Source organism: Pseudomonas sp. DF11 (assembly GCF_058148565.1).
Genome location: NZ_JBYVYN010000002.1, coordinates 625,412 through 740,754, shown reverse-complemented (window position 1 = coordinate 740,754; position 115,343 = coordinate 625,412). Strand labels below are relative to the sequence as shown.

Genomic DNA, 115,343 nt, shown 5'->3' with positions numbered 1-115,343 from the left:
ATGAAAAAGAAAAGGACTTCGGCGGCTGTCGCTGCCAGGCGTTCATGCTCACGGGCGACGCCAGCAACGCCGACCCGGTGTGCAGCAAGTCGGAACACCACGGTATGATTCTGCAGGCTCGCGAAGACGCCGAGCACGCCACGCAAACCATTGAGCAACTGGCCTTTCGCAATGAACGAAACTCGCGCCTCATCGCCAAAGGCTGATCCTTTCAGCGCCGCCCAGGCCGTCGCCGCCGGCACCGACTTCGCCGAACTGCAGGTCGGGCCGTTGGGCGTGTTCTGGAATGAGTACCGCCCTGCGGACGGCGCCTGCCGAATCTGGCATTGGCAAGACGCCAAGGCACGCCGCCTGACGCCGGACGGGTTCAGTGCGCGCAGCCGAGTCTATGAATACGGCGGTGGATCGTTCTGCCTGAGCCATGACGGCGTACTTTTCGTCAATGAGGCCGACCAGCAGCTGTACTACCAAGCCCTGAGTGACGAGCAGCCTGTGGCGCTGACCTCAGGTGAGTGCCGTTATGGGGATCTTGGTTTCGCTGATGGCCAGGTATTGGCGGTGGAAGAACAGGCCAACCAGCATCGCCTGGTGTCGATCGGGTTGGCAGATCATCAACGACACTTGCTGGCCGAAGGCGCGGATTTCTATGCATCGCCGACCGTGAGCCCGGACGGACAACGGCTCGCCTGGATTGAATGGAGCCGCCCCCACCAACCCTGGACAGCAACGCGGTTGATGCTGGCCGAGCGCACTGCCCAGGGTTGGGGTAAGCCGCGCTGTGTAGCGGGCAACGATGTCGAGGAGTCCATCCAGCAGCCACGTTTCGACGCGGCCAGTCGCCTTTACTGCCTGACTGATCGCGGCGGTTATTGGCAACCCTGGGTGGAATCGCCCCAAGGCCTGCAAGCACTTCCCGCCGCTCAAGCCGATCACGCCCCGGCGCCATGGCAACTGGGTGGCTGCACCTGGCTGCCGCTGGACGAACACACCTACCTGGCGAGTTGGACCGATGCGGGTTTCGGGCGTCTTGGCCTGTGCCACAACGACGAGGCCGATGAAGACTTCACCGGCGCCTACACCCGCTTTCGCAGCCTGGCGCTGGATGAACGGTTCATCTACGCTGTTGCCGCCTCGCCGACCAGCCCATCGGCGGTCATTGCCATTGAGCGCCATCACCACGCAGTGGCAGTGCTGGCCGGCGGCATCGCGCCGTTGCCCGTCGAACGGATCAGCCATCCTCGGACCCTGCGCTATCCATCCGCGTCGGGTGACGCCCACGGGTTCTTTTACCCGGCCATGAATGCACCCGCGAAGCCGCCATTGGTCGTGTTCATCCACGGCGGCCCCACTTCGGCCTGTTATCCGTTGTTCGATCCGCGTATCCAGTATTGGACCCAACGTGGCTTTGCCGTCGCCGACCTCAACTACCGTGGCAGCAGCGGTTATGGCCGAGCGTATCGACAGGCATTGCATTTGAATTGGGGCGTGGTCGATGTCGAGGACGCTTGCGCGGTGGTCGCGTATCTCGACGAACAGGGCCTGATCGACGGTCGTCGCGCATTCATTCGGGGTGGCAGTGCCGGTGGCTATACGACCCTTTGCGCCTTGGCGTTCCACGATGTATTCCGCGCCGGCGCAAGCCTCTATGGTGTGAGCGACCCTGTCGCCCTTGGCCGTGCCACGCACAAGTTCGAAGGGGATTACCTGGATTGGCTGATCGGCGACCCACAACAGGACGCCGAGCGCTACCGCGCGCGTACGCCACTGCTGTATGCCGATCGAATCCGTGTACCGGTGATCTTTTTCCAGGGAGAGCTGGACGCCGTAGTCGTGCCGCAGCAGACCCGCGATATGGTCAGTGCTTTACAGGCGAACGGCGTTGCGGTCGAGGCGCACTACTATCCCGATGAACGTCACGGGTTTCGCAAGGCTGCGAACCAGGCGCATGCGCTGGAGCATGAATGGTTGTTCTATCGCAAGGTAATGGATAGCCCCACATAGGGGAAATGCAAAACCAATGTGGGAGCGAGCCTGCTCGCGATAGCAATGGTTCAGTCAACATCTCCGAGACTGATAAACCGATATCGCGAGCAGGCTCGCTCCCACGGTTCAGCGCTTGGCGATGATGTACACCGCATGCACGATGCCGGGGATGTAACCCAATAGTGTCAGCAGGATATTCAGCCAGAAGGCCCCGCCAAAACCGACTTGCAGGAAGACCCCGAGTGGCGGCAGCAGGATGGCGATAATGATTCGAATGATATCCATGGATGACTCCTGATTGGCGATGGCTACGTTGCCACATAGCTCATTGACCCACGACCGCTCGTCAGGGTTCAGTGGAAAACAACCAGGATGGGTGGCCGAACGGCCAAATCTGATAACGACAAAAAACGCAGGCAAAAGAAAACCCCGCCGAAGCGGGGCTTTGCAGACTGTTTCCCTGACATCCCTTTCACTCCGCCTTCCTGGCAGAATCCTACGTGTCCGTGTTGTTGCTCTGCGCATCCTGCGCGACGTCCATGTGAAGTAGATTAGCCCTGGATCCAATCTACTGATAGAGGGAAAATGCCAGCACATTGTGTAAGCGTTTGCTTACACAATGTCAGCTTTTTAGAACTGCTCGGGCTCCAACAGGAACAGCGACTCGCTGCCCGCTTTCACCGAAGCACCCAAGGAATGAATGCGCGGCAGCAAGCGGGCAAAGTAGAACCGGGCTGTGCCCAGCTTGCTTGCGTAGAAATCATCCTGCTTTTCTTTGCCCAAGGCTGCCCTGGCCATCAACGCCCACATGTAGGCGTAAGCGGTGTAGCCAAACGCCTGGAGATACTCCACCGAAGCCGCACCGATCTCGTTCGGGTTGTTCTTAGCCCGATCCAGCAGCCATTCAGTCAGTTCATCCAACGTACCGACCGCATCGTTCAGCGGCTTGGTGAACTCGGCCATGTCGCTGCTTGCGGTGGCGGTGAAGTGGCGGATTTCATCGGCGAACAGTTTGTAGAACGCCCCGCCGCTGCCGACGATCTTGCGCCCTACCAGGTCCAGGGCCTGGATACCGTTGGTGCCTTCGTAGATCTGGGTGATACGCACATCGCGCACCAGCTGTTCCTGCCCCCATTCACGGATATAGCCGTGGCCGCCGAAAACCTGTTGGCCATGGACCGTGGTTTCCAGGCCCAGGTCGGTCAGGAAAGCCTTTGCCACCGGCGTCAGCAACGCCACCAAGTCCTCGGCACGCTTACGGGTGGCCGGGTCCTCACTGAACTTGGCGGTATCCAATTGCATCGCCACGTAGGTGGAGAATGCCCGGCCACCTTCGTTCGAGGCTTTCATGGTCAGCAACATCCGGCGTACGTCCGGGTGGACGATGATCGGGTCGGCAACCTTGTCCTTGTTTTGCGCGCCGGTTGGCGAACGGCTTTGCAGGCGGTCACGGGCGTATTCGATGGCGTTCTGGTAGGAGCGCTCACCAGAGGCCAGTCCTTGGATACCGACGCCCAGGCGTTCGTAGTTCATCATGGTGAACATTGCCGCCAGGCCTTTATTCGGCTCACCGACCAGGTAACCCACGGCTTCGTCGAAGTTCATCACGCAAGTGGCGGATGCCTGGATACCCATCTTGTGTTCGATCGAGCCGCAGTTGGCCGGGTTGCGCGCGCCCAGGCTGCCATCGGCGTTGACCAGGAACTTGGGCACCAGGAACAAGGAAATGCCTTTCGGACCTGCCGGGGCGTCCGGCAGTTTCGCCAACACCAGGTGGATGATGTTCTCGGTGAGGTCATGCTCGCCACCGGTGATGAAAATCTTCGTGCCGCTGACCTTGTAGGAACCGTCGGCCTGGGGTTCGGCCTTGGTGCGGATGATTCCCAGATCCGTGCCGGCGTGCGGCTCGGTCAGGCACATGGAACCGGCCCAGACGCCGGCGTACATGTTCGGCAGGTACGCCGCTTTCAGCTCTTCGCTGGCATGGGCATTGATCGATAGGCAAGCGCCAGCGGTCAGCATCGGATACAAGCCGAAGGACAGGCTGGCGGAGTTGACCATTTCCTCGACCTGGGCCGAAACGGCCTTGGGCATGCCCATGCCGCCGTACGTCGGATCACCGCCGACACCGACCCAGCCGCCTTCGGCGTAAGTCTTGTAGGCCTGTGGGAAACCTGCCGGCGTGGTGACAGCGTCATCGGCCCAGTGGCAACCTTCTTCGTCAGCCGCGCGGCTGAGGGGAGCGATGCTTTTGCTGGTGACTTTGCCGGCTTCTTCAAGGATCGCTTCGACCGTCTCGGCATCTACGGTGTCGGCCAACGCCGGCAATTGGGCCCAGAGTTTCGCGACCTCGAACACTTCATTGAGGACGAAGCGCATATCGCGCAGGGGCGCTTTGTAGTCAGCCATGGCAAACCTCGCAGGATCTAAACAGTTGATTCGTATAAAAACGGTTTTGCAGTGGCTGGAGTGTACCCCAACAACTTTTAAGACACATAGGGTCAACCCATGACCATTTTGTTATTTTTAGTCACTGCACAGGCTTGGGAATTTTCCGTGGCGAGGAAGCTTGCTTTCGTTGGAATAGAGCAGCCCTCTCGCCGCGGTTCAGTCAGAGAGCGAACAACTCCGCTGGCAGCTTCATCAAGCAGTCACTTCCGGCCTCGATGGCGGCCCGATGGGCGGTCGTGCGCGGCAGCAGGCGCTTGAAGTAAAACTCGCAGGTGGCCAGTTTGCTCCGGCAGAAATCCCCATCGCCGTTGCCACCGTCAAGTTGCGCCTGGGCCACCAAGGCCATGCGCAACCATAGGTAGGCCAGGATGATGTAACCGCTGTACATCAGATAATCCACGGAGGCGGCACCCACTTCGTCCGGGTTCTTCATGGCGGCCATGCCGACCCGGGTGGTCAGCTCACCCCACTGCTGGTTGAGGCCGTCGAGTTGCGCGACGTAATCCTTGAGCTGCGGATGTCTGGCATTCGCAGCGCAGAATTTGTGGACGATTTTAGTGAAGCCACGCAACAACTTGCCCTGGCTGCCCAGCACCTTGCGCCCCAATAGGTCCAAGGCCTGGATGCCGTTGGTGCCTTCATAGATCGGCGCGATGCGGCAGTCGCGCACCAACTGCTCCATACCCCACTCGCGAATGAAGCCGTGGCCGCCAAATATCTGCATGCCGTGGTTGGTCACCTCCAGCCCGGTATCGGTCATGAAGGCTTTGCAGATCGGGGTGAGAAACGCCAGCAGGTCCTCGGCGTCCTGGCGGGCTGCTTCGTCTTGGCTCAGGTGTGCGATGTCCAACAGTTGCGCGGTGAAATACGTCAGCGCCCGGTTGCCTTCGTTGAAGGCCTTCATGGTCAGTAACATCCTGCGCACATCGGGATGGACGATGATCGGGTCAGCGACTTTTTCCGGTGCCTTGGGACCGGTCAGCGCGCGCATCTGCAAGCGTTCGTTGGCGTATTTGATCGCGCCCTGGAAGCTCGCCTCTCCCAGGCACAGGCCCTGCATGCCAGTGCCGAGCCGGGCGTGGTTCATCATGGTGAACATACAGTTGAGGCCTTTGTTCGGCTCGCCGATCAGGAACCCCTTGGCTCCATCGAAGTTCAGCACGCAGGTGGCCGACGCCTTGATGCCCATCTTGTGTTCGATCGAGCCACAGGAAACGCCATTGCGCGCCCCTGCCTCACCCGTGGCATCGGGCAGGAACTTGGGCACGATGAACAACGAGATGCCTTTGGTTCCGGCGGGGGCGTCCGGCAACTTGGCCAGCACCAGATGAATGATGTTATCGCTCATGTCGTGTTCGCCGGCGGAAATGAAAATCTTGCTGCCGGAGATCGCGTAGCTGCCGTCGACCTGGGGCGCGGCACGGGTCTTGATGATGCCCAGGTCGGTGCCGCAGTGGGCTTCGGTCAGGCACATGGTGCCGGTCCACTGGCCGGCGGTGAGTTTGCTCAGGTAGGTCTGTTTCTGTTCTTCAGTGCCATGGGCATGAATGGCCGACATCGCACCGTGAGTCAGGCCCGGGTACATGCCCCAGGAAGTGTTGCTGGAGCCGATCATCTCGCTGATGACCAGGCCCAGAGAGCTGGGCAGGCCCTGGCCACCATATGCCGGATCCGCCGCCAGCCCATGCCAGCCGCCCTCCACGTACTGTGCGAAAGCCTGCTTGAAGCCTGTAGGCGTCGTGACTACGCCGTTGTCGAAATGGCAACCTTCTTCGTCACCGGAGCGATTGAGCGGCGCCAGCACGTTCTCACAGAATTTGGCGCCCTCCTCAAGGATCGCACTGACCATGTCCGGGCTGGCGTCGCTAGCCCCCAACTCGGCATAACGGCCATGGAAATCGAAGACGTGATCGATCAGAAAGCGCAGGTCGCGCAGGGGGGCTTTGTACTCGGGCATGGTGGTTTTCTCCGGTAGCAGATCGCTTCAACCTACTGGCGGCTACCCAAGCCCACAATCACAGTCCAGACGCTGAATGCGCCGTCATCACTCAACCCGCGGCGGCGTCCATGCGCACCGCGCCACGGCGGTTCTGCCCAAAAGCGATCACACAGTTACGCCCCGCGCCCTTGGCGTTATAGAGCGCCTGGTCGGCGGACTTGAGCACTTCTTCGGGCGTGCGTTGTTCAACGCGTTCGGCCACGCCGATGCTGACGGTCACCGATACGCTGGACGCACCGGCGCCAGAACGACGCTGGCGGCCTTGCTGATCATCCTGGGGGCGACTGTCGGGATTACGCAGCTGAATGTTGTACGTTTCGATGGACTGGCGGATGACTTCCAGATGGGGCATGCACTCATCGATGGTCTTGCCTGCAAACACCAGGGCAAATTCCTCACCGCCGTAGCGATACGCCCTACCGCCACCGCCGATCTTCGACAATTTGCTGGCCACCAGGCGCAGCACCTGGTCACCCACATCGTGACCATGGGTGTCGTTGAATTTCTTGAAGTGGTCCACGTCACTCATCGCCAGCACATAGTTGCGCCCCAGCCGTTGCATGCGCTCGTTCAGCGCCCGACGGCCCGGCAATCCGGTGAGCTCGTCACGGAAGGCCATTTGGTAGGCCTCGTGAGCGACCGCGGCGGCGATCATCAACATCACCTGGCTGCACATGATGTTCAGGGTGAACGGCAGGATGAACGTTTTCGGCAGCATCCAGAACAACCCGAGCAACCCAACCAGTTGCGCAGCGTGCAATGGCCGGGGGTTGCGCCAATATTGCCAGGCCAACAGCAGGAACACGGCGGCGAACATTGGGTAGGACAATTGGATCAGGCTCATCCAGGCGCCGTGCAACGCGGGCCAGCGGATCTCCGAAAGCCACAACAGCAAGGCCTGGGGAAAACTCTGCTCCAGGGCCAGCGCCACACTGCCAAAGACCAGCAACACCGCGAACCGCGCCACCATGTCCTGGAACAGGTGGGTGCGCTCCTGCCACGCCGCGAACAGCCCGAACAACAACGGTAGCAACAGGCAGACAAGATGGAACACCACGGCGGCGTCTTCGCGCACCTTGCCGTTATCACGGTAAAAATCGGTCTGGGTGTCCAGGAGGAAGTAGGCGATGTATACCGTGACCATCAGAAACAGTTCACGTTGACGTCGGTAGACGGCGCAGTACGCCCCGCCCAGCAATAACACCAGCGTCGGAAGTACGTTGAACAACGAGGTGAAGAAAACGTTGAGATCCTTGACGTAAGCAGCCGCAAGCCCCGCCAGCAAAAGCAGTAATGACGGTAGGAAATGGCTTAGACGTACAGCGGAAGAACGCGGCAAGGGTAAAGCTCCAACCCGGCTGAGCAAAGATGGCATTGTGCCTGCAACTGGAGCAGTAAGGCACGCAAGATGTGACAGATGTCACACTGCCATCCCTGTAACGGCAGGAGGGAATGTTTTCTTAGGTGCTGTTTGATGAATGTTTTTCGAAATATCTCAAGATCCCCACAGGGAGATTTAGGCGAACATGAAAAAGCCGCTGCTCCCGAAGGAAGCAGCGGCTTTTTAGAAAAACCGCGTAAGGCTTAGTAGCCCAGCGCGAAGTCTTCTTCTTTCATGTCCATCAGGTTGTTGGCGCCCGACAGCATGGCTGCCACGTGGGTACGGGTACGCGGCAGGATGCGTTGGAAGTAGAAGCGCGCGGTCTGCAGTTTGGCGGTGTAGAAGGCTTCTTCGGTGGTGCCGGCGGCGAGTTTTTCCGCAGCCAGGCGTGCCATGTCGGCCCAGAAATAGGCCAGGCAGGCGTAACCGGAGTACATCAGGTAGTCCACCGACGCCGCGCCGACTTCCTCGCGATCCTTCATGGCAGCCATACCGACCTTCATGGTCAGTTCGCCCCATTCCTTGTTCAGCGCAGCCAGGGGTTCTACGAACTCCTTGACCGCTTCGTTGCCTTCGTTGCCCTGGCAGAACTTGTGGACGATCTTGGTGAAGCCCTTGAGTGCCTCGCCCTGGGTCATCAGCACTTTACGGCCCAGCAGGTCGAGGGCCTGGATGCCGGTGGTGCCTTCGTACAGCATCGAGATACGGCTGTCGCGAACGTTCTGCTCCATGCCCCACTCGGCGATGAAGCCGTGGCCGCCGTAGATCTGCACGCCATGGTTGGCCGACTCGAAGCCGACTTCAGTCATGAAGGCCTTGGCGATCGGCGTCATGAACGCCAGCAGCGCATCGGCCTTTTTCTTCTCTTCTTCATCTACGCCGTACTTGACGATGTCGACCTGCTTGGCGGTGAAGTAGACCATCGCCCGGTTACCTTCGGCGAAAGCCTTCATGGTCAGCAGCATGCGACGTACGTCAGGGTGCACGATGATCGGGTCGGCAGCCTTGTCCGGCGCTTTCGGGCCAGTCAGGGAGCGCATTTGCAGACGATCACGGGCATATTTCAGGCCGCCCTGGAAACCGATCTCGGCGTGGGCCAGGCCTTGCAGCGCGGTGCCCAGGCGTGCAGTGTTCATGAAGGTGAACATGCAGTTCAGGCCTTTGTTCGCCGGGCCGATCAGGAAGCCGGTGGCCGCGTCGAAGTTCATCACGCAAGTTGCGTTGCCATGGATGCCCATCTTGTGTTCCAGGGAGCCACAGCTCACCGCGTTGCGCTGACCGATGGTGCCGTCGGCGTTAGGCAGGAATTTGGGGACGATGAACAGCGAAATGCCCTTGGTACCGGCCGGGGCGTCCGGCAGACGTGCTAGAACGATGTGGACGATGTTGTCGGCCATGTCGTGTTCGCCGGCCGAAATGAAGATCTTGGTGCCACTGACTTTGTAGGAACCGTCGGCCTGAGGCTCGGCCTTGGTGCGCAGCATGCCCAAGTCGGTGCCGCAGTGCGGTTCGGTCAGGCACATGGTGCCGGTCCATTCGCCGGAAACCAGCTTGGTCAGGTAAGCCTCTTGCTGCTCAGGCGTGCCGTGTTCGGAAATGGTGTTCATCGCGCCATGGGACAGGCCTGGGTACATGCCCCAGGACCAGTTGGCTTCGCCAACCATTTCGCTGACCGCCAGGCCCAGGGACTCCGGCAGGCCTTGCCCGCCGTGCTCGACGTCGTGGGCCAGGCTTGGCCAGCCGCCTTCGACGAATTGCTTGTAGGCTTCCTTGAAACCGGTCGGAGTCTTCACGCCGGACTCGCTCCAGGTACAGCCTTCGATGTCGCCCACGCGGTTCAGCGGAGCCAATACCTGCTCACAAAACTTGGCGCCTTCTTCGAGAATGGCGTCAACCATGTCCGGAGTTGCATCCTGGCAAGCCGGAAGGCTCTGATAATGCGCTTCGTAGCCAAGCAGTTCGTCACGAACGAAGCGAATATCACGCAAGGGGGCCTTGTAGTCAGGCATAGCGATAAACCTCTGCTGATGTAACCGGGAATGAAAGACCGCGTGGATTTGTTGTAGCGATCAAACAGTTGTTTGAAACATACGTTTACGCCCAAATCTTGTCAAGCGTAGATCTTTTGCCATTCGTCATCAGCTAGGGAAAAATGTCGGACACGGAAAATCCATCGCACTGAAGAACTCGCGGTGTGCGTAGGAAATATTAGTTGAGCAATAAGACGTTAGAGACAAGAACGCCGCGAATAATCGCGGCGTTTTCGTAAATCTGAAGAACAGGATCAGGCGAAGGTATCGATCAACGTACCGAGCATTTCGTCGGATGCCTTGGCCACGCTCACACCCAGTTGCACCTGGAACTTGCCTTGGGACAGTTCGACTACGTTTGCGGCCTGGTCCGACTGTTGGCTGCGATCCACCGAACGCAGGCGATCAACCTGCACTTCGGACGACTGACTGGTGACCGAGCGCTCGATCGTGGTGTTGGCAATCTGGCCGGCCGCCTGATCGACACGGTTCTGCCCTGTCTGAATAGTACTCAGACCGGCATAGAACGCGGTGCTTCCTGAGATGTCCATGGCAGGGTTCGTCTTCTTGAAGGGTCGACAGTGGCCATTGAATCAGAAGCCTGCGGAAAAGGCCCGACAAAAACACTAATGGCACAGTGCCGTGTCATAGGCAAAACCTTGGCAAAGTCTCAGTCCAGCAGGTCCAATTGCAGGTGTTCGGCCACGGCTTCGGCTGTCACGCTTTGGATTCGTGCCACCCTGCCCAGGCAAGGCGCCGGAAGTCGCTCGGCCAAGGTTGCCAGGTTTTCCTCCAGGCGCGAGGTGGCCGGGTCGATGATGTTCGCGACCCAACCGGCAAGCTGCAGGCCATCACGGGCGATAGCCTCGGCGGTCAACAACGCATGGCTGATGCATCCCAGGCGCACACCCACCACCAGGATCACCGGCAAGCCCAGCGCTATCGCCAGGTCGGAAAGATTGTCCTGGCCGGCTAGCGGCACGCGCCAACCGCCCGCACCCTCGATCAAAGTGAAATCGGCGCCCAGCGCCAGCACTTCGCGCATCGGGCCTAGCAGCGACTGCACCGTCAACGCAACGCCCGCCTCCCGGGCGGCCAAGTGCGGCGCTATTGCCGGTTCGAACGCCACCGGATTGACCTGTGCATAAGTCAAAGGTATCGAGCATTCGGCCAGCAAGGCCAAGGCATCGGCATTGCGCAGCCCCTTGGGCGTCACCTCGCAACCGGAGGCCACGGGTTTGCCAGCGGCGGTGCTCATGCCAGCCTGCCGCGCAGCATGCAGCAGGCCTGCCGCGACGGTGGTCTTGCCTACATCGGTGTCGGTGCCGGTAATGAAATAGGCCTGGTTCATAGCGGTTTCTCCAAGACGGCGTAGACCACCTGATAGGTCGCGGGCAACCCCTGCGCCTGTCGAAACTGTTCGTAGGCTTCAACCAACGCCAGGATCCTCGCCCTGCCCGTCAACCCACCGGGCCGGCCAGGGTTCAGATTGTGGGCGCCCAAGGCTTTCAGCTCGTGGGTCAGGCTGCGCACATCGGAGTAATGCAACACATGGGGACGATTTTCAAGACTGAGAACATGCAGCCCACTGGCCGCGCACAATTGTCGATACGTCTCGAATGCGCGGAAACGGTTGACGTGCACCAGGCCATCCACCTGACGCCAACTGTCGCGCAATTCGTACAAAGTGCCCACACAAAGGCTAGTAAAGGCAAACACCCCACCCGGTTTCAATACGCGATGGGCCTCGCTCAGCACCGAGGCAAAATCCGCGCACCACTGCACCGCCAGGCTGGAGAACACCAAATCACAACTCGACGCCTGCAAAGGCAGTCGCTCCGCGTCGCCGGCGACAAAATGCGCAGCGCCACCCTGGGGACGAGCATGGTTGAGCATGCCTTCGGCTATATCCAGCGCCAGGCCATTCGCCTCGCCGAAGCGCGCGCCCAAGGCCCGGGTGAAGTAACCGGTGCCGCAGCCCAGGTCCATCCAGCGTCCCGGCAGGCGTGAAGACGGCAGTCGCGCCAGTAACTGCTGGCCCACATCGCGCTGCAATTCGGCCACGCTGTCATAGCTGCTCGCGGCCCGGGAAAACGAGGCCGCCACTTGGCGCTTGTCGGGCAAGGCACCGGGTAATTTGGGAAGAGACAAATCAGTCATCACCGGACTCATGCAAAAAAGCCTGGATCGCCCCCGCCACACCATGGGGGTCCTCCAGAAGGAATCCGTGACCGGCCTGTTCGATCAGGCCGATTTCGACATCCGGCAGCAAGACCAGCAACTCACCCGCGGCTTCAGCCGGCACCAGGGCATCGAGGCCGGCAAACAGATGCAGTTGCGGGCCGCGAAAACTTTGCAACGCCTGACGGGTGTCCAGTTGCGCCAGCAGTTCGAGCCCGGCCATCAATACCTCGGGCGAAGTACTCGGCGCACCGGCCAACAGCAACCGCGACAATCCACGCGGATCACTGCAACCCTGAGCACACAACAAACTGAAACGCTTGAGGGTCTGGCGTGGATCGGCAGCGCATCCGGCGAGAAAGCCATCGAAGGTTTCAGCGGCCATCGCGCTCGGCCATTGCGCATGGGCGACGAACGAGGGATTGCTCGCCAGGGTCAGCAAGCCGCAGCAACGCTCACCGCGCCGCGCCGCCAGCGCCGAAGCCAGCATGCCCCCCAGGGACCAACCGCCCAGCCAGGCATCCTGGGGCACGGCGGCATCCAACTCTTCGAGCCATTCATCGGGGTCACTCGATGTCAGGGCCGGCAACGGTTCGATTTCCACCCGCAGATGTTCGTCGAGGCCTTGCAACGCCGCCGCGAGCGGCTCCAGCGGTGAAACACCCAGGCCCCAACCGGGCAGCAGTATCAGTCGATCACGCATGGCTCGGCTCCGGTCCCAGCAGGGCAAAACACTCGGCCAGTGCATTCAACAATAGTTGCACCTGGGCTTCGCTGTGGGCAGCGGTCAGGGTCACGCGCAAACGGGCGCTGCCGGCCGGTACGGTGGGCGGACGGATCGCCGTGACCATCAGCCCGCGCTCACGCAGCATCTGCGACAAACGCATCGCCCGCCCCGCATCGCCGATCAGGATCGGCTGGATCGACGTGAAGCTGTCCATCAATTGCAGGCCGATCTGTTTGGCGCCATGACGGAACTGACGGATCAGCACCTGCAAATGTTCACGCCGCCAATGCTCGCTGCGCAGCAGTTCAAGGCTCTTGAGCGTCGCACAGGCCAGGGCCGGCGGTTGGCTGGTGGTGTAGATATAGGGGCGGGCGAACTGGATCAGGCTCTCGATCAGTTCTTCACTACCGGCGACAAAAGCGCCGGCGGTACCGAAGGCCTTGCCCAAGGTGCCAACCAGCACCGGCACGTCATCCTGGCTCAAGCCAAAATGCTCGACGATACCGCCACCATTGGCCCCCAGTGGACCGAAGCCATGGGCATCGTCGACCATCAGCCAGGCGCCCTTGGCCTTGGCCGCACGGGCCAGTGCCGGCAGGTCGGCGATGTCGCCGTCCATGCTGAATACGCCATCGGTAACCACCAAAGTATTGCCGGTGGCTTTCTCCAGGCGGTTGGCCAGGCTCTGAGCATCGTTGTGCAGATAACGATTGAAGCGCGCACCGGACAATAGCCCGGCGTCGAGCAACGACGCATGGTTGAGGCGGTCTTCCAGCACGGTATCGCCCTGCCCCACCAGCGCGGTGACCGCGCCGAGGTTGGCCATGTAGCCGGTGGTGAACAGCAGCGCCCGTGGGCGGCCGGTCAAGTCGGCCAAGGCTTCTTCCAAGGCGTGATGTGGACCGCTGTGGCCGATCACCAGATGGGAAGCACCGCCACCGACGCCCCACCGAGCCGCCCCGGCGCGCCAGGCCTCGATCACCTGCGGGTGATTGGCCAGGCCCAGGTAATCGTTATTGCAGAAAGCCAGCAACGGCTGGCCGTCCACCACCACTTCCGGGCCCTGGGGGCTTTCGAGCAGCGGGCGCTGGCGATAGAGGTTTTCGGCACGACGGGCAGCCAGGCGTGCGGCGAGATCGAAGGGCATGCAGGTCTCAACTATTTAAAGACTGGCCAAAAACCTTGTGGGAGCGAGCCTGCTCGCGATAGCGGTGTACCAGTCGACACAAATGTTGAAGGTTCCATCGCCATCGCGAGCAGGCTCGCTCCCACAGTTTCTTGCATTCCAATCAGGGAATCGGTGAGCAATCAAACAGCGGCGTTGTAGAACTGCTCGCTACTCTTCTGCTCCACCAGCGCCTGCTCAATCGCCGCCTGGTGCACTTCGTCGGCATGTTCTTCCCGGGCTTCGGGCTGAATACCCAGGCGAGCGAACAACTGCATGTCCTTGTCGGCTTGCGGGTTGGCAGTGGTCAGCAGCTTGTCACCGTAGAAAATCGAGTTCGCACCGGCCAGGAACGCCAAGGCCTGCATCTGCTCGTTCATCGCTTCACGGCCGGCGGACAGGCGGACATGGGACTTGGGCATCATGATCCGCGCCACGGCGAGCATGCGGATGAAATCGAACGGATCGACATCCTCGGCATTTTCCAGTGGCGTGCCGGCGACTTTGACCAGCATGTTGATCGGCACCGACTCCGGATGCTCCGGCAGGTTAGCCAGTTGGATCAACAGGTTGGCGCGGTCGTCCAGGGACTCGCCCATGCCGAGGATGCCACCGGAGCAGATCTTCATCCCCGAATCACGCACATAGGCCAGGGTTTGCAGGCGCTCGCTGTAGGTGCGGGTGGTGATGATGCTGCCGTAGAACTCCGGCGAGGTATCGAGGTTGTGGTTGTAGTAGTCCAGGCCGGCCTGGGCCAGCGCCGCAGTTTGCTCCTGGTCGAGGCGGCCGAGGGTCATGCAGGTTTCCAGGCCCATGGCCTTCACGCCTTTGACCATCTCCAGCACATACGGCATGTCCTTGGCCGACGGATGCTTCCAGGCCGCGCCCATGCAGAAACGGGTCGAACCGATGGCCTTGGCACGCGCGGCCTCTTCGAGGACCTTCTGCACTTCCAGCAATTTCTCTTTATCCAGCCCGGTGTTGTAGTGACCGGACTGCGGACAATATTTGCAATCTTCCGGGCAAGCGCCGGTCTTGATCGACAACAGCGTGGAAACCTGAACACGGTTGGCGTCGAAGTGCGCGCGGTGCACGGTCTGCGCCTGGAACAGCAGGTCATTGAATGGCTGGACGAAGAGTGCTTTGACTTCGGCCAAAGACCAGTCATGACGCAGGTTGGCAGTGGTGCTGGCGCTCATGGGCATTTCCTTGATTATGCTTGGCTGGCGCCTGGGGGGATGGAATACCCACAGGCGCGACACGGATGTTCGGCATATTTAAGGAAGAGCCATGCGCTGTCAACCACGTTACAAAGGCCAGGTTTACATCTGGTTAAAAAACAAACAATTCTGTCTGTTGTGCGGAGAAAGCACCGACACACCGCAGCCTATCTGCACGCCGTGTGAAAGCGAACTGCCCTGGCTCGGCGATCAATGCCGCGTCTGCGCATTGCCGCTGCCCATGGCCGGACTGCGTTGTGGGCAATGTGCTTCGCAACCGCCGGCCTTCGAGCGGGTCCTGGCACCCTGGGCCTACGACTTCCCGGTGGACAGCCTGATCACCCGTTTCAAGCATCAGGCGAAGTGGCCCCTGGGTCGGCTACTGGGCGAACTGCTGGCCCAATCGCTACAACATCATTTCGACGAAGGCTTGGAACGGCCCGACGTACTGGTGCCGGTGCCCCTGGCGACCCGGCGCTTGCGCCAGCGCGGTTTCAATCAGGCCGCGCTACTGGCCCGCTGGCTCAGTGGACCGTTGGCGATCCCTTGCCAAGAAAACCTGCTGCGACGCACCCAGGACACCCCCGCCCAACAGGCCCTCGACGCCAAGGCGCGACGGCGAAACCTGCGCCAGGCCTTTGCCCTGGAGCCCGAGGCCGCGTTGCGCAACCGTCACCTGGCGCTGGTCGACGATGTGCTCACCACCGGCGCCACCGCCCAGGCATTGGCGGCCCTGTTGCGCGATGCCGGCGCTGCGCGGGTCGATGTGTACTGCTTGGCCCGTACGCCGAAACCCGGTGAGCCGGCTTGACGTGTTGCGCTCAAGACGCCAACGTCCGCTCATCGCCCTTGCATGCAGTTTTCCGTCATGTCCTTGCCCACGCTTCTGACCCAGCACATCGTTCGGCGCCCCCAACGCATCGCGCTGTTGCAGCACATCGCCGAACAGGGCTCGATCACCCGCGCCGCCAAGAGCGCGGGCCTGAGCTACAAGGCCGCCTGGGATGCCATCGATGAATTGAACAACCTGGCAGACCAACCGTTGGTGGTGCGCAGCGTCGGCGGCAAGGGTGGTGGCGGTGCCAAGTTGTCGGAGGAAGGCCACCGCGTGCTGCGCCTGTATCAGCGCCTGCAAGCGTTGCAGGCGCAACTGCTGGAGGCGAGCGAGGACGCTGGCGACCTGGGCCTGCTCAGTCGTCTGATGCTGCGCACCAGTGCGCGCAATCAATTGCACGGCAAGGTCATGGGCATCGAGGCCCAGGGGCACAACGACCGGGTACGCCTGGAGTTGGCCCGGGGCCTGGTCATCGAAGCCCAGATCACCCACGACAGCACACTGCGCCTGGAGCTGGCGATCGGCACCGAAGTGGTCGCCCTGATCAAGGCCGGCTGGCTGGAATTGCACCTTGTCGGGCCAGCGGAGCAATCGGGAATCAATACATTACGCGGCGTGATCGAGCAGATTGCCGCAGCCGAAGACGGCCCCAGCGAAGTGCGCATCGGCCTGCCCAATGGCCAGACGCTGTGCGCCCTGGCCGAGCCGCTTCAGTTGCAAGCGCAGAAACTGGCAACCGGCTCACCGGTGCAAGTGACGTTTTCGCCAACAAATGTGCTGCTCGGCACACCGCTGTAGCGCACTGCAACAATAGTTTCATCGACCCGCTTTAAGGTGACTGCCAAAACCAGCAGGGAGCCTGATGATGAGCCTATTAGAAGAAAACCAATCCACCGACCTGGAAAAGATCGTCGGCCTGAGCCGTCGTGGCTTCATCAGTGCCGGCGCACTGTGCGGCGCAGCGATGTTCCTGGGCGGCAACCTGCTGAGCCGCAGCGTCCTGGCCGCAGCCGTGAGCGAAGGCAACAGCAAGCTGCTGGGCTTTAACAGCATCGCCGCCGCCACGGCCGACACCATCACCTTGCCGCCGGGCTACAAATCCTCGGTGCTGATCAGTTGGGGCCAGCCGCTGCAGAAAAATGCACCGGCCTTCGACCCCAGTGGCAACGGCACTGCCCGCGCACAGGAAGTGCAGTTCGGCGACAACAACGACGGCATGAGCCTGTTCCCGTTCCCCGGCGACAATAACCGGGCGCTGATGGCGATCAACAACGAATACACCAACTACCGCTATCTCTTCCCCCACGGCGGCCAGCCGCAGTCGGCCGAAGACGTGCACAAGGCCCAGGCCAGCGAAGGGGTTTCGGTAATCGAGGTCCAGCGTCGTCGCGGCCAGTGGCAGTTTGTCCAGGAATCGCGCTACAACCGCCGCATCCACGGCAACACGCCGATTCGCCTGCGCGGCCCGGCCGCCGGCCACGACCTGCTGAAAACCAGCGCCGACAAGAGCGGCAAGAAAGTGCTGGGGACTTTTCAGAACTGCGCCAACGGCATGACGCCGTGGGGCACCTACCTGACCTGCGAAGAAAACTTCACCGACTGCTTCGGCAGCAGCAAGTCCGATTTGCAGTTCGATGAAGCGCAAAAGCGCTACGGCGCGACCGTCACCAGCCGCGAGATCAACTGGCACCTGTTTGATCCGCGCTTCGACCTGGCGAAGAACCCCAACGAGCTCAATCGCCATGGTTGGGTGGTGGAAATCGACCCGTTCGATCCGCAATCCACCCCGGTCAAACGCACCGCCCTGGGCCGTTTCAAACACGAAAACGCCGCCCTGGCACAGACCAATGACGGTCGCGCCGTGGTGTACATGGGCGACGATGAGCGCGGCGAGTTCATCTACAAGTTCGTCAGCCGCGAACGCATCAACCCGCGCAATGCCAAGGCCAACCGTAACCTGCTGGACTATGGCACCTTGTACGTGGCGCGTTTCGACGCCGGCGACGGCAACCCGGACCATCCCAAAGGCAAGGGCCAGTGGATCGAGCTGACCCATGGCAAGAACGGCCTCGACGCCAGCAGCGGTTTCGCCGACCAGGCCGAAGTGCTGATCCATGCGCGCCTGGCCGCCAGCGCAGTGGGTGCCACCCGCATGGACCGCCCGGAGTGGATCGTGGTCAGCCCGAAAGACGGCCAGGTCTACTGCACCCTGACCAACAACTCCAAGCGCGGCGAAGACGGCCAGCCGGTGGACGGGCCAAACCCTCGGGCCAAGAACGTCTACGGGCAGATCCTGCGCTGGCGCACCGACCGCGACGACCACGCTTCCAAGACCTTCGACTGGGACCTGTTCGTGGTCGCCGGCAACCCGACGGTACACGCTGGCACGCCGAAAGCCGGGTCGTCCAACATCAACGCGCAGAACATGTTCAACAGCCCCGATGGCCTGGGCTTCGACAAAGCCGGGCGGCTGTGGATCCTCACTGACGGAGACTCCAGCAATGCCGGGGACTTCGCCGGCATGGGCAACAACCAGATGCTCTGCGCCGACCCCAACAGCGGCGAAATCCGCCGCTTCATGGTCGGGCCGGTGGGCTGCGAAGTGACCGGGATCAGTTTTGCACCGGACCAGAAAGCCTTGTTCGTCGGGATCCAGCATCCTGGGGAAAATGGCGGTTCGACCTTCCCTGAGCACCTGCCCAACGGCAAGCCGCGGTCATCGGTGATGGTGATCACCCGGGAAGATGGCGGGGTCATCGGCGCCTGATAGGGCCTCTTCGCGAGCAGGCTCGTTCCCACAGGGATCGGCGGTACAACCGAAGTTCCACTGTAGGGGCGAGCCTACTCGCGATAGCATCAGCACAGCCGCCCCCTATCTGCCTCCGTCTGCGCTACCATGCTGGGCCGGACGCGGCAGCCCTGCCGCTGCGCAGGAGTCAGCATGTCCCATCCGTTTGAAACCCTCACGCCCGACCTGGTGCTCGATGCCGTTGAAAGCATCGGTTTTCTCAGCGACGCCCGCGTGTTGGCCCTCAACAGCTACGAGAACCGCGTCTATCAGGTCGGTATCGAAGATGCCGAGCCGCTGATCGCCAAGTTCTACCGCCCCCAGCGCTGGACCAACGAAGCGATCCTGGAAGAGCACAGCTTTACCTTCGAGCTGGCCGAATACGAAGTGCCCGTGGTAGCGCCATTGATCCACAACGGCACGAGCCTGCACGAACACGCCGGGTTTCGTTTCACCCTGTTTCCCCGTCGCGGTGGCCGGGCGCCGGAGCCGGGCAATCTCGATCAACTCTATCGCCTCGGACAGTTGCTCGGGCGCCTGCACGCGGTCGGCGCGACCCGCCCGTTCGAGCATCGTGAAGCCTTGGGCGTGAAGAATTTCGGCCATGATTCGCTGGCCACCGTATTGGCCAGCGGTTTCGTGCCCCGCAGCCTGCTGCCGGCCTACGAGTCGGTCGCCAGGGACCTGCTCAAGCGCGTCGAAGAGGTCTACGCCGCCACGCCCCACAAGAACATCCGCATGCACGGCGATTGCCACCCCGGCAACATGATGTGCCGCGACGAGATCTTCCACATCGTCGACCTCGACGACTGCCGCATGGGTCCGGCGGTGCAGGATCTGTGGATGATGCTCGCCGGCGATCGCCAGGAGTGCCTGGGGCAGTTGTCGGAATTGATGGATGGCTACCGTGAGTTCCACGACTTCGACCCGCGTGAACTGGCGCTGATCGAACCGCTGCGAGCCCTGCGCCTGATGCACTACAGCGCCTGGCTGGCGCGACGCTGGGACGACCCGGCCTTCCCCCGCAGCTTCCCGTGGTTCGGCAGCGAGCGTTACTGGGGCGACCAGGTACTGGCGCTGCGTGAGCAGCTGGCGGCGCTCAATGAAGAGCCGTTGAAGTTGTTCTGATTGGGCTGGGCTCCAACAATCACTGAAGCCCTGTGGGAGCGAGCCTGCTCGCGATAGCGATAGAACAGTCGCCATTAATGTTGACCGACACACCGCTATCGCGAGCAGGCTCGCTCCCACAGGAGACCTGCGGCGAAGCCGATTCCCTTACAAGGTTCACAGCACAACCTGACAAATCTCCTTACAATCACCCTTTTGTTAGCTGCCTAAGCAAGGACTCTGCATGCAAGCCGCCAACCCGCGTCGCGGGTACATCCTGGGCCTGAGCGCCTACATCATCTGGGGACTGTTCCCGATCTACTTCAAGGCCATCGCCAGCGTGCCATCGGTGGAAATCATCATCCACCGGGTGCTGTGGTCGGCGCTATTCGGCGCGGCGTTGCTGATGGTCTGGAAACACCCGGGCTGGTGGCGCGAACTGCGGGACAATCCACGACGCCTGGCGATCCTCGCCTTGAGCGGGACGTTGATCGCGGCCAACTGGCTGACTTACGTCTGGGCGGTGAATAACGAACGCATGCTTGAAGCCAGCTTGGGTTACTACATCAACCCGCTGGTGAACGTACTGCTGGGCATGCTGATCCTCGGCGAGCGCCTGCGCCGCATGCAATGGCTGGCGGTGGGTCTGGCGGCAGTTGGCGTGGCGCAGCAGGTCTGGCAGGTGGGCAGCCTGCCGTGGGTATCCCTGGTGCTGGCGCTGACCTTCGGTTTCTATGGGCTGATCCGCAAACAGGCACCGGTCAAGGCATTGCCGGGGCTGGTGGTGGAAACCTGGATGCTGGTGCCGATCGCCATCGCCTGGTTGCTGTTCAACCCCACGGCCACCAGTGCCCAGGCCGCTTTCTGGACCACCTCCGAAGCCTGGTGGCTGGTGGCGGCCGGCCCCGTGACGCTGGTACCACTGGTGTGCTTCAACGCCGCGGCGCGGCATTTGCCCTACACCACCCTCGGGTTCCTCCAGTACATCGCACCGACGCTGGTGTTGTTGCTCGCCGTGCTGCTGTTCGGTGAGCACCTGTCGTCCAGCACACTGGTGGCGTTCCTGTTTATCTGGGCTGGGCTTGCGGTGTATAGCGTCGATGCGGTGATCAGCATGCGCCGGCGCAGCTGATCAAAAAACGTACAAACCTCCACAGGCCACGCCAGACGTGGCCTGCGCTTATCCTTCCCAAGGTTATCCACAGCGTGATCCCCGCCGTTTGTGCACAAGCCCTTGAAAACTGATGATTTTTTGACCACTCTCCGCTGAGCCCCGGCGGCCTTGGGCTGGAGCCGGGTCTCTACAGGTTATCCACAGGCAGGCGCAGTTTTTCCTTGGATAACCTTTATTGCGCTTCGTCGCTGAGCTTGAGTTCCACCATCAACTCATCGGCCAGGGTTTCCAGGCGCTCCTGCAAGGTGTCCAACGACAGGGTCAAGGGCACCCCGAGGGTCGCTTCGGCGTGAAACAGCAACTCGTTGCTCATCGGCGCCGGACGAACCTGCGTTACCAGGCGTTCGACGTTTACCCCCTGTTCGCTCAGCAATCGGGTGATGTCACGCACAATGCCGGGACGATCATTGCCCACCAGTTCCATGGCGATGGGTTTCCAGCTACAGGTTTCTTCCTGGCTGCTTTCGGCAATCAGTACGCGGATGCCATGGACCGACAACCCCTGCAAGGCTTCGATCAGCTCTTCATGGACTTCGGCCGGGGCGCTGAGCCGCAGGATTCCGGCAAATTGCCCCGCCAGTCGCGACATACGGCTTTCCAGCCAATTACCGCCGTGCTCGGCGATGCAATTGGCAATGCGCTCGACCTGCCCGGGTTTGTCCGGGGCGAAAACAGTGATGACCAGATGGTCCATGGCGCGGCCCTCTTGTTGTGGAAGAAACAGTATAGGCAGCTGATCGCGAGCAGACCGTGAGCCTGAGGATTTATACCTGACCACTGTGGAAGCAGAAACATCGTGTACAAACATTCAGATTTATCTGGAACAATCTGCCTGTTTTTTGAGAACATCCTGTGCCTCGTCGTGACCATACTGCTTTAGTCGGTCGCGGAACGACGCAATTAGTCTAATTTTCACAAGCGCAATTGATCATGTAGTATGCCGCAGCACGCACTACATAATGTTGTACCGATGTCTGCTTAAGGCCAGTCGCATCCCTGAAAAGCCCCGTCAGCAAGGCTTAACACCCAGCCGCCAGCGATGGCATGTACTGGTTCCGGGGTTTGTGGTTTAAATGTCCCGAGGCTTCATTGTCAAAATCGAAGAGCTGAAAAGCGAAATAGCTGAGCAGAGTGAGGCAAGCAATGACTGAACACGTTCAAGTCGGTGGCCTTAAGGTCGCCAAAGTCCTGTTCGACTTCGTGAATAACGAAGCCATTCCCGGAACCGGCCTCACCGCCGACGCGTTCTGGGCCGGTGCCGACAAGGTCATCCACGACCTGGCGCCGAAGAACCAAGCCCTACTCGCCAAACGCGACGATTTCCAGGCGCGGATCGACGCCTGGCACCAGGCTCGTGCCGGCCAGGCCCACGACGCCGTGGCTTACAAAGCCTTCCTGCAAGACATTGGATACCTGCTGCCAGAAGCGGCGGATTTCCAGGCCACGACGCAAAACGTCGATGACGAAATCGCCCGCATGGCCGGCCCGCAACTGGTAGTGCCGGTGATGAACGCCCGCTTCGCCCTCAACGCCTCGAACGCCCGCTGGGGTTCGCTGTATGACGCACTGTATGGCACCGACGCCATCAGCGAAGCCGACGGTGCGGAGAAAGGCCAAGGCTACAACAAGGTTCGCGGCGACAAGGTCATCGCCTTCGCCCGTGCTTTCCTCGACGAAGCGGCGCCCTTGGCGGCCGGCTCCCATGTCGATTCCACCGCTTATAAAATCGTCGACGGCAAACTGGTGGTCACCCTCAAGGGCGGCAGCAACAGCGGCCTGCGTGACGATGCCCAGTTGATCGGCTTCCAGGGCGACGCCTCGGCACCGACCGCCGTGCTGCTGAAACACAACGGCCTGCACTTCGAAATCCAGATCGACGCCAACTCCCCAGTCGGCCAGACCGACGCCGCCGGCGTCAAAGACGTCCTGATGGAGGCCGCCCTGACCACCATCATGGACTGCGAAGACTCGGTCGCTGCCGTCGATGCCGATGACAAAGTGGTGATCTACCGCAACTGGCTCGGCCTGATGAAGGGCGACCTGGCTGAAGAAGTCGCCAAGGGCGGTCGGACATTCACCCGGACCATGAACCCCGACCGTGTCTACACCACCGTCGACGGTTCGAGCGTGACCCTGCACGGCCGCTCGCTGTTGTTCGTGCGTAACGTCGGCCATCTGATGACCATCGACGCAATCCTGGACAAGCATGGCAACGAAGTGCCGGAAGGCATCCTCGATGGCCTGGTCACCAGCCTGGCGGCGATCCACAGCCTCAACGGCAACACCTCGCGGCGCAACAGCCGCACCGGCTCGGTGTACATCGTCAAGCCGAAGATGCACGGCCCGGAAGAAGCCGCGTTCACCAACGAGCTGTTCGGTCGTGTCGAGGACGTGCTGAACCTGCCGCGCAACACCCTCAAGGTCGGGATCATGGACGAGGAGCGCCGTACCACGGTCAACCTCAAGGCCTGCATCAAGGCCGCCAGCGAGCGCGTGGTGTTCATCAACACCGGTTTCCTCGATCGCACCGGCGACGAAATCCACACTTCCATGGAAGCCGGCCCGATGGTGCGCAAGGCGGACATGAAAGCCGAGAAGTGGATCGCCGCGTACGAAAACTGGAACGTCGACATCGGCCTGAGCACCGGCCTGCAAGGTCGCGCACAGATCGGCAAGGGCATGTGGGCCATGCCGGACCTGATGGCGGCGATGCTGGAACAGAAAATCGCCCATCCAATGGCCGGCGCCAACACCGCGTGGGTGCCGTCGCCGACCGCGGCCGCGTTGCACGCGCTGCACTACCACAAGGTCGACGTGTTCGCTCGCCAGGCCGAACTGGCCAAGCGCGCTCGCGCTTCGGTGGACGACATCCTGACCATCCCGTTGGCGGTCAATCCGAACTGGACGCCGGAGCAGATCAAGAACGAACTGGACAACAACGCCCAGGGCATCCTTGGCTACGTGGTGCGTTGGATCGACCAGGGCGTCGGCTGTTCCAAAGTGCCGGACATCAACGACATCGGCCTGATGGAAGACCGTGCGACGCTGCGTATCTCCAGCCAGCACATCGCCAACTGGCTGCGCCACGGCATCGTCACCCAGGACCAGGTGATGGAAAGCCTCAAGCGCATGGCGCCGGTGGTAGACCGCCAGAATGCCAGCGACCCGCTGTATCGTCCGCTGGCGCCAGACTTCGACAACAACATCGCCTTCCAGGCGGCGGTCGAACTGGTGATCGAAGGCACGAAACAGCCTAACGGCTATACCGAGCCGGTGCTGCACCGTCGCCGTCGTGAGTTCAAGGCAGCCAATGGGTTGTGATTGAGCGATAGCGCTACAACGAAAAAGCCCTGATCTCTCGATCAGGGCTTTTTTATTTGCATGGATGCTTTTGTTTTATTTGCGCATGAATGCTTTTGTGGCGAGGGGATTTATCCCCGTTCGAGTGCGAAGCGCTCGCCATCGGATCGGATCGTTGCGCAGAATCGAGGGCCGCTTCGCAGCCCAGCGGGGATAAATCCCCTCGCCACAGGTTTCATTCATGGCAGGGAAATCTTAAAGATCCATCCCCAACTCATGCTTGACCAACCCCAACAGCTTGTCGGTATCGATCGGCTTGAGCAAAAAGTCCACCACGCTCAGGTGCATGGCTTCAATCGCGTCCTTCACGTCGGCATCGCCCGACACAATGATGATCGGCAACGCCGCCCGCTCCGACTCGCGCACCAGGCGGACCAGCTCCAGGCCATCGACATTGCCCATGCGCAGATCGGTAATCAGCAGGCCTATCGATGGCTTGGTTTCCAGCATCTTGAGTGCCGTTTCGCCACTGGCGGCGGTCATGCAGTGAATCCCGTCCAACGCCAGGATCTCCGACAACAGCTCACGAGCGTCCTTGTCGTCATCGACGATCAAGACGCGCTGCGGCGGCAGGTCAGGTTCCAGCATGACGGCATTCAGCGCCTCGCGCTCGGCGTCACTCAAAATATCGTGGTCGGACATGGTGCTCTCTACGTTCTTTAAATCGATCCCCTGGCACAGTGGTCAGACATCGTTCTGCGGCGCTTCAATGTGCACTTCGTCGGATTTTTTTCCAAGAACATTTAATGAAGATTTTTCCGACGCTCGGCGTAGGACTTTTCCGTAAGCCTGCCCCCTATGCAGCGACCTAGACTTACGTCCAATGGGCACCCCGCGCTGAGGGGCCGACCATGGCAGAACAGATCCGACCACAACAATTCGAAAAAGACTGCGTAATGGTTATGAAAAAAGCGGACGCCTTCATCCAGGCCGGGAAAACCGCGGTGTTGCAAAACATCCAGGGGACGCTGCAATTTCTCCAACGCTTTCCCCCGTTCAACCAGATGGAAAACGCCCACCTGGCCTACCTGGTGGAGCAATGCCTGCTGCGCTTCTACGCGACGGGCGAAACCATCATCAAACCCGCCGACGGCCCGGTGGAGCATTTCTACATCGTCAAGCAAGGCCGGGTGGTAGGCGAACGTCCGCACACGGCCAAAGGTGGCACCGAAACCACCTTCGAAATCACCACCGGCGAATGTTTCCCCCTCGCCGCGCTGCTGGGTGAACGGGCCACGCGCACCGAGCATCGGGCCGGCGAAGACACGTTCTGCCTGCAACTGAACAAACAAGCCTTCATCAAGCTGTTCGCCCTGTCCGGCCCGTTTCGCGACTTCGCCCTGCGCGGGGTCAGCAGCCTGCTCGACCAGGTCAACCAACAGGTCCAGCAAAAGTCCGCGCAAACCTTGGGCACCCAGTACTCCCTCAACACGCGGCTGGGCGAACTGGCGATGCGTCATCCGGTGAGTTGCAGCCCGGAGACGCCGCTGCGCGAAGCCGTGAAGCTGATGCACGAACAACAGGTCGGCAGCATCGTGGTGGTGAATGAGCAGAAAACCCCGGTGGGAATTTTCACCTTGCGCGACCTGCGACAGGTGGTGGCCGATGGCTCCGGGGATTTTTCCCAGGCCATCGTAGGACACATGACCCAGGCACCGTTTTTTCTCTCACCGGACCACAGCGCATTCGACGCGGCCATCGCCATGACCGAGCGCCACATCGCCCACGTTTGCCTGGTCAAGGAGCAACGCCTGTGTGGCGTGGTGTCCGAACGCGATCTGTTTTCCCTGCAACGGGTCGACCTGGTGCACCTGGCCCGGACCATTCGCAGCGCCCCCAGGGTAGAAAACCTTGTGGCCCTGCGTGGCGAAATCGGCCAACTGGTGGAGCGCATGCTGGCCCACGGCGCCTCCTCGACCCAGATCACCCACATCATCACCTTGCTCAACGACCACACCGTGTGCCGGGTCATCGAGTTGACCCTGGCTGACAAAGGCGACCCCGGCGTGCCGTTCAGTTGGCTGTGTTTCGGCAGTGAAGGCCGGCGCGAGCAGACCCTGCACACCGACCAGGACAACGGCATCTTGTTCGAAGCGCGGGACGCTGCCCATGCCGCGCAGATCCGTGGCCTGCTGTTGCCCATCGCTCAACAGATCAACCAGAGCCTGGCCCTGTGTGGCTTCACCTTGTGCAAGGGCAACATCATGGCCGGCAACCCCGAGCTGTGCTTGTCCCGCGCCGAATGGGCCCGGCGCTTTGCGGCATTCATTCGTGAAGCGACGCCGGAAAACCTGCTGGGCTCAAGTATCTATTTCGACCTGCGGGTGGTCTGGGGCGACGAGCAAGGCTGCGAGCAGTTGCGCCGCCAGATCCTCGACCAAGTGGCCGATAACCGCTTGTTCCAGCGCATGATGGCCGAGAACGCGCTGCGCCATCGCCCGCCGGTAGGACGCTTCAGGGATTTCGTGCTGAGCCGCAAGAATGGTGAAAAAGCGACCCTGGACTTGAAGGTGCAGGGCCTCACGCCCTTCGTCGACGGCGCCCGTTTGCTGGCGCTGGCCAATGGCATCGAAGCCAACAATACCCTGGAGCGCTTGCGGCAATTGGTGGTCAAGGAAGTCATCGAACCGCTCGATGGCGCAGCTTATGAAGAGGCCTACCACTTCATCCAGCAGACCCGCATGCAGCAACACCAACTGCAAACCCGCGAGAACCTGCCCTATTCCAATCGCGTCGACCCTGACAGCCTCAATCACCTGGACCGGCGCATCCTGCGTGAATCCCTGCGTCAGGCCCAACGTCTGCAAAGCAGCCTGGCGCTGAGGTATCAGTTGTGAGCATTTTTTCCTGGCTACGCCCGGCTCAGCCGCTGTTGCCGCAGATGTGGCAGCAGCGCCTGGAACGCCTGCCCGCCCCCTCGCCGCTGGATGAACGCAGCTTACGGGAGCAGCGCTGGGTGGTCCTGGACCTGGAAACCACCGGCCTGAACCTGAACAAGGATCAGGTTCTGTCCATCGGTGCGGTGGTCATCGAAGACGGCGCGATCGACTTCAGCCAACAGTTCGAACGCACCCTGCAATGCGACAAGCAGAAACTCGGGCCGAGTGTGTTGATCCACGGTCTGGCGCCCAGCGCCATTGCCGCCGGCAGCGACCCGGCCGAGGCGCTGCTGGCGTTCATGGAATTCGTCGGCGACAGTCCGCTGCTGGCCTTTCACGCGCCGTTCGATTCCCACATGCTCGGGCGTGCCTTGAAAGATTACCTGGGCTATCGCTTGCAGCATGCGTTCCTGGACGTGGCCGACCTGGCACCGATGCTTTGCCCCCAGGCCAATCTGCGCAAGGCCGGCCTGGATGAATGGATCGACTGGTTCAAGCTGCAAGTCTTCGACCGCCACAACGCCAGTGCCGACGCCCTGGCCACCGCCGAACTGGCGCTGATCCTGTTCAGCCGTGCCCGCCAGCAGCAGATCCACAGCCCGCTGGACCTGCAACAGCGCCTGGGCCAGTGGAAACGGCGCCAGCAGGCGCCTTCGCTTTAACCTGAAGGCCCATAAGCCCGAGGCTTTTGTGGGAGCGAGCCTGCTCGCGATGGCATCGCCCTGATCCGACAGGACACCGTGTTGTCCGTATCGCGAGCAGGCTCGCTCCCACAGAGGACTTGCTTTCATCCAGCACCATCACCACCGCCTGACCAGCGCCAATTGCTTTCCCGCCCCCGCCTCTGCCACAATCGCGAACAATTCTCGTTACTTAAAACGTCGGTGATGCTCCGTGTCGTCAGTCCCTAGTGTCCGGTCTCGCAAGTACCGTCCCTTTTTTGACGAGTGGCGGCTGTCGTCAGGCAAGGCGCCGCGACGAGTCATAGCCCGCTATGGCGAGGAGCGGCAACGCAGCATGACGGCAGCAGACGCCGTCAAAAAGGAACGGTACTTGTGAGACCGGACACGACTCCTCATAGTGATTTGGTTGGTGCGTTGTACCGTGACCATCGCGCTTGGCTATTGGGATGGCTGCGCCGCAACGTGGCGTGTGCGCAACGGGCCGAGGACCTGAGCCAGGACACCTTTGTGCGCTTGCTGGGTCGCGAGGAGCTGAAGGCGCCTCGCGAACCCCGGGCGTTCCTGGTGGCCATCGCCAAGGGGTTGCTGTTCGATTACTTCCGGCGAGCGGCATTGGAGCAGGCTTACCTCACCGAACTGATGCTGATCCCCGAGGCCGAGCAGCCCTCGGTGGAGGAACAGCAAATCATCCTGGAAGACCTCAAGGCCATCGACCGCCTGCTGGGCAAACTGTCGAGCAAGGCTCGCGCAGCCTTCCTCTATAACCGCCTGGACGGCCTCGGCCACGCCGAAATCGCCGAGCGCCTGGGGGTTTCGGTGCCGCGGGTGCGGCAGTACCTGGCCCAAGGCATTCGCCAGTGCTACATCGCACTTTATGGTGAGCCGACATGAGCCAGGCCCATGCCAAACCGGTGTCGGCCAGCGTGCTGGACGCCGCCATTGCCTGGCAATTGTCGCTGGACTCGAGCAGCCCCCAGGAGCGCGAAGCCTTCGCCCGCTGGCATGCTGCCGACGAAGAACACGCCCGGGCCTGGCAGCAGTTGGGCATGCTCGACCAGCGTTTCAGCGTCGCAAGTGGACCGGCGCGGGCCGCACTGCTGCAATCGCGGGTCAGCATTCGCCGGCGGATCCGCAAGGTGGGCAGCGGCCTGGCCAGTGTTGTCGCGGTCATCGGCCTGGCGTTGTTTGCCGGGGAACGTTACCTGCCGCTGGATTACTGGCTGGCCGATCAGCGCACCGCGACAGGCGAGCAGCGCACCCTGCGTCTGGCCGATGGCACACTGGTCAATCTCAACACCCACAGTGCGCTGGATGTGCGGTTCGATGACAAACAGCGTCGCATCGTCCTGCAGGAAGGCGAGATCCTGGTGGAAACCGGCCACGGCGACCCGCGTCCGTTTATCGTCGAGACCCGCGAAGGCAGCATGCGCGCCCTCGGCACCCGGTTCCTGGTCAAGCGCGAGGACCAAGGCACGCGTCTGAGCGTGTTGAAATCCGCGGTAGCAGCGCATCCAGAGGCAACGGACGTCGAACAGATCCTGCGCGAAGGCCAGCAGGTGCTGATGCGTCGCGACGGCCTCGGACCGACCATTGCCTTGAACCCCGGCGCCGATGCCTGGACTCGCGGCATGCTGGTGGTGGACAACGCCCGCCTCGAAGACCTGGTCCATGAGCTGGGGCGCTACCGGCGCGGTTACTTAGGTGTCGCGCCCCAAGTGGCAGACCTGCGCATCACCGGCAGTTTTCCGCTGCACGACACCGACCTGGCCTTGACCGCCCTGCTGCCTACCTTGCCGGTGCAGGTCGAGCATCACACGCGATGGTGGGTGGTGGTGGGGCCGAGGGCCGAGGCCAAGCCTTGAGGAATCTTGCGTCAGTGATGACCTAATCGCGAGCAGGCTCGCTCCCACAGTGGAGCGGTGTTGTACACGAAGCAGCGGCTCACTGAAGATCAACGGTGGGAGCGAGCCTGCTCGCGATGAGGCCAGTAGCCTCAACACAAGGCCAGGCAGGACACCAGGCTCCAAGCTGAATCTAAATTATTTTCATCCAGCCCTATCACTTTTCAATTTTCATCCGGCACCCAGGCAATTGAGAAATATTTCCATTCAGGAGCCGCCGTATGTCCCGCCCGCTAGACACCCTGTTGCGCCCCAGCCTGTTGGCCGTTGCCATTGCCTTCGCCGTTCCTCTCGCCAGCGGTCCGCTGCTGGCCGCCGAACAGGCCACGAGCGTGCGCACCTACAACCTGCCCGCCGCGCCCCTGGCCAGCACCCTGAACCAGATCGCCAGCCAGGCCGGCCTCGCGCTGAGCCTGAGTCCGTCCCTGGCCTCGGGCAAGACCTCGGCTCCGGTCCAGGGCCAGTTCGACGCCACCGGCGCATTGCGCGAGGCCTTGCGCGGTACCGGCCTGCAACTGGAGCAAAGCAGCGCCGGCACCTACAGCCTGGTGGCCGTGCCTGAAGGCGTCATGGCCTTGCCGGAAACCAGCGTGATCGGCGCCGGCCTCAGCGAAACCGCGTGGGGCCCGACCGAGGGTTACGTCGCCACCCGCACCGCCGCCGGTACCAAGACCGATACACCGATCGTCGAACTGCCGCGCTCAGTCTCGGTGGTCACGCGCCAACAGATGGAGGACCGTTCTGTCCTCAACCTCAATGACGCCCTGCGCTACACCGCTGGCGTGCAAAGCAGCGGCTACGGCTCGGATTCGCGCAATGACTGGCTGCTGGTTCGCGGCTTCGTACCGACTCAGTTCCTCGATGGCCTGCCGCTGCCCAGGGGCAACTACATCACGCCGAAAATCGAGCCCTGGAACCTTGAACGCATCGCCGTACTGCGTGGCCCGGCTTCTTCGGTCTACGGCCAGACGCCACCTGGCGGCATGCTGGACATGGTCAGCCGGCGCCCACAGGCCGAAAACAGCAACGAGGTCGAGTTGCAGGCCGGCAGCTACGAACACAAGCAGATCAACTTCGACAGCACCGGCAAAGTCGATGACGAAGGCCAGTTCCTCTATCGGCTCAGCGGCACCGTGCGTGACAGCAATTCCCAGGTCGATCACATCCCCGACAAGCGCTACAACCTCGCACCGAGCCTGACCTGGAACATCAACGACGACACGCGCCTGACCTTCCTGTCCCAGTACACCCGCGACGACACCGGCATCACCGGGCAATTCCTGCCGCTGCAAGGCACCAAGCTGTCCTCGCCAGCGGGCAAGATTTCCCACCACAAGAACCTCGGCGACCCGGACTGGGAATTCTACGACCGTACCTACTACGCGCTCGGCTATGCGTTCGAACATCGCCTGAACGACACCTGGCAGTTCCGCCAGAACCTGCGCTACACCAAGAGCGACCTGGAAACCCAGGGCATCTCCGCCGGTGGGCAATTCTGGCCGGCGGGTCCAGATGAAGCGGTGAGCGCCGATGGCACCGTCAAGCGCAGTGCCAGTGTCGTCGACGAAGACATCAGCCAGTTCGCCGTGGACAACAACTTCCAGGCCGACTTCCAGACCGGCGCCCTCAGCCACACTTTGCTGCTGGGCCTGGATCACCAGCGCTCCAACAGCAATTCGCGCTGGTTGTGGGGGTCGACCGGCGTGCCGACCAGCAACATCCACAACCCGATCTATGGACAGGATTTCTCCAACGTCCAGTACTTCACCATGTACGACTACAACCAGAAGACCAACCAGACCGGCCTGTACGTCCAGGACCAGATCGCCCTGGACAACTGGCGCCTGACCCTCGGCGGTCGTGAAGACTGGATTCACACCGGCACCGAATTCCACAACCAGAACAACGTCACCAACACCCAGCGCGACAAGAAATTCAGCGGCAACGCGGCGTTGAGCTACGTCTTCGATAACGGTGTGACGCCCTACATCTCCTTCGCCCAGTCGTTCCAGGCGGCGGCAGGCTCGACCGTCAACAGCACCGAAGCATTCAAACCCACCGAAGGCGAACAATACGAAGCGGGTATCAAGTATCAGCCACCCGGCACCAAGACCCTGCTGACCGCAGCGGTGTTCGACCTGACTCAGAAAAACAACTCTGTCACCGAAAACAACGTCACCCGCCAAGTGGGTGAAGTACAGGTGCGTGGCGTGGAGTTGGAAGCCTCGGGCGACGTGACCGACAACCTCAAGCTCATCGGCTCCTACACCTACAACGACAGTGAAATCACCAAGGGCACGACGGCGGAAAAAGGCAAGCGCATGGCCCAGGTGCCGCGTCACCAGGCCACCGCCTGGGCCGACTACACCTGGCATAACGGCCCGCTCGACGGTTTCGGCGTCGGCGCCGGCGTGCGTTATGTCGGTGACACCTACGGCAACACCACCAACACCGACTGGGGCCATGTCGGGTCCTACACCGTGTACGACGCCTCGGCCCATTACGACCTGGGCCGTTTGAACAAGACCCTCAAGGGGGTCACGGTAGCGGTGGACGCGAAGAACATCTTCAACAAGGACTACCTGTCCACCTGCGATGGCTTTTATTGCTACTACGGCGACCAACGCAACGTCGTCGCCAGCGTGAATTACAAATGGTAAACGGTTAGCATTTGCAAAATCTTTTTGAGGGTCATCTGTCACTGAGGTCGATCAGTTAAATGAAATACCTGTGGGAGCGAGCCTGCTCGCGATGGCGGTGAGTCAGTTGCATTGATGTTGAGTGACACTGCGCTTTCGCGAGCAGGCTCGCTCCCACAGGTTTCGCGATTTGACTGACTGGCCTCAAGCATCGTGGCCCTCTTGCATTCGGATCGCCCATGAAAAGCAAAACCATTCGCCGCTGGTCCTTCGTCCACACCTGGACCAGCCTGATCTGCACGGTATTCCTGCTGATGCTGGCGATCACCGGACTGCCGTTGATCTTCCACCATGAAATCGAACACCTGCTGGGCGACGCCCCCCAGCTTCGAGAAATGCCGGCCGACACGCCGCCGCTGGATCTGCAACAACTGGTGGAAAAAGCCAAGGCCCATCGCCCGGGCGAAGTGGTCCAGTATTTTGGCTGGGACGAAGACGAACCAAACGGCGTCATCACCATCATGGCGCCGACACCGGGCACCGAACCCAATTCCTCCCATACTTTCATGCTCGATGGGCGCACCGGCGAGGCCCTGGAAATGCCCTCGGCCAATGGCGGCTTCATGATGGTCATGTTGCGTCTGCACGTGGACATGTTCGCCGGGTTGCCGGGCAAATTGTTGCTGGCATTCATGGGGTTGTTGTTCGTGATTGCCATCGTCTCCGGGGTGGTTCTGTACCTGCCGTTCATGCGCCGCTTGAAGTTCGCCACAGTGCGCCAGGACAAATCCACGCGCCTGCGCTGGCTCGACCTGCACAATCTGATCGGCGTGGTCACGTTGGTGTGGGCGCTGACCGTGGGCGTCACCGGCGTGATCGCCGCGTGCGCCGACCTGATCATCGCCGCCTGGCGCAACGACAGCCTCAGCGCCATGATCGAACCCTACCGCAATGCCCCGCCGCTGACCCAACTGGCACCGGCCACCCGTTTGCTGGACATCGCCAAGGACGTCGCGCCGGGCATGGCGCCGAGCTTCATCGCCTTCCCCGGCACGCTGTTTTCCAGCGAACACCACTACAGCGTGTTCATGAAAGGCAGCACCCACCTGACCTCGCATTTGCTGACGCCGGTACTGATCGACGCCAGCACCCTGGAGGTCACCGCCGTGGCCGAACGGCCGTGGTACATGGATGTCATGAGCCTGTCGTTGCCGCTGCATTTCGGTGACTACGGTGGCCGACCGATGCAGATTTTCTGGGCCACCCTCGACGTGCTGACCATCATCGTCCTCGGCAGCGGTGTTTACCTGTGGCTGGTGCGGCGCAAGGCGGCCAAGCGTGCAAGCGTTGTCGCGGAGGTCGCCTCGTGAGGCCTCGGCAATCGAGTTTCTGGAAAGTGTTCGGTATTCCCCTGATGATCGGTGCGCTTAGCGCGGCGGGGTTGTTTTCGGCGTTGCTGGGCGACGGCGCATGGGATGCCGTGAGCTGGGTCGGACTGGGCGTGCCGACAGCGCTGGGCGCCTGGGGACTGATCAAGCGAGGATAACCTGAGCCCGACACTCCCACATTCGGAACCTGTCACGCCTTAGGACCACTCGCCAGCCGCTCTGGAACTGTCTAGGCTAAGCCACTGCCGTTTATCGAGGATACCTGCATGTCCACCCCCAGCATGACGCTGTTCCACAATCCCGCTTCGCCCTTCGTTCGCAAGGTCCTGGTGCTGCTCCACGAAACCGGCCAGCAAGACCGCGTGGCGTTGCAGCTCAGCCAGCTCACGCCGGTCAAACCGGACCGGGTCCTGATCGACGACAACCCATTGAGCAAGATCCCGGCCCTGCGCCTGGCCAACGGCAGCGTGATCCATGACAGCCGCGTCATCCTCGATTACCTCGATCACCAGCACGTCGGCAATCCGCTGATCCCCCGGGATGGCGCAGCCCGCTGGCGGCGCCTGACCCTGGCCTCCCTGGCCGATGGGATCATGGATGCGGCCGTGATGATCCGCTACGAAACCGCCCTGCGTCCGGCGGAAAAACACTGGGACGAATGGCTCGATGCGCAGCGGGACAAGATTCGCCGGGCCCTGGCCATGCTCGAAGCCGAGGCGATTGCCGAACTGGCCTGCCATTTCGACGTGGCCTCCATCAGCGTGGCCTGCGCCTTGGGCTACCTGGACCTGCGCCATCCAGACCTGGAATGGCGCAAGGCCAATCCGCAACTGGCGGCATGGTTCGCCGAAGTGAGCTTGCGGCCTTCGATGGTTGAGACGGTGCCCAGGGTTTAGATTTGCATTGACCGTTCCGCCCTCATCGCGAGCAGGCTCGCTCCCACACTTGATCGTGTCGCCCTTTGTGGGAGCGAGCCTGCTCGCGATGGCAGCGCACCGGATCCACAGGAAACAACCCGGCAATCCGCATCACCAACACTTCGCGCACTCGCTGATCCTCACGCAACCCCAACGACCGGCTCATTTCACCTCTCCCAAGTCAAAGCTCATCGCAGCGGCCGACTTGGACCCAACCCCGTACCAATCCAGCTTACGGGTCAACACCATGAACACGCCCAACAGGCCGAACAGCAACAGCGAGCCCATCAACAGCGCGTAGTCCTCGGCGCTCAACAAGCCATAGAGCAAGCCGTACAACCCCGCCAGCCCCGCCGAGAATCCCAGGCCGTGGCTCACGCTGCGCAGCACATGGCAGACATAAAACCCGATCAGCACCACACAGGCACTGGCCGACACCAGGTACGCCAGGGTGAAGCCGATGTGCTCCGACAGCGACAACAGCAACAGGTAAAAAAACGCCAGCGCCACGCCCACCAAGGCGTACTGGACCGGGTGCACCGCCAGGCTCTTGAGCACTTCGAAGAGGAAGAAGCCAGCAAACGTCAGGGCAATGAACAGCAGCGCATATTTGATCGCCCGGTCGCTCTTGAGGTACTGGTCTACCGGGTCGATGAAGCTCACACCGAAGGCGCGACTGCGGAACGCTTCACAACTATCGCTGGGCTCGCAGGCTTGCAATGTTTCCAGGAGGTTGGTGGAGAAAAACGACGTCTGCCAGTCAGCACTGAAGCCCTGCTCATTGATCTCACGATTGACCGGCAGGTAGTTGCCGATGAAGCTCGGATGCGGCCAGTCGGCCGACAGGTGCACCTTGGTGGACTTGCCCACTGGCAGAACCTGGAACTCGCCAGTACCTTGCAGGCGCAGATCGAAACCAAAGGTCAGCTCCGGGCTGCCCTGGGCGGTGATCATCGGCAGCGGCACATGCACACCCTGCCCCAGCCAGCCGAGCCGCGAACCAGGCAAAAAGTCGACGGTCTGCTGGTTGAGCGTCAGGGTCAGCGCATTCTCGATGCCGCGGATGTCGCTGATGCCCACGCTCAAGTACGGTTCGTCGAAACGGTAATCGGCAAAGTCCTTGGCGGCGATACCGTAGCGCTCCGGCACCTTGAAGCGGCCATCGATCCGGTTATCGGCATGGAACAACCGCGCTTCGTAGATCCCCCGGGCACGGGTTTCAGTGCGGACCTGGCCGTCGAGTTCGAACGCATCCGGCAAAAAATACAACTCGCCCGTCCGCTCGACGGTTTCCAGGAAACGCACACCGGTTTTCTCGTTGGTATTCCAGACTTTCACGTCCTTGCGAAACGGCACCACAATCATCGGCCCGATGAGTTGCTGGCTGTAGCTGGAGCTGCGAGCGATGTCCTGCAACACACCGTCGCGCAGCTCCTGGCGCTCGTCGATAAGGCCGTTGATCATCAACAGCGGGATCATCAGCAAAAGAATCAGTAGGGCAATCATGCCCAGTTTTATGGCGAGGCTGCGGTTCATGTGGGGCTCTCCCTGTTCGTATGGGGGAGAGTCTGGGGTGGTTGTGTGCTGGGCTTATGGAGAGATTATGGAGATTGTGTGGAGACTGGACGGCCCCCTTCGCGAGCAAGCCCGCTCCCACAAGGACTGCACTGAACCTGTGGGAGCGGGCTTGCCCGCGAAGGCCACGCCTCGGTTTCAGGGCAACCGCAACACCACCTCGACCCCACCCTCGACATTGCCAATACTGAATGCCCCCCCATGCAACTGCACCACTTCCTCCACAAAGTTGAGCCCCAGGCCGGTGCTCTTGCGACCGCTGTCCGGCCGCGGCAGGGAGTAGAAACGCTCGCTCAAGCGTGGCAGCGCATAGTCGGGAATCGGTGCGGCCTGATTGAACAGGCGGATCTCGACCCGATTGCCGCTGCGCTCGGCGCTGATGCGCAGCAGGCCGTTGACGGGGGTGAAGTCCAAGGCGTTTTCCAGCAAATTGCCCAAGGCCTGACGCAACAAAAATGGCTCGCCGGTCAGCACCAGGTCGGCTGCAATGTGTTGTTCAACGCTCAACTGGCGACTTTCGATCCAACCGCTGCGCGCTTCCAGCAACTCATCCATCAATGCCGCCAGCGGCACCGCGACTTCTTCTTCCAGCCCCTGGCGCTGCTCGATCTGGGCCAGGTTGAGCAACCGTTCGATCAACTGCTGCATGCGCATACTTTCGTTGCCGATGTTACTGACGAAGCGTTGGTGCTGGGCAACAGGCATGTCGCTTTGCAGCAGTTCGGCGGCACCGCGAATCGCCGCCAGCGGACTCTTGAGCTCGTGGGTCAGGGTATGCACGTAACGCTCGACGTATGCCTTGCCTTCGAGCTGGGTGCGCATGTGTTCCACGGCGCCCGCCAGTTGCTCGAACTCGCCACCGCGATAATGCGGCACTTCCACCCGACGCCCCTGGCTGACCGCCTGGGCATAGGTCGTCAACCGTCGCAGCGCCGCGCTGAGCCACCAGGACAGCAAGCCGCCCAGCAACAGGCCCAGGGCCACCAATCCGGCGCCATACGCCAGCAGCCGCCGCTCGGTGCGATCGACATAAGGCTGTAATGAACTGTTGGGCTTGGCGACCGTGACGACACCGATGATTCGGCCGTTGTCGCGGATTGGCGCACCGACGTGCATCACCGAAGACGCTGGATCGTCCGGATCGCTGCGGCTCGAACGGGCGCCGTAGTGGCCGCGCAGAGTCAGGTAGACGTCGTTCCAGCGCGAATAATCCTGGCCCACCGCCACGCCACTGGAGTCGAGCACCACGATGCCCTTGGCATCGGTGACATAGATGCGGTGGCTGACCTGGTTCTTCGGCAAACCCCAGATCGTCGCCGCCGGCTGGCGCTCGCCGTAGGCCTTGAGCAATTGCGGCCAACGATTCTGGTTGAGGGTGCCGGCCTTGAAATCGTCCCGCAGGATCTCGGCCATCAGGTTGGCCGTGTCCACCAGGGTTTCTTCAGTGGACTGGCGCACGCCAGGGCGGATTTCCTCCATGACCGTGTTGAGCACGAAATAACCGGTCAAACCGATGAACAGCACATACACCAAAAAGATCCGGATCCCCAGCGACATCAGCTGTGCCCCGGGCTGTAGCTGTAGCCCAGGCCCCGATGGGTCTGGATCGGCTCGGCCTCGGCCCGGACCAGGCGCAACTTGGCGCGCACGCTCTTGATGTGACTGTCGATGCTGCGTTCGTAGCCGGCATCACTGGCCACGCCCAAAGCGTCGAGCAGTTGTTCGCGGCTGAAGACCCGTTCGGGTTGCTCCAGCAGACAGTTCAGCAGGCGAAACTCGTGGCGAGTGAGGTTCAGCGGTTTGCCACGATAGTTGATCTGCACCCGGTCGGCATCGACCTGAAACAACCCCATGCCCGGCTCCACCGCTGGACGCGGCGCCACACGTTTGAGGATCGCCCGGACCCTGGCTGCCACCTCGCGGGGGCTGAAGGGCTTGACCACGTAATCGTCGGCACCGATTTCCAGGCCCACCACGCGGTCGATCTCAGCATCCCGGGCTGTAAGAAAGATGACCGGAACGTCGCTGAAACGTCTGAGATTTTTACAAGTCTCGAATCCGCTGATATCCGGCAGGCCCACATCGAGGATGATCAGGTCCGCCGGGGTGCTTTTCTGGTGATCGAGGGCGGCCGCGCCGAGGCTCAGCCAAGTGGTGTCGAATCCCTCCCCTTGCAGGGCAAACACCAGCGTATCGGCGATGGCGGCTTCGTCTTCGACAATCAGGATATGAGGCATGGCTTGCGAGCCCGGCAGTAAAGTTGCCGGAACGGTGCCCCAAGCCTCGGGGCACGTCAATCGGGGAAATCAGCAGTCGGGCTTGTCTGCGGTGAAGCGGCGGGCCGGGTTCACCGCTGCACCGAACTCGCGCAGGGCCTTGGCGCCGATCAACAGCGGGTAATTGAAACTGCTGCGGTCGGTCAGGTTGACCTCCACCGTGCGCTTGACGTTACCCAGGCACAACTCCAGATCGACCACCGGGCGCTTGGTGGGGGCGATTTTTTCGTCGTCGTCCTCATCCTCTTCGGAACGGGTCTTGATCTTGCTGATGCGGGCAATCTTGTGTTCGTAGACCTTGTTGCTCGCATCCTTGGTCGCCAGGCGGAAGCGCACCCAATCATCGCCGTCACGGGTAAAGGTCTCGATGTCCTTGGCCGACAGCGAGGCAGTCAGGGCGCCGGTGTCCATCTTGGCCTTGAGCACTTCACCGCCGATTTCCGGCAGCGCGATGTACTCATAGCGCCCGTACAGGGTCGGCTCGGCGGCCAACACTGGAAGGGCCACCAGGGAAAGCAGGGCGAGAAAGGATTTCATGCAATTGGGCTTCCTGTGTGGGTGGGTTTTTAGACCGTGACAGATGGATTCGTTCGGTTGCCTTCGATGGCATGCGCTGCCTTTGTGGCGAGGGGATTTATCCCCGCTGGGCTGCGAAGCAGTCCCAATCCAGCCAACTCAATCAGTCTGGCACACCGAGATGCCTGGTTTCAGGGATGCTTCGCACCCCAGCGGGGATAAATCCCCTCGCCACAAGTTGCTCGTTTCACCTCGATTTGGCCTACCGCCCGAAGCTGCTTATCATGGCCCGCCCACCCGTTTGCAAGAGTCATCTATGCGCCGCCTGCTCACCGGCTGTTTTGTCACCCTGTTGCTGTTGCTCAATACCCTGGTGCTGTTCGGACCGTTGATGGTGTTCGCGCTGCTCAAACTGGTCCTGCCCGGGCGCTTTCGCGACTATGCCTCGTGGGCGGTGATGTGGATCGCCGAGACCTGGGCCGAGATCGACAAGCTGATCTTTGCCCTGTGCATCCCCACCCGCTGGGACATCCGTGGCGGTGCCGACCTACGCGGCGACACGTCCTACCTGGTGATCAGCAATCACCAATCCTGGGTCGACATCCCCGCCCTCGTCCAGACCCTCAACCGACGCACGCCATTCTTCAAGTTCTTCCTCAAGAAAGAGCTGATCTGGGTGCCGTTCCTGGGGCTGGCATGGTGGGCACTGGACTACCCATTCATGAAGCGCTACACCAAAGCCTTCCTGGCGAAAAACCCGGAACTGGCCGGCAAGGACCTGGAAATCACCAAGGCCGCCTGCGAACTGTTCAAGCGTCAACCGGTCACCGTGGTCAACTACCTCGAAGGCACCCGCTTCACCGCCACCAAAAGCCAACAACAGCAATCGCCCTTCACCCACCTGCTCAAGCCCAAGGCCGGTGGCGTGGCGTTCGTGCTCGCAGCCATGGGTGAACAACTGGACGCGGTACTGGACGTGACCGTGGTTTATCCGCAAGCGCGCATTCCCGGGTTCTGGGACTTGATCAGCGGCGCGGTGCCCCGGGTGATCATCGACATCCAGACCCGCGAGCTGGACCCGGCGCTGTGGCAGGGCGATTACGAAAACGATCCGGTGTTTCGCCAGTTTGTACAGGATTGGGTTAATCAGCTCTGGACGGAGAAGGATCGGCGTATTGCGGCTTTGCGCAGCGAAGGGGATAGAGCCTAACAGTTCTGATAGTAGGCAGCGGCTGGAAAACCTCCGATGCTGGAGGTCCGGTTTTTTGGACCTTGCACGGAGTTCGGAGCATGCCTGCTGCCCCTCGTGAAACCTTATTGTGTCGCTACCGCTACGACCCGCTGGATCGGCTGGTCGATTGTGCAACTTCCGCTGAGGCTGGTATTCAGCGCTTTTATTGCAAAAGCCGATTGGTGACGGAGATACAGGGTGCAGTGCAACGTAGCGTTTTCCAGCATGACGACCAGTTGTTGGCGCAACTTCGTCGCGAGGATGTGAAGATCGATACCGCCCTGTTGGCGACCGATCAGCAGCGGTCAGTGTTGAATGTGCTCGATGCGAACCGGCTTCATCCTCTCGCCTATACACCCTATGGCCATCGCCCACCGGGAAACGGAGTGCTCAGTTTGCTTGGGTTTAACGGCGAGCGGCCGGATCCGGTAACGGGACATTATTTGTTGGGGAATGGGTATAGGGCCTTCAATCCGGTGTTGATGCGGTTTAATAGTCCAGACAGTTTGAGTCCGTTTGGGAAAGGAGGATTGAGTGCGTATGGCTATTGTGTGGGAGATCCGAGAAACCGGATTGATCCAACAGGGCACTTCTCGCTTTTCAAGGGTATTCGCTCGTTATGGCGCAACGTGTTCAGATCGTCCAAAACCCATTACAAACACGAAGCCAGACTGGCCCAGAGAACGGCAGCTCAGAAGGGAGTACAACTAGAACAGGCAGAAATCAAGCTAGCAGAGGCGACATCGAAACTAGATGCAATAGAGAACGCAAAATTGATTGAGGGCATAAAGTACGAAGGAATTATTTCAAGTCAGGCCGACGAAATTGCAAAGCTGAAAGCAAAGCTGAACGATACACACCAAGAGCTTTTGTCAAAAAGAACTCAGCGGCCACCGGTGCCAACGCCGAGCCTTTTGGGACCTCCCATACCAAAACGCCCGGAAGTGACCCTAGCCTCACGGAACATCAAACAGGATCTCTGGGATAAACAATTAGCTTATTTAGATCTAGCACAAGCTCGCCAAACGATTCGTAGCCGATAATTTTGGTGGTTTGAAAGAGCATAGTTACGACTTGAACCTCCGCAACCGAGCAAGCCCCAACCAGACCTCGAGACTGCTTGTCCTTTTCTGACCTACTTCAAGGATCAAAACAGAATTTTTTAATTCCAAATCAACATAAAAACTGTCAACCCTGACAGTAGCCCTCACCAACCACAGCCGCAAACATGTTGCCGGGACATATTGCGGAGGCAAGTCCATGCGAAACTTCATAACGGACGGCGGCGCTGGAATGTGCTTGCTGATCATCGGCCATGTCCATGCCGGAGAAGTCACCTGCCCGGCGGCAACACAAATCCATGGCACCACTGAAACAATAGAAATCCAAGATGATCGCCAATGGCAGAGCCAGGACCTAGGACAAGAGGCCAACCCGGCGGTACTGCAACTTAACGACGCCGAGTTCGCGATCCATGAACCCGACGAAGATGAACAGATACCGAGGAGAGTGACCATCACCTGCAATTACGGCGAGAACAATCTCACGCTGGATTACCTCGACTTCCAAGGGCCGACATCGTTGCCCTTGGTGCCCAACCGTTGCGGCAGCCGAGACGCCAACACCTGCAGGCGCGCGAGCGCCGACTACTTCAGCTTGAGATTCTGATGGTTTCGTGGCGGACTTTCGATGTCGCCACCTTCATCAAACACCCGCACCCGTGCCCCAAATACCCCCCAGGTTCTGCAACAACGAACCGGCAACCCCTTGCTGACCAAGGTACTGCAGGATGATCGGGGCAAACTGCCCAATCATCCCACTGTCCATGCCCAGCGCACTGAATGCGTTGTTCAGGTCATTGGTGTCCTTGACGTTACCCAGCAACCCGTCGAGCAAGGCGTTTTTATCCGAGCCACCACCGAGCAAACCACCCAGGCCATTGAGCCCGCCGATGGCGCTGTTTCCGGCGATCTGGTCCAGGCCCGGCACACTTTTGCTCAATTCGGAGAACTGCGGCTCGCTGAGCCGATTCTTCGCCAGCCCCAGCATCGCACCGGCACCGCCGATGGCCTGTTCCGGGGTGATCTTGAGTTCCGAGCCCAGGGTATTGAGCAGCCCCGCGGCTTTCGGTGCAGCGGCCACGACACCCTCCTCCTCACCTGAGTTGCCCTGCATCGCCGACACCACATTCGCCGCATCGCTGAGACTGAACTGCGCGAAAGCCGGGCTGGCGGCCAGAGTCAACAGGCAAGACAGTGCAAAACCGCGTGAAACCTTCATCCGGGACATCCTCTTGAGCATGAAAAAACCGCCCATATAGAGCGGCGTAAAGCGTGCTTTGGACTGGCGCGAACAGCTATTGTTCCTAGGCGTTGTATGCGCTTCGACCGACAGTTATTACAGACAAATCTTTCAAGACAGTGGGAAACATCTGATTTAACGAGAATCGAGTCACTTGTTATCGCCAAAAGTTACCAAACATCCCTACACAGTTCTAAATTGACATAAATAACTGCCAACCTTGACAGTAGCCCGCCCGGCCAAAGCCGCGAGTATCGCTTAACGGAGCCAAGGAGCTTGGCAAATGAAAAAAATACCGGCTGGAGGCGCGGTGTTACTCATGCTGATCATCGGCCATGTCCATGCCGGTGAAATAACGTGTCCGGCCGCTACAAGCATTCATAGGAACATTGAAGCGCTGGAAGACGTTTACTCTGTCGACGGGCAGGAAAATCACGAATGGGCGAGCGAAAGCCTAGTGGACGTGGTTGACCCGACCTCGCTGCGATTCGAAGGGGCCGAGTACGTTATCCATGAGTCCGACGAGGATAAGCAAGCAGCCAGGTTAGCGACCATCACTTGTAGGTACGGGGATATAAATCTGAAGTTGGCGTATCAACAGATCCTGGAACCGGCATTTTCAAGATGGGCGAACAATCGCTGCGAAAGCCGGGATACCCGAATGTGCAGGTTGATGGACAACGATTACTTCAACCTGATTTTTGATAGGTAATGGCAACTCGGTCACTGTTCTCTCAAAGCATCCTGCCATCGCCTGCACAGTTACCGTACAGTGCGGCTCCTCCAGCAGAGTTTGCCTATGAACGTAAAAATCGGCGGCGCGACCCTCGCGGTCATCCTGACGGGGATGCTCATTGCCCTGGGCGTCAACGAATGCCAGCGCGGCCCGCTGAATCCGGAACTGGCCGACGGCATCAGTGAAGAGCAGAAGACTTGGCTGACCATCGAGCACCGCATCAAGCGCTCCGATCCGGCGCTGACCGAGGTGAGCCGCGAGCAGCAAGCGCTGACCGTGCTTTACCGTCCAGGCGCTTGCGCGGATGACTGCGAGCCCTGGGTTCCGCACATGCTGCGCGTTGTCGGCCATGGTTTGGCAGCGCTCAATGGCGCGCCAGGGGGCAAGCAATACACGCAAGTGACGGTCAAGGCGCGCCTGCTGGCCGATGATGACGTGGAACTGGTCTACGACATGCCGGGCTTCGACGCGATCAAGACGCAGCAGGAGGGCTACGTCACCTTTGCCAGCATGCCCCGCAAGCTGAATTTCAGCGGCGACGCCTTGGCCCAAGCGCGGGACTATTGCCAAGGCCCTAGCGCCCAGGGTTTCTACCCTGAATTCTGCGCGCGAGTCAGGACCGCTACTGCCCATCCATAACCGTGGCGAGGGCGCTTGGACCCTGGCGAAGCCTGCGATTTTTCGATCTTTCGCTTGAGACTCAAGTGTCTGGGCAAAGATCGCAACCTCGTCTCACTCGGCAGCGCCTACACAGCGTCCACGACCCACATCCCCATCACCGGCGTCGACTGCCCCCCCGCCACCCTGCTCATCGACACCCAGGCTCCCCTCGATGTCCTCTACGAAACCGCTGCCTACCGCATCCGCGCCGTCACCCAATTGCTGGAAAACATCGCCTTTCGCGAGGAACTCAGTTCCGACGCCGTCGTCCTCCATGACTTCGCCCTGCTCCTGGCAATTCCGTTACGCGACGGCTGCGATGTACTGGACGTGATCGGCCGGCGATTGCAGGCGCAAGCCATGGTATGACTGCTGCGGAAGTCATCCGACTATCAACGCACAACCCGTTATTTCATCTCGGTATTGCCTACTGTCAATGTTGACAGTAGGCAGCTGTTTGTCGGGGCTCTAAGCTCCAGCCGTTACAACGAAAACAAGGCGATGGGCAACCCACAGTCCCTGTGCCTTTCTTCATTCGGGCCAGCAGGAAGAATAAAAATGAGCGACCGAATCAAAGGAACCGTTAAATGGTTTAACGACGCAAAGGGCTATGGCTTCATCACCTGTGGCAAAGGAGGCGAGGAATTGTTCGTTCATTACTCGGCGATATCCGGCGAAGGTTATAAAACGTTGAAGGAAAGGCAAACCGTTTCCTTTGAAATCGAAAAGGGCGACAAAGGCATGCAGGCCACGAGAGTGACGCCAGAATAAATTTCAGTTCATTTAGAGAACCACCTGATGTCGGCAAACCGCAAAACGCCGCTCTGCCGCTATCGTTACGACCCACTGGATCGCTTGGCCGATTGCCCCCCATCGGCCCAGACCCGCACTCAGCGTTTCTACCTGAAAGAACGCCTGACCAGCGAAATCCAAGGCTCGGTACAGCGATTGGTTTTCCAGCAGGGCGATCAACTCCTGGCGCAACAACAGCGCCAGGATGACGTCGTCGAAACCACCTTGCTCGCCATCGACCTGCAACGCTCGGTTCTTTACGCACTCGACGCCACGCGGCCTCATCCCTTCGCTTACACCCCCTATGGCCACCGTGCCCCGGAAACCGGCTTGCTCAGCCTTCTGGGCTTCAACGGCGAACGACCGGATCCAGTGACGGGGCATTATTTGTTGGGCAATGGCTATCGAGCGTTCAATCCGGTGTTGATGCGGTTCAACAGTCCGGACAGGTTGAGTCCTTTTGAAGAGGGCGGTATGAATACGTATGCATATTGCGTCGGAGACCCGGTGAATCGGGTGGACCCAACTGGATACATACCACTGCTGGTGAAAGTAATAAGCGCCTTTGACTCTTTTAGAGCCCCGGCCAAAACCGCGACCGTTGGAAACGCTACATCCGTTACAGAGGTAAAACCAAATTTTATCGTTGCCGTTCTTGAGACTGCGCGGCAATCAGTATCGAGAAATGCAACCGTCCCATCCGGCTCTATGTCACCGCCAAGAGAGCATATAAATAAAATAGTTAAAGCCATGCCCGACCCTCCTCCCTTTGCAACAAGACTTAGAGCCGTCAACAAAAATCTGGCTAGCCACGGCAACGACACTCTTTCCATAAAGCAGGCGATCAGATACGGCGAACTTGTTCAGGAGGTAAACTATGGAAGGATGAGCAATACCGGTGCCCACGTCAGATCAGGAGCATCGTGGCGTCGAATATTTGTTCAAGAACGGACTCCTGAAAGCTTTGTCGGTTTCGTTTTCAATAGTGTTTTCGCCCCCCTCTCCAGTGGCGCACTGGATCACAACTTCCGGACAACCGGGAAGGCACTACGTCGATCATCGTTTTAAAGCTGGGCTCAAAACATTAACTGCTCAAGGAAGCAAAGCGATGCCCATGAATCAGCAAATCCTACTCTGCCGCTACCACTACGACCCATTGGATCGCCTAACCAACTGTACGCCCTCAGCGCAGGCTGGTACCCAGCGCTTTTACCTGAAAGATCGTCTGACCTCGGAAATTCAAGGCTCGTTGCAACGCTCGATTCTCCAACAGGACGATCAGATCCTGGCGCAGCAACTGCGCCAGGCAGGCACCATGGAAACCACTTTGCTCGCCACCGACCAACAGCGCTCGGTGCTACACGCACTCGACGCCACGCGCCCTCACCCCCTTGTCTACACGCCATACGGTCACCGTCCCCCGGGAAGCGGCCTGCTCAGCCTGCTCGGTTTCAACGGCGAACGGCCCGACCCGGTGACCGGGCATTATTTGTTGGGTAATGGTTACCGAGCGTTCAATCCGGCGTTGATGCGGTTCAACAGCCCGGACAGTTTGAGTCCGTTTGGAGAGGGAGGACTGAATGCGTATATGTATTGCAAGGGCGATCCGACAAACAGAAGCGATTCAACCGGTCATTTTCCTTTTTTCCACCATTCAAGCTGAAATTCTGGAAACCATTTTCAAAAATCAAACAAACTCGCCGAACACCTGCCACACCAAACAATTTAGTGGGAAATTATAAAAAAATCGAGCAACTAAATCTTGACACTACTGAACGCAGTGTAATTTCAAGAGCACCTGAGAGACAACCAACAAGCGATACCTACAAAAAAGCCTTACAGCTATCTATAGAAAAAGAAAAGAAAATGGTTGAAAAACTAATACATTCTCTTAACTCACCAGACCCCAACCACACACCTACAAAAGAAGCAATTGATACCATAATGAATATAATTGAAAAAAACGAACAAAAATTACGCCACCCTATCAACGGCACGCTCGCTGACACATCGATCGATATTCTCAGGCAATGACTCGATCTTACCCACCCAGAATGTATTAAAAGGGCGACTTAACGTCGCCCTATCTCGCCTAAAACACACTTACGCCGCACTAAACAACTTATGCGGATCAATCACAAACTTCTTCGGCACGCCCGCATCGAACTCGCCATACCCCTTCGGCGCGTCGTCCAGGCTGATCACCTGCACGCCGACGATTTCGGCGATGTTGATGCGGTCCCACATGATCGCCTGCATCAGTTGGCGGTTGTACTTCATCACCGGGGTCTGGCCGGTGTGGAAGCTGTGGGATTTGGCCCAGCCCAGGCCGAAACGGATACTCAGGCTGCCCATTTTTGCCGCGGCATCGACGGCGCCCGGGTCTTCGGTGACGTAGAGGCCGGGGATGCCGATCTTGCCGGCCACGCGAACCACGCCCATCAAGGAGTTGAGCACGGTGGCCGGGGCTTCGTGCTTGACGCCGTCATGGCCGTGGCCGCGGGCTTCGAAGCCTACCGCATCGACGGCGCAATCGACTTCGGGTTCGCCCAGCAAGGCGGCGATCTGTTCGTGCAGCGGGGTGTCCTGGGACAGGTCGGCGATTTCGAAACCCTGGGCCTTGGCGTGAGCCAGACGAATCGGGTTGACGTCACCGATGATGACCACTGCGGCACCCAGCAGGCGCGCGGAAGCGGCTGCCGCCAGGCCCACCGGGCCGGCACCGGCGATGTAGACGGTGCTGCCAGGGCCAACCCCGGCGGTGACGGCGCCGTGGTAGCCGGTCGGCAGGATGTCGGACAGGCAGGTCAGGTCACGGATTTTCTCCATGGCCTTGTCGCGGTCCGGCAGTTTCAACAGGTTGAAGTCCGCGTACGGCACCAGCACGTATTCGGCCTGGCCGCCGGTCCAGTCGCCCATGTCCACGTAACCGTAGGCACCGCCGGCACGGGCCGGGTTGACGCTCAGGCAGACGCCAGTGTGTTGCTCCTTGCAGGAACGGCAGCGCCCGCAAGCCACGTTGAACGGCACCGACACCAGGTCGCCGATTTTCAGGTTCTCGACGTCGTTGCCTTTTTCGATCACTTCACCGGTGATTTCGTGACCCAGGACCAGACCGGTCTGGGCGGTGGTACGGCCGCGCACCATGTGCTGGTCGGAGCCGCAGATGTTGGTGGAAACCACGCGCAGGATGACACCGTGCTCAATCTTCCTGCCGCGCGGGTCCTGCATTTTTGGATAGTCGATTTTCTGTACTTCGACCTTGCCGTTGCCGAGATACACGACACCACGATTGCCAGACATGCTTTCACCTCGCTGTTGTTTTTATGGAACCGCGTTGCCCAGGCAGGCAGCGCGTTGATTGCTCGGGTAGTGCTTGTGTCTTGTTTCTTTGTTGTCTGTAAGGGCCTCTTCGCGAGCAAGCCCGCTCCCACATGTTTTTTGGTGCAACTGAGATCTGTATACCGGCACAGATCCTGTGGGAGCGGGCTTGCTCGCGAATGGCTGCGAAGCGGCCCCAAAATCTAAAGAACGACAGTGCGATTGGCGTTCAAGAACACTCGTCTTTCGATGTGATACCCCACGGCCCGGGCCAGGGTCAGCCCCTCGATGTCCCGGCCCTTGGCGATCAGATCCTCGGGATAGTGGCTGTGATCCACCACTTCCACGCCCTGAGCGATGATCGGGCCTTCGTCCAGGTCGTTGTTGATGTAGTGCGCCGTGGCACCGACCAGTTTCACGCCTTTGTTGTAGGCCTGGTGATACGGCTTGGCGCCCTTGAAGCCCGGCAGCAGCGAGTGATGGATGTTGATCGCCTTGCCGTCGAGCTTGCGACACAGTTCCGGCGACAGCACCTGCATGTAGCGGGCGAGAATCACCAGCTCGGCGCCGGTGTCTTCGATCACCTGCCACACCTGCCGCTCCTGGGAGGGCTTGTCGTTCGGGTCCAGGGGGAAATGGTAGTAGGGAATCTGGTGCCAGTCGGCCAACGGCTTGAGGTCGGGGTGGTTGGAGACCACGGCCACCACGTCCATGGACAACTGGCCGATGCGCTGACGGTAGAGCAAGTCGTTGAGGCAGTGATCAGCCTTGGAGACCATGATCACCACTTTGGGCCGGTAGTTGGGCGGCGTCAGTTCGAAGACCATGCCGAAGGCTTGCGCACGTTCGGCCAGACCGGCCCGGAAACTTTGCTCGTCAAAACCATCGGGCTGGCGGAACTCCACACGAATGAAGAAACGCGCCGAGAGCCGGTCGTCGAAGGAATGGTGCTCGGTGACGTAGCAGCCCTGCTCGAACAGAAAGCGGGTCACCGCGTCCACCGTGCCGAGCACGCTGGGGCAGTCGGCGGTCAAGATCCATGTGTCTGGGGCGCGGCTCATTGCAGTGACTCCTGTGGCGAGGGGATTTATCCCCGTTGGGCTGCGAAGCAGCCCCAAAAAGCTTGATGTGATCGGCCTGACGTACTGAGGTGGCAGGTTTGGGGTCTGCTGCGCAGCCCAGCGGGGATAAATCCCCTCGCCACAAAAGGACAGCGTCCGACCTTAGTCAGGCCTGCACGCTCAAGCCATACTCAGCCGCCGCATCCTGCAACCACAACCACCAGTAATCGGAGAAGCTGCGGCGGATTACCAGTTCCCAGGTGTCTTCGCCCGTGTGGCGGATCACCAGTTGCGACTTGGCGAACACCGTGCCCACGGCCTTGCCCACCGGGAAGTTGCTTGGGTGTACATCGTAGCTGGTGGATTTCATCAGCACGTCACGCACGTTCGGGCCGGACAGTTCGAGGATCTGCTGGCCGCCGCTGACGTTGACGATCTGGATATGCAGGTCGCCCAGGGCTTCACGCAGTTTTTTCTCGGCGGCGAACTCTTCGCCACTCGGCACCACCAGCAGCCACTCGTCCGGGCCGAGCCATTGCAGGCTGGTTTCACCCTTGACGATGACGGTCAGTGCCCCGGGCAATTCCAGGCCCAGGGCCTTGTGCACGCCGGCGGCGAACGCCGGGTCGTGGCCATCGCCACGAATGGTCAGGTGACCCAGGAGTTTTTTCTCGCGCACGGTCACGCCGGCGTTCTTGCGGCCCTTGCCCACCAGGCTGGCGAGGTCGGCATGGTGCAGCGACGACTCGGCCTTGGCCCCGGTGGTTGGGCGTTGTTGGTACACGTTGACTGCGGTCATATGGAGCACCTGTCTTGAATTCTGTAGTTCCGGCCTTTGTGGTGGCTGTTCTGCCGCCTTCGCGAGCAAACCCGCTCCCACATTGGATTGATGCCTGGCTCAAATTCCTTTGGCGACTTCGATCCTGTGGGAGCGGGCTTGCTCGCGAATCAGGCGACGCGGTGTAACTGCCCACCCACAGGACCAAAGTCCCTTTAGATATTCTGCCGATCCCCTTTCGGATCGAAGAACACCGAAGAAACGATCTCTGCCTCGATCACGCTGCCGTCGGCCAATGGCGCGAACACGCGTTCGCCCATGCGCTTGAGGCCACCCTTGACCACACCCATGGCAAATGAATAACCCAGGGAGTTGTGGGCATAGCTGGAGGTCACGTGACCGACCATGGTCATCGGGATCGCCTGCTTGGTGTTGAACACCAGTTGCGCACCTTCCGGCAACCAGACATTCGGGTCGATCGGCTTGAGGCCCACCAGTTGCTTGCGGTCTTCGCGCACGCAATCCTCGCGGTTCATGCCACGCCAGCCGATCCACGAGAACGGTTTGGTCCGGCCAACGCACCAGCCCATGTTCAGGTCGTCCGGGGTCATTGAGCCGTCGGTGTCCTGGCCGACGATGATGAAGCCCTTCTCGGCCCGCAGCACGTGCATGGTTTCGGTGCCGTACGGGGTCAGGTTGTACTTCTTGCCGGCCTCGACGATCTGCTCGAGCACGCCCATGGCGTAGTCGGCCTGCACGTTGATTTCGTACGACAGCTCACCGGTGAACGAGATGCGGAACACCCGCGCCGGCACGCCGCCCACCAGGCCTTCTTTCCAGGTCATGAACGGGAAGCCGTCCTTGTCCAGGTCGATGTCGGTGACTTCGCTCAGCAGCTTGCGGCTGTTGGGCCCCGACAGGGTCATGGTCGCCCAGTGGTCGGTGACCGAGGTGAAGTACACCTTCAGGTCCGGCCATTCGGTCTGCTGGTAGATCTCCAGCCATTGCAGCACGCGGGCCGCACCGCCGGTGGTGGTGGTCATCAGGAAGTGGTTGTCCGCCAGACAGGCTGTCACGCCGTCGTCGAAGACCATGCCGTCTTCCTTGCACATCAGGCCGTAGCGGGCCTTGCCCACGTCGAGCTTGGTCCAGGCGTTGGTGTAGATGCGGTTGAGGAACTCGCGGGCATCCGGGCCCTGGATGTCGATCTTGCCCAGGGTCGAGGCGTCCAGCAGGCCGACGCTGTCGCGCACGGCTTTGCACTCGCGCTTCACCGCGGCATGCATGTCTTCGCCATTCTTCGGGAAATACCATGGGCGTTTCCACTGGCCGACGTCTTCGAATTCGGCACCGTTCTTCACATGCCAGGCGTGCAGCGCGGTGAAACGTACCGGTTCGAAGATGTGCCCACAGTGCCGGCCGGCTACCGCGCCGAAAGTCACCGGCGTGTAGTTCGGGCGGAACATGGTGGTGCCCATCTGCGGGATGCTCACGTTCAGCGAACGGGCCGCGATAGCCAGGCCGTTGACGTTGCCCAGCTTGCCCTGGTCGGTGCCGAAGCCCAATGCGGTGTAGCGTTTGACGTGTTCCACCGACTCGAAGCCTTCGCGGGTGGCGAGCTCGATGGCGGCGGCGGTGACGTCGTTCTGCAGGTCGACGAATTGCTTCGGCGCCCGTGCGGTGGCTTTTTCGTGGGGCACCTGGAACAGCGCCAGGGTTGGCTCCTCGTGACGGCTCAGGGCTTTGGGCAACACACCCTCGACGGTTTTGAAGCCGGCTTCGCTGGCCGCGCGCACGCCGCCTTCAAAACCATCGGCCAAGCTGTCGCCGAGGCTGTAGACGCCATTCACGCCGCCGACACACACGCGCTTCTGCGGTGCTTCGCCCGGTACGAAACCGAGGATGTCTTCGCGCCAGATCGGCTTGCCGCCCAAGTGCGAAGCCAAGTGAACCACCGGGCTGTAGCCGCCGGAGCTGGCCACCAGGTCGCAGTCCAACCACTCGCCGGGGCTGGTGACTTTGTGGGCGCGGACGTCGATCGCGGCGACACGTGCAGCTGTGACGCGCTTGCTGCCGCGGGCCTCGATCACGGCGCTGCCGGTAAGGATGCGGATGCCCTTGGCACGCGCCTCTTCCACCAGCGCACCCCGTGGGTTGCTGCGGGCGTCGGCGACGGCCACCACTTGCAGGCCAGCGTCGAACCAGTCCAGGGCCACGCGATAGGCGTGGTCGTTGTTGGTGCTCAGCACCAGTTTCTTGCCCGGTGCCACGCCATAGCGGCGCACGTAGGTGGAGACCGCGCCAGCCAGCATGTTGCCCGGCACGTCGTTGTTGCCGTAGACCAGCGGGCGCTCGCAGGCACCGGTCGCCAACACCACACGCTTGGCGCGGACGCGGTTGATGCGCTGGCGCACCTGGCCGATTGGCGCACGGTCACCGAGGTGATCGGTGAGGCGCTCGTGAATGGTCAGGAAGTTATGGTCGTGGTAACCGTTGACCGTGGCACGCGGCAGCAGTACCACGTCCGGCATCGACTTGAGTTCCGCGACAACAGCGGCCACCCATTCGGTCGCTGGCTTGCCGTCCAGGCTTTCGCGGGAGTCGAGTAGGCTACCGCCGAACTCTTCCTGCTCGTCGGCCAGGATCACCCGCGCGCCGCTCCGGGCCGCAGCCAATGCGGCGGCCAAGCCAGCAGGGCCGGCACCGACCACCAGCACGTCGCAGTGACGGTTCATGTAGTCGTAGGTGTCCGGATCGTTCTCGGTCGGCGAGCGACCCAGGCCGGCAGCCTTGCGGATGTACTTCTCGTAAGTCATCCAGAACGATTGCGGGTACATGAAGGTTTTGTAGTAGAAGCCCGGCGGCATCAGCTTGCCGCCGACCTTGCCGAGAATGCCCATCATGTCGTTGTTCACGTTCGGCCAGCCGTTGGTGCTGGTGGCGACCAGACCTTGGTACAGCGCCTGTTGCGTGGCCCGTACGTTAGGGATTTGCGTGGCTTCGGTGGCGCCGATCTGCAGCACCGCGTTCGGCTCTTCGGCACCGGCGGCGAAGATGCCGCGCGGGCGGGAATACTTGAAGCTGCGACCGATGATGTCGACGCCGTTGGCCAGCAGTGCAGCGGCCAGGGAGTCGCCTTCGAAACCTTTGTAGACCTGGCCGTTGAAGGTGAAGCTCAGCACTTTGTTGCGGTCGATCCGTCCGCCGTTGGACAGGCGATTGATCTGGCTCATACCTTCTCTCCCAGAGCCTGTGCGGCCGCTTTCGGACTGTCAGCCTTGTCGGTGAATTGCGGCTTTTGGCCGATCTTGTAGGTTTCGAGAATCTCGTAGGTCACGGTGTCGCGAGTCGCGTTGAAGTACTGGCGGCAACCGGCGGCGTGAATCCACAGCTCGTGGTGCAGGCCGCGCGGGTTATCGCGGAAGAACATGTAGTCGCCCCACTGCTCGTCGGTGCAGGCGTTGGGGTCCAGCGGACGCGGGATGTGCGCCTGGCCGGATGCATGGAATTCCTCTTCGGAGCGCAGTTCGCCGCAGTGAGGACAGAAGATGTGCAACATAGGGATTTCTCCTGTTAGTGGGCGACGGCAGCAGCGCCGTGTTCGTCGATCAGTGCACCGTTGTGGAAACGGTCGATGGAAAACGGCGCGGCCAGTGGGTGCATTTCACCCTTGGCCAGGCTTGCAGCGAAGACGTTGCCCGAGCCTGGGGTGGCCTTGAAGCCGCCGGTACCCCAACCGCAGTTGAAGAACATGTTCGGCACCGGGGTCTTGGAGATGATCGGGCAGGCGTCCGGCGTGGTGTCGACGATGCCGCCCCACTGGCGGTTCATGCGCACCCGCGACAGCACCGGGAACATCTCGACGATGGCCTGGATGGTGTGCTCGATCACCGGGTACGAACCACGCTGGCCGTAGCCGTTGTAGCCGTCGATACCGGCACCGATCACCAGGTCGCCTTTGTCGGACTGGCTGATGTAGCCGTGCACGGCGTTGGACATGATCACGCTGTCGATGATCGGCTTGATCGGCTCCGACACCAGCGCTTGCAGCGGGTGGGATTCGATCGGCAGGCGGAAGCCCGCGAGCTTGGCCATGTGCCCGGAGTTACCGGCCGTCACCACGCCGACGCGCTTGGCGCCGATGAAACCCTTGTTGGTTTCCACGCCGATGCACACGCCGTTTTCCTTGCGAAAGCCGATCACTTCGGTCTGCTGGATCAGGTCCACGCCCAGGGCGTCCGCCGCCCGGGCAAAGCCCCAGGCCACGGCATCGTGACGAGCCACGCCGCCGCGACGCTGGACGGTGGCGCCCATCACCGGGTAGCGGGTGTTTTTCGAGCAATCCAGGTACGGGATCTCGTCGGCCACTTGCTTGGCGGTGAGCAATTCACCGTCCACGCCGTTGAGGCGGTTGGCGCTGACGCGACGCTCGGAATCACGGATGTCCTGCAGGGTGTGGCACAGGTTGTAGACGCCACGCTGGGAGAACATCACGTTGTAGTTCAGGTCCTGGGACAAGCCTTCCCAGAGTTTCATCGCGTGTTCGTACAGATGGGCCGATTCGTCCCACAGGTAGTTGGAACGCACGATGGTGGTGTTGCGCGCAGTGTTACCGCCGCCCAGCCAGCCCTTCTCGACCACGGCCACGTTGGTGATGCCGTGTTCCTTGGCCAGGTAGTAGGCGGTCGCCAGGCCATGCCCGCCACCGCCGACGATGACCACGTCGTAGACTTTTTTCGGCGTCGGCGTGCGCCACATCCGCTGCCAGTTTTCGTGATGGCTGAGAGAGTGTTTGAAGAGGCCGAAGCCCGAATAGCGTTGCATAGTCATTACTCCAAAACCGACTCAGCGATAAACCGGGAAGTCCGCGCACAGGGCCGCTACTTGCTGGGCAACGTTGGCCTCGACATCGGCATCGCCGAGGTTGTCGAGGATGTCGCAGATCCAGCCGGCCAGCGTGACGCACTGGGTAACCTTGAAGCCGCGGGTGGTCACCGCCGGGGTGCCGATGCGCAGGCCGGAAGTCACGAACGGCGATTGCGGGTCGTTCGGCACGGCGTTCTTGTTGACGGTGATGTGGGCGCGGCCCAGGGCGGCATCGGCGTCCTTGCCAGTCAGGCCCTGACGGATCAGGCTGACCAGGAACAGGTGGTTATCGGTGCCGCCGGACACTACATCGTAGCCGCGCTTGATGAACACGCCAGCCATGGCCTGGGCGTTATCGATCACTTGCTGCTGATAGGCCTTGAAGCCTGGCTCCGCCGCTTCCTTGAAGCACACCGCCTTGCCGGCGATCACGTGCATCAGCGGGCCGCCCTGGGCACCCGGGAATACCGCGGCGTTGAGCTTCTTCTCGATTTCTTCGTTGGCCTTGGCTAGGATCAGGCCACCACGTGGACCGCGCAGGGTCTTGTGGGTGGTGGTGGTGACCACATCGGCGTACGGCAGCGGGTTCGGGTACAGGCCAGCGGCGACCAGGCCAGCGACGTGAGCCATGTCGACGAACAACAGGGCACCGACCTTGTCGGCGATCTGGCGGAAGCGTGGGAAATCCAGGGTCTTGGAGTAAGCGGAGAAACCGGCCACGATCATCTTCGGCTTGTGCTCGACCGCCAGGCGCTCGACTTCGTCGTAGTCGATCAGACCGGTGGTGGTGTCGATGCCGTATTGCACCGCGTTGTAGAGCTTGCCCGAGGACGACACCTTGGCGCCGTGGGTCAAGTGACCGCCGTGGGCCAGGCTCATGCCCAGGATGGTATCGCCAGCCTGCAGCAGAGCCAGGTACACGGCGCTGTTGGCCGAAGACCCGGAGTGCGGCTGGACGTTGGCGTAATCGGCGCCGAACAGTTGTTTGGCGCGCTCGATGGCCAGGGCTTCGACTTTGTCGACGTGCTCGCAGCCACCGTAGTAGCGCTTGCCCGGATAGCCTTCGGCATACTTGTTGGTCAGGCCGCTGCCCTGGGCCTGCATCACGCGCTTGCTGGTGTAGTTCTCTGACGCGATCAGCTCGATGTGATCTTCCTGGCGTTGCTCTTCGGCGTTCATCGCCGCCAGCAGTGCATCATCGTAGCCTTGGATTTGGTCTTGCTTGCTGAACATCGCGTCTCTCCCAGCGGCGGCGGTGCGCCTTTCGTCTCGGTGAGGCACGGACCGTTCGGTCGTGCCCTTTGGATGCGATGGTATGGCTGGCGCAGGCAGGTCAAATGCCTATGGACGCCACGCAAAGGTGCGTTTACGACATGGGAACAGACACGGTCCTTGTGGCGAGGGGATTTATCCCCGCTGGCGCGCGAAGCGGCCCTGAAACAGGCGCCTCAGAGTGTCAGGTAGTGCCTGGATTGGAGGCTTTGGGGCTGCTTCGCAGCCCAGCGGGGATAAATCCCCTCGCCACAGGGTCCCTCATCAAGCCAGCCAGTTGCGAATCGCGAGCAATATCAGGAAATGCACGGGATAAAGGCTGTAGGCCCAGCGCCGCATGGGCGGTGGATGAAAACGACCAGCCTGTCGCAAAAGCATCAACCCAAGCCATGGCGCGATCAGGCAAGCCACCAGGCCCCACAACGCCACCCCATCCCCCAGCCACGCCGCGCCATACAACACCCGCCATTGGTTGGCCGCCACACAGACCAGCCCCGGCAACAAGGCCATGTACAAACGGCGCTTGAATACCAGCAACATCGCCAGCGGCAGCAACACGCCGAAGAAGCCAAACATCAACTGCGACGAAAACAGCGCTGCCAACAGCAATGCCACCGCAGCCAGGCCGCGCGCCTCGAACGTCGATGCTTGCCAGCCACGCGCCACCAGCAAGCCCAGGACCAAGGTTGGCAGTACATTCAAAGTGGCGGGGTCAGGAATGAACAAGCGATAGGGAATTTCGCTGACTGCGCCAAATAGCAACAACCAGCCCAAGTATCGCCATGGGGCGGCACTGGCCCCACCACGTGCCAGGTTCGCCGCCATCGCCAGGCAGAACCACGGGAAGGCCAACCGTCCCGGCACATAGAGCCAATCGATGGAATAACCGACATATCGCAGGTGATCGAGCACCATCGACAACAGTGCCAGCCATTTGAGCAGATCCAAGGCACCGTCACGCCTGCTCATGAGTAAAGGGACTCGATGACCTTGTGATTTCCTGACAGAAACATCCGGTGTGTTCCCTCGCTAATCTTGGGTAAAGTGCGCACCAGTATCGACCACGGCGCTGTGGACCCAAGCACGCCGAACCTTGGAACGCCCCATCCGGGCGTTCCGCCAGGGATCTCTTTATCCAGGACTCTCTATATCAGGAGCAAGGCCATGACCGACAAGAGTCAACAGTTCGCCAGCGACAACTATTCCGGCATTTGCCCCGAAGCCTGGGCGGCCATGGAAGAAGCCAACCAGGGTCACCAACGCGCGTACGGCGACGACGAATGGACCCACCGCGCGGCGGATGATTTCCGGGCCTTGTTCGAAACCGACTGCGAAGTGTTCTTCGCGTTCAATGGCACGGCGGCCAACTCTTTGGCGCTGTCCTCACTGTGCCAGAGTTATCACAGCGTGATCTGCTCGGAAACCGCCCACGTCGAAACCGACGAATGCGGCGCGCCGGAGTTCTTCTCCAACGGTTCCAAGCTGCTGGTGGCACGCACCGAAAATGGCAAGCTGACCCCCGAGTCGATCCGTGAGATCGCCCTCAAGCGCCAGGATATCCACTACCCCAAGCCACGGGTCGTGACCCTGACCCAGGCCACGGAAGTCGGCAGCGTCTACACCCCGGATGAAATCCGCGCCATCAGCGTCACCTGCAAGGAACTGGGGCTGAACCTGCACATGGACGGCGCGCGGTTCTCCAACGCCTGCGCCTTCCTCGGCTGCTCCCCGGCGGACCTGACCTGGAAGGCCGGCGTGGACGTGTTGTGCTTCGGTGGCACGAAAAACGGCATGGCGGTGGGCGAAGCGATCCTGTTCTTCAACCATGACCTGGCCGTGGATTTCGACTATCGCTGCAAACAGGCCGGGCAACTGGCCTCGAAAATGCGCTTCCTCTCCGCGCCCTGGGTCGGCTTGCTGCAGAACCAGGCCTGGCTCAAGCACGCCCGCCACGCCAACCACTGCGCCCAATTGCTGGCAGAGCTGGTCAGCGACATTCCCGGCGTGGAACTGATGTTCCCGGTCCAGGCCAACGGCGTGTTCCTGCAACTCTCGGAGCCGGCCATCGCGGCCCTCACCGCCCGGGGCTGGCGCTTCTACACCTTCATCGGCAAGGGCGGCGCGCGGTTCATGTGTTCGTGGGATACGGAAGAGGCGCGGGTAAGGGAATTGGCGGCGGATATTCGGGAAGTGATGGCGGGCTAGGAAGACAGACTCAAAGCCTGCCCAGCCCATTTGTGGAAGAAGTCTATCTGTGGCGAGGGGATTTATCCCCGTTGGGCCGCGAAGCGGCCCTAAAACCTGCGGATGCGGTGTATCAGGTTAACCGAGTTGACTGCTTTGGGGCCGCTTCGCGGCCCAGCGGGGATAAATCCCCTCGCCACAAGATCTTCAGCGCCCACCAGTGAGAGTGCTGATCAAAACTCGATCCGCACATCCCCTTTCGGCACGCTGCAGCACGACAAAATGTAGCCCTCGGCCTCGTCGTCTTCGGTGATCCCGCCGTTGTGGTCCATCTCCACTTCCCCGCCCAGCTTCAATACCTTGCAGGTACCGCAGATGCCCATGCCACAGGCCTTGGGAATCATCATGCCGAGCTTGGCGGCGGCGGCGTGGACGGTTTCTCCCGGGCCCACGCGAATGCTCTTGCCTGAGGAGGTGAACTCCACCAGGTGCAGGTCTGCCGCATCGACTTCCGGAGCCTCGGCCGCTTGTTCGGCCTGTTCCACGGCGTCGGCGCGAGCTTCCGGTGGCGTGGCGCCGAAGGATTCCTCGTGGTAACGCTTCATGTCGTAGCCGGCGGCTTCCAACAGGCGCTTGACCGCGGTCATGTACGGGGTCGGGCCGCAACAGAACACCTCGCGCTCGAGGAAGTCGGGCACCATCAATTCCAGCATCTTGTGGTTCAGATAACCGCGATACCCGGCCCAGGGCTCGCCCAGGCCATGCTTTTCACAGATCAGGTGCAAGCTGAAGTTGTCGATCCGCGACGCCATGTGCTCCAGCTCGCGGTGGTAGATGATGTCCTTGGGCGAGCGGGCGCTGTGGATAAAGGTCATGTCGACATTGGCGTTGGTGTCGTAGAACCAGCGCGCCATGGACATGCACGGCGTGATCCCCACACCACCGCTCAGGTACAGAACTTTCGGGCTTGGGAAGTCGATGGCGTTGAACAACCCCACCGGCCCATGCACCGCCAGTTCCTGGCCTTCGTGCAGGGTATCGTGCAGCCAGTTGGACACCTTGCCCCCCGGCACGCGCTTGATGGTCACCGAGAAACTGTAGGGCACCGACGGCGAACTGGAGATCGTGTAGGAGCGCATGACCGGCTGGCCTTCGATTTCCAGCTCCAGGGTGACAAACTGCCCCGGCTTGAAAAAGAACATGATCGGCTGGTCGGCCATGAAGCAGAAAGTGCGCACATCCCAGGTTTCCTGGATGACTTTGACGCAACGTACGATATGTCGGCCATTGGCCCAGGTCTGGGTGGTGACCGGGTTCAGGAAGTTATTGGACATGCTGATCTCCACGGCCGACTGTCGGCCTTCATGATGGCGATTGTGCGCAGGCGCCTGGGTGACCATTTACCTATCTGCGACATTCACATACTTATCGCGACCAGCCCCCAACTACCGGGGCTTGCGCGTCGGGAACAGATTGGGCCATGTCGCCCATGGATAAGGTTCGGCCCCTGCGCGGCCCCACACTCGCCCCAACAGATAAACAAAGTTTTCTGCCTTGCGTAGCACAACCGATTAGTCATTTTTCGCCGGCCACGTAGAGGGCCATGAGGATAAAACGATGGACGTCACCACTACCCTGAGCCTGGGCGATCCGCTGGAACCCGCACGCAAGGCCACCGCGCAGATGCTGCAGGAACGCGAGCGGACCTTTTCGCTGCCGCAGCCGTTCTACTCCGATGAGCGCCTGTTTGATATCGATATGCAGGAAATCTTCCAGAAAGAATGGTTGATCGCCGGCATGACCTGCGAAATCCCGGCCAAGGGCAACTACCTGACCCTGCAAGTCGGCAAGAACCCGATCATCGTGATTCGCGGCGCCGACGGCGTGGTCCACGCGTTCCACAACGTCTGCCGTCACCGTGGCTCGCGGCTGTGCACCAGTGAAAAGGGCAAGGTCGCCAAGCTGGTCTGCCACTATCACCAGTGGACCTACGAGCTGGATGGTCGCCTGCTGTTCGCCGGCACCGAGATGGGCGCCGACTTCGACATGAAGCAGTACGGCCTCAAGCCCGTGAACGTCAAGACCGCCGGTGGCTACATCTTCATCAGCCTGGCCGAGAACCCGCCGGCCATCGATGACTTCCTGTCGACCCTGGCCCATTACATGGAACCCTACGACATGGAAAACACCAAGGTGGCGGTACAAACCACCTTGATGGAAAAAGCCAACTGGAAACTGGTGCTGGAAAACAACCGCGAGTGCTACCACTGCGGCGGTTCGCACCCGGAACTGCTCAAGACCCTGCTGGAATGGGACGACGTCACCGACCCACGGGCCGACCAGGCGTTCAAGGACCATGTAGCCGCCTCCGCCGCCGCCTGGGAAGCCGAGAAGATCCCTTACGCCCACGCCAGTTTCGGCCTGCGTAACCGCATCGTGCGCATGCCGCTGCTCAAGGGCACCGTGTCGATGACCATGGACGGCAAGCAGGGTTGCGCCAAGCTGATGGGGCGCATCAAGAACCCGGACCTGGGCTCGATGCGCATCCTGCACCTGCCGCACTCGTGGAACCACTGCATGGGCGACCACATCATCGTGTTCACCGTGTGGCCGATCAGCGCCCAGGAAACCATGGTCACCACCAAGTGGCTGGTGCACAAGGACGCGGTCGAAGGCGTGGACTACGACGTCGAGCGCATGCGCCAGGTCTGGGACGCCACCAACGACCAGGACCGTCGCCTGGCCGAAGAAAACCAGCGCGGCATCAACTCCACCGCCTACCAGCCAGGCCCGTACTCCAAGACCTATGAGTTCGGCGTGGTGAACTTCGTCGACTGGTACAGCGAGCGCATGCTCAACAACCTGGGGGCCGAACCGGCACCTTACCTCAAGGGTGTTCCAGTCCAGGGCTGACAACTAAAAGCATCGCGAGCAGGCTCGCTCCCACAAGGAATCTTTGGCGCACCGAAGATCAAATGTGGGAGCGAGCCTGCTCGCGATAGCGGTCTAATATTCACCGACTACTTGGAAGACCACCGCACCGAACCATCCTCCCCATAAAACGTCTCGACAATCTCCTCCCCCTTCAGTTGCACCTTCACATACCCATTCAACACCCGCAGCGGATACGCCTCGTCTCCCGCCAACTGGGTTTCCGACCACAACACCCGCACATGCCCGTTCAGTTCGCTGGTGGTGCCATAGGGAATCGCCCCGTGCCCAGCGCAACGCGCATGCAATCCGCCTTGCGGCGCGTAGCAGATACCGTTGTGCAGATGCCCCCAATACCAGTAATCCGGCTCGCGCCCCAGGGCGTCGCACACCGGTTGGTAAAGTGCAGTCTTGTTGTGCCCGGAAATATCGAAGCCCTGGTGATGACTGAGCACCATCAACTTCTTGCGCTTGGGCAGGGTTTTCATCCACTCGATCTGTTGGGTGTTGAGGGTGCCATCCATGTACAGGTTCATGGCGTCCGAGGCATAGGCACTGTCCAGGCCCACCACGAGCCAGTCGTCGTTGTACAAGGCAAAGTAGCTGGTGCCTTGTTGCACCGGGAAACGCTTGGCCAATTCCTTGAAATAGCCGTGGGCACCGCTGTACATCTCGTGGTTGGAATTGAGGGTGAACGAGCCCTGCTTGCCCTGGGGCCAGCCGGCCATGTCGACGTCTTCCTGGGAATGGGTCCCGGCGTAATACACATCGCCCAGGTGGACGGTGAAATCGGCCTCGGCCAGCTGCATCTGATTGGCCACGGCCACCGCCGGTGCGTGACTGTCGAAAGGCCCGGTGCCCCAGTCGCCGGCAATGGCCAGCACCACGTCGCTGTCCATTTTCACCAGCGCCGGGTTGGTGGCGAACGTTGCGTGATGGCGCAGGTTCTCGATCCACTTGAGCAGGGCCTCGCTCCACAACAGGTCCAGCAGTTCCCATTTGCGACAGCCGAGCAAGGTGCCGTCCTTGAGTACCTGAGTAGGGAGCTCGGCGACGGTTTGCGGCAAGGGGCTGGGATTGCCGATCTTGAGGATCGACAGGCCATGGGCAAGTTCCCACGGTACGGCCGGTTCATCGTCCGGCAGTTCGCCATGCTTGATGACGTATTGCGCCTGGTCGTGACCTCGCTGCAGCAGCTTGACGATGGCCTCGAACTCTTCGGGTTCGAGCTCGTTGACGAGTTTCTGCCAGGACATTTCCAGCCGCGTAACCAACCCGTGCAGGCGGACTTTGACCTTGTCGAACTCATGTTCCCAATGGTGCAGTAATGACATGTGGACGCTCCTTCGCAATGCCCCGGGCTACAGGGTCTTCATGAATTCGATCAGGGCTCGCTTGTCGACGTCCGACAGTTGCGTGCCATACAGGTGGCCGCCGTTGTGGTTGCCCTCCAGGCGGGTGTCGTACTTGAAGTCCGCCGATGCCTTCATCTGCGCACCGCTGGTGATGAAACCGACCTTCTCCGGGTCGTAGATGTCGGAGCCGGTGTAGAACACCTGCGGACGTTGCTCCGGCGGTTGCAGCAAATCCCACAGGGTCGGCACCGAGCCGTTGTGCAGGTATGGCGCGCGCAACCAGATGCCGTCGGTGGGCGTGTTGCTGTAGCTCTGGGTCTTGCGGTAGGCGCCGAAGTCGAACGGTGGTTTCTTGAAGCCATGGAACGCCGTCACCAGGCCGGTGGTGAAGGAATTCAGGCGATGGGGGTCGGTGCCCAACTGGTCGATGTTGGTGGTGACCTGGCCGGTGTCGCTGCGACCGAAGTCATGGCAACCGGCGCAGTTTTTCTCCCAGATCGGTTTGCCCTGGGCGACTTTCGCCTGATCCAGGGCGAACGGCCAGGCGGGTGCCTTGTGGCCCAGCAGCCAGTTGGTCACGCGGTTGAAACTCGGTGGCAGCACCGATTCCGGCGTCGCGCCCACGGCCATCGCCGCCGCGTAGTTGCGCTCGTGGATCTTGTTGTTATTGCCGTCCCAATGCAGGTACATCGACTCGCGGGGCTTCTGGTTCCAGACCTGCGGCAGATCCACGGTGCCAATGGTGGAGTCATCCGGGAAGCCGAACACCACCATTTTGGTCGGGTTGAAGGTGTCGGTCCGCCCAGGGCCTTGGGCCGGACGCAGTTTCTGCCAGGCGTAGGACTGCTTCTGCTTGAGCAGCGCGCTCTTGGCCATCGGGATGATCAGGTAACGGTTGTACAGTTTCTCGAAAAAGCCCAGCTGGAATTTGCTGTTGATCGCCGCCATGACCGCATCGGGGGTGAATTTCGGGTCGCTGGCGCAATCATAGGCGAACCACTGGAAGGCCTGCAGCTGCAAGGTATTGGCCGGCGCGCTGGCGACCGGAATTGCTACGTCAGTGGCATTGGCCCGGTAGGAACCGGTGTGGCACAGGGCGCAGTTGGGCTCCACGGTGGGGTAGCCGAGTTGCCGCTTGGCCATACCGATGGGCAAGTCTTTGCCGTTTTCATAGAGGAAACCGAACACCTCGTAGCCGCCCGGCTTGGGCAGTTTTTCCGGGCACATCTGCGGTAGCACGGCGAACAGGTAGTAGGGAATCCGCGCCTCGATGCCCAGGCCGATGGCGGCGTATTTGTAATGATCCTCGTCGGAAGCGAAGTCCGGTTGCGGCACTTCCCGGATCATCTGGTACCAGGTCTGGTAGCCGATGAAGCCCAACAGCAGCAACACCACCAGCGTGCCGACCTTGAAAGCATGGCTCTGCCAGCGCCGCACCCAACCGGCACGCCACTCCCGCCAACCGGCGCAGAGCAAGGCCAGCGGACGATTGGCCACCGGGCTGCCCAGGTACAGCAGCACGCCCAGGATCAGGAACATGCTCAAGTCGCCCATCAACATCGGCACGAACAATGGGCCCTGGTTGTTGGTGTTGATCAAGTAGATCCAGAACACCACCGCCACCAGCCGCGACAGCACGCACAACCACGAATGCACCACGAAACGTGGCGCGTTGAACCCCGAGGGCATGTAGAACAGGCTGATCCCCACCAGTAACATGCCGGTGTTTTCCAGCCAGGGATCGGACAGCACGGGCGGCAAGCCGAGCATGGACGTCAGCAACGCCGGCGCGAACAGCGCCGGGATCGCGAAGAACATGTTCATGACAATCCCGATCCAGATGACGCGTTGGAACCAGCGGATGTAAGTGTTCATGGGCATCCTTTTTCCTTATTCCTGACTCACGAGATGCAGCGCTGTAACGATCGCCATCGCGAGCAGGCTCGCTCCCACAGTGCGCGGTGTTAACCACTGAACTTGTGTACCACGCAAATCCTGTGTGGGAGCGAGCCTGCTCGCGATGCGGTCAACTCGGCCCAGAACTAGCCCAGCGCAGTCTTCTCCAGGTGTTCGAGGATGAGCGGATACACATCCACCACCGCATCCTTGCCAAACATGCAGTCGATGTGACCGTACCCCGGCACTTCGTGGCGGCTGAACAACTGCGGGCCATGCATCTCGCACAGTCGCTCGTAGGTCTTGAGGGTGCTTTGCGGCAGGTAGCACTGGTTGTCGGCGCCGCTGATGAAGCAGATCGGCAGCTTCAGCCGATCGAAATGCGGCATGTAGACGTCATTGCCCTTGAAGTCCACCAAATGCCCCTTGCGCACGATCAGCGCCAGGTGCTCGAACGTCTGGATGTTCGACTCGCCGAACAATTCATGCAGGTTGTCGTGCAAGGTTTCGTTGAGGGTGTCGTGGCGGTACAGCGACGCATACATGAAGGTGATGCGATGGCAGACCGGGTTGGTGCAATAGCCCTGGGCTTCGATCCGGGCATAGCCGTTGAGGGCCTTGTCGTAGAGTTTGTTGAACCAGCTTTCCTTGGTGTCGGCGTAGGCCGTGAGGGACTTGATGCCGATGGCATCGAGCATCCCCGGCAAGTGCAAACCGGCCTTCAGCCCGGTGGCGGTGGCGACCACCGTGTCAGCGGCGATCTGCGAACAAACCACCGAACGCACCCCTTGCAGCCCTGCCAACATCGACATGAAGAAGGTCGTCGCGCCATAACAATGCACCACGCATTGCACGTCACGGGCCAGGGTCGCTTGCTGGATCTGCTCGATGGCGGCCTTGAAATCGTACTGGGCCACCTGGTCGCCGTTCCATTCATGCTTGCTGGCCGGCAGCAGGATGCTCACCCGCAGGTCCAGCAACCAGACGTCGTACTCGTGCTTGCACAGGTACTCCAGCAAGTTGGTATGGATAGTGTCGGTAGAGAAAATATTCGAACCCACGCCCAGGCCGTGAACCAACATCACCGGACCCTTGGTACCGGCCTGGTAGCGGGTCAGGCGCAGCTCGACGTTGTCTTCGGTCTGGAAGAAATGCACCGCCGGCGCTGGCGCAACCAACGGCCGTTTCAAGCGGGGCGGCGCATCCGGGTTGAAGTAGACGTCGCCGGCGAAAACCCCGCCGTAGCTTTCCCACAGGATCCCGGCGAAGAACTTGCCGAACCGCGCCAGTGCCTCCACACGCTCGCGCTCGTTGCGGGCGTTGAGCACTTTCATGGTAGTCATCTGCTTGGCGAAGTCGGCCGGCAGAATGTGCATCACCCCGGAGCCGATCACCGCGCCGGTCTTGTCCGGCCCGCGATAGAGCGTGACGTAAAGGGTGCTGGTGTCGTGCCAGATGTTCAGCACGCCGTTGTCCTCGGGCACGGTCTTGAAGGCGCTGAAGTAATAGTCGCTGCCATCCTCGGCGGTCAGCTTCATGTCGTAGTTCATGTGCCGCACGCCAACCTGTTCCTGGTACTGCTCGAACAGATTGAACACGCCGTTGCTGGCGACCAACGGCTGCGATGAGAGCAGAGGCGCATCGAGAGTGCCTACCAGGGTCGCGGCGTGCTCCGGTTCCTTGATCAGGCGATTGAGGTCGGCGGCGGTGATGGTCAGGGTGAATTCGATGGGCGAGTTGTCGGCCTTGCCCCGCTTGGCCGCCGCTTCGTACAGGCTGAGGTCGGTGCCCTGGGCTTGGGTGAAGGCGGTGGAAAAGTAGCCCTTCATGGTTTCGGTGAACTGCACGCCGAGTGTCGGCGCCGCCACAGGTTTGCTCGGGGCCGAGGGCAGCGTGTAGTCGATGATCCAGCCCCGATCAGCCGCCAGCAGCCCCATGTTGCGCTCGCTCACCGCCGAGATGGTCAACAGTGGGTTGACCGCCAGGGACGTCGGGATCACTGCGCCGTCGCTCACGTACAGGCCCGGGTAGACATCGGTACCGCTGGTGCCACTGAACACCTGGCCCTTGTGGTTGACCACCCCTTGCGTCGCATCTTCGCCCATCACACAACCGCCCAACGGGTGGACCGAGACGATGCTGTGCTTGAGCAGCTTGGTCCAGATCGGGTTCTCGACCCAGATCCCCCCCAGGGCCTTGGTGCTCTGGTGCAGGCGTTCATTGCCAAGGGTGACGTTTTCCTGTTCGCCGACGCCGGGCCAATCGATGCGCAATTGGTCCTTGCTATCGAGCAGCATGCGGCCCTTGGCGTTGTCATGGCTCATGATCAGGTAGGTCTGCATGTTATGCAGCGCACCGTAGTAGGGGCCGCGCAGGAAACTCTCGGCTTCCCGGCCCTTGTACTTGAGGCTGGCACCGAAACCGGTGTCGGTAGGCACGCCGATCATCCCGGCGAATGCCGCCATGCTCGGCACCATGGCTGAGCCGAGGGCGCCGGGAATCGAACCTTCTTCGATGACCATGCGGCTGCGCCAGTCGCCCTCGGTGCGCATGTCGATGATCGAGGTGATGCAAGGCCCCACCGGTTCCAGCTCCTTGGCCGAATGGGCGCCAAAGCCGATGCCGTTGATGACCTGGTCGCAGTTGTGGCCGAAACCGAGGATGTCGCCATTGCCGCTCATGTTCTCGCCCAACTGGCTGGACATCGACAGGCCCTTGTCTCGCGAGCGCAACATGATTTCGGTGGAGCCCAGGGTGCCGGCAGACACCACCACGATATCGGCCCGCACGAACAGGGTCGGCGCCGAGAACATCTCGCGGCCACTGTCCAGGTATTGGAAGTGCACGATCCAGCCATTGCCGTCGCGCTCCAGGTACCGCACCTCGGCCTGGCAGAAAATCTCCGCGCCGTGGTTCCAGGCATCCGGCAGGTAGTTCATCAGCGTGGTGTTCTTGGCCTTGTTGTTACAGCCCGAGACGCAATCGCCACAACCATTGCAGGGCAACTGTTCAACACCGACGTGGTTGAGGTTGTTGGGCAGCTTGTCGAAGGTCACATTGATCGGCGGCTTGTAGAAATGCGCGCCTTGCTTGAGGTAGTCGGCCGACTTCTTGTGGGCATCGAGCTTGGGCAGGTTCGGCTGCGAAGCTGGATAGGGATTGGGCTTGAGCATCTCCCGGGCCCGCGCGTAGCCATCCTTGAGCAGCGTGTCGCGGTGTTCGCGCACCGCCTGGGGCCAGCGCAGGTCCTCGAACACACCAGGCTCCGGCTCCAGCGAAACGTTGGCATTGATCAGCGAAGTGCCGCCCAGGCCACAACCGACCACCACGTTCTGCTGGGCGTTGACGTGCAGGTCGAACAGCCCGGTGCGCGAACCGATGTGCCCATCCGGGTCGTGGACTTGCAGTTCTTCGGTGGCCGAGAGCAGCGTGTTGGGGTATTCGCCGGGCTGGATTTCCCGGCCACGCTCCAGCAGGCAAACCTTGCGCCCGGCCCGGGACAGGCGCGAGGCAGCAATGCCACCACCGTAGCCGGAACCGATGACAATCACATCGTAGTGCTCCTGGATATCACTGATGGGGGTCGAGATCCGTGTCATGTTCAAGTCCTCTCAGGCAGATGGGGCAACTCTGCGGTTGCCTGCAAATCGACAGGCGCACGAACGCCTGGCCACCGTCCCTTGCAGGGTCCGGCGGCAGTCAGCGGTGCTACTGGGGGAAAACCCGGGCGCTATAGACGCGCACGCTGATTGGCGGCACGTCGATGAATGCGTTTATGTAAAGAGGTGGGAAGTGCCGGGACACAGGTCACCGGTGAGAGCAGGTGCAAGCGGGGGGCTGTGCTATCCATCATGTGTTCTCCCTGAACCTGATGTGGATAAAGTGCGATGTCCTTGTGCCATGGAAGTGAAGACAGCCGACAGACCCTCGTCAAGGGCGCGGCTTAGAACTGTATGAAATTTGATCTATCGCGATTTGCGCTATACAAACCGTGGCTTGCAGCGTTTGGCGAACAAGTTATCCACACGGCCACCCACAGCAAATGGGGACAAGTGTGGGTATGTCCGGTATTTTTTCAGCGGCAAAGTGAATAAAAACCGTGAGTTATGGACAATGACGGTTTTCCCGGGCTGTCGGTCGTTTTTTGATCAAACACCTGAAAGCCTTTACCAGCAAGGCCTGTGGCGGTGAGCGAACACCTTATCCACAGAAGCGCCAACAGTGTTTGGGGGTAATTTTGACGATTCTGTGGAAAACCCTTTGAACGGCTTGTAAGGCGGGGTTTTCCAGAGGTTTTCCTGATAAAAACGGTCAATCGATCATTTTATGACCAACCCACTGAACGCCACGGTCTGTATGGCCTGCAGCGTAGAGCGAACATCTTATCCACAGAAGCGCCAACAGAGATTGGGGGTAAGTTGAGGCTGGAACGGCCTCTTATTCACAGATAAAAACCAATAAAAACCGTGGGTTAGGCTGACTATTTTTTGAGCGAAGGCCTGCAGGGCCTGGTTTGCATAGGGTGTAGCGAGGGGCGAACAGGTTATCCACAGAGGCGCACACAGGGATTGTGGGTAAACATCAATCCTACTGTGGGAGCGGGCTTGCTCGCGAAGGCGGTGTGTCAGTCGATGAACATGTTGCCTGACACGCCGCTTTCGCGAGCAAGCCCCACATGACTCAAGGCCGATGCATGAGATACGTCTCCCCCGTCACCCGAATCAGCGGATGCGGAACAACCTGGCAGGTCTTGACGATGCCAAAGCCATGGCGCTCGTAGAACCGGCGGGCACCCGTGTTCGCGGCGTAGTCGATCAGGCTCAGGCCGTTGAGCGCCAGTTGATCGGCCCGCTGTTGCGCCCGTTCGAGAAAGCGCGCTCCGAGCCCCTTGTTACGCCAGCCTTCATGCAGGGCCAGGCTTGAAATGTAGAGGGTATCGGGGACTTCCATGTCGGCGTAGGGCGCCAGGATCGGATCGGTGGTGGGAGTCGCCAGCGGATCAAAACGTGTCACATAACAATGCATCATGCCAATGACCTGTCCGCCGGCTTCTGCGATAAGGCAGTTCTGGTAGGAAAAATCGACATCCTCGCGGGCATAACGCGCAGCCCCCACCTCCAGCAAGTCCTGCCCTGGCTCCGCCAACTGGCTCCAGATGTAATCCGATGCGCCCTCTGAGGAAATCCGGAACAAACGAGCGATCTCCCGGGTATCCGTGGGCAAGGCTGGACGAAATTCAACTTCCACTGATAGGGCTCCTTTGGCTGACAAGCGGTTTTCTTACGCGCAGGTTTGAGGCGCGGCAACACGCCGGGCCAGCGGTTTTATGGCTGGATGCTGCAGCAGGTCAGGTTGATCGTTTTTTAAGCGAAGGCTTGAAAGGCCTGATTTTGCGCGGTGTCCGGATAGGATCGAACAGGTTATCCACAGAGGCGCGCACAGGGTTTGTGGGTAAATACAGGCCCCATGGTGGGAGCGGGCTTGCTCGCGAAAGCGGTGTGCCAGTCGATGAACATGTTGCCTGACACGCCGCTTTCGCGAGCAAGCCCGCTCCCACAGGGTTTGTGGTGAGCTTGGATTTAGCGAACCACCCCTTCCTCCACCAACAACTTGAGAATCGCCTCGGCCCCCGCTTCCGCGCTCACGCCCTTGAGCACTTGCCCGCCTCCGCCGCTGGCCTTGGCCGTGGCGGCTTTCATGCGGTCGGCGCCGCTCTTGGCCTTGATCACTTTCAAGCGTTTGGGCCGTGGTTTGGCCGGTTGCAGGGTTGCCACCGCCAGCAGGGTGTCGTCGATCACTTCGACTTCCTCGGCATGCAACGCCCCACGCCGGGCTGGGCCGTAGGCGCTTTGCCGAGGTTTTGGCGCGGCGTTATCCACAGTGGCCAGGAACGGCAGGCGGACTTTGAGACGTCGCCGTTGCCCACGCGGCAGGGCTTGCAGCACCAGGGCCACGCCGCCGTCGATGGACTCGACCTGGGCCAGCCCCACCACCAGCGGCCAACCCAGATTCTCGGCCAGCAGGAACGGCAACATGCCCGAGCCTTCACCGGTTTCCGCCTGGCTGCCGGTGAGCACCACTTGGGCGCCGGCGTCACGCAGGTAGTCGGTCAGGGCCGGCAACGCGTCGGCGCCGACGAGATTTTCCAGAACGTGGAGTTCGTCCAGGCCCATGCCCAGGTAAGCCCGCAGGGCCGGTTCGGCCACGTCGCCCGCGTGCAGCACTTGCAAGTCGTTGCCGGCCAGTTGCAAGCCCAGCTCCACGGCCCGGGCGTCCTGTTCGGCGCGGCGCGGCCGACCGGAGGTGGGGTGGGCGCCGATGGACACCAGGCTGATCACTTGAGTACTCATGGTTGAATCCTTAGCTTAAGCCGCATCGCGCTTGGCTTCGTTGCGGTAGGCCTCTACCGCCGCGATCAAGGCTTGGAGAATCGCCGCACTGTCGCCGATCACCGACAGGTCTGCCCGCTTGATCATGTCGCAGCCCGGGTCGAGGTTGATCGCCACCACCTTGTCGCAGGCACCAATGCCTTGCAGGTGCTGGATCGCGCCAGAAATCCCCACCGCCACATAGACCCGCGCCGTGACCCAGGTACCGGAGGCACCGACCTGACGGTCGCGGGCCATGAACCCATCGTCCACCGCCACCCGCGAAGCGCCTTCGGTGGCGCCCAGGGCCGCAGCGGTCTTGTGGAAAAGCTCCCAGTCCTTGACCCCATTGCCACCGGAGAAAATGAATTCGGCTTCGGCCATTGGGATCGCCCCCGGGTCCACCGCCACCGCGCCAAGATCCTCGATGCGCGACAAACTGCGCGCCACGCTTGTGGATAACTCCACCGGCAGAACTTCGTGACGGGTTTCGCTGACCGGCTCGGCACATTCGGCGGCCGCCAGGATCAAGCGCGCCAGGGGGCGGGCCAAGTCTTGCAGGCCGGCACCGGCACGGCCGATGCATTCCTCGCCCTTGACCTGCCAGACCCGCGTCGCCGGGCGCTCGCCCAGGGCCGCAGCCAAACGTCGGCCCAGCTCGCCGCCACCGGTGCGGCTGTCGGGCAGCAGCCAATGGCGTGGATTGAATTGGTTATCCACAGCTCGCAGGCCCTGCACCCGTTGTTCCGGTGCATAACCGCTGAACTCATCGCCTTCCAGTACCAGCAAGCGGTCCACACCAGCGGTGGCAAAAGCGTTTTCCTTATGCTCGCCGAACACCACTGCCAGCACCGCGCCGTCGGTACCGGCCAATTGATGGGCCAGGCCCAGCAGATCGCGGTCGTGGCTGCTGAGGCGACCACCGACCATGTCCGGCACCACACTGATGTAGAAGGCCGGTTGCGGCACTTGATGCAGCGGCAGTTGCACCTCGGCGGCGGCGACACGCTTGGTCGCACCCCCCTGCTGGGCACCGCTACGGTCGATGCGCTTGATGCCGTTGGGGCCGATGAAACCGACGCCATGGACATTCTTGCGGATGATGCCGTTGGGCCCCATCCAGCTGTGCTGTACCGGTTGCATGGCTGCATGCAACGGGTGCAGGCGGTTGCGGGCGATCCACTCGGCGCGAGGGTCGCGGCGGATGATGTCGCTCATTAATGCACCTCCGCGGGTTCACGTTTGGCTGGGGCCACGGGCTTGCTCGGGGCCGCGTCTTCCAGCAGCGCATCGGCCACCAGTTCGGCGATGTCCTTGATCATCGGTCGAGGTTCGACCACACCTTCAAGCATCGCGGTGCATTGTGGACAACCCACGGCCACCAGCTCGGCACCGGTTTCGCGGATGTCTTCCATGCGCATGTCCGGAATGCGCTGCTTGCCCGGGATGTCGGTGATCGGCGCACCGCCGCCACCGCCGCAGCAACGCGAGCGGAAACCGGAACGCTGCATTTCCTTGACCTCGATACCCAGCGAACGCAGCACTTGGCGCGGCGCCTCGTATTCGCCGTTGTAGCGGCCCAGGTAGCACGGGTCGTGATAGGTCACGCTGTCGCCCTTGTGCTGGCCAAGGTTCAGCGCACCGGCGTCGATGATCTCCGCCAGGTAGGTGCTGTGGTGCTGCACCAGGTAGTTGCCATCGAAGGCGCCGTATTCGTTTTTCAGCACGTGGAAGCTGTGGGGGTCGCAGGTGACGATGCGGTTGAAGCTGTACTTGGCCAGGGTCTGAATGTTGCGTTTGGCCAACAGTTGGAAGGTCGCTTCGTCACCCAGGCGCCGGGCCACGTCGCCGCTGTCGCGCTCTTCGAGGCCGAGCACGGCGAAGTCGACTTTCGCGGCTTTGAGCACTTTGACAAAGGCGCGCAGGGTGCGTTGGTTGCGCATGTCGAAAGCACCGTCGCCAACCCAGAACAGCACGTCGGTGGATTTCTTTTCGCTGAGCAGATTGAGGTTCAGGTCCGCCGCCCAGTTCATCCGCCCGCCCGGGGCGAAGCCGCCCGGGTTGTCGGTGGCGATGAGGTTTTCCAAGACCTCGGCGCCCTTGTTCGGCGTGGCGCCTTTTTCCAGGGTCAAGTGACGGCGCATGTCGACGATGGCATCGACGTGCTCGATCATCATCGGGCATTCCTCGACGCAGGCCCGGCAAGTGGTGCACGACCACAGGGTCTCGGCGTCCACCAGGCCACTGACGATCGGCTGATGGGGATTGCCAGCGTGTTCGCCCACCGGTTTACCTGGGTACGGGCTGCCGGCGAATTTCGCATCGGTGCCGCCGGCCAGGCCGACGACCATGTCCTGGATGAGTTTCTTCGGGTTCAGCGGCTGGCCGGCGGCAAAGGCCGGACAGGCAGCTTCGCACTTGCCGCACTGTACGCAGGCGTCGAAACCGAGCAGTTGGTTCCAGGTGAAATCCTTGGGTTTCTCAACGCCCAGCGGCGCGGCGGGATCGTTCAGGTCCAGCGGCTTGAGGCCGGTGGAACGGCCACCGCCAAAGCGTTCGGCACGACGGTGCCAGGCCAGGTGCAGGGCACCGGCGAAGGCGTGTTTCATCGGCCCGCCCCAGGTCATGCCGAAGAACAACTCCGACACGCCCCACAACACGCCGACACCCAGGATCGCCGCCACCAGCCAGCCGCCGAAGTTTTCCGGGAGGATGCCCGCCACCGGCAGGGTCACCAGGAAGAACGACGCCGAGAAGGCCAGCAGGCTTTTCGGCAGGCGCATCCACGGGCCCTTGGACAAACGGGCCGGCGGATTGCGTCGACGCAGGTAGACGAAGATCGCGCCGACGAACATCACGGCCGACATCAACAGCAATGCGTAGCCGAGGAAGCGGTTATGCAGGCCAAACCCGTGGACCAGGATCGCCAGCACCACCGACGCCACCGCACCACCGGCCGTGGCGACGTGGGTGTTGGCGATGTATTTGTCCCGCGCCACCACATGGTGCAAGTCCACCATGTAGCGCTTGGGCATGGCGAAGAGGCCGCCGATCAGGTCGACCTTGGCCGGTCGGCCCCGGCGCCACATGTTCACCCGCCGCAAGGCGCCAAGGACCGCGAGGCCCAGGGCAGCGAACAGCAGGATGGGGAGAAGGGTGTTCAGCATGGTGAAGCTCCCAAAGACCTCGGGTCTTGCAGGCACAGAAACCTGGATGTCTTGCTCGATTCCTGTGGGAGCGGGCTTGCTCGCGAAGACGGACTGACATTCAACATCGATGTCGACTGATCCACCGCTTTCGCGAGCAAGCCCGCTCCCACAGGGTTATCCACAAGCCGTTAGAAATCCTTGCACAACCGCAGGGCGTCGTAGATGGCGGCGTGGGTATTACGCTGGGCCACGCAGTCGCCGATGCGGAACAGCAGGTAGCCGTCGCCGCTCTGCTCCAGGCACGGCTGGGGCTTGATCGCGAACAGGGCTTCAACGTCGATCTGGCCCTTGTTGCGCGAACCTTCCTTGAGCGCGTAGTAGATTTCTTCGTCCGGCCGCACGCCGTTTTCCACCACCACCTGGTCCACCACGCGCTCTTCCTTGGCACCGGTGTATTCGTTCTCCAGCACCGCCACCAGCTTGTCGCCTTCGCGGTAGACCTTCTCCAGCATCATGTCCCCGGTCATGATCACTTCCTTGGGGTACATACTGCGGTAGTAGGTAGGGAAAGACGTCCCGCCAATCGCCACGCCCGGCTTGATGTCGTCGGTGACGATCTCGACCTGGCTGCCCTTGTCGGCGAGGAAGTCGGCCACCGACATGCCGGTGAATTCGCAAATGGTGTCGTAGACCAGCACGTTCTTGCCTGGCGCGACCTTGCCGTCGAGCACGTCCCAGCTGCTGACCACCAGCCCTTCGGCGGCGCCCCAGTGCTCGTTCTGCTCCAGGTTCGGATGCCCGCCGACCGCCAGCACCACCACGTCCGGACGCAGGTCCATGATGGTCGCCGCGTCAGCAGCCACGCCCAGGCGCAGGTCCACTTTCAACCGCGCCAGCTCCAGTTGGAACCAGCGGGTGATACCGGCGATCTGGTCCCGTTGCGGGGCTTTCGAGGCCGTGGTGATCTGCCCGCCGATGAATTCTTTCTTCTCGAACAGGGTCACGTCGTGCCCACGTTCGGCGGCCACACGTGCCGCTTCCATCCCGGCCGGGCCGGCACCGACGACGACCACCTTGCGTTTCGGCCCGGTGGACTTCTCGATGATGTGCGGCACGCCCATGTATTCACGGGACGTTGCGGCGTTCTGGATGCACAGCACGTCCAGGCCCTGGTACTGGCGGTCGATGCAGTAGTTCGCGCCGACGCACTGTTTGATCTGGTCGATCTGGCCCATCTTGATCTTGGCGATCAGGTGCGGGTCGGCGATATGGGCGCGGGTCATGCCGACCATGTCGACGTAACCGCCCTCGAGGATCCGCGTGGCCTGGTTCGGGTCCTTGATGTTCTGCGCGTGCAGGACCGGGACCTTGACCACTTCCTTGATACCGGCCGCCAGGTGCAGGAACGGCTCCGGTGGATAACTCATGTTCGGGATGACGTTGGCCAGGGTGTTGTGGGTGTCGCAACCCGAGCCCACCACGCCGATGAAGTCCAGCATGCCGGTGTCATCGTAGTACTTGGCGATTTGCTTCATGTCCTCGTGGGACAGGCCGTCCGGGTGGAATTCGTCACCGCAGATGCGCATGCCCACGCAGAAGTCGTCACCGACCTCGGCACGCACGGCTTTCAACACTTCCAGGCCGAACTTCATCCGGCCTTCGAAGGTGCCGCCCCATTCGTCGGTACGCTTGTTGACCCGTGGGCTCCAGAACTGGTCGATCATGTGCTGGTGCACGGCGGACAGCTCGACGCCATCCAGGCCACCGGCCTTGGCACGCCGTGCCGCCTGGGCGTAGTTGCCGATCACCCGCCAGATCTCTTCCGGCTCGATGGTCTTGCAAGTGGCGCGGTGCACCGGCTCACGCACACCGGACGGCGACATCAGGGTCGGCCAATTGAAGCCGTCCCAACGCGAGCGACGGCCCATGTGGGTAATCTGGATCATGATCTTGGCGCCATGCTTGTGCATGGCGTCGGCCAGGTTCTGGAAGTGCGGGATGATGCGGTCGGTGGACAGGTTCACCGAACTCCACCATTCCTGCGGGCTGTCGATGGCAACCACCGACGAGCCACCGCAGATCGCCAGGCCGATGCCGCCCTTGGCCTTCTCTTCGTAATACTTCACGTACCGGTCGGTGGTCATGCCGCCGTCGGTGGCGTAGACCTCGGCGTGGGCAGTGCTGAGCACGCGGTTGCGGATGGTCAGTTTGCCGATCTGGATCGGCTGGAACATTGCTTCAAAAGCCATGGCGCAATCCTCGACTTACAACGGCTTGACGATGAACAGGCCGTCGTCGTGGCCTTCTTCGGAACCGCCGTAGACCTGCTCGGCCACGGTGCGGATCGAACTGCCGCGAGCGGCCAGGATCTGGTCCATGGCGCCGGCGAACCAGCCGGTGAACATGTAGTCGACCTTGCGCCCGACCTTGCCGTACACGTAGACGAAAGCCGAGTGTTCGAGCTTGACGCTGGCGGTGCCTTTGTCCAGGTCGATGTCCTGGATCTTGAACAGGCCCCAACCGCGCTGGGACAAGCGCTTCATGTAGTGTTCGAACACTGCGACGCCTTCCAGGCCGTGGCATTCGGCTTCTTTTTCACACCAGTGCCAGGCGGATTTGTAGCCGGCCTTGTAGAGAATCTCGGCATAGGCGTCGGCGCCTAGAACTTCTTCGATGCCCATGTGGTTGTTGACGAAGAAGTGACGCGGCACGTACAGCATCGGCAGGGCGTCGGAGGTCCAGACACCGGTTTCGCTGTCGACTTCGATAGGCAGTTGCGGGGCGATCTTGGCCATGAAAACTTGACTCCGGAAATTCGTGGTATTGCCTGCGGCGCAGAGGGCCGCAGGTAGAGGATTAGCGGTGCGGTGGCGGTTATTCGCCCCAGACGTCTTTCAAGACGTTGACCCAGTTTTCACCCATGATCTTGCGCACTACCCGTTCAGGATGGCCGCGCTTGAGCAGCGTCTCGGTGAGGTTCGGGAACTCGCCGACGGTGCGGATGCCCAGGGGGTTGATGATCTTGCCGAAGCTGGTCAGACGACGGGCGTAGCCCTTGTCGTGAGTCAGCATTTCGAAGAAGTCCTGGCCATGGCCCTGGGTGAAGTCGGTGCCGATGCCGATGGCGTCTTCGCCGACGATGTTCATGGTGTATTCGATGGCTTCGGCGTAGTCGTCGATGGTCGAATCGATGCCTTTGGCCAGGAACGGCGCGAACATGGTCACGCCAACGAAGCCGCCATGGTCGGCGATGAACTTCAGTTCTTCATCGGACTTGTTGCGCGGGTGCTCTTTCAGGCCGGACGGCAGGCAGTGGGAATAGCACACCGGCTTCTTCGATTCGAGGATGACCTCTTCGGAAGTCTTGGAACCGACGTGGGACAGGTCGCACATGATGCCGACCCGGTTCATCTCGGCGACGATTTCGCGACCGAAGCCCGACAGGCCGCCGTCACGCTCGTAGCAACCGGTGCCCACCAGGTTCTGGGTGTTGTAGCACATCTGCACCACACCCACGCCGAGCTGCTTGAAGATCTCGACATAGCCGAGCTGGTCTTCGAAAGCGTGGGCGTTCTGGAAGCCGAAGATGATGCCGGTCTTGCCTTGTTCCTTGGCGCGACGGATGTCGGCGGTGGTTTTCACCGGGATCACCAGGTCGCTGTTCTCGCGGATCAGTTTCTGGCTGGCCACGATGTTGTTGATAGTGGCCTGGAAACCTTCCCACACCGACACGGTGCAGTTGGCTGCGGTCAGGCCGCCCTTGCGCATGTCTTCGAACAGGTCGCGGTTCCACTTGGCAATGATCAGCCCGTCGATAACGATGCTGTCGGCGTGCAATTCGGCTGGGCTCATCAGGCAGTCCCCTTTTGTCAGCGATTCATGCGCCGAATCGTGTGCCGGCGCTTTGGGGCCAGCATATGCCTGAGGGCCGTGGCGACCGGGTGCAAAAACGACAGGGGAATTGCCGAAAGCGTCAATCCGCGACAATGGGCTACGACAGGCCCACCCTGCCCGTCTGTTCTTTACCCGGCGCTTGCGCCAGAATCCGCCGCATCACTGGTTTTCACTGGACTCGAGCGGCAACGCAATGAAATCACTCTTCCTGGCTTTGGCATTGATCAGCACCGTGGCACACGCCACCGAAGACACCGAGCAAAACCCTTGCGACGCGGTGGAAAACGACGTCCAGACCCTGGCCTGCTCGGCCTACGGCAAGACCGCCGCAGAACAATTGCTCAACGAAAACCTGCAGAGCCTCTTCGAGCGCCTGCAAACCCGCTACGCCAGCGACAAGGCCCAGCTCAACGACATCACCACCAAGGTCAAGGCCGCCCAGCAACTGTGGCTCAAACAACGCGACGCCGACTGCGCCATCGCCGCCTTCCCGGCCAAACCCGGCAGCGAAGCGTACAAAATCGCCGAAAACGACTGCATGGCCCAGGTGAGCGACGATCGGTCGGAGTTTTTGGAGTCGATTGGGCAGGAGTAAGGGGGTTACCCACGGAGCAATATCCAGACACCGTTCACGCGTTGGCCTTAGGAGGAATATAAGTCAGGATTCGCAAACCTTATAAAAGACTTATATTTACCCTATGAGAACGAACGTACCTATTGATTATCAAATCATCAACGATGTAGACGGCAACCCGGCATTTGTGGTCATCCCCTATGCACAATACGTTGCGCAGAAGCTGGAACCCGATCTGATTCCCCATCAAGTGGTCAGCCGTATCGTCGACGGCGCCACGCCCATCCGCGCCTGGCGCGAACATCTGAGCCTGACCCAGGATGAGGTCGCCAGACGCCTGGGCATCTCTCAACCGGCGTTTGCGCAGCAGGAATCAGTCGCCAAACCTCGCCGGGCGACACGTGAAAAAATTGCCGCAGCCTTTGGTATCCATCCCGATCAGCTGGAGCTGTAGGCTGCACCTCACCACCTGGTAAAAGGACTCCCATGAAAATCTGCGGCATCGAAATCAAAGGCAGCGAAGCAATCATCGCCGTGGCCTCGCTGGATCAACAGGCGCTGACCCATATCGCCCTCAACACCAAGAAAATCGCCCTGGACGACGATGACGAAGCCGCCAACGTCAGGGCTTTCGCCGCCCAGGTGCGGGCGTTCGTGACGGACAACGGTATCGAACGCATCGCCATCAAGAAGCGCAGCAAGAAAGGCGAGTTCGCCGGTGGGCCGACCACGTTCAAGATCGAAGGCGTGTTCCAGTTGCTGGAAGGTTGCGAGGTGACGCTGCTGTCGCCGCAGACCATCAATGCGCAGAGCAAGAAGCATGATTTTGTCCTGCCAGCGACGCTGAACAAGTATCAGCATGAGGCTTATAAGGCCGCGTGTTCGGCGCTGATGAAGAAATAGATTTTCTACCGATGTCCAGCCAGACACCGTCCCTGTGGCGAGGGGATTTATCCCCGCTGGGCTGCGTAGCAGCCCCAATAGCAGCTATTAAATCTATCTGACACACCGAGTCGCCAGGTTTCAGGGCTGCTGCGCAGCCCAACGGGGATAAATCCCCTCGCCACAGATTCCTCGCTCGACAGTTCATCCGGTTAGCATCAGTTCTACTGCTTGCGATACCCCTTCAACCAGTCGGCAAAAGCCTTGTCCTCCAGCGCATAACCACCACGATTGGACTTCCACACCAGTTCCTTGTCGCGCAACGCATCGATGCAGGATTGGATGGTCTGAGTGCCAGGCACGACTTCGCTGCCCATGTTCCTGAGCACCTTGCCCACGGCCTCCAGCGTTGAATCGGTAAACGGCGCAAAGGGCTCGTTGCTTTGCGAGCGCTCGGCCATGACCTGCAGCACGGCGCGTTGCGGCACCGTCAGGGCGTTCCAGGCGCTCTCGAACTCAGTCCAGACGCCGGCGCGGAGCATTTCGGCGCTGTTGCGCAGCAGTTCGCCCAAATGACTGGCCTCACCCAGTTCCAAGGCAATTTCGCCAATGACGCTGCGCAGCATTTCAGGACGGCGTCCGACCAGTTCAAAAGCCTGGTCCAGGTCATCGGCATTGAACTGGTTGGTTTGGGCCAGATGCGCGTTCAAATGAGCGGCATAGGCCTTGGTGAACGCTTTGCCCAGCAAGGGGAACGGCGTGATGCTGGATCCATAGAAAGGCTGGTTGCGGCTGAGCACCAAGTGCGCGAGTTTGTCTCGGTTGGAGCCGGTGAACACCAGCCGCAGGCCGCTGGTAGCGTCTTCACGCCCTTGGTTGAGCTGATCACGGGCGGCCTTGAGGGCGAACATCGCGTTGACCCCGGCCTCAGTGGTCAACGCATGCTGGGCTTCGTCGATCACCAGCACCACGGTTTTACCAGCAGCACTGTGCAACAACTCCAGCGCCTGGGTCAGCGTCGCCCCTTCGGGCAATTGCGGCACGCTGAAATCCCAGGACAACGTTCGCAAGAAGCTGAGTTTGTCGATACCCATGGACTTGGCAAGCTTGCGGATGCCCTTTTCATAAGGCACCAATGCCGCGGCGATGGCCGCGGCGATCAACTCGGCGGGATCTTTTTCCTTGTTGACCCACAGGTCGACGTAGACCGCGAGCCAGCCACGGGCTTCACATTCGGGGATCAAGTCTTCACGCAGGAAGGTACTTTTCCCGGTACGTCTGGGAGCGGCCAGGAACAGGCCTGAGGTGTAATCCTGGATCCCGGCGCCCACCAGCCCATCGACAATATTGCGGGCCAGATCGGGGCGCCGGAAGACAAAACCGGGGTGCTTGGACATGGTTTTATACTCAATTATGGCGACAGGTATAATTTATAGTCACGAGTATAATTGAGTATAAATGCCTGTCAAACCAGCCCCGACCATCCCCCTGGCGCCGCCGGTCTTCCCGCGAGGGTCTTTGCGCGGACGGATGCGCCCCAGCACGAACTGTTCGCTGACCTGAATCGCCAACTCGGCGCCGTGTGCCTAGTCGATCAGATCGAGCATCAGGTCGGTGGACGCGACGCCGCCGGCGCAGGTGATACGGCGGCGGTCGATTTCAAACAGTTCCTGGGTCACGCTGAGCTGTGGAAAGATTCCTTGAACGCCTCGATCGCTTCTCAATGCAAGGTCATGGGTGCCCTTCCAACAGCCCCGCCTCGGCTAGGACCACGCTGCCGGTGTCGATGCCGTCAACGTCAAGGCATTCGCGGCCAGTACGGAGGGGTTTCCCTGTTGCTGGAGGTTGTGGGCGACCCTGCTCTCGCCGCAAACCATCAATGCACAGATCTATGACCTCGCCCTGCCGGAGACGCTGAACAAGTATCAGCATGAGGCATACAAGGCGGCGTGTTCGGTGTTGACGAAGTGCTATAGCACCAGCTCGCCTCTCTTGCTCTAGGACAGTCCCGCCACAGAATACTTAAGCGTTCGCAACGGAAAATACCCGGACTGACTGAGCAGTCACTTATCCAATGCAATAGATTTTCCCAGAGTGGGCATTTTTGCAATGCAAACGATGATGGCAAAATAATTCTGCTCGGATTACCCTTCAAGAGGCAAAGGGTGCCTACAATAAATGATGATCTACCTAAGACGCAGAGGGACTACTGTGACTGGTCAGATATACAGTAAAAAATCAAAAAAAAACCACGGCCACCTTGCATACCGAGCCATCACACAACTGCAATCAACTAAAAATTCCTTCCTATACAACGAAAGCACAATACCATTTCAATCAGTCTTTCACTTACCCCTGCCAAGTTCCCTTAGTCCACATACAAATAATACGCTTTATATACATAAAAAAATCTTAAGCCTACCTGACGTCAAAAACACTATAACCCCAAAAAATTGGCACGAGAGCCATCAAACAAATACATCTTTACCATCCACCTCACAGCTATTCCTTTGCTTGTCAAGCACACAACCCAGGCCAAATAACAAATAACAAATAACAAATAACAAATAACACTCCAGGTAGGGAAATCGTAATGAGCAAAACTGAAAAAACAATCTGGATTGATAGCATCCAATTAAAACAGATAAATGGCGAGACATACATCCCAACAGTTATAACTTACAAGAGCGAGGAAGCATTTCTCATTGGATCAGAAGCTGAGGCAGAGGAATCCAAAGGTGAAATATCCAATAAAAATTTCAAAGTTGACTTGGGCGATATAATTGCCGGCTCATCTTTACTTGATAGAAAAAAATTTCACACAAATATCGACACTGAAAAAAGCGCTTTCGAGCTAACAAAAAATTTTTTTGAGAAAGTACTAGCTCACACATTGGCGTTCAAGACAAAAAATTTAGAACACCGTATAAATGCCAAAATAATTGTCGCCGAACCTCTATCTTTTCAGATAGAAACTCACGGAAAAAATTGGATAAAAAACTATCGAGACAATATAAAACGAATACTACACAACTTCGAATCAATTGATTTTCTACCCGAGCCCTTCGCTGTTTATCAATACTATAGATATGGCCTTCGAACTCCCCAACTGTCTGACAACATCAAGCACATTGCTCTTATCATAGATTTTGGCGGAGGCACATTTGATGCTTGCATCATCGAATCCACAAACAATGGAGATATCAGTCAAAGCGGGAAGCATGCAAAACCTCTAGCTGCCGCATCTATTCCAATTGGCGGATTTTATATAAACACTATATTAGCCGAATATTTAATAAAGCGTGATTTTGACGACCCCACCATAAAAAGTAAAATCGGACAACATATAACCATTGCCCAGAGATACCGCAAGGGAGAGCTAAAATTTGAGCAATTAAACGAAGAAAAACGCTCATTTATAAGAAATTTTGAGCAAATAGAAAAAGAGATAGAGCAGACAAAAAAAACACTTACTAATCAAATCACTGACTGGGCCCTTGGGTACACAACTTGCTATGAAAAATCACCGATAAAACTCCCTAAAAATCCTTTTATAGCTGATACAACATGGTATGAATCCGAGCTAATAGGACACCAATTTAAAACTGTTTTTGAACGAGACATCTGGGATAAGCAACTTAAAAAAACAATTTCCCAAGTGATCGCCAGAGGACGCGAGGAACTCAGAGGGCGCCCCATAACCTCAACTTTAATTTCAGGAGGATCTTCCAATATAAGAATTCTAGAAAAACTTCTCGAAAGAGATTTTTCTGAAGAGCTAGGACACGCCAGACCGTTACCTTTGAGTTCTTCCTTCCAAGAAGTCGTCGCAAAAGGGCTTGCTATTGAATGTGCTCGCCGCTACTTCGATCATGACAGCGAATTTATATCTGTAACTTACAACCCCATAAAACTAATATTAAACCCAGATGAAAAAGGACTGGAAAGCAAACGCTTTACATCTATCCACGATAAAATTGATATGTCCAGCACAAAAGATGGAGATTTAATCCCTTCAGCACAATCTTTAAAAAACTTCATCGACGAACCACTATCATGGAAAGTCAAACTATCATCTCCTCCAAAACGCTTTCTTGAGTACTATTTCTTGCGCCCCCAGGTTGAACCGTCAGGCATATCAATAGAAGAGCGTTATAATATTGAGAGTAGCAAAATCCATACGCGCGGCGATGTTTTTTTTGAAAGCAAGACAAAAGTCGAGCTTACAATCAAGGACGACGGAACCACCACCCCAAGATTCATATACGCATCAGGAAACCCTGACAAAAATATTCCAGAGACATCTTTCGAAGGAAAACCCTTTGTTATTGATATGACCTCTGATTCCACACACAAGCAAACGCAATTCTTTATAGGATTCGACTTTGGAACAAGCAACTCTTCGATATGCGAATTAACAGATCAAAATATCGTGACCATTACAAAAAGGTCAAATGACTCAACTTGGTCTGATCTAAGAAAAATACTCCCAAACCTCCCCTACCCAATAGCCATCCCACTGCGTAAATATCTACAGATCAACCATGAAAAAAATGCTATAGACCTTGCTCGAGATGCGTTTGAAGCAGCCCTCAGCTTTGCTGCTTACACTGCAGCCGCCGAAGCGAAAGCAAATAACGTGCTGGGCAAGTCCTTTAATGCATTTGCTCATAGATCCATGGGACCTCTTAAGTCACTTCTTGAATGCAGTTTGACAAACTTAAAATCCAACGCACACTTCTCAAAAGAATATAAAAAACTGTTTGCAGAACTAAAGCCTGAATTTGAACTAGCAATAACTCAATTCACAGACCACAAACACGCAAAATTGGAAAGCGGAAAAGTTGAAGCACATCGCCACCTAACATTAATAATGAACATTTGCAATCTAGCCTTAGAAGACCGGCTCTTTGGCTTTTTTGAGCGAATCTCCTCTTCTGGAATAAGAAGAAATCAATTCTCAGGATTATTTAGATCAGCAATCGACAACCAACCTTTTGTTGACACGCTGCTCTACAACGGAACAATTCCTTTTAGTCAAAGCGAGTGCCACATTTATGACAACGAGACCGGCAACTGTCTAACCCTATCCCCCCTTATTGTTTTCAGCGAACAAGCGAATACAACCCACCAATACCAGTGCAACATTTTTGACAAACAGGAAGGCTATAACTATTTATTTAAGCCTGTAGATACGGAAAACGTTTTTGATTCCGAGTCTGTTTGCGAAGGATTAAGAGAGCAGATAGTGGAGCAACTTTACTCTGACGAACCCTCAGTAGACAGGATAGTTAACATCCAGTTATCTAGCACTCCCGACTGAATCCTTTGAAAGGAAAATGCTCAAGAAGGAAAGAGTACTAGCGACATCAATGTTAAACGCTCAGCCGCCGCCGATCCTCCCGTGGGCAGCGCGCAAACCTGGCCCGATAGCTGCGGGTGAAGTACGACGGTGATTCAAAACCGCAGGCAATGCTCACTTCCAGCACGCTCATGTCGGTCTGGCGCAGCAACTGCCGGGCTTTCTCCAGGCGCAGGCGCAGGTAGAAATTGCTCGGGGTGTCGTTCAGGTGCAGGCGGAACAGGCGCTCGAGCTGGCGGCGGGTAACGCCGATGGACTCGGCCAGTTCAAGGGTACTCAGGGGCGGTTCGCTGTGGGTTTCCATCTCGCCGATGACGTGCACCAGCTTCTTGTTGCGAATGCCGTAGCGGCTGGCGATTTCCATGCGCTGGTGGTCTTTGCGTGGCCGGATGCGCCCCAGCACGAACTGTTCGCTGACCTGGATCGCCAATTCCGAACCATGGGCCTGGCCGATCAGATCCAGCATCAAGTCGATGGATGCGGTGCCGCCGGCGCAGGTGATGCGGCGACGGTCGATTTCAAACAGCTCCTGGGTCACGCTGAGCTGTGGATAAGACTCCTTGAACGCCTCGATCGCTTCCCAGTGTAGAGTCACGCGATGCCCATCCAGCAGGCCCGCCTCGGCCAGGACCACGCTGCCGGTGTCGATGCCGCCAAGGGTCACGCCTTCGTTATCCAGCCGATGCAGCCAGCGCTCCAACGCCGGGGTCATGAACTTGAGCGGTTCGAACCCGGCCACCACCCAAAGGGTCGCGCCCTTCTTCAGTGGCTCCAGTGCGGCATCGGCGTTGACCGACATGCCGTTGCTCGCCAGCACCGCCCCGCCATCGGCGCTCAGCACATGCCAGCGGTACAGCTCGCCGCGAAAACGATTGGCCACCCGCAACGGCTCAATGGCCGAAATGAAGCCGATGGCCGAGAAACCCGGCATCAACAAGAAGTAGAAATCCTGGGACATGGAGCGCACTCGGTTGACGGGTAGCGTGCGGACCTTGATACGCCAGTTGCAAGCGGTGTTCAAGCGCACAGGTCGCTGCAGTGCAAGAGCACGTCGCCGCTGTGCGTTTTGCCCCGCTCGGGGCTGCGTAACTTGGCATCACCGGCGCGCAGACTCCGGACCCCATAACAATAAGCTGCCGAGGAACCCGACATGAAACGACTGATCAGCTCCTGCGTTCTTGCACTTTGCGGTACCACTTTCCTCAATGGCGCCGCCATGGCAGCCGAGCCCGCCGCGTGCCAGAACGTGCGCCTGGGCGTGGTCAACTGGACCGACGTCATCGCCACCAGCGCCCTGACCCAGGTGATGCTCGACGGCCTCGGCTACAAGACCAAGCAAACCAGCGCCTCCCAGCAAATCATCTTCGCCGGCATCCGCGACCAGCGCCTGGATCTGTTCCTGGGCTACTGGAACCCGCTGATGACCCAGACCATCACCCCGTTCGTCGAGGCCAAGCAGGTCAAGGTGCTGGAACAACCCAGCCTCAAGGACGCCCGCGCGACCCTGGCCGTGCCGACTTATCTGGCCGACAAGGGCCTGAAGACCTTCGCCGACATCGCCAAGTTCGAGAAGGAACTGGGCGGCAAGATCTACGGCATCGAGCCCGGCTCCGGCGCCAACACCCAGATCAAGGCCATGATCGCCAAGAACCAGTTCGGCCTGGGCAAATTCCAACTGGTGGAGTCCAGCGAGGCCGGCATGCTCGCCGCCGTGGATCGCGCCGTGCGACGCAAGGAAGCGGTGGTGTTCTTTGGTTGGGCACCGCATCCAATGAACGTCAACGTGCAAATGACCTACCTCACCGGCAGCGACGACGCCCTCGGCCCGAACGAAGGCATGGCCACCGTGTGGACCGTCACCGCGCCGGACTACGCCCAGCAATGCCCGAACGTCGGACGCTTGCTGAGCAACCTGACATTCACTGCCGAGGATGAGAGCCGGATGATGCAGCCGCTGCTGGATCACAAGGACCCGTTGGAATCGGCCCGGCAATGGCTCAAGGATCATCCGCAAGATAAACAGCGCTGGCTCGAAGGCGTGACCACCTTCGATGGCAAGCCCGCTGCCGACAACCTGAAACTGACCAGCAACTGAATAACCGTCATCCATCTGCGCAGCACCAAACGGCTGCGCAGTGACTTACCACGCCTGAAGGAATCCGCACCATGAACCACGACGTCATCATCACCTGCGCACTCACCGGTGCTGGCGACACGACCGCCAAGAGCCCTCACGTACCGGTCACCCCGAAACAGATCGCTGCCGCCGCCGTCGAGGCGGCGAAGGCCGGGGCCACGGTGGTCCACTGCCACGTCCGCGACCCACAGACCGGCAAGTTCAGCCGTGACGTGGCGCTGTACCGCGAAGTGATGGAGCGCATCCGTGAAGCGGACGTCGACATCATCGTCAACCTCACCGCCGGCATGGGCGGCGACCTGGAAATCGGTGCAGGTGAGCGGCCGATGGAGTTCGGCCCCAACACCGACCTGGTGGGCCCGCTGACTCGCCTGGCCCATGTCGAGGAGCTGTTGCCGGAAATCTGCACCCTGGATTGCGGCACCCTGAACTTCGGCGACGGCGACACCATTTACGTCTCCACCCCGGCGCAACTACGGGCCGGGGCCAAGCGCATCACCGAACTGGGGGTCAAGGCCGAGCTGGAAATCTTCGACACCGGCCACCTGTGGTTCGCCAAGCAACTGATCAAGGAAGGCCTGCTGGACAATCCGCTGTTCCAACTCTGCCTGGGCATCCCGTGGGGCGCACCGGCCGACACCACCACCATGAAAGCCATGGTCGACAACCTGCCGGCGGATGCCGTGTGGGCCGGCTTCGGCATCGGCCGCATGCAAATGCCGATGGCGGCCCAGGCCGTACTGCTGGGCGGCAACGTACGGGTCGGTCTGGAAGACAACCTCTGGCTGGACAAAGGCGTTCTCGCCACCAACGGCCAACTGGTGGAGCGCGCCAGCGAAATCCTCAGCCGCCTCGGGGCGCGGGTGCTCACACCGGCTGAGGGGCGCAAGAAGATGGGCTTGACCCAGCGCGGCTGAGCCCAACCGGCACCTTTCCCTGTGGGAGCGAGCCTGCTCGCGATAGCGGTGCAACAGGCGACTGATGTGCCGACTGACATTGCGCCATCGCGAGCAGGCTCGCTCCCACATTTAGATCATCGACACTCTCAGGAAATCACCCATGAGCTTTATCACCGACATCAAAACCTTCGCCGCCCTGGGCAGCGGTGTGATCGGCAGCGGCTGGGTCAGCCGCGCCCTGGCCCATGGCCTCGACGTGGTCGCCTGGGACCCGGCACCCGGCGCCGAAGCGGCGCTGCGTAAACGCGTCGCCAACGCCTGGGGCGCACTGGAAAAACAAGGCCTGGCCCCGGGCGCCTCGCAGGATCGGCTGCGCTTTGTCGCGACCATCGAAGAATGCGTACGCGACGCCGATTTCATCCAGGAGAGCGCGCCCGAACGCCTGGAATTGAAACTCGAGCTGCACGCTCAGATCAGCGCCGCCGCCAAGCCGAACGCACTGATCGGCTCCAGCACGTCGGGGCTGCTGCCAAGCGAATTCTACGAGGGCTCCACCCACCCGGAACGCTGCGTGGTCGGCCACCCGTTCAACCCGGTCTACCTGTTGCCGCTGGTGGAGGTGGTGGGCGGCAAAAACACCGCGCCCGAGGCCGTGCAGGCGGCGATGCAGGTGTACGAATCCCTCGGCATGCGACCACTGCACGTTCGCAAGGAAGTACCCGGTTTCATCGCCGACCGCCTGCTCGAAGCGCTGTGGCGCGAAGCCCTGCACCTGGTCAACGATGGCGTGGCCACCACCGGGGAAATCGATGACGCGATCCGTTTCGGGGCCGGCTTGCGCTGGTCGTTCATGGGCACATTCCTGACCTACACCCTGGCTGGCGGCGATGCCGGAATGCGTCACTTCATGGCCCAGTTCGGCCCTGCGTTGCAGTTGCCGTGGACCTATCTGCCGGCGCCGGAGCTGACCGAGAAGCTGATCGACGATGTAGTGGAAGGGACCAGCGAGCAACTGGGCAGCCACAGCATTTCGGCCCTGGAGCGCTATCGTGATGATTGCCTGCTGGCGGTGCTGGAGGCGGTGAAGACCACCAAGGCCAAGCACGGAATGGCCTTCACCGAGTAACCCTTGGCTTTTGGGGCCAGCCTATCTGGCCTCATCGCGAGCAGGCTCGCTCCCACAGGGGATTTTCTGGGTGAAATAAATAGTGTTCACACCGCCAAATCCCTGCGGGAGCGAGCCTGCTCGCGATAGCGCCAGCCCAGTCACCACAACTGTCGGAACCCGGATCATGCCCACCCTCACCACCTACCAAACCCGCATCCTCCCGGAATGGGTCGATTACAACGGCCACCTGCGCGATGCCTTCTACCTGCTGATCTTCAGCTACGCCACCGACGCGCTGATGGACCGGCTCGGCATGGACAGCCAGAACCGCGAAGCCAGCGGCCACTCGCTATTCACCCTCGAACTGCACCTCAATTACCTGCACGAAGTGAAGCTCGACGCCGAAGTGGAGGTGCACACGCAAATCATCGGCCACGACGCCAAGCGCCTGCACCTCTACCACAGCCTGCATCTGGTCGGCGGCGATAAAGAGCTGGCTGGCAACGAGCAAATGCTGCTGCACGTCGACCTGGCCGGCCCGCGCTCGGCCCCCTTTACAGAACCGACCCTGGACCGCCTCAAAGCCCTGCTCGACCAACAAGCCGATCTGCCGCCTCCGGCGTACATCGGTCGGGTCATCGCCCTGCCGCCCGCCCGATAAGCCTCGAACAGGAGATCGCCATGAACACCGCTGCCGCTTTTGCCGACTTCCGCCGTTATCCCCTGATCTTCGCATTGACCGCCGCAAGGCCCTTGGCCGACCGGGTGCAAGTCACCTGGGCCGACGGTCGGACCAGCCCCTTTCATCATCAATGGCTGCGGGACAACTGCCCTTGCCCCCAATGCGTCTACAGCGTCACCCGCGAGCAGGTGCTGGAGATCATTGATGTACCCGAAGACTTGGCACCCGCCGCAACCCGCCTCGACGACCAAGGTTGCCTGTGCGTGGATTGGCAGGACGGCCACCAGAGCCGTTTCGACCCGGGCTGGTTGCGCGCCCACGCCTACGACGACCAATCCCGGGCCGAACGCCTGGCGAACAAGCCCAAAAGCCAACTGTGGCGGCACGACCTGCAATTGCCGGTATTCGATTACCAGGCGCTGATGGACGACGCCGATGCCTTGCTGAAATGGCTGCTGGCGGTGCGTGACATCGGCCTGACCCAAGTGCGCGGCGTGCCCACCGAACCCGGTTCGCTGAAGCTGATCGCCCAACGCATTTCGTTCATCCGCGAAAGCAACTTCGGCGTGCTGTTCAACGTGCAATCCAAGGCCGATGCCGACAGCAACGCTTACACCGCTTTCAACCTGCCGCTGCACAGCGATCTGCCAACCCGGGAGTTGCAGCCGGGGCTGCAGTTTTTGCATTGCCTGGTGAATGACGCCGAAGGTGGCGAGAGCATTTTTGTCGACGGTTTCGCCATCGCCGAGGCCCTGCGCCAGGAAGATCCCGAGGCCTTTGCCGCGCTGTGTGAAATCCCGGTGGAGTTTCGCAACAAGGACCGCCACAGTGACTACCGCTGCCTGGCGCCGATCATCGCCCTGGATGCCCTGGGACAGGTTGCGGAAATCCGCATGGCGAACTTCCTGCGCGGGCCGTTCGACACCTCGGTCGAGCAGATGCCCAGGCTTTACCGCGCCTACCGCCGCTTCATCGCCCTGACCCGCGAGGCACAATTTCGTTTGGTACAGCGCCTCGAACCCGGCCAGCTCTGGTGTTTCGACAACCGCCGCACGCTCCATGCCCGCAACGCTTTCGACCCGGCTACCGGGGCTCGGCATTTCCAGGGGTGCTATGTGGATCGGGATGAATTGTTGTCGCGGATTCTGGTGTTGCAAAGGTAGACCGCGTCATCGTTCATCGCGAGCAGGCTCGCTCCCACAGAGTTCTGTGCCGTTCACAAAATTCAATGTGGGAGCGAGCCTGCTCGCGATAGCGGTCTTTCCGGCAACCCATCTCCCCCTGATTCACCGAGGCAAAAAAATCCCCGATCAAGCCGTGACAGGATCGGGGCAGGTGCGTTACTGGAGGAGCTGTCGCGCGAGGGTGACCAAACCATCGTGAATCAGCTTGGGGTCAGTGTGCCCAGTCCAGGCCCGCGCAAGTTAGCCGAAAACGACGCCTCCATAGTCATTCATGACATGGCGACCATTTGCCCTTGCCGCCGCTTCGGGTGGCTACCAGAATCGAGACACGACCCCAATCCCTGAACAAGGAAAAGCGTCATGATGCACGCCGATTTGATCGACCAGGAAGACCTGCTGGGCCAGCTCAAGGCCCTGGGGCTGCCAATACCCAACGGCTGCACTGCCGAGCAGGCATGCGAGTGTGCCGTGCGGGGTTTGGACCAGGCCCGTGCCAATGAACTGCGCCTGATGGTCAAGAAGATGTACACCAGCAGTGCGACCATCCTGCCGGCCGTGCGCCAGGCGATCGATAAGCAATTGCTGCCGGCATTGGCGCAATACCAGCAGAACCACAACGCCTGATAGATCGCTTTCGCGAGCAAGCCCGCTCCCACATTCGCCCGTATTCTTCCTGAAGGAGCTCGGTTAAATGTGGGAGCGGGCTTGCTCGCGAATACAGGCGCCTCGGTTCAGAGCCTCACACTGGCAAACGTCGACTCATTGCGCGCCTGGCTCAACGCCGACAGCGGGCCTGACAGCGGCGACAGCACCAGTGCCTGTGGCAGCGGCATCATCGCCACCTGTTGCGTGGTGTTGGAACCTACGCGTTCGTCACGCGGTGGAATGCCGAAGTATTCGCGGTAGCACTTGGAGAAGTGCGGGGTGGAGACGAAGCCGCACACCGAGGCCACCTCGATGATCGACATCGGCGTCTGCTTGAGCAGTTGCCGCGCGCGAATCAGCCGCAACTTGAGGTAATAGCGCGACGGCGAGCAATGCAGGTACTTCTGGAACAGCCGCTCCAACTGACGGCGGGACACGGCGACGTACACCGCCAGTTCGTCCAGGTCGATCGGCTCTTCGAGGTTGGCTTCCATCAGCGCGACGATTTCCTGCAACTTCGGCTGGTTGGTGCCGAGCATGTGCTTGAGCGGCACACGCTGGTGATCCTGTTCGTTGCGGATGCGCTCGTAGACAAACATTTCCGAGATCGCTGCCGACAGTTCACGACCGTGATCGCGGCTGATCAGGTGCAGCATCATGTCCAGCGGCGCGGTGCCGCCAGAGCTGGTGAAACGGTTACGGTCGAGGGTGAACAGACGGGTGCTCATCGAGACCCGAGGGAAGGCTTCCTGCATCGCCGCCAGGCATTCCCAGTGCACGCTGCAATCGAACCCGTCCAGCAGGCCGGCGCAGGCCAGGGCCCAGCTGCCGGTGCAGACCGCACCGAGGCGACGGGATTGACGGGCCTGGCTCTGCAGCCACGACACGTGTTCACGGGTGACAGTGCGCTGGATGCCGATGCCGCCACAGACGATGACGGTGTCCAGGGACGGCGCCTTGTGCATGGAGGCGTCGGGGGTGATCTGCAAACCGTCGCTGGCCCAGACCTGGCCGCCATCGACGGTGAGGGTGGTCCAGCGATACAGCTCGCGACCGGACAATTGGTTAGCCATGCGTAGCGGTTCTACCGCGGACGCCAGGGAAATCAGCGTGAAATTGTCCAGCAGCAAAAAGCCGATGGATTGAGGCGCACGGTTCTGGGGTTGAGCCCCGGAGTTGGACGTCGTCATCGCGGTATCTCCTCACACAAAGCGGGTAATGGCCTCAGGCGGAGGCTCTTGTTATTGCCATCATTCTCTTGCCGAGACGGGCTTTATCGGGATAGAGCAATTGCCATGCCTAAAATTGAATGCGTGTTCAATAAATCCTGAAAACGACATCGCGACCTGTCTATATAAGGCGTGTGTCGAGTGCGGGTTATAAGCGCCATCAGTGGCGGCAGGCACCTGTCACAGCGGGCTGTGAGCAGATCGGTAGCACTTGTGGGAACTGGGCTGCGCCGCTTGCGCGACGAGTATCACCACAGGTACGGACGACGGACGGTCGAGGGGCGTATGGAGGCAAACCCGACAACCGGTGTCTTGTCTGTTTGCGACGCGCTAAAAGGTGGCGCGTTTGCGGATGGGTGTTCATTTTACGAGCAATTTGAGGTTCTTGTGGCGAAGGCAGCCTCAGCACTCCACCGCACTGACCGCCAAGCCGCCGCGCGAGGTCTCTTTATATTTGTCATGCATGTCGGCACCGGTATCACGCATGGTGCGGATCACCCGGTCCAGGGAAATGAAATGCTGACCATCCCCGCGCAGCGCCATTTGCGCGGCGTTGATGGCCTTGACCGCAGCGATCGCATTGCGCTCGATGCACGGCACCTGCACCAGGCCGCCCACCGGATCGCAAGTCAGGCCAAGGTTGTGTTCCAGGCCGATTTCCGCCGCGTTGCACAGTTGTTCCGGGGTGGCCCCGAGGATCTCCGCCAGGCCAGCCGCCGCCATGGCGCAAGCCGATCCCACCTCGCCCTGGCAACCGACTTCGGCGCCGGAGATCGATGCGTTCTTCTTGCACAGGATCCCGACGGCCGCCGCACCGAGGAAATAATCCACGACGTTGGCATCGGTGACCGCTTCGCTGAATTTCATGAAGTAATGCAACACCGCCGGAATGATCCCCGCCGCACCGTTGGTCGGCGCCGTGACCATGCGTCCACCGGCGGCGTTCTCCTCGTTGACCGCCAGGGCGAACAGGTTGACCCATTCCATGGCACTGAGGGTCGAGCCAATGACGTTGGGTTTGTTCAGCTCTTGCAGGCTGCGGTGTAACTTGGCCGCACGCCGGCGCACATTCAAACCACCAGGCAGGATGCCTTCATGCTTGAGGCCCTGTTCGACGCAATCCTGCATGGCCCGCCAGAGTTTCATCAGGCCGCTGCGAATCTCATCTTCGGAACGCCAGACCTTTTCGTTGGCCAGCATCAACTCGGCCACCCGCAAGTTGTGGGTACGGCACAACTCAAGCAATTCTTCGGCACTGGAGAAATCATAAGGCAGCTCGGTGCTGTCCAGATCCACCACGCCGCTGGAGGCCTGGGCCTGATCGACGACAAAGCCACCGCCCACCGAGTAATAAGTGTCACGGTGCAACTCGCCGTTGGCGCCCTCGGCCACCAGGGTCATGGCATTGGGATGGAATGGCAGGTTCTCGTCGATCAGGCGCATGTCCCGGGACCAGATGAACGGCACCGGCAGGCGACCGTCGAGCAGCAGGGTCTGGGTTTCGCGCAGCCGCTCGATACGCGGGCCGATCTGCGACGGGTCGATTGCGTCCGGCCACTCGCCCATCAAGCCCATGATCACAGCGTTGTCGCTGCCGTGACCGATACCGGTGGCCGACAGCGAACCGAACAACTGCACTTCGATCCGACGCACGTCATTGAGCAGGGCCTTTGCCTTCAGTGTTTCAACGAACAGCGCCGCCGCACGCATGGGGCCCACGGTGTGGGAGCTGGACGGGCCGATACCGATTTTGAACAAGTCGAAAACGCTGATTGCCATTGCCGATAACCTCCAGAACAGGCACATCCGGGCGCAGGAGCGTCCGGTGACGGAGCTGCTACGCTCAACGCCGGGATGGCCGCATCATCCGGTTTTTACCTGGGGGCGCGACGTCTGACACCGACGCAATCATGCCTGGCAGCGCCGCCCCTTCCCGACCCCGGTTTTGCGCCGTTTTTCTGCGTGTCAGAGGTCCTCCAGGGGCGGAAAAAATCTGTAAACGACGTCACCAACACTGGATGCGACCATCCCTGTACTGGATACGACCCACCCTGTAGGCGTCAGATTTGCACTGGTACATGATCGGTTACGGCTCGTTTGCAAGGCCGCGTGTCAGAGAGTGCCCACGCGCCACCAACCGCAACATCCAATTAAGCGCGGTTGTCCTGACAGGACACTGCCGATAAAACACCAGGAGTCCACCCATGAAAGGTTCCACGTCGTTGTTGTTGGCCGCCATGCTGAGTCTTCCGATGCTGGCCAACGCTGCTGAACCCGAACAGTGCAAAACCGTCAACTTCTCCGATGTCGGCTGGACCGACATCACCGTGACCACCGCCACCACCAGCGTGGTGCTCGACGCTCTGGGCTACAAGACCAAGACCACCATGATTTCCGTGCCGGTGACCTACAAGTCCCTGGCCGACGGCAAGAACATGGACGTGTTCCTCGGCAACTGGATGCCGACCATGGAAAACGACATCAAGGCCTACCGCGAAGCCGGCACCGTGGACACCGTGCGCACCAACCTCAAGGGCGCCAAGTACACCCTCGCCGTGCCCCAGGCCTTGTATGACAAAGGCCTGCACGACTTCGCCGACATCCCCAAATTCAAGAAAGAACTGGACGGCAAGATCTACGGGATCGAGCCCGGCAACGACGGCAACCGCCTGATCCAGAGCATGATCGAAAAGAACGCCTTCGGCCTGAAGGACGCCGGCTTCAAAGTCGTCGAGTCGAGTGAGGCCGGCATGCTCTCGCAAGTCGACCGCGCCGCCAAGCGTGGCACCGATGTGGTGTTCCTCGGCTGGGCGCCACACCCGATGAACACCCGCTTCAAGATCCAGTACCTGACCGGCGGCGACGACTTCTTCGGCCCCGACTTCGGTGCCGCGACCGTGGCGACCAACACCCGCAAGGGCTACAGCCAGGAATGCAGCAACGTTGGCCAGCTGTTGAAAAACCTGGAGTTCACCGTCGACATGGAAAGCGAGCTGATGGGCAACGTGCTCGATGACAAGATGAAGCCTGAGGCCGCTGCCAAGGCCTGGCTGAAGAAAAACCCACAGGTACTCGATACCTGGTTGGCTGGCGTGACCACCATTGACGGTAAACCTGGCCTGGAAGCCGTGAAAGCCAAACTTGCGCAGTAACTGCTTATGTTATGCCGGGCGGGTTCGCTCGCCCGGGCTGTTTATTCCCTTGCATGCGGACGTTCACTACCATGCTCATTGATCAGAAAATACCTTTAGGCCAGTACATCGCCGGCTTCGTTGAATGGTTGACGCAACACGGCGCCAGCACATTCGACGCAATCGCGCTGTTCCTGGAAACGATGATTCACGGCGTGACGTTTGCGCTGACCTGGTTCAACCCGTTGGCCCTGATCGGCCTCATCGCGCTACTGGCGCATTTCATCCAGCGCAAATGGGGCCTGACCGTATTCGTCATCGCGTCTTTCCTGCTGATCCTCAACCTGGGTTACTGGCAAGAGACCATGGAAACCCTCGCCCAGGTGCTGTTCGCGACCCTGGTTTGCGTACTGATCGGCGTGCCGCTGGGCATTGTTGCCGCGCACAAGCCGATGTTCTACACCCTGATGCGTCCGGTACTCGATCTGATGCAGACCGTACCGACCTTCGTTTACCTCATTCCTACCCTGACCCTTTTCGGTCTGGGTGTGGTCCCGGGCCTGATCTCCACGGTGGTGTTCGCGATTGCCGCGCCCATCCGCCTGACCTACCTGGGCATCCGCGACGTTCCGGACGAACTGATGGACGCCGGCAAAGCCTTCGGCTGCTCCCGTCGCCAACTGCTGTCGCGTATCGAACTGCCCCATGCGATGCCGAGCATCGCGGCCGGTATCACCCAGTGCATCATGCTGTCGTTGTCGATGGTGGTGATCGCCGCGCTGGTGGGTGCCGATGGCCTGGGCAAACCCGTGGTCAACGCACTGAACACCGCTGATATCGCCCTGGGCTTCGAAGCCGGCCTGGCGATCGTATTGCTGGCGATCATGCTCGACCGAATCTGCAAGCAACCCGACGCCAAAGTAGGGGGTGACGCATGAGCATAATCCGCTTCGACCAGGTCGACGTGATCTTTTCCAGGGATCCACGCGAGGCCCTCAAACTGCTCGACCAGGGCATGACCCGCAACGAAATCCTGAAAAAAACCGGGCAAATCGTCGGCGTGGAAAAAGCCAGCCTGGACATCGAGAAAGGCGAAATCTGCGTATTGATGGGCCTGTCCGGCTCCGGTAAATCCAGCCTGCTGCGCTGCATCAACGGCTTGAACACCGTGAGTCGCGGCAAGCTGTTCGTCGAGCACGACGGCCGGCAGATCGACATCGCGTCCTGCAGCCCCGCTGAACTGAAAATGATGCGCACCAAGCGCATCGCCATGGTGTTCCAGAAGTTCGCCCTGATGCCCTGGCTGACAGTGCGCGAGAACATCAGCTTCGGCCTGGAAATGCAGGGCCGCCCGGAAAAGGAACGGCGCAAGCTGGTGGACGAGAAGCTTGAGCTGGTGGGCCTGACCCAGTGGCGCAACAAGAAACCCGACGAACTGTCCGGTGGCATGCAGCAACGGGTCGGCCTGGCCCGCGCCCTGGCGATGGACGCCGACATCCTGCTGATGGACGAACCCTTCTCCGCCCTTGACCCGTTGATCCGCCAAGGCCTGCAGGACGAGCTGCTGGAACTGCAACGCAAGCTGAGCAAGACCATCGTGTTCGTCAGCCATGACCTCGACGAAGCGCTGAAGCTGGGCAGCCGTATCGCGATCATGAAAGACGGCCGGATCATCCAGTACAGCAAGCCGGAAGAAATCGTACTGAACCCGGCGGATGACTACGTGCGCACCTTCGTCGCCCACACTAATCCGCTCAACGTCCTCTGCGGTCGCAGCCTGATGCGCACCCTGGACAACTGCAAGCGTATCAACGGTTCGGTGTGCCTGGACCCGGGCGGCGACTCCTGGCTCGACCTGGCCGAAGGCAACACCATCAAGGGCGCCCGGCAGAACGGCGCGGCGCTGGACCTGCAAAACTGGGTACCCGGCCAAGCCGTCGAGGAACTGGGCCGTCGCCCGACCCTGGTGGACTCCAACATCGGCATGCGCGACGCCTTGCAGATCCGCTACCAGACCGGCAACAAACTGGTGCTCCACGATAACCAGAAAGTCGTCGGGATCCTGGGCGACAGCGAGCTGTACCACGCACTGCTCGGCAAGAACCTGGGCTGAGCCCACAGACAAAAACGCCGCGAGATGTTCGCGGCGTTTTTGTTTGTGTGGTGCTGACTGCCTGACTCGGAATGCAGATGACTGTGTTCCCAACCCTCTATTGCACAAGGACAAGACACACAGTTACCAGAGCAATCCTTTGGCCGACCGCTAACCGACGAGTGTTATAAAGGCATCCCGAAGAAAGTCCTCGCCCCTGTACCGCGGCTTTCCACGTGTTTTCATGCGCCATCCACACGTGCAATCCCGACAGACAGCGATGACTTGTCATAGAACCTGGTTTTTGTTGATTGAACGTTCAATCAAAACAAAATAGACTGGCTTTCGTTCCGGCAGACGACATTCGTGCGCCGGATGGCCTAAGGAGATGTGCTAGATGCCCAAGGTCGGTATGCAACCCATCCGCCGTCAACAATTGATCGAAGCCACGTTGCAAGCGGTCGATCAGGTCGGCATGGGGGACGCCAGCATTGCGCTGATCGCCCGTTTGGCCGGTGTTTCCAACGGCATCATCAGTCACTACTTTCAGGACAAGAATGGCCTGATCGCGGCCACGGCCCAGTACCTGATGACAGTCCTGAGCGAGAACGTCACCGCGCGCCGCCAGGCGCTCGAGGACCCGAGCCCACGGGCGCACCTGAAGGTGATCATCGAAGGCAACTTCGACGCCAGCCAGGTCAATGGCCCGGCAATGAAAACCTGGCTGGCCTTCTGGGCCACCAGCATGCATCACCCGTCATTGCACAGGTTGCAGCGGATCAACGACCACCGCCTGTATTCCAACCTGTGTTGCCAGTTCCGCCGCGTGTTGCCCCTCGATGAGGCCCGCAGCGCGGCACGGGGCCTGGCCGCGCTGATTGACGGCTTGTGGCTGCGCGGGGCGCTGTCGGGAGACGCGTTCGATACCGCCCAGGCGCACCGGATCGCTTACGAATACATGGATTTCCAACTGGCCAAGGCAGGGGTATCAGAGCACACAGAACCGCTCGGCTCCTGAACCGTCGCCGAATCGCGTAGTCAGCTATAGACGACACGCTCGGTGGCCAGCCAACCACTTATGCACCTGCGAGGACTTTATGGCCCGTTTCGAACTGCAAAAACTCTACATCGATGGCGCGTACAGCGATGCCAGCGGCGACGCCACTTTCGAAGCCATCAACCCTGCCAACGGTGAAGTTCTTGCCCAAGTGCAGCGGGCGACGAAAGAAGACGTCGAGCGTGCCGTGGTCAGCGCCGAAAAGGGCCAGAAAGTCTGGGCCGCCATGACCGCCATGCAACGTTCGCGCATCCTGCGTCGCGCCGTGGAGATCCTGCGCGAGCGCAACGATGAGTTGGCTGCCCTGGAAACCCTCGACACCGGCAAGGCCTATTCCGAAACCCGTTACGTCGACATCGTTACCGGCGCCGACGTGCTGGAGTACTACGCCGGCCTGGTGCCTGCCATCGAAGGCGAGCAGGTGCCGCTGCGCACCACGTCGTTCGTCTACACCCGTCGCGAGCCGCTGGGCGTGGTGGCCGGTATCGGCGCGTGGAACTACCCGATCCAGATCGCCCTGTGGAAATCCGCCCCGGCCCTGGCGGCTGGCAACGCGATGATCTTCAAGCCGAGCGAAGTCACCTCGCTGACCACCCTGAAACTGGCCGAGATCTACACCGAAGCCGGCGTTCCAGCGGGCGTGTTCAACGTGCTGACCGGCAGCGGCCGCGAAGTCGGCACCTGGCTGACCGAGCACCCGCGCATCGAGAAAATCTCCTTTACCGGCGGCACCGACACCGGCAAGAAAGTCATGGCCAGCGCCTCGAGTTCTTCGCTCAAGGACGTGACCATGGAACTGGGCGGCAAGTCACCGCTGATCATCTTCGACGATGCTGACCTGGATCGCGCCGCCGACACCGCGATGATGGCCAACTTCTACAGCTCCGGCCAGGTCTGCACCAACGGTACCCGCGTGTTCGTGCCGAGCCACCTCAAGGCCGCCTTCGAAGCCAAGATCGCCGAACGCGTGGCGCGCATCCGCATCGGTAATCCAGAGGACGAGAACACCAACTTCGGCCCACTGGTGAGCTTCGCCCACATGGAAAGCGTGTTGGGCTACATCGAGAAAGGCAAGGCCGAGGGCGCGCGCCTGCTGTGCGGCGGTGGTCGCTTGACCGACGGCGAATTGGCCAAGGGTGCGTTCGTCGCCCCGACCGTGTTCACCGACTGCACCGACGAGATGACCATCGTGCGCGAAGAAATCTTCGGCCCGGTGATGAGCATCCTCACCTATGAAACCGAAGAAGAAGTGATCCGTCGCGCCAACGACACCGATTTCGGCCTGGCCGCCGGTGTCGTCACCCGCGACCTGAACCGCGCCCACCGCGTGATCCACCAGCTCGAGGCCGGCATCTGCTGGATCAACGCCTGGGGTGAATCCGCGGCTGAAATGCCGGTTGGCGGCTACAAGCAATCGGGCGTGGGCCGGGAGAACGGCATCAGCTCGCTGAACAACTTCACACGCATCAAATCGGTACAGGTCGAACTGGGCGATTACGCGTCGGTGTTCTGATCTGAGACGAGGCCTTGAGTGAACGCCGTTGTGGCGAGGGGATTTAGCGAAACCTCGCACCGCCCCGTGGGGCTGCGTAGCAGCCCCTCTCAAGCCCCCTCATTCTTCAGACAAACCCAGTCGCTGATTTACGACTGCTGCGCAGCCGAACGGGGATAAATCCCCTCGCCACAGGCAACCGCGACCTGAACCCAACTCAAAAAGAGGGTGCATTTCATGTCCCAAGAATTCGATTACATCATCATCGGTGCCGGTTCGGCCGGTAACACGCTGGCGACCCGCCTGACCGAAGACGAAGGCGTCACCGTCCTGTTGCTCGAAGCCGGCGGCCCGGACTATCGCCTGGACTTCCGCACGCAAATGCCCGCCGCCCTGGCCTTCCCGCTGCAAGGCCGGCGCTACAACTGGGCCTACGAGACCGACCCGGAGCCGCACATGAACGGCCGTCGCATGGAATGCGGTCGCGGCAAGGGCCTGGGCGGTTCTTCGCTGATCAACGGCATGTGCTACATCCGCGGCAACGCTCTGGACTATGACAACTGGGCCAAGCTGCCGGGCCTGGAAGACTGGACCTACCTGGATTGCCTGCCGTATTTCCGCAAAGCCGAAACCCGCGACATCGGCCCGAACGACTATCACGGCGGCGATGGCCCGGTCAGCGTGACCACGCCCAAGGCTGGCAACAACCCGCTGTTCCACGCCATGGTCGAAGCCGGCGTGCAGGCCGGTTACCCGCGTACCGAAGACCTCAACGGTTACCAGCAGGAAGGTTTCGGCCCGATGGACCGCACCGTCACGCCCAACGGCCGTCGCGCCAGTACCGCGCGCGGTTACCTGGATATCGCCAAGAAGCGCTCGACCCTGACCATCGTCACCCACGCCCTGACCGACAAGATCCTGTTCGAAGGCAAACGGGCAGTCGGCGTGCGTTACCTGGTAGGCGCCGCCGAAGAGCGCGTCGAAGCCCGGGCGCGCAAGGAAGTGCTGCTGTGCTCCGGCGCTATCGCCTCGCCGCAGATCCTGCAACGTTCCGGCGTCGGTCCGGCCAAACTGCTGGAAAGCCTCGACATCCCAGTCGTTCATGATCTGCCGGGCGTCGGTGAAAACCTGCAGGATCACCTCGAGCTGTACCTGCAATACGCCTGCACCCAGCCGGTTTCGCTGTACCCGTCGCTGCTCTGGTACAACCAGCCGGCCATCGGTGCCGAGTGGCTGTTCAACGGCACCGGCATTGGCGCCAGCAACCAGTTCGAGGCCGGTGGTTTCATCCGCACGCGTCCGGAATTCGATTGGCCGAATATCCAGTATCACTTCCTGCCGGTGGCGATTAACTACAACGGCAGCAACGGTGTGAAGGAGCACGGTTTCCAGGCGCACATGGGCTCCATGCGCTCGCCAAGCCGCGGCCGGATCCAGGCCAAGTCCAAGGACCCACGCCAGCATCCGAGCATCCTGTTCAACTACATGGCCACCGAACAGGACTGGCAGGAATTTCGCGACGGCATCCGCCTGACCCGCGAGATCATGCAGCAGCCGGCGCTCGATCCATTCCGGGGCCGCGAGATCAGCCCGGGCATCGAGGTGCAGACGGACGAGCAACTGGACCAGTTCATCCGCGAGCACGCCGAAACCGCTTTCCACCCGTCCTGCTCGTGCAAGATGGGCACCGACGACATGGCGGTGGTGGACGGCGAAGGGCGCGTGCATGGCATGCAAGGGCTGCGGGTGGTCGATGCTTCGATCATGCCAATCATCACCACCGGCAACCTGAATGCGCCGACGATCATGATCGCGGAGAAAATCGCCGACAAGATCCGTGGCCGCAACCCCCTGCCTCGCAGCACTGCGCCGTACTACGTGGCTGGTGATGCGCCGGTGCGCGGCAAGCCGGTGCGTGAAGTGGGGCCTATGGCACAGTAAGACATCACACCGCCATCGCGAGCAGGCTCGCTCCCACAAGGGATCTGCGGCGGACACAGATTTTGTGCCCGACAACCATCAACTGTGGGAGCGGGCTTGCTCGCGAAGGGGCCCTCACAGCCAACATCTTCTCTGCCCCTTACACCGCTTTCGCGAGCAAGCCCGCTCCCACAAGGGTTTGCGGCGGACACAGATTTTGTGCCCGACAACCATCAACTGTGGGAGCGGGCTTGCTCGCGAAGGGGCCCTCACAGCCAACATCTTCTCTGCCCCTTACACCGCTTTCGCGAGCAAGCCCGCTCCCACAAGGGTTTGCGGCGGACACAGATTTTGTGCCCGACAACCATCAACTGTGGGAGCGGGCTTGCTCGCGAAGGGGGCCCTCACAGCCAACATCTTCTCTGCCTGTTACACCGCTTTCGCGTGCAAGCCCGCTCCCACAAGGGTTTGCGGCGGACACAGATTTTGTGGTCACCAAAGATCCACTGTGGGAGCGAGCCTGCTCGCGATGGCGTCCAACCTGCCCCCCCAAATTCCCATCTGCCTTGATCCCTCCCCCACCCCAGGCCTACTCTAGAGCCACCGCGTCAATACGCCACACGCCGCTGCACCGCCACTCCAGACAAGGAGGTTCCATGTTCGACTTCCACCCCCAGCTCAAGCAGCGCTTTGCTGCCTTGCGCACGGGCGCTGAATTCTTTTCCCTGCGTTACGTGCGCGAGTCCGGCCAGCATTTGTCGGTGCGCAAGAATGTCGCCGAGCCGCCCAGCCTCAGCCGTGATGAAGGCGCGATGCTCACCGCGCGAGTCAATGGCGTCGAGGCGTATGCCGCAACCAACGACCTGTCCCAGGCCGGCCTGCAAGCGGCGCTGGAACAGGCCGAACGACACGCTCGCCAGCTCAAGCCCCACGCCCTGCTCGATCTGCGCGAGCAAGCGGTGTCTAGCGACCGCGCTGATTATTTCTCGCCGAATTTCGACCAGGCCTTCCCTGCCCTGAGCGATTGCTACCAATTGCTCGGCGACGAATCGGCCGCAGTCCCCCTGGACGAACGCCTGGTGAACTGGCAGGCCAGCATCGGCCTGACCCAGGTCGAGCAGATCTACCTCAACAGTGCCGGCGCTGAACTGCGCCAGGCCCAACGCTTCGTCTACCCGGCCCTGGAAGTCACCGCCTTCGATGGCCACGACAGCCAGACCCGCACCCTGGGGCGGGAAAATTTCGGCCAGCAGGGCGGCTTCGATGTGATCAGTCGCTGCGGCCTGATCGGCGCCGGACTGAAAATCGCCGACCAGGCCCTGCAATTGCTGATGGCGCCGAACACGCCGCAAGGCCCCCGCGACCTGCTGCTGATGCCCGACCAGATGATGCTGCAGATCCACGAGTCCATCGGTCATCCGCTGGAGCTGGACCGCATCCTGGGAGACGAGCGCAATTACGCTGGCACCAGCTTCGTCAAGGCCAGCGACTTCGGCCACCTGCAATACGGCTCCAGCCTGCTGAACGTGACCTTCGACCCGGACATTCCCGAGGAGCTGGCCAGTTACAGCCATGACGACGACGGTACCGCCGCCAGCAAACAGTTCCTGATTCGTGAAGGCCTGCTGCTGCGGCCGCTGGGCGGTGCGCTGTCGCAGTTCCGCGCCGGCCTCGCCGGTGTCGCCAACAGTCGCGCCTGCGGCTGGAATCGTCCGCCCATCGACCGCATGGCGAACCTGAACATCGAACCTGGCGACCAGACCCTGGAGCAACTGATCCAGGGCACCGAGCACGGCGTGCTGATGCGTACCAATCGCTCCTGGTCCATCGATGATGCTCGCAACAAGTTCCAGTTCGGCTGCGAATGGGGCCAGTTGATCGAGAATGGCGAGCTCAAAGGCGTGGTGAAAAACCCCAACTACCGGGGCATTTCCGCGCAATTCTGGAAGAGCCTGCGCGCTGTGGGCGACGCCAGCACCTTACAGGTCCTCGGCACGCCGAACTGTGGCAAGGGCGAACCGAACCAGGTCATCCGTGTCGGCCATGCCTCGCCGGCTTGTGTGTTCAGCAACGTTGATGTGTTTGGGGGAGATGCCTGATGAGCTCCGAAAATATGAGCACCGTCAAGAATCAGGCCGAGGCATTCAAGGTTTTGGTCGACTGGCTGCGCGCTGCGCTGCATGAGCCTGAACAGTTCACCCTCGGCTACGCCGCCGAGTCCTCGGCCTTCGTGCGCTTCAACCACGGCAAGGTGCGCCAGGCCGGGCAGGTGCAACAGGCCAATATCAGTTTCAAATTGATCGACGACGGGCGCCACGCCGACTTGCAGATCACCTTGTCCGGCAATACCGAGACCGATCTGCAACGCCTGGCCGAAGGCCTGCAACAACTGCGCGAAACCTTGCCGTTGCTGCCCCGCGACCCCTACCTGCTGCTCAATCCCAACCACTGGCAGAGTCATAACGTGCAGGACCACCCGCTGCCGGATACCGAGCAGGCCGTGGCCGAAATCACCCGCGCCGCCGCAGGCCTGGACCTGGTGGGTTTCTACGCCGCCGGGCCCATCAGCCGGGGCTTCGCCAGTTCCTCGGGCGCGTTCGGCTGGCATCAGGCCAACAGCTTCAACTTCGATTTCAGCCTGTTCCATGAAAACGGCCAGGCAGTGAAAGCCAGCTACGCCGGGCATGCCTGGAGCAGCAAAGGATTCGCCCGGCGCTTCGAGCAGGCCCGCGAGCAACTGGCGTTCCTCGGCCGACCACTGCGCACGCTGGCGCCCGGCGAATACCGCGCCTACCTGGCACCGGCCGCCCTGGAAGAAATCATGGGCATGCTCAGTTGGGGCGGATTCTCGGCCCGGGCGATTGCCAGCAAGCAGAGCCCGTTGCAGAAGTTCTACGCCAACGAAGCCAGCTTGAGCCCCAACGTGTGGTTGAGCGAGCAGGTCAGAGGCTCCTTGAGCCCGGCGTTTTCCGACGAAGGTTATCCGCGTGATGACCTGGCGCTGATCGCCAAGGGCACGGCCAATGCGCGGCTGGTCAACTCCCGCAGCGCCGCCGAATACGGCCTTGCCGCCAATGGCGCCAGCAGCTACGAATACCCCACCGCGCTGGACATGCAGGGCGGACAACTGGAGCAAAGACACATCCTCGAACAACTCGGCACCGGGCTGTACATCAGCAACCTCTGGTACCTGAACTACTCGGACCAACCGGCCGCGCGCCTGACCGGCATGACCCGCTTCGCCACATTCTGGGTCGAGAACGGCCAGATCGTGGCGCCAGTCAGTACCATGCGCTTCGACGACAGCGTCTACAGCCTGCTCGGCTCACAACTCGAAGGCCTGACCCGGGAGCGCGAACTGCTGCTTTCGGCCAGCACCTACAGCCAGCGGACCACGGCTTCGATGCTGTTGCCGGGAGCGCTGGTCAAGCGGTTGACCTTGACACTGTAGCCCTAACGCAAGCCTGTAAAAGAGATGACTTGTGGCGAGGGGATTTATCCCCGCCGGGTTGCGAAGCAACCCCAAAAGGGTGAATGAGTTCTGCCTGATTCACCGAGGTGATCGTTCTGGGGGGCGCTGCGCAACCCAGCAGGAGAAATCCCCTCGCCACAAGAGCAGTGTCCTTACATTCAAAACAGCAGCATCTGTTCCTGATCAACACTCCATACAAGAGGTCCCATGCCCAACCGCGCACCGCTCGACGCCGTCACCGCCCGCTGGCTCCCGTGGGTCGTGGCGATTGCCTTCTTCATGCAGTCCCTGGACGGGACCATCCTCAACACCGCCTTGCCCGCCATGGCCAGTGACCTGGCGGAAAACCCGCTGCGCATGCAAGGCGTGATCATTGCCTACATGCTCACCGTAGCGTTGCTGATCCCCGCCTCGGGCTGGATCGCCGACCGCTTCGGCACCAAGAAGATTTTCTTCGGCGCGATCCTGTTGTTCAGTTTCGGCTCGCTGCTGTGCGCCCTGTCCCATTCGTTGAGCATGCTGATCGGCGCACGGGTTATCCAGGGCCTGGGTGGTGCGCTGATGATACCGGTCGGCAGGCTGGTGGTACTGCGGGCCTACCCCCGCTCGGAGCTGGTGCGGATCATGGGTTTCATCACCATTCCCGGCCTGCTCGGCCCGCTGATCGGCCCGACCATGGGCGGCTGGATGGTGGAGTACCTGACCTGGCACTGGATCTTCCTGATCAACCTGCCGGTGGGGGTGATGGGCTGTTATGCAGTGTGGAAGTTCATCCCCGACCTGCGCGGCAGCGAGCGCACCCGGTTCGATGGCCTGGGCTTTTTGCTGTTCGGCGCGGCAATGGTGTTGATCACCGTTGCCATGGAGGGCCTCGGCGAACTGCACCTGCCGCACTTGCGGGTGATGTTGCTGCTGTTCGGCGGCATGGCCTGCCTGGCGGCTTATTGGCTGCGGGCCGGACATGTCGAAAATCCGCTGTTCGCACCATCGCTGTTCAAGACCCGGACCTTCGCCGTGGGCATCCTCGGTAACCTGTTCGCCCGCCTGGGCAGCGGCGCCCTGCCATTTCTGGTGCCGTTGCTGTTGCAAGTGGCCCTGGGCTATTCGCCGTCCCAGGCCGGCATGAGCATGCTGCCCCTGGCAGCGGCGGCCATGTTCGCCAAGTCCGTGGCCCGGCCGTTGATCGAACGCCTGGGCTACCGCATCGTCCTGACCGGCAACACCCTGGCCCTGGGCATCATGCTGGCGAGCATGGGTCTGGTCAGCGAGCAGACACCGTACTGGCTGCTGCTGGCACAACTGGCGGTGCTGGGGGCGATCAACTCGCTGCAATTCACCGCGATGAACACCGTGACCCTGATCGACCTGGACGACGCCAGCGCCAGCAGTGGCAACAGCCTGCTGTCGGTGGTGGCACAACTGTCCCTGAGCCTCGGCGTAGCCTGCGCTGGCGCCTTGCTCGGCGGCTTTACGGCCCAGGTTGGCAACGACGGGGTGGAGACGGTGCTGGGGGCGTTCCAGCTGACGTTCGTCACGGTGGGAATCATGGCGATGCTGGCGGCGACGATTTTTTCCCAGTTGTCGAAACAGGATGGGCGGCGGGTCAAGCGGCCGGATGAGCATATCGAGCATTAAGCCGAGCTCGGCGAGCTTTTGTGGCGAGGGGATTTATCCCCGCTAGGTTGCGAAGCAGCCCCAGAGCTGTCACCTCGGTAAGGCAGGCAGAACGCATTCACTCTTTTGGGGGCTGCTGCGCAGCCCAGCGGGGATAAAATCCGTCGCCACAGATTGAACACCCGCCACAGTTGTGATCGGCCAGAGGCCCCACAGCTCGTCCAGAACTTTCGAAGAAAGTGGCACGAGGCTGCTACACTGCGCGACATTTTGTTTTGCAGGCCAGTCCCGTGACCACCATTGCCACCGCTTTTAATACTTTGCCGCTGTCCGCCGCCATGCTGGCTAACCTCGAATCACTCGGTTATGCCCAGATGACGCCGATCCAGGCGCAAAGCTTGCCGGTGATTCTCAAGGGCATGGACCTGATCGCCCAGGCCAAGACCGGCAGCGGCAAGACCGCGGCTTTCGGCATCGGCCTGCTGAACCCGATCAACCCGCGTTTCTTCGGCTGCCAGGCACTGGTGATGTGCCCGACCCGCGAGCTGGCCGACCAGGTCGCCAAGGAAATCCGCCGCCTGGCCCGCGCCGAAGACAACATCAAGGTCCTGACCCTGTGCGGCGGCGTGTCCTTCGGCCCGCAGATCGCCTCCCTGGAACACGGCGCCCACATCATCGTCGGCACGCCGGGACGCATCCAGCAGCACCTGCGCAAGGGCTCGCTGGTGCTCGACGGCCTCAACACGCTGATCCTCGACGAAGCCGACCGCATGCTCGACATGGGCTTCTACGACGCCATCGAAGACATCATCCAGCAGACCCCGGAACGCCGCCAGACACTGCTGTTCTCCGCCACCTACCCGGTGGGCATCAAGCAACTGTCGTCCAAGTTCATGCGCAACCCGCAGCAAGTCAAAGCCGAGGCGTTCCACTCCGACGCGCAGATCGAGCAGCGTTTCTACGAGATCGCTCCCGAAGAACGCATGGACGCGGTGGTCAAGGTACTGGCGCATTTCCGTCCGGCCTCTTGCGTGGCGTTCTGCTTCACCAAGCAACAGGTCCAGGAAACCGTCGACCACCTGACGTCCAAGGGTATCTCTGCCGTCGGCCTGCACGGCGACCTGGAACAGCGTGACCGCGACCAGGTGCTGGCGATGTTTGCCAACCGCAGCACCTCGGTGCTGGTGGCCACCGATGTGGCGGCCCGCGGCCTGGACATCGACGCCCTGGACATGGTGATCAACGTCGAACTGGCCCGGGACTCGGAAATCCACATCCACCGCGTCGGCCGCACTGGCCGCGCCGGCGAGAAAGGCATCGCCATCAGCCTGGTGGCGCCGTCCGAAGCCCACCGCGCCCAAGCCATCGAGCAACTGCAGAAGTCGCCGCTGAGCTGGGACCAACTGGACAACCTCAAGTCTCAGGGCGGCGGCCCTCTGCTGCCAGCCATGAGCACCCTGTGCATCGGCGCCGGGCGCAAGGACAAGGTCCGCCCCGGCGACATCCTCGGCGCCCTGACCGGCGAGGCCGGCATCCCCGGCGCCCAGGTCGGCAAGATCGCGATCTTCGATTTCCAGGCCTACGTGGCCGTGGAGCGCGGCATCGCCAAACAGGCGCTGCAACGCCTGAACGATGGCAAGATCAAGGGGCGGTCGTTGCGGGTGCGGATCCTGTAACCGATCTTCAGGCAAACAAAGATCAAACTGTGGGAGCGAGCCTGCTCGCGATGGCGGACTGTCAGACAACATCAATGTTGAATGTACCGGCCTCATCGCGAGCAGGCTCGCTCCCACAATGGGTTTTGTGCTGACACATTAGAGGACACCGTTTTGCGCTCTACCGAAGTCGTGATCATTGGCGCTGGCGCCGCGGGGTTGATGTGTGCGCTGACCGCCGCTGCGCGCGGGCGGCAGGTAATGTTGCTGGACCACGCCAACAAGGCCGGCAAGAAAATCCTCATGTCGGGCGGTGGACGCTGCAATTTCACCAACATGTACACCGAGCCGGGCAATTTCCTCTCGCAGAATCCGCACTTCTGCAAATCGGCCCTGGCCCGCTATACCCAGTGGGATTTCATCGCCCTGGTGGCCAAGCACGGCGTGCCCTATCACGAGAAAAAACTCGGCCAGTTGTTCTGCGATAACAAGTCCAGCGACATTCTCGGCCTGCTGCTCGATGAATGCGACCAAGCGGGCGTCAACCTGCATCTGGACACCTCGATCACGCAGATCGAAAAAACCGACGGCGGCTACCTGCTGCAAACCACCCTCGACACCATCGCCTGCCAATCCCTGGTGATCGCTACGGGCGGGCTGTCGATCCCGACCCTGGGAGCCACCGGTTTCGGTTACCAGGTGGCCAAGCAGTTCGGTCACCAACTGCTGCCGACCCGCGCCGGGCTGGTGCCGTTCACCATCACCGACCAGCTCAAGGCGCTGTGCACCGAGCTGTCAGGGACATCGGTGGATTGCCTGGTAAGCTGCAACGACCAGAGCTTTCGCGAGAACATCCTGTTCACCCATCGCGGCCTGAGCGGTCCGGCGATCCTGCAGATCTCCTCGTTCTGGGAGCCGGGGGACACGGTGCAGATCAACCTGCTGCCCGATCATGACGTGCCGCAATGGCTGCAACAGCAACAGGCCGAACGTCCCAACAGCGAACTCAAGACGTTGCTGGGCGAGCTATTCACCAAGAAAATGGCCAACCTGCTGGCCGACACCTGGTTCGTCTCCAAACCCATGAAGCAATACACCCATGGGGAACTGGCCGACATCGCCGAGAAACTGGCATGTTGGAACGTCGTCCCGGCCGGCACCGAAGGCTACCGCACCGCCGAAGTCACCCTGGGCGGCGTCGACACTCGGGAAGTCTCGTCCAAGACCATGGAATCGCTGAAAAGCCCCGGGCTGTATTTCATTGGCGAAGTGCTGGACGTCACTGGACACCTGGGCGGGTTCAACTTCCAGTGGGCGTGGGCTTCGGGATACGCTGCCGCGCAATACGTCTGAGCCCAATCGATGCTGAGCCTGCTTTTGTGGCGAGGGAGCTTGCTCCCGCTCGACTGCGCAGCAGTCGCAAAACAGGCACCGTGCTCTATCTGAAAGAGCGCGCGTAGACCAAAGGGGCTGCTTCGCAGCCCAGCGGGAGCAAGCTCCCTCGCCACAGATAAAGTGGCCTCAGGTGTATGCCGGAACACTTTTTGCTGTCAGATGTGATCGCCGCCATTGCGTCGGCGCCATTACTGCCTCAATTTAGCGTCATTGCCCGTCAGGCCCGTGCACTTCATGTCATCGAACTCGTTTAGCCAGTCTTTGCGTCGCCTTTGGGCGTTGGATAAGTTCAGTTATAGCGTGCGGGTGTTCATCGCCCTGACCGGCAGCATGGGGCTGTGCTGGTATCTCGATGAGATGGCACTACTGATCCCCCTGTTCCTGGGCATCATCGCCAGCGCCCTGGCCGAGACCGACGACAGTTGGCAGGGCCGCCTCAACGCGCTGGCCGTGACCCTGGTGTGTTTCACCGTCGCGGCGCTGTCGGTGGAGTTGCTGTTCCCCTACCCCATCCTGTTCATCATCGCCCTGGCCCTGGCGGCCTTTGGCCTGACCATGCTCGGCGCCCTGGGTGAGCGCTATGGCGCCATCGCCTCGGCTACCTTGATTCTCTCGGTCTATACCATGATCGGCGTGGACCAGCGCGGTGGCGCGGTCACCGACTTCTGGCATGAACCCCTGCTGCTGGTGGCTGGCGCCGCGTGGTATGGCCTGCTGTCGGTGTTGTGGCAGGCATTGTTTTCCAACCAACCGGTGCAGCAAAGCCTGGCGCGGCTGTTTCGTGAGCTGGGGCGCTACCTGAAACTCAAATCGTCGCTCCTGGAGCCGATCCGCCAACTGGACATCGAAGCCCGACGCCTGGAACTGGCCCAGCAAAACGGCCGAGTGGTCGCTGCGCTCAACAGCGCCAAGGAAATCATCCTGCACCGCGTGGGCAATGGCCGCCCCGGGTCGAAAGTCAGCCGCTACCTGAAACTGTATTTCCTGGCCCAGGACATCCACGAACGCGCCAGCTCTTCGCACTACCCCTACAACGCCCTGGCCGAGGCCTTCTTCCACAGCGACGTGCTGTTCCGCTGCCAGCGCCTGTTGCGCCAGCAAGGCAAGGCCTGCCAGGCGTTGGCCGAGTCGATCCAGCTACGCCAGCCGTTCGTCTACGACGACACCTTTGCCGAGGCGCTCAACGACCTGCACGCCTCCCTCGAACACCTGCGCATCCAGAGCAACCCGGCCTGGCGCGGCTTGCTGCGGTCGTTGCGCGCCCTGTCGGTCAATCTTGCCACCATGGATCGCCTGCTCAGCGATGCCAGCAACCCCGACGCCCTGGCCGACGCCACCGACAGCAGCCTGCTCGACCGCTCGCCGCGCAACCTCAAGGATGTCTGGCTGCGCTTGCGCACGCAGCTCACGCCCACCTCGCTGCTGTTCCGCCATGCCCTGCGCCTGCCCCTGGCCCTGAGCGTGGGTTACGCCGTGGTGCACATGATCCACCCGTCCCAGGGTTATTGGATCATCCTCACCACCCTGTTCGTGTGCCAGCCCAACTACGGTGCCACCCGGCGCAAGCTCGGCCAACGGATCATCGGCACCGCTATCGGCCTGACAGTGGCCTGGGCGTTGTTCGATCTGTTTCCCAACCCATTGGTGCAATCGAGCTTCGCCATTGTCGCCGGGGTGGTGTTCTTTACCAACCGCACGACCCGCTACACCCTGGCAACTGCAGGGATCACCATCATGGTGCTGTTCTGCTTCAACCAGGTGGGCGACGGCTACGGGCTGCTGCTGCCGCGGTTGTTCGATACCTTGCTCGGCAGCCTGATCGCCGGGCTTGCGGTGTTCCTGTTCCTGCCCGACTGGCAAGGCCGGCGGCTGAATAAGGTGCTGGCCAATACGCTGACCTGCAACAGCATTTACCTGCGCCAGATCATGCAACAGTACGCCGCCGGCAAAAGCGACGACCTGGCCTACCGCCTGGCCCGGCGCAACGCCCACAACGCCGACGCCGCACTGTCCACCACGCTCGCCAACATGCTCATGGAGCCGGGGCATTTCCGTAAGGAAGCCGATGTGGGGTTCCGTTTCCTGGTGTTGTCCCACACCTTGCTCAGTTACCTGTCCGGCCTGGGCGCCCACCGGGGCACTGAACTGCCGGCACAAGTGCGTGAACAGTTGATCGACGGTGCCGGGGTGAAACTGGCGGCAAGCATCGACGAAATCGCCCAGGGTCTGGCGAGCAAACAACCAATTGCAATCCAGAGCGACGAGGAGGAAGCCCTGGCCAGCGAGCTTGAGCAGATGCCGGATGAGATCGACGAGGGGCAGCGTTTGGTACAGACGCAACTGGGGTTGATCTGTCGGCAGCTAGGGCCACTGCGGACCTTGGCGGCGCATCTGATCAAGGACACCAGCGAGGCTTGAGGGGTGTGGAGAATGGGCCGCCCCCTTCGCGAGCAAGCCCGCTCCCACCTTTGGAATGCGTACTCCTGTGGGAGCGGGCTTGCTCGCGAAGAGGCCATTCCAGGCAACTCAAGCTTTAAGTAAGCTCACATCCCATGTTGCTTGAGCAACCGCGCATAACTGCCATCCGCCTTCATCGCCGCGATCTCCCGGTCAAACCCGGCCACGATCTGCTCATGCTCCGGGTTCTTCAGGCTGACCAGAATGTGCAGGCTGTTTTCGCTCAACGGCTTGGGCAGGAATTCCACGGCGCCGCGCACCTTGGCCGATTCGCGGGCCAGGTAATAGCGCGCGACATACTCGTCTTCCAGGGTCAACTTCACACGGTCGGCCGCCAGCATGCGCACCGCCATCGCGAAGTTATGCACAGGAATTTTCTGCATCTGTGGGTCTTCGTCGAAGTCCTTGGAATAGGCATAACCGCGGACCACGGCGATGGGATAGGCGTGCAGCTGTTGCAGGCCGTCGAACTGGATCGATTCGTCCTTGCGCTTGATGAAGCGCACGCGGTTGAGCAGGTATTCGGCCGAGAACTGGCCGATTTGAGTGCGCTCCTCGCTGTACCAGGCGTTGACCAGCACGTCATAGCGGCCCTCGCTGATACCCAGCATCGCCCGGGCCCAGGGCACCTGTTCGAAGTCCGTGGCATAGCCGGCCCGCGCCAGGGCCGTGGCGACGATATCGGTCGCCAGGCCACCATTGACCAGTGTGGAATCGGTAAAGGGCGGCCAGGCATCGGCGACCAGACGCAGCTTTTGCGCGCAAGCCTCGTAGCTCAGCAACAGCAACCCGATCAATGCAAGAGCTCGATGCAATCGCGGCATGCCAAACATCCTTGACGGGTTCAAAGCCCGGTTTGTTTTTAGCCGAAACCCAACGGATATCCGCAGACATCCGGTCCTAACATTAGCTCATCACGACCGCTACGCAGCGCTGGCATGAAGATTACACAAAGAAGACAACGCCGCGACAGGGGAATGATGGCATTTTGATCTTTGTTGCAGATTTTCCAGCCACCCGAGTAAAGAGACTTCCGGGCAAAGCACGCTTAATATCGGCATCAGGTTCTTCAGGAAATTCAAAAAATGGATATCGAATGGGTCTGCAAACATCACAGTGACCTGAGCAAGGAACAGCTGTATGCCATCCTCAAATTACGTGCCGAGGTGTTTGTCGTCGAACAGAACTGCGCCTACCCGGACGTCGACGGCCTGGACCTGGAAGGCGACACCTGCCATCTGATGGCCTGGCAGGACAACCACCTGGTGGCCTATCTGCGTTTGCTCGACCCGCACTCGCAAAACAGTGACGTGGTGATCGGGCGGGTAATCATCGCGCCGCAAGCACGCGGCCAGGGGCTGGGCCACACTCTGATGGAAGAGGCACTCAAGCAGGCCGAGAAACATTGGCCCGGCACGTCGATCTCATTGTCGGCCCAGGCGCATTTGCAAGGGTATTACGGGCGGTATGGGTTTGAGGTGGTGGGTGTTGAATATCTGGAGGATGGGATTCCACACATAGGTATGCATCGGCCCTGAGAATGCTTTCGCGAGCAGGCTCGCTCCCACAGTGGATCTTCAGTGAACACAAAATCTGTATACAAAGATGAATAAAATGTGGGAGCGAGCCTGCTCGCGAAGGGGCCCGCACCGACACCGACATAACTCAGGGATACTCCAGCACCGCCTTGATCCGCGGTAAATTCCCCTCGATCCACTCCCGATCGATCGCCCCCCAATCGCGAATCCGATAACGCCCGGCATGATTGCGCGCGCCCTGCTCCTGCTCGAACTCACAAATGATATCCAGATCAGCCAACGCGACGACGGTGTCCTGGGCGGTGCGCCGTGGCATGCCGGTGGCTTCGGTGAGAGCCGGGATGTTGCTGGCCACGCCGCTGTCGATCAGGTACGCCACATACAAACGACGGTAAAAGCTGGTCTTGGTCTTGCTGACGTCCATCGGGTCATTCCTTGTGGGGTTGCAGGTCCCGCCAGGTCAGGTACACCCGCAGGTCGAATTCCAACTGGTGATAGCCCGGCAGCATGTGCTCGCAGAGTTGGTAGAACGCCTTGTTGTGGTCCGACTCCTTGAAGTGCGCCAGTTCGTGCACCACGATCATGTTCAGGAACTCGGGCGCCGCGTCCTTGAACAGCGCAGCGATGCGGATTTCCTTCTTGGCCTTGAGCTTGCCGCCCTGTACCCGCGATACCGCCGTGTGCAGGCCGAGGGCGCGGTGGGTCAGATCCAGGCGACTGTCGAACAGCACCTTGTCGATGGCTGGCGCGTTACGCAGGTATTGCTGCTTGAGGTCCAGCGCATAACCGTACAGAGCCTTGTCGCTCTGGATCGAATGTCGCCCGGGATAGCGCTGTTGCAAGTACTC

General features: G+C 60.6%; 94 protein-coding genes and 2 pseudogenes (2 of these 96 running past the window's edge). 51 read left to right on the top strand and 45 right to left on the bottom strand.

All coding sequences use genetic code 11. The features are described 5' to 3' along the window. Both pqqE and AC30D9_RS10000 read left to right on the top strand, forming a co-directional pair. On the top strand, positions 1 to 206 hold the 3' portion of the coding sequence (pqqE, locus tag AC30D9_RS10005) for a pyrroloquinoline quinone biosynthesis protein PqqE (protein ID WP_134926094.1). The gene continues 964 nt to the left of window position 1, outside the view; only the last 206 of its 1,170 coding nucleotides appear in the window; its start codon lies beyond the left edge, outside the window; the stop codon is at positions 204 to 206. Next, positions 172 to 2,001 (top strand): S9 family peptidase, encoded by a 1,830-nt coding sequence (locus AC30D9_RS10000; protein ID WP_490143970.1) that lies wholly within the window; start codon positions 172 to 174, stop codon positions 1,999 to 2,001. The genes pqqE and AC30D9_RS10000 overlap by 35 nt, the downstream gene beginning before the upstream one ends. A 108-nt stretch (positions 2,002 to 2,109) precedes the next feature. On the opposite strand, the gene AC30D9_RS09995 is transcribed toward AC30D9_RS10000, so the two are convergent. From AC30D9_RS09995 to bioB, 11 genes are all read right to left on the bottom strand, one after another. Further along, positions 2,110 to 2,268 (bottom strand): YqaE/Pmp3 family membrane protein, encoded by a 159-nt coding sequence (locus AC30D9_RS09995; RefSeq protein WP_038436734.1) that lies wholly within the window; start codon positions 2,266 to 2,268, stop codon positions 2,110 to 2,112. A gap of 345 nt (positions 2,269 to 2,613) precedes the next feature. Further along, a complete protein-coding gene (locus tag AC30D9_RS09990) occupies positions 2,614 to 4,392 on the bottom strand; it encodes an acyl-CoA dehydrogenase C-terminal domain-containing protein (RefSeq protein ID WP_490143969.1) in 1,779 nt (592 codons plus the stop codon). A 202-nt stretch (positions 4,393 to 4,594) separates the two neighbouring features. Continuing rightward, on the bottom strand, positions 4,595 to 6,391 hold the full coding sequence (locus AC30D9_RS09985; protein WP_490143968.1) for an acyl-CoA dehydrogenase C-terminal domain-containing protein: 1,797 nt from the start codon (positions 6,389 to 6,391) through the stop codon (positions 4,595 to 4,597). 91 nt (positions 6,392 to 6,482) lie between these two features. Then, positions 6,483 to 7,772: a GGDEF domain-containing protein gene (locus AC30D9_RS09980; RefSeq protein ID WP_307576272.1), complete on the bottom strand. Its 1,290-nt coding sequence runs from the start codon at positions 7,770 to 7,772 to the stop codon at positions 6,483 to 6,485. Positions 7,773 to 8,017: 245 nt separating this feature from the next. Further along, complete coding sequence (locus tag AC30D9_RS09975) at positions 8,018 to 9,823, bottom strand: phenylacyl-CoA dehydrogenase (RefSeq protein ID WP_134926098.1); 1,806 nt, start codon at positions 9,821 to 9,823, stop codon at positions 8,018 to 8,020. A gap of 275 nt (positions 9,824 to 10,098) precedes the next feature. Next, a complete protein-coding gene (locus tag AC30D9_RS09970) occupies positions 10,099 to 10,395 on the bottom strand; it encodes a pyrroloquinoline quinone biosynthesis protein PqqE (protein WP_490143967.1) in 297 nt (98 codons plus the stop codon). A 119-nt stretch (positions 10,396 to 10,514) separates the two neighbouring features. Beyond that, positions 10,515 to 11,195, bottom strand: coding sequence for a dethiobiotin synthase (gene bioD, locus AC30D9_RS09965; RefSeq protein WP_134926101.1), 681 nt, complete (start codon positions 11,193 to 11,195; stop codon positions 10,515 to 10,517). Then, positions 11,192 to 12,004, bottom strand: a complete 813-nt coding sequence (bioC, locus tag AC30D9_RS09960; RefSeq protein ID WP_134926102.1) for a malonyl-ACP O-methyltransferase BioC — start codon at positions 12,002 to 12,004, stop codon at positions 11,192 to 11,194. The genes bioD and bioC overlap by 4 nt, the downstream gene beginning before the upstream one ends. After that, positions 11,997 to 12,728 carry an alpha/beta fold hydrolase gene (locus AC30D9_RS09955; protein WP_134926103.1) on the bottom strand — a complete coding sequence of 244 codons (732 nt, stop codon included), beginning with the start codon at positions 12,726 to 12,728 and terminating at the stop codon, positions 11,997 to 11,999. The genes bioC and AC30D9_RS09955 overlap by 8 nt, the downstream gene beginning before the upstream one ends. Then, the gene (gene bioF / locus AC30D9_RS09950; RefSeq protein WP_490143966.1) at positions 12,721 to 13,899 is read right to left on the bottom strand and encodes an 8-amino-7-oxononanoate synthase; all 1,179 of its coding nucleotides are present in this window, start codon (positions 13,897 to 13,899) and stop codon (positions 12,721 to 12,723) included. The genes AC30D9_RS09955 and bioF overlap by 8 nt, the downstream gene beginning before the upstream one ends. A gap of 161 nt (positions 13,900 to 14,060) precedes the next feature. Then, positions 14,061 to 15,116, bottom strand: a complete 1,056-nt coding sequence (gene bioB, locus AC30D9_RS09945) for a biotin synthase BioB (protein ID WP_307576282.1) — start codon at positions 15,114 to 15,116, stop codon at positions 14,061 to 14,063. Between the two features lie 91 nt (positions 15,117 to 15,207). Here bioB and AC30D9_RS09940 point away from each other — a divergent pair, with 91 nt between their 5' ends. The 5 genes from AC30D9_RS09940 to rarD all read left to right on the top strand — a co-directional run bounded on the left by AC30D9_RS09940 (position 15,208) and on the right by rarD (position 20,999). Then, positions 15,208 to 15,948 (top strand): double zinc ribbon domain-containing protein, encoded by a 741-nt coding sequence (locus AC30D9_RS09940; protein ID WP_490143965.1) that lies wholly within the window; start codon positions 15,208 to 15,210, stop codon positions 15,946 to 15,948. Between the two features lie 57 nt (positions 15,949 to 16,005). Continuing rightward, positions 16,006 to 16,770 carry a TOBE domain-containing protein gene (locus tag AC30D9_RS09935; RefSeq protein ID WP_490143964.1) on the top strand — a complete coding sequence of 255 codons (765 nt, stop codon included), beginning with the start codon at positions 16,006 to 16,008 and terminating at the stop codon, positions 16,768 to 16,770. Positions 16,771 to 16,837: 67 nt separating this feature from the next. Beyond that, positions 16,838 to 18,739: a PhoX family protein gene (locus AC30D9_RS09930; protein ID WP_490143963.1), complete on the top strand. Its 1,902-nt coding sequence runs from the start codon at positions 16,838 to 16,840 to the stop codon at positions 18,737 to 18,739. Positions 18,740 to 18,913: 174 nt separating this feature from the next. Next, a complete protein-coding gene (locus tag AC30D9_RS09925; RefSeq protein WP_134926109.1) occupies positions 18,914 to 19,888 on the top strand; it encodes a serine/threonine protein kinase in 975 nt (324 codons plus the stop codon). Positions 19,889 to 20,111: 223 nt separating this feature from the next. Further along, on the top strand, positions 20,112 to 20,999 hold the full coding sequence (rarD, locus tag AC30D9_RS09920) for an EamA family transporter RarD (RefSeq protein WP_134926110.1): 888 nt from the start codon (positions 20,112 to 20,114) through the stop codon (positions 20,997 to 20,999). A 214-nt stretch (positions 21,000 to 21,213) separates the two neighbouring features. On the opposite strand, the gene AC30D9_RS09915 is transcribed toward rarD, so the two are convergent. Then, positions 21,214 to 21,735 carry a glycine cleavage system transcriptional repressor gene (locus AC30D9_RS09915; protein ID WP_490143962.1) on the bottom strand — a complete coding sequence of 174 codons (522 nt, stop codon included), beginning with the start codon at positions 21,733 to 21,735 and terminating at the stop codon, positions 21,214 to 21,216. A 449-nt stretch (positions 21,736 to 22,184) separates the two neighbouring features. Between AC30D9_RS09915 and AC30D9_RS09910 the strand changes: the two genes are divergently transcribed. Further along, positions 22,185 to 24,362, top strand: a complete 2,178-nt coding sequence (locus tag AC30D9_RS09910) for a malate synthase G (protein ID WP_490143961.1) — start codon at positions 22,185 to 22,187, stop codon at positions 24,360 to 24,362. A gap of 234 nt (positions 24,363 to 24,596) precedes the next feature. Here the strand turns inward: AC30D9_RS09910 and AC30D9_RS09905 are convergent, their stop codons facing one another. Next, a complete protein-coding gene (locus AC30D9_RS09905; protein WP_134926113.1) occupies positions 24,597 to 25,043 on the bottom strand; it encodes a response regulator in 447 nt (148 codons plus the stop codon). Between the two features lie 260 nt (positions 25,044 to 25,303). Here AC30D9_RS09905 and AC30D9_RS09900 point away from each other — a divergent pair, with 260 nt between their 5' ends. From AC30D9_RS09900 to AC30D9_RS09865, 8 genes are all read left to right on the top strand, one after another. Further along, a complete protein-coding gene (locus AC30D9_RS09900) occupies positions 25,304 to 27,238 on the top strand; it encodes a putative nucleotidyltransferase substrate binding domain-containing protein (RefSeq protein ID WP_307576347.1) in 1,935 nt (644 codons plus the stop codon). After that, the gene (locus AC30D9_RS09895; RefSeq protein ID WP_134926115.1) at positions 27,235 to 27,942 is read left to right on the top strand and encodes a 3'-5' exonuclease; all 708 of its coding nucleotides are present in this window, start codon (positions 27,235 to 27,237) and stop codon (positions 27,940 to 27,942) included. Before AC30D9_RS09900 ends, AC30D9_RS09895 begins: the two co-directional genes overlap by 4 nt. 393 nt (positions 27,943 to 28,335) lie before the next feature. Then, entirely contained in the window at positions 28,336 to 28,854 is a 519-nt protein-coding gene (locus AC30D9_RS09890) for an RNA polymerase sigma factor (protein WP_109755014.1), read from the top strand. Then, on the top strand, positions 28,851 to 29,825 hold the full coding sequence (locus AC30D9_RS09885) for a FecR domain-containing protein (protein WP_490143960.1): 975 nt from the start codon (positions 28,851 to 28,853) through the stop codon (positions 29,823 to 29,825). Before AC30D9_RS09890 ends, AC30D9_RS09885 begins: the two co-directional genes overlap by 4 nt. 260 nt (positions 29,826 to 30,085) lie before the next feature. Next, positions 30,086 to 32,524: a TonB-dependent siderophore receptor gene (locus AC30D9_RS09880; protein WP_490143959.1), complete on the top strand. Its 2,439-nt coding sequence runs from the start codon at positions 30,086 to 30,088 to the stop codon at positions 32,522 to 32,524. A gap of 218 nt (positions 32,525 to 32,742) precedes the next feature. Continuing rightward, a complete protein-coding gene (locus AC30D9_RS09875) occupies positions 32,743 to 33,873 on the top strand; it encodes a PepSY-associated TM helix domain-containing protein (RefSeq protein ID WP_134926119.1) in 1,131 nt (376 codons plus the stop codon). Continuing rightward, a complete protein-coding gene (locus tag AC30D9_RS09870) occupies positions 33,870 to 34,049 on the top strand; it encodes a hypothetical protein (protein WP_134926120.1) in 180 nt (59 codons plus the stop codon). The genes AC30D9_RS09875 and AC30D9_RS09870 overlap by 4 nt, the downstream gene beginning before the upstream one ends. Before the next feature lie 108 nt (positions 34,050 to 34,157). Next, positions 34,158 to 34,787: a glutathione S-transferase gene (locus AC30D9_RS09865; protein WP_307576307.1), complete on the top strand. Its 630-nt coding sequence runs from the start codon at positions 34,158 to 34,160 to the stop codon at positions 34,785 to 34,787. A 183-nt stretch (positions 34,788 to 34,970) separates the two neighbouring features. Here AC30D9_RS09865 and creD read toward each other — a convergent pair whose 3' ends face one another. The 4 genes from creD to rloA2 all read right to left on the bottom strand — a co-directional run bounded on the left by creD (position 34,971) and on the right by rloA2 (position 39,196). Continuing rightward, positions 34,971 to 36,344: a cell envelope integrity protein CreD gene (gene creD, locus AC30D9_RS09860; RefSeq protein ID WP_134926123.1), complete on the bottom strand. Its 1,374-nt coding sequence runs from the start codon at positions 36,342 to 36,344 to the stop codon at positions 34,971 to 34,973. A gap of 177 nt (positions 36,345 to 36,521) precedes the next feature. Continuing rightward, positions 36,522 to 37,940, bottom strand: a complete 1,419-nt coding sequence (gene creC / locus AC30D9_RS09855; RefSeq protein ID WP_490143958.1) for a two-component system sensor histidine kinase CreC — start codon at positions 37,938 to 37,940, stop codon at positions 36,522 to 36,524. Further along, complete coding sequence (creB, locus tag AC30D9_RS09850; RefSeq protein ID WP_490143957.1) at positions 37,940 to 38,620, bottom strand: two-component system response regulator CreB; 681 nt, start codon at positions 38,618 to 38,620, stop codon at positions 37,940 to 37,942. Before creB ends, creC begins: the two co-directional genes overlap by 1 nt. A 69-nt stretch (positions 38,621 to 38,689) precedes the next feature. After that, a complete protein-coding gene (rloA2, locus tag AC30D9_RS09845) occupies positions 38,690 to 39,196 on the bottom strand; it encodes a retropepsin-like aspartic peptidase RloA2 (protein WP_058543389.1) in 507 nt (168 codons plus the stop codon). A gap of 295 nt (positions 39,197 to 39,491) precedes the next feature. Between rloA2 and yihG the strand changes: the two genes are divergently transcribed. The 3 genes from yihG (at position 39,492) to AC30D9_RS09830 (ending at position 42,074) form a co-directional block, all read left to right on the top strand. Further along, complete coding sequence (gene yihG, locus AC30D9_RS09840; protein WP_490143956.1) at positions 39,492 to 40,385, top strand: 1-acylglycerol-3-phosphate O-acyltransferase, YihG family; 894 nt, start codon at positions 39,492 to 39,494, stop codon at positions 40,383 to 40,385. Positions 40,386 to 40,465: 80 nt separating this feature from the next. Continuing rightward, positions 40,466 to 41,449 (top strand): RHS repeat-associated core domain-containing protein, encoded by a 984-nt coding sequence (locus AC30D9_RS09835; RefSeq protein WP_490143955.1) that lies wholly within the window; start codon positions 40,466 to 40,468, stop codon positions 41,447 to 41,449. A 217-nt stretch (positions 41,450 to 41,666) separates the two neighbouring features. Further along, positions 41,667 to 42,074 carry a DUF3757 domain-containing protein gene (locus AC30D9_RS09830; protein ID WP_307576318.1) on the top strand — a complete coding sequence of 136 codons (408 nt, stop codon included), beginning with the start codon at positions 41,667 to 41,669 and terminating at the stop codon, positions 42,072 to 42,074. Between the two features lie 36 nt (positions 42,075 to 42,110). Here AC30D9_RS09830 and AC30D9_RS09825 read toward each other — a convergent pair whose 3' ends face one another. Further along, a complete protein-coding gene (locus AC30D9_RS09825; RefSeq protein ID WP_307576320.1) occupies positions 42,111 to 42,686 on the bottom strand; it encodes a DUF2780 domain-containing protein in 576 nt (191 codons plus the stop codon). 304 nt (positions 42,687 to 42,990) lie between these two features. Between AC30D9_RS09825 and AC30D9_RS09820 the strand changes: the two genes are divergently transcribed. The 7 genes and pseudogenes from AC30D9_RS09820 to AC30D9_RS09790 all read left to right on the top strand — a co-directional run bounded on the left by AC30D9_RS09820 (position 42,991) and on the right by AC30D9_RS09790 (position 46,929). Further along, complete coding sequence (locus AC30D9_RS09820; RefSeq protein WP_307576321.1) at positions 42,991 to 43,419, top strand: DUF3757 domain-containing protein; 429 nt, start codon at positions 42,991 to 42,993, stop codon at positions 43,417 to 43,419. Positions 43,420 to 43,506: 87 nt separating this feature from the next. Further along, the gene (locus tag AC30D9_RS09815) at positions 43,507 to 44,082 is read left to right on the top strand and encodes a hypothetical protein (protein ID WP_490143954.1); all 576 of its coding nucleotides are present in this window, start codon (positions 43,507 to 43,509) and stop codon (positions 44,080 to 44,082) included. 129 nt (positions 44,083 to 44,211) lie between these two features. After that, on the top strand, positions 44,212 to 44,472 hold the full coding sequence (locus AC30D9_RS09810; RefSeq protein ID WP_490143993.1) for a hypothetical protein: 261 nt from the start codon (positions 44,212 to 44,214) through the stop codon (positions 44,470 to 44,472). A gap of 189 nt (positions 44,473 to 44,661) precedes the next feature. Further along, positions 44,662 to 44,874: a cold-shock protein gene (locus tag AC30D9_RS09805; RefSeq protein ID WP_210641596.1), complete on the top strand. Its 213-nt coding sequence runs from the start codon at positions 44,662 to 44,664 to the stop codon at positions 44,872 to 44,874. Between the two features lie 27 nt (positions 44,875 to 44,901). Beyond that, positions 44,902 to 45,963: an RHS repeat-associated core domain-containing protein gene (locus tag AC30D9_RS09800; protein ID WP_307576324.1), complete on the top strand. Its 1,062-nt coding sequence runs from the start codon at positions 44,902 to 44,904 to the stop codon at positions 45,961 to 45,963. 40 nt (positions 45,964 to 46,003) lie between these two features. After that, positions 46,004 to 46,543, top strand: a pseudogene (locus tag AC30D9_RS09795) (RHS repeat-associated core domain-containing protein); the annotation flags it as partial. A gap of 80 nt (positions 46,544 to 46,623) precedes the next feature. After that, a complete protein-coding gene (locus AC30D9_RS09790) occupies positions 46,624 to 46,929 on the top strand; it encodes a hypothetical protein (protein WP_490143953.1) in 306 nt (101 codons plus the stop codon). 69 nt (positions 46,930 to 46,998) lie between these two features. Here AC30D9_RS09790 and fdhA read toward each other — a convergent pair whose 3' ends face one another. From fdhA to AC30D9_RS09750, 8 genes are all read right to left on the bottom strand, one after another. Next, positions 46,999 to 48,198: a formaldehyde dehydrogenase, glutathione-independent gene (fdhA, locus tag AC30D9_RS09785; RefSeq protein WP_134926132.1), complete on the bottom strand. Its 1,200-nt coding sequence runs from the start codon at positions 48,196 to 48,198 to the stop codon at positions 46,999 to 47,001. Positions 48,199 to 48,419: 221 nt separating this feature from the next. Continuing rightward, entirely contained in the window at positions 48,420 to 49,277 is an 858-nt protein-coding gene (gene purU, locus AC30D9_RS09780; RefSeq protein ID WP_134926133.1) for a formyltetrahydrofolate deformylase, read from the bottom strand. Between the two features lie 166 nt (positions 49,278 to 49,443). Continuing rightward, positions 49,444 to 50,076 (bottom strand): sarcosine oxidase subunit gamma, encoded by a 633-nt coding sequence (locus tag AC30D9_RS09775; protein WP_210641602.1) that lies wholly within the window; start codon positions 50,074 to 50,076, stop codon positions 49,444 to 49,446. Positions 50,077 to 50,270: 194 nt separating this feature from the next. Continuing rightward, complete coding sequence (locus AC30D9_RS09770; protein ID WP_490143952.1) at positions 50,271 to 53,288, bottom strand: sarcosine oxidase subunit alpha; 3,018 nt, start codon at positions 53,286 to 53,288, stop codon at positions 50,271 to 50,273. Further along, positions 53,285 to 53,614, bottom strand: coding sequence for a sarcosine oxidase subunit delta (locus tag AC30D9_RS09765; protein WP_109755033.1), 330 nt, complete (start codon positions 53,612 to 53,614; stop codon positions 53,285 to 53,287). Before AC30D9_RS09765 ends, AC30D9_RS09770 begins: the two co-directional genes overlap by 4 nt. Before the next feature lie 14 nt (positions 53,615 to 53,628). Continuing rightward, positions 53,629 to 54,879 (bottom strand): sarcosine oxidase subunit beta, encoded by a 1,251-nt coding sequence (locus AC30D9_RS09760; protein WP_109755034.1) that lies wholly within the window; start codon positions 54,877 to 54,879, stop codon positions 53,629 to 53,631. 21 nt (positions 54,880 to 54,900) lie between these two features. Further along, the gene (gene glyA / locus AC30D9_RS09755; RefSeq protein WP_047228145.1) at positions 54,901 to 56,154 is read right to left on the bottom strand and encodes a serine hydroxymethyltransferase; all 1,254 of its coding nucleotides are present in this window, start codon (positions 56,152 to 56,154) and stop codon (positions 54,901 to 54,903) included. 303 nt (positions 56,155 to 56,457) lie between these two features. Beyond that, positions 56,458 to 57,162, bottom strand: coding sequence for a TraX family protein (locus AC30D9_RS09750; RefSeq protein WP_490143951.1), 705 nt, complete (start codon positions 57,160 to 57,162; stop codon positions 56,458 to 56,460). Positions 57,163 to 57,357: 195 nt separating this feature from the next. Here AC30D9_RS09750 and AC30D9_RS09745 point away from each other — a divergent pair, with 195 nt between their 5' ends. Beyond that, positions 57,358 to 58,398, top strand: coding sequence for a threonine aldolase family protein (locus tag AC30D9_RS09745; protein WP_307576335.1), 1,041 nt, complete (start codon positions 57,358 to 57,360; stop codon positions 58,396 to 58,398). Between the two features lie 212 nt (positions 58,399 to 58,610). Here AC30D9_RS09745 and gbcB read toward each other — a convergent pair whose 3' ends face one another. Next, the gene (gbcB, locus tag AC30D9_RS09740; protein WP_134926139.1) at positions 58,611 to 59,711 is read right to left on the bottom strand and encodes a glycine betaine monooxygenase reductase subunit; all 1,101 of its coding nucleotides are present in this window, start codon (positions 59,709 to 59,711) and stop codon (positions 58,611 to 58,613) included. A gap of 283 nt (positions 59,712 to 59,994) precedes the next feature. On the opposite strand from gbcB, the gene gbca reads away from it, so the two are divergent. Further along, positions 59,995 to 61,290 (top strand): glycine betaine monooxygenase oxygenase subunit, encoded by a 1,296-nt coding sequence (gbca, locus tag AC30D9_RS09735; RefSeq protein ID WP_490143950.1) that lies wholly within the window; start codon positions 59,995 to 59,997, stop codon positions 61,288 to 61,290. A 107-nt stretch (positions 61,291 to 61,397) separates the two neighbouring features. On the opposite strand, the gene AC30D9_RS09730 is transcribed toward gbca, so the two are convergent. From AC30D9_RS09730 to AC30D9_RS09685, 10 genes are all read right to left on the bottom strand, one after another. Then, a complete protein-coding gene (locus AC30D9_RS09730; RefSeq protein WP_490143949.1) occupies positions 61,398 to 62,642 on the bottom strand; it encodes a metallophosphoesterase in 1,245 nt (414 codons plus the stop codon). Between the two features lie 27 nt (positions 62,643 to 62,669). After that, entirely contained in the window at positions 62,670 to 64,538 is a 1,869-nt protein-coding gene (locus AC30D9_RS09725) for a c-type cytochrome (RefSeq protein WP_490143948.1), read from the bottom strand. A 167-nt stretch (positions 64,539 to 64,705) separates the two neighbouring features. Continuing rightward, positions 64,706 to 68,158 (bottom strand): GMC oxidoreductase, encoded by a 3,453-nt coding sequence (locus AC30D9_RS09720; RefSeq protein ID WP_134926142.1) that lies wholly within the window; start codon positions 68,156 to 68,158, stop codon positions 64,706 to 64,708. A gap of 1,081 nt (positions 68,159 to 69,239) precedes the next feature. Continuing rightward, complete coding sequence (locus AC30D9_RS09715; protein WP_490143947.1) at positions 69,240 to 69,806, bottom strand: GNAT family N-acetyltransferase; 567 nt, start codon at positions 69,804 to 69,806, stop codon at positions 69,240 to 69,242. Positions 69,807 to 70,138: 332 nt separating this feature from the next. Further along, the gene (gene etfB / locus AC30D9_RS09710) at positions 70,139 to 70,909 is read right to left on the bottom strand and encodes an electron transfer flavoprotein subunit beta (RefSeq protein WP_490143946.1); all 771 of its coding nucleotides are present in this window, start codon (positions 70,907 to 70,909) and stop codon (positions 70,139 to 70,141) included. A gap of 15 nt (positions 70,910 to 70,924) precedes the next feature. Next, positions 70,925 to 72,145, bottom strand: a complete 1,221-nt coding sequence (gene etfA, locus AC30D9_RS09705; RefSeq protein ID WP_490143945.1) for an electron transfer flavoprotein subunit alpha — start codon at positions 72,143 to 72,145, stop codon at positions 70,925 to 70,927. After that, positions 72,145 to 74,094, bottom strand: a complete 1,950-nt coding sequence (gene dgcB / locus AC30D9_RS09700) for a dimethylglycine demethylation protein DgcB (RefSeq protein ID WP_134926145.1) — start codon at positions 74,092 to 74,094, stop codon at positions 72,145 to 72,147. The genes etfA and dgcB overlap by 1 nt, the downstream gene beginning before the upstream one ends. Before the next feature lie 170 nt (positions 74,095 to 74,264). Next, on the bottom strand, positions 74,265 to 76,325 hold the full coding sequence (dgcA, locus tag AC30D9_RS09695) for a dimethylglycine demethylation protein DgcA (protein WP_134926146.1): 2,061 nt from the start codon (positions 76,323 to 76,325) through the stop codon (positions 74,265 to 74,267). 15 nt (positions 76,326 to 76,340) lie between these two features. Continuing rightward, positions 76,341 to 76,871, bottom strand: coding sequence for a DUF5943 domain-containing protein (locus tag AC30D9_RS09690; protein WP_030139308.1), 531 nt, complete (start codon positions 76,869 to 76,871; stop codon positions 76,341 to 76,343). Between the two features lie 79 nt (positions 76,872 to 76,950). Beyond that, positions 76,951 to 77,928, bottom strand: a complete 978-nt coding sequence (locus AC30D9_RS09685; RefSeq protein WP_030139307.1) for a dipeptidase — start codon at positions 77,926 to 77,928, stop codon at positions 76,951 to 76,953. A gap of 235 nt (positions 77,929 to 78,163) precedes the next feature. Between AC30D9_RS09685 and AC30D9_RS09680 the strand changes: the two genes are divergently transcribed. The 3 genes from AC30D9_RS09680 (at position 78,164) to AC30D9_RS09670 (ending at position 79,447) form a co-directional block, all read left to right on the top strand. Then, positions 78,164 to 78,565 (top strand): lysozyme inhibitor LprI family protein, encoded by a 402-nt coding sequence (locus tag AC30D9_RS09680; protein ID WP_134926147.1) that lies wholly within the window; start codon positions 78,164 to 78,166, stop codon positions 78,563 to 78,565. Positions 78,566 to 78,668: 103 nt separating this feature from the next. Continuing rightward, a complete protein-coding gene (locus AC30D9_RS09675) occupies positions 78,669 to 78,998 on the top strand; it encodes a helix-turn-helix domain-containing protein (RefSeq protein ID WP_490143944.1) in 330 nt (109 codons plus the stop codon). A 32-nt stretch (positions 78,999 to 79,030) separates the two neighbouring features. Further along, positions 79,031 to 79,447 carry a DUF3010 family protein gene (locus AC30D9_RS09670; protein ID WP_490143943.1) on the top strand — a complete coding sequence of 139 codons (417 nt, stop codon included), beginning with the start codon at positions 79,031 to 79,033 and terminating at the stop codon, positions 79,445 to 79,447. A 203-nt stretch (positions 79,448 to 79,650) separates the two neighbouring features. On the opposite strand, the gene AC30D9_RS09665 is transcribed toward AC30D9_RS09670, so the two are convergent. Both AC30D9_RS09665 and AC30D9_RS09660 read right to left on the bottom strand, forming a co-directional pair. Next, positions 79,651 to 80,823, bottom strand: a complete 1,173-nt coding sequence (locus AC30D9_RS09665) for an AAA family ATPase (RefSeq protein ID WP_307576582.1) — start codon at positions 80,821 to 80,823, stop codon at positions 79,651 to 79,653. Positions 80,824 to 80,940: 117 nt separating this feature from the next. Then, positions 80,941 to 81,220, bottom strand: a pseudogene (locus AC30D9_RS09660) (AraC family transcriptional regulator); the annotation flags it as partial. Between the two features lie 799 nt (positions 81,221 to 82,019). Between AC30D9_RS09660 and AC30D9_RS09655 the strand changes: the two are divergent. Next, positions 82,020 to 84,749 carry a hypothetical protein gene (locus AC30D9_RS09655; RefSeq protein WP_490143942.1) on the top strand — a complete coding sequence of 910 codons (2,730 nt, stop codon included), beginning with the start codon at positions 82,020 to 82,022 and terminating at the stop codon, positions 84,747 to 84,749. A 52-nt stretch (positions 84,750 to 84,801) separates the two neighbouring features. Here AC30D9_RS09655 and AC30D9_RS09650 read toward each other — a convergent pair whose 3' ends face one another. Beyond that, positions 84,802 to 85,746, bottom strand: a complete 945-nt coding sequence (locus AC30D9_RS09650) for a GlxA family transcriptional regulator (RefSeq protein WP_490143941.1) — start codon at positions 85,744 to 85,746, stop codon at positions 84,802 to 84,804. A gap of 192 nt (positions 85,747 to 85,938) precedes the next feature. Here AC30D9_RS09650 and AC30D9_RS09645 point away from each other — a divergent pair, with 192 nt between their 5' ends. From AC30D9_RS09645 to AC30D9_RS09620, 6 genes are all read left to right on the top strand, one after another. Then, positions 85,939 to 86,883: a choline ABC transporter substrate-binding protein gene (locus AC30D9_RS09645; RefSeq protein ID WP_134926155.1), complete on the top strand. Its 945-nt coding sequence runs from the start codon at positions 85,939 to 85,941 to the stop codon at positions 86,881 to 86,883. 71 nt (positions 86,884 to 86,954) lie between these two features. Beyond that, positions 86,955 to 87,842 (top strand): 3-dehydrocarnitine:acetyl-CoA trimethylamine transferase CdhC, encoded by an 888-nt coding sequence (gene cdhC / locus AC30D9_RS09640; RefSeq protein WP_109755052.1) that lies wholly within the window; start codon positions 86,955 to 86,957, stop codon positions 87,840 to 87,842. Positions 87,843 to 87,984: 142 nt separating this feature from the next. Next, a complete protein-coding gene (locus AC30D9_RS09635; RefSeq protein ID WP_307576589.1) occupies positions 87,985 to 88,950 on the top strand; it encodes an L-carnitine dehydrogenase in 966 nt (321 codons plus the stop codon). A 166-nt stretch (positions 88,951 to 89,116) separates the two neighbouring features. After that, on the top strand, positions 89,117 to 89,593 hold the full coding sequence (locus AC30D9_RS09630; protein ID WP_490143940.1) for a thioesterase family protein: 477 nt from the start codon (positions 89,117 to 89,119) through the stop codon (positions 89,591 to 89,593). A 20-nt stretch (positions 89,594 to 89,613) separates the two neighbouring features. Beyond that, positions 89,614 to 90,777: a gamma-butyrobetaine dioxygenase gene (locus AC30D9_RS09625; protein WP_490143939.1), complete on the top strand. Its 1,164-nt coding sequence runs from the start codon at positions 89,614 to 89,616 to the stop codon at positions 90,775 to 90,777. A 381-nt stretch (positions 90,778 to 91,158) separates the two neighbouring features. Further along, the gene (locus AC30D9_RS09620) at positions 91,159 to 91,422 is read left to right on the top strand and encodes a hypothetical protein (protein ID WP_490143938.1); all 264 of its coding nucleotides are present in this window, start codon (positions 91,159 to 91,161) and stop codon (positions 91,420 to 91,422) included. 107 nt (positions 91,423 to 91,529) lie between these two features. Here AC30D9_RS09620 and gbdR read toward each other — a convergent pair whose 3' ends face one another. Both gbdR and AC30D9_RS09610 read right to left on the bottom strand, forming a co-directional pair. Further along, positions 91,530 to 92,633 carry a choline metabolism transcriptional regulator GbdR gene (gbdR, locus tag AC30D9_RS09615; RefSeq protein WP_039590608.1) on the bottom strand — a complete coding sequence of 368 codons (1,104 nt, stop codon included), beginning with the start codon at positions 92,631 to 92,633 and terminating at the stop codon, positions 91,530 to 91,532. Positions 92,634 to 93,074: 441 nt separating this feature from the next. After that, positions 93,075 to 94,451 carry an L-serine ammonia-lyase gene (locus AC30D9_RS09610; RefSeq protein ID WP_134926160.1) on the bottom strand — a complete coding sequence of 459 codons (1,377 nt, stop codon included), beginning with the start codon at positions 94,449 to 94,451 and terminating at the stop codon, positions 93,075 to 93,077. 425 nt (positions 94,452 to 94,876) lie between these two features. Here AC30D9_RS09610 and AC30D9_RS09605 point away from each other — a divergent pair, with 425 nt between their 5' ends. From AC30D9_RS09605 to yccS, 12 genes are all read left to right on the top strand, one after another. After that, positions 94,877 to 95,824: a choline ABC transporter substrate-binding protein gene (locus AC30D9_RS09605; protein ID WP_307576596.1), complete on the top strand. Its 948-nt coding sequence runs from the start codon at positions 94,877 to 94,879 to the stop codon at positions 95,822 to 95,824. A gap of 71 nt (positions 95,825 to 95,895) precedes the next feature. Continuing rightward, positions 95,896 to 96,741 carry a choline ABC transporter permease subunit gene (gene choW / locus AC30D9_RS09600; protein ID WP_003206355.1) on the top strand — a complete coding sequence of 282 codons (846 nt, stop codon included), beginning with the start codon at positions 95,896 to 95,898 and terminating at the stop codon, positions 96,739 to 96,741. Then, on the top strand, positions 96,738 to 97,916 hold the full coding sequence (choV, locus tag AC30D9_RS09595) for a choline ABC transporter ATP-binding protein (RefSeq protein WP_134926162.1): 1,179 nt from the start codon (positions 96,738 to 96,740) through the stop codon (positions 97,914 to 97,916). The genes choW and choV overlap by 4 nt, the downstream gene beginning before the upstream one ends. Before the next feature lie 376 nt (positions 97,917 to 98,292). After that, complete coding sequence (gene betI, locus AC30D9_RS09590) at positions 98,293 to 98,913, top strand: transcriptional regulator BetI (protein ID WP_134926163.1); 621 nt, start codon at positions 98,293 to 98,295, stop codon at positions 98,911 to 98,913. 79 nt (positions 98,914 to 98,992) lie between these two features. After that, complete coding sequence (gene betB / locus AC30D9_RS09585) at positions 98,993 to 100,465, top strand: betaine-aldehyde dehydrogenase (protein WP_307576600.1); 1,473 nt, start codon at positions 98,993 to 98,995, stop codon at positions 100,463 to 100,465. 216 nt (positions 100,466 to 100,681) lie between these two features. Beyond that, entirely contained in the window at positions 100,682 to 102,385 is a 1,704-nt protein-coding gene (betA, locus tag AC30D9_RS09580) for a choline dehydrogenase (protein ID WP_490143937.1), read from the top strand. Positions 102,386 to 103,020: 635 nt separating this feature from the next. Next, complete coding sequence (locus AC30D9_RS09575; protein WP_490143936.1) at positions 103,021 to 104,463, top strand: TldD/PmbA family protein; 1,443 nt, start codon at positions 103,021 to 103,023, stop codon at positions 104,461 to 104,463. A gap of 14 nt (positions 104,464 to 104,477) precedes the next feature. Beyond that, positions 104,478 to 105,815 (top strand): TldD/PmbA family protein, encoded by a 1,338-nt coding sequence (locus AC30D9_RS09570; RefSeq protein WP_490143992.1) that lies wholly within the window; start codon positions 104,478 to 104,480, stop codon positions 105,813 to 105,815. 228 nt (positions 105,816 to 106,043) lie between these two features. Beyond that, on the top strand, positions 106,044 to 107,471 hold the full coding sequence (gene mdtD / locus AC30D9_RS09565) for a multidrug transporter subunit MdtD (protein WP_134926167.1): 1,428 nt from the start codon (positions 106,044 to 106,046) through the stop codon (positions 107,469 to 107,471). Between the two features lie 317 nt (positions 107,472 to 107,788). Next, a complete protein-coding gene (gene dbpA / locus AC30D9_RS09560; RefSeq protein WP_233459556.1) occupies positions 107,789 to 109,126 on the top strand; it encodes an ATP-dependent RNA helicase DbpA in 1,338 nt (445 codons plus the stop codon). Positions 109,127 to 109,279: 153 nt separating this feature from the next. Continuing rightward, entirely contained in the window at positions 109,280 to 110,458 is a 1,179-nt protein-coding gene (locus tag AC30D9_RS09555; protein WP_134926168.1) for a BaiN/RdsA family NAD(P)/FAD-dependent oxidoreductase, read from the top strand. A 276-nt stretch (positions 110,459 to 110,734) separates the two neighbouring features. After that, complete coding sequence (gene yccS / locus AC30D9_RS09550) at positions 110,735 to 112,918, top strand: YccS family putative transporter (RefSeq protein ID WP_490143935.1); 2,184 nt, start codon at positions 110,735 to 110,737, stop codon at positions 112,916 to 112,918. 125 nt (positions 112,919 to 113,043) lie between these two features. Here the strand turns inward: yccS and AC30D9_RS09545 are convergent, their stop codons facing one another. Further along, complete coding sequence (locus AC30D9_RS09545; protein ID WP_134926170.1) at positions 113,044 to 113,781, bottom strand: substrate-binding periplasmic protein; 738 nt, start codon at positions 113,779 to 113,781, stop codon at positions 113,044 to 113,046. 261 nt (positions 113,782 to 114,042) lie between these two features. Here AC30D9_RS09545 and AC30D9_RS09540 point away from each other — a divergent pair, with 261 nt between their 5' ends. Then, the gene (locus AC30D9_RS09540) at positions 114,043 to 114,495 is read left to right on the top strand and encodes a GNAT family N-acetyltransferase (RefSeq protein ID WP_109755068.1); all 453 of its coding nucleotides are present in this window, start codon (positions 114,043 to 114,045) and stop codon (positions 114,493 to 114,495) included. A gap of 127 nt (positions 114,496 to 114,622) precedes the next feature. Here the strand turns inward: AC30D9_RS09540 and AC30D9_RS09535 are convergent, their stop codons facing one another. After that, the gene (locus AC30D9_RS09535; protein ID WP_307576610.1) at positions 114,623 to 114,919 is read right to left on the bottom strand and encodes a winged helix-turn-helix domain-containing protein; all 297 of its coding nucleotides are present in this window, start codon (positions 114,917 to 114,919) and stop codon (positions 114,623 to 114,625) included. Between the two features lie 4 nt (positions 114,920 to 114,923). Further along, positions 114,924 to 115,343, bottom strand: the 3' portion of a protein-coding gene (locus AC30D9_RS09530; RefSeq protein ID WP_134926172.1) for a M48 metallopeptidase family protein. It continues 84 nt past the right edge of the window; 420 of the gene's 504 nt are visible here — the last part of the coding sequence; its start codon lies beyond the right edge, outside the window; its stop codon occupies positions 114,924 to 114,926.

Excerpts from the sequence above, each read along its gene's own strand:
- cdhC (WP_109755052.1), top strand. The coding sequence starts at position 86,955 with ATGAACCACGACGTCATCATCACCTGCGCACTCACCGGTGCTGGCGAC.
- etfB (WP_490143946.1), bottom strand. The coding sequence starts at position 70,909 with ATGAGTACTCAAGTGATCAGCCTGGTGTCCATCGGCGCCCACCCCACC.
- AC30D9_RS09610 (WP_134926160.1), bottom strand. The coding sequence starts at position 94,451 with ATGGCAATCAGCGTTTTCGACTTGTTCAAAATCGGTATCGGCCCGTCC.
- AC30D9_RS09805 (WP_210641596.1), top strand. The coding sequence starts at position 44,662 with ATGAGCGACCGAATCAAAGGAACCGTTAAATGGTTTAACGACGCAAAG.
- AC30D9_RS09670 (WP_490143943.1), top strand. The coding sequence starts at position 79,031 with ATGAAAATCTGCGGCATCGAAATCAAAGGCAGCGAAGCAATCATCGCC.
- AC30D9_RS09935 (WP_490143964.1), top strand. The coding sequence starts at position 16,006 with ATGTCCTTGCCCACGCTTCTGACCCAGCACATCGTTCGGCGCCCCCAA.
- AC30D9_RS09955 (WP_134926103.1), bottom strand. The coding sequence starts at position 12,728 with ATGCGTGATCGACTGATACTGCTGCCCGGTTGGGGCCTGGGTGTTTCA.
- creC (WP_490143958.1), bottom strand. The coding sequence starts at position 37,940 with ATGTCGCTGGGGATCCGGATCTTTTTGGTGTATGTGCTGTTCATCGGT.
- AC30D9_RS09730 (WP_490143949.1), bottom strand. The coding sequence starts at position 62,642 with ATGTCATTACTGCACCATTGGGAACATGAGTTCGACAAGGTCAAAGTC.
- bioC (WP_134926102.1), bottom strand. The coding sequence starts at position 12,004 with ATGACTGATTTGTCTCTTCCCAAATTACCCGGTGCCTTGCCCGACAAG.
- AC30D9_RS09570 (WP_490143992.1), top strand. The coding sequence starts at position 104,478 with ATGAGCACCGTCAAGAATCAGGCCGAGGCATTCAAGGTTTTGGTCGAC.
- AC30D9_RS09865 (WP_307576307.1), top strand. The coding sequence starts at position 34,158 with ATGTCCACCCCCAGCATGACGCTGTTCCACAATCCCGCTTCGCCCTTC.
- AC30D9_RS09725 (WP_490143948.1), bottom strand. The coding sequence starts at position 64,538 with ATGAACACTTACATCCGCTGGTTCCAACGCGTCATCTGGATCGGGATT.
- AC30D9_RS09985 (WP_490143968.1), bottom strand. The coding sequence starts at position 6,391 with ATGCCCGAGTACAAAGCCCCCCTGCGCGACCTGCGCTTTCTGATCGAT.
- AC30D9_RS09760 (WP_109755034.1), bottom strand. The coding sequence starts at position 54,879 with ATGCAACGCTATTCGGGCTTCGGCCTCTTCAAACACTCTCTCAGCCAT.
- AC30D9_RS09765 (WP_109755033.1), bottom strand. The coding sequence starts at position 53,614 with ATGTTGCACATCTTCTGTCCTCACTGCGGCGAACTGCGCTCCGAAGAG.
- etfA (WP_490143945.1), bottom strand. The coding sequence starts at position 72,145 with ATGAGCGACATCATCCGCCGCGACCCTCGCGCCGAGTGGATCGCCCGC.
- betA (WP_490143937.1), top strand. The coding sequence starts at position 100,682 with ATGTCCCAAGAATTCGATTACATCATCATCGGTGCCGGTTCGGCCGGT.
- bioB (WP_307576282.1), bottom strand. The coding sequence starts at position 15,116 with ATGAGCGCCAGCACCACTGCCAACCTGCGTCATGACTGGTCTTTGGCC.
- AC30D9_RS09925 (WP_134926109.1), top strand. The coding sequence starts at position 18,914 with ATGTCCCATCCGTTTGAAACCCTCACGCCCGACCTGGTGCTCGATGCC.
- AC30D9_RS09930 (WP_490143963.1), top strand. The coding sequence starts at position 16,838 with ATGAGCCTATTAGAAGAAAACCAATCCACCGACCTGGAAAAGATCGTC.
- AC30D9_RS09720 (WP_134926142.1), bottom strand. The coding sequence starts at position 68,158 with ATGACACGGATCTCGACCCCCATCAGTGATATCCAGGAGCACTACGAT.
- AC30D9_RS09940 (WP_490143965.1), top strand. The coding sequence starts at position 15,208 with ATGCGCTGTCAACCACGTTACAAAGGCCAGGTTTACATCTGGTTAAAA.
- rloA2 (WP_058543389.1), bottom strand. The coding sequence starts at position 39,196 with ATGAAATCCTTTCTCGCCCTGCTTTCCCTGGTGGCCCTTCCAGTGTTG.
- creD (WP_134926123.1), bottom strand. The coding sequence starts at position 36,344 with ATGAACCGCAGCCTCGCCATAAAACTGGGCATGATTGCCCTACTGATT.
- AC30D9_RS09745 (WP_307576335.1), top strand. The coding sequence starts at position 57,358 with ATGACCGACAAGAGTCAACAGTTCGCCAGCGACAACTATTCCGGCATT.
- mdtD (WP_134926167.1), top strand. The coding sequence starts at position 106,044 with ATGCCCAACCGCGCACCGCTCGACGCCGTCACCGCCCGCTGGCTCCCG.
- AC30D9_RS09775 (WP_210641602.1), bottom strand. The coding sequence starts at position 50,076 with ATGACCGCAGTCAACGTGTACCAACAACGCCCAACCACCGGGGCCAAG.
- dgcB (WP_134926145.1), bottom strand. The coding sequence starts at position 74,094 with ATGCTGAACACCCTTCTCCCCATCCTGCTGTTCGCTGCCCTGGGCCTC.
- AC30D9_RS09875 (WP_134926119.1), top strand. The coding sequence starts at position 32,743 with ATGAAAAGCAAAACCATTCGCCGCTGGTCCTTCGTCCACACCTGGACC.
- bioD (WP_134926101.1), bottom strand. The coding sequence starts at position 11,195 with ATGAACCAGGCCTATTTCATTACCGGCACCGACACCGATGTAGGCAAG.
- creB (WP_490143957.1), bottom strand. The coding sequence starts at position 38,620 with ATGCCTCATATCCTGATTGTCGAAGACGAAGCCGCCATCGCCGATACG.
- AC30D9_RS09545 (WP_134926170.1), bottom strand. The coding sequence starts at position 113,781 with ATGCCGCGATTGCATCGAGCTCTTGCATTGATCGGGTTGCTGTTGCTG.
- AC30D9_RS09905 (WP_134926113.1), bottom strand. The coding sequence starts at position 25,043 with ATGTCCGACCACGATATTTTGAGTGACGCCGAGCGCGAGGCGCTGAAT.
- AC30D9_RS09575 (WP_490143936.1), top strand. The coding sequence starts at position 103,021 with ATGTTCGACTTCCACCCCCAGCTCAAGCAGCGCTTTGCTGCCTTGCGC.
- AC30D9_RS09675 (WP_490143944.1), top strand. The coding sequence starts at position 78,669 with ATGAGAACGAACGTACCTATTGATTATCAAATCATCAACGATGTAGAC.
- AC30D9_RS09880 (WP_490143959.1), top strand. The coding sequence starts at position 30,086 with ATGTCCCGCCCGCTAGACACCCTGTTGCGCCCCAGCCTGTTGGCCGTT.
- AC30D9_RS10000 (WP_490143970.1), top strand. The coding sequence starts at position 172 with ATGAACGAAACTCGCGCCTCATCGCCAAAGGCTGATCCTTTCAGCGCC.
- AC30D9_RS09650 (WP_490143941.1), bottom strand. The coding sequence starts at position 85,746 with ATGTCCCAGGATTTCTACTTCTTGTTGATGCCGGGTTTCTCGGCCATC.
- AC30D9_RS09625 (WP_490143939.1), top strand. The coding sequence starts at position 89,614 with ATGAACACCGCTGCCGCTTTTGCCGACTTCCGCCGTTATCCCCTGATC.
- AC30D9_RS09605 (WP_307576596.1), top strand. The coding sequence starts at position 94,877 with ATGAAAGGTTCCACGTCGTTGTTGTTGGCCGCCATGCTGAGTCTTCCG.
- AC30D9_RS09990 (WP_490143969.1), bottom strand. The coding sequence starts at position 4,392 with ATGGCTGACTACAAAGCGCCCCTGCGCGATATGCGCTTCGTCCTCAAT.
- AC30D9_RS09900 (WP_307576347.1), top strand. The coding sequence starts at position 25,304 with ATGAAAAAAGCGGACGCCTTCATCCAGGCCGGGAAAACCGCGGTGTTG.
- yihG (WP_490143956.1), top strand. The coding sequence starts at position 39,492 with ATGCGCCGCCTGCTCACCGGCTGTTTTGTCACCCTGTTGCTGTTGCTC.
- rarD (WP_134926110.1), top strand. The coding sequence starts at position 20,112 with ATGCAAGCCGCCAACCCGCGTCGCGGGTACATCCTGGGCCTGAGCGCC.
- AC30D9_RS09830 (WP_307576318.1), top strand. The coding sequence starts at position 41,667 with ATGCGAAACTTCATAACGGACGGCGGCGCTGGAATGTGCTTGCTGATC.
- AC30D9_RS09820 (WP_307576321.1), top strand. The coding sequence starts at position 42,991 with ATGAAAAAAATACCGGCTGGAGGCGCGGTGTTACTCATGCTGATCATC.
- dgcA (WP_134926146.1), bottom strand. The coding sequence starts at position 76,325 with ATGGCTTTTGAAGCAATGTTCCAGCCGATCCAGATCGGCAAACTGACC.
- choV (WP_134926162.1), top strand. The coding sequence starts at position 96,738 with ATGAGCATAATCCGCTTCGACCAGGTCGACGTGATCTTTTCCAGGGAT.
- AC30D9_RS09665 (WP_307576582.1), bottom strand. The coding sequence starts at position 80,823 with ATGTCCAAGCACCCCGGTTTTGTCTTCCGGCGCCCCGATCTGGCCCGC.
- gbca (WP_490143950.1), top strand. The coding sequence starts at position 59,995 with ATGGACGTCACCACTACCCTGAGCCTGGGCGATCCGCTGGAACCCGCA.
- gbcB (WP_134926139.1), bottom strand. The coding sequence starts at position 59,711 with ATGTCCAATAACTTCCTGAACCCGGTCACCACCCAGACCTGGGCCAAT.
- fdhA (WP_134926132.1), bottom strand. The coding sequence starts at position 48,198 with ATGTCTGGCAATCGTGGTGTCGTGTATCTCGGCAACGGCAAGGTCGAA.
- gbdR (WP_039590608.1), bottom strand. The coding sequence starts at position 92,633 with ATGACGACGTCCAACTCCGGGGCTCAACCCCAGAACCGTGCGCCTCAA.
- AC30D9_RS09540 (WP_109755068.1), top strand. The coding sequence starts at position 114,043 with ATGGATATCGAATGGGTCTGCAAACATCACAGTGACCTGAGCAAGGAA.
- purU (WP_134926133.1), bottom strand. The coding sequence starts at position 49,277 with ATGAGCCGCGCCCCAGACACATGGATCTTGACCGCCGACTGCCCCAGC.
- betI (WP_134926163.1), top strand. The coding sequence starts at position 98,293 with ATGCCCAAGGTCGGTATGCAACCCATCCGCCGTCAACAATTGATCGAA.
- AC30D9_RS09995 (WP_038436734.1), bottom strand. The coding sequence starts at position 2,268 with ATGGATATCATTCGAATCATTATCGCCATCCTGCTGCCGCCACTCGGG.
- AC30D9_RS09915 (WP_490143962.1), bottom strand. The coding sequence starts at position 21,735 with ATGGACCATCTGGTCATCACTGTTTTCGCCCCGGACAAACCCGGGCAG.
- AC30D9_RS09970 (WP_490143967.1), bottom strand. The coding sequence starts at position 10,395 with ATGGACATCTCAGGAAGCACCGCGTTCTATGCCGGTCTGAGTACTATT.
- AC30D9_RS09815 (WP_490143954.1), top strand. The coding sequence starts at position 43,507 with ATGAACGTAAAAATCGGCGGCGCGACCCTCGCGGTCATCCTGACGGGG.
- AC30D9_RS09635 (WP_307576589.1), top strand. The coding sequence starts at position 87,985 with ATGAGCTTTATCACCGACATCAAAACCTTCGCCGCCCTGGGCAGCGGT.
- yccS (WP_490143935.1), top strand. The coding sequence starts at position 110,735 with ATGTCATCGAACTCGTTTAGCCAGTCTTTGCGTCGCCTTTGGGCGTTG.
- AC30D9_RS09535 (WP_307576610.1), bottom strand. The coding sequence starts at position 114,919 with ATGGACGTCAGCAAGACCAAGACCAGCTTTTACCGTCGTTTGTATGTG.
- dbpA (WP_233459556.1), top strand. The coding sequence starts at position 107,789 with ATGCTGGCTAACCTCGAATCACTCGGTTATGCCCAGATGACGCCGATC.
- AC30D9_RS09750 (WP_490143951.1), bottom strand. The coding sequence starts at position 57,162 with ATGAGCAGGCGTGACGGTGCCTTGGATCTGCTCAAATGGCTGGCACTG.
- AC30D9_RS09690 (WP_030139308.1), bottom strand. The coding sequence starts at position 76,871 with ATGGCCAAGATCGCCCCGCAACTGCCTATCGAAGTCGACAGCGAAACC.
- choW (WP_003206355.1), top strand. The coding sequence starts at position 95,896 with ATGCTCATTGATCAGAAAATACCTTTAGGCCAGTACATCGCCGGCTTC.
- AC30D9_RS09910 (WP_490143961.1), top strand. The coding sequence starts at position 22,185 with ATGACTGAACACGTTCAAGTCGGTGGCCTTAAGGTCGCCAAAGTCCTG.
- AC30D9_RS09680 (WP_134926147.1), top strand. The coding sequence starts at position 78,164 with ATGAAATCACTCTTCCTGGCTTTGGCATTGATCAGCACCGTGGCACAC.
- AC30D9_RS09685 (WP_030139307.1), bottom strand. The coding sequence starts at position 77,928 with ATGAGCCCAGCCGAATTGCACGCCGACAGCATCGTTATCGACGGGCTG.
- AC30D9_RS09885 (WP_490143960.1), top strand. The coding sequence starts at position 28,851 with ATGAGCCAGGCCCATGCCAAACCGGTGTCGGCCAGCGTGCTGGACGCC.
- AC30D9_RS09770 (WP_490143952.1), bottom strand. The coding sequence starts at position 53,288 with ATGAGCCAGATCAATCGCCTGTCCAACGGCGGACGGATCGACCGCAAC.
- AC30D9_RS09645 (WP_134926155.1), top strand. The coding sequence starts at position 85,939 with ATGAAACGACTGATCAGCTCCTGCGTTCTTGCACTTTGCGGTACCACT.
- AC30D9_RS09825 (WP_307576320.1), bottom strand. The coding sequence starts at position 42,686 with ATGAAGGTTTCACGCGGTTTTGCACTGTCTTGCCTGTTGACTCTGGCC.
- AC30D9_RS09975 (WP_134926098.1), bottom strand. The coding sequence starts at position 9,823 with ATGCCTGACTACAAGGCCCCCTTGCGTGATATTCGCTTCGTTCGTGAC.
- AC30D9_RS09620 (WP_490143938.1), top strand. The coding sequence starts at position 91,159 with ATGATGCACGCCGATTTGATCGACCAGGAAGACCTGCTGGGCCAGCTC.
- AC30D9_RS09835 (WP_490143955.1), top strand. The coding sequence starts at position 40,466 with ATGCCTGCTGCCCCTCGTGAAACCTTATTGTGTCGCTACCGCTACGAC.
- AC30D9_RS09630 (WP_490143940.1), top strand. The coding sequence starts at position 89,117 with ATGCCCACCCTCACCACCTACCAAACCCGCATCCTCCCGGAATGGGTC.
- AC30D9_RS09655 (WP_490143942.1), top strand. The coding sequence starts at position 82,020 with ATGAGCAAAACTGAAAAAACAATCTGGATTGATAGCATCCAATTAAAA.
- bioF (WP_490143966.1), bottom strand. The coding sequence starts at position 13,899 with ATGCCCTTCGATCTCGCCGCACGCCTGGCTGCCCGTCGTGCCGAAAAC.
- glyA (WP_047228145.1), bottom strand. The coding sequence starts at position 56,154 with ATGTTCAGCAAGCAAGACCAAATCCAAGGCTACGATGATGCACTGCTG.
- betB (WP_307576600.1), top strand. The coding sequence starts at position 98,993 with ATGGCCCGTTTCGAACTGCAAAAACTCTACATCGATGGCGCGTACAGC.
- AC30D9_RS09800 (WP_307576324.1), top strand. The coding sequence starts at position 44,902 with ATGTCGGCAAACCGCAAAACGCCGCTCTGCCGCTATCGTTACGACCCA.